This is a genomic window from Agrobacterium sp. DKPNP3 (assembly GCF_052686535.1).
The window spans coordinates 1-93643 of record NZ_JBQYSN010000006.1 but is presented as its reverse complement, the minus strand read 5'-3'; the positions used below and the strand labels follow the sequence as shown (position 1 = coordinate 93643).

At 58.0% G+C, this 93643-nt stretch carries 84 protein-coding genes, 2 tRNA genes, 1 pseudogene and 1 riboswitch; of the genes and pseudogenes, 34 read left to right on the top strand and 53 right to left on the bottom strand.

Features of this window, described 5'->3' with window-relative positions; all coding sequences use genetic code 11:
• The 4 genes from podJ to ACUTJJ_RS03340 form a co-directional block, all read left to right on the top strand.
• A partial coding sequence (gene podJ / locus ACUTJJ_RS03355; protein ID WP_445541294.1) for a cell division protein PodJ occupies positions 1 to 3515 on the top strand: 3515 nt, incomplete at its 5' end.
• 263 nt (positions 3516 to 3778) lie between these two features.
• A complete protein-coding gene (locus ACUTJJ_RS03350) occupies positions 3779 to 4705 on the top strand; it encodes a sulfite exporter TauE/SafE family protein (RefSeq protein WP_144575905.1) in 927 nt (308 codons plus the stop codon).
• Positions 4702 to 5529, top strand: coding sequence for a TIGR02186 family protein (locus ACUTJJ_RS03345; protein WP_063949658.1), 828 nt, complete (start codon positions 4702 to 4704; stop codon positions 5527 to 5529). Before ACUTJJ_RS03350 ends, ACUTJJ_RS03345 begins: the two co-directional genes overlap by 4 nt.
• Before the next feature lie 154 nt (positions 5530 to 5683).
• Positions 5684 to 6121, top strand: a complete 438-nt coding sequence (locus ACUTJJ_RS03340; RefSeq protein WP_445541293.1) for a universal stress protein — start codon at positions 5684 to 5686, stop codon at positions 6119 to 6121.
• Positions 6122 to 6135: 14 nt separating this feature from the next.
• Here the strand turns inward: ACUTJJ_RS03340 and pdeM are convergent, their stop codons facing one another.
• The gene (gene pdeM, locus ACUTJJ_RS03335; RefSeq protein ID WP_209085519.1) at positions 6136 to 6864 is read right to left on the bottom strand and encodes a ligase-associated DNA damage response endonuclease PdeM; all 729 of its coding nucleotides are present in this window, start codon (positions 6862 to 6864) and stop codon (positions 6136 to 6138) included.
• Positions 6865 to 6910: 46 nt separating this feature from the next.
• Complete coding sequence (locus tag ACUTJJ_RS03330; protein WP_445541292.1) at positions 6911 to 9502, bottom strand: ligase-associated DNA damage response DEXH box helicase; 2592 nt, start codon at positions 9500 to 9502, stop codon at positions 6911 to 6913.
• 45 nt (positions 9503 to 9547) lie between these two features.
• Here ACUTJJ_RS03330 and ACUTJJ_RS03325 point away from each other — a divergent pair, with 45 nt between their 5' ends.
• Together ACUTJJ_RS03325 and ACUTJJ_RS03320 are read left to right on the top strand one after the other, a co-directional pair.
• Positions 9548 to 10051, top strand: a complete 504-nt coding sequence (locus ACUTJJ_RS03325; protein WP_209085523.1) for an RrF2 family transcriptional regulator — start codon at positions 9548 to 9550, stop codon at positions 10049 to 10051.
• Between the two features lie 107 nt (positions 10052 to 10158).
• Positions 10159 to 10620: a carboxymuconolactone decarboxylase family protein gene (locus ACUTJJ_RS03320; RefSeq protein ID WP_445541291.1), complete on the top strand. Its 462-nt coding sequence runs from the start codon at positions 10159 to 10161 to the stop codon at positions 10618 to 10620.
• Positions 10621 to 10645: 25 nt separating this feature from the next.
• Here the strand turns inward: ACUTJJ_RS03320 and ACUTJJ_RS03315 are convergent, their stop codons facing one another.
• The 3 genes from ACUTJJ_RS03315 to ACUTJJ_RS03305 form a co-directional block, all read right to left on the bottom strand.
• Complete coding sequence (locus tag ACUTJJ_RS03315; protein WP_445541290.1) at positions 10646 to 11287, bottom strand: YitT family protein; 642 nt, start codon at positions 11285 to 11287, stop codon at positions 10646 to 10648.
• A 70-nt stretch (positions 11288 to 11357) separates the two neighbouring features.
• Entirely contained in the window at positions 11358 to 11969 is a 612-nt protein-coding gene (locus tag ACUTJJ_RS03310; RefSeq protein ID WP_063949651.1) for a YitT family protein, read from the bottom strand.
• A 134-nt stretch (positions 11970 to 12103) separates the two neighbouring features.
• The gene (locus ACUTJJ_RS03305; RefSeq protein WP_445541289.1) at positions 12104 to 13045 is read right to left on the bottom strand and encodes a methyltransferase domain-containing protein; all 942 of its coding nucleotides are present in this window, start codon (positions 13043 to 13045) and stop codon (positions 12104 to 12106) included.
• 168 nt (positions 13046 to 13213) lie between these two features.
• On the opposite strand from ACUTJJ_RS03305, the gene ACUTJJ_RS03300 reads away from it, so the two are divergent.
• Both ACUTJJ_RS03300 and ACUTJJ_RS03295 read left to right on the top strand, forming a co-directional pair.
• A complete protein-coding gene (locus tag ACUTJJ_RS03300; protein ID WP_004439806.1) occupies positions 13214 to 13480 on the top strand; it encodes a DUF6460 domain-containing protein in 267 nt (88 codons plus the stop codon).
• Between the two features lies 1 nt (position 13481).
• Entirely contained in the window at positions 13482 to 13979 is a 498-nt protein-coding gene (locus tag ACUTJJ_RS03295) for a CAP domain-containing protein (RefSeq protein ID WP_209085531.1), read from the top strand.
• Between the two features lie 22 nt (positions 13980 to 14001).
• On the opposite strand, the gene ACUTJJ_RS03290 is transcribed toward ACUTJJ_RS03295, so the two are convergent.
• Both ACUTJJ_RS03290 and ACUTJJ_RS03285 read right to left on the bottom strand, forming a co-directional pair.
• A complete protein-coding gene (locus ACUTJJ_RS03290) occupies positions 14002 to 15093 on the bottom strand; it encodes a quinone-dependent dihydroorotate dehydrogenase (RefSeq protein WP_144575915.1) in 1092 nt (363 codons plus the stop codon).
• Entirely contained in the window at positions 15093 to 15446 is a 354-nt protein-coding gene (locus ACUTJJ_RS03285) for a DUF952 domain-containing protein (RefSeq protein WP_445541288.1), read from the bottom strand. Before ACUTJJ_RS03285 ends, ACUTJJ_RS03290 begins: the two co-directional genes overlap by 1 nt.
• Positions 15447 to 15700: 254 nt before the next feature.
• Here ACUTJJ_RS03285 and ACUTJJ_RS03280 point away from each other — a divergent pair, with 254 nt between their 5' ends.
• Together ACUTJJ_RS03280 and ACUTJJ_RS03275 are read left to right on the top strand one after the other, a co-directional pair.
• Positions 15701 to 16351, top strand: a complete 651-nt coding sequence (locus ACUTJJ_RS03280) for a response regulator transcription factor (protein WP_296065622.1) — start codon at positions 15701 to 15703, stop codon at positions 16349 to 16351.
• 111 nt (positions 16352 to 16462) lie between these two features.
• On the top strand, positions 16463 to 17113 hold the full coding sequence (locus ACUTJJ_RS03275; protein WP_063949821.1) for a S24 family peptidase: 651 nt from the start codon (positions 16463 to 16465) through the stop codon (positions 17111 to 17113).
• Positions 17114 to 17180: 67 nt separating this feature from the next.
• On the opposite strand, the gene ACUTJJ_RS03270 is transcribed toward ACUTJJ_RS03275, so the two are convergent.
• Positions 17181 to 17933 carry a polysaccharide deacetylase family protein gene (locus ACUTJJ_RS03270; protein ID WP_445541287.1) on the bottom strand — a complete coding sequence of 251 codons (753 nt, stop codon included), beginning with the start codon at positions 17931 to 17933 and terminating at the stop codon, positions 17181 to 17183.
• Positions 17934 to 17956: 23 nt separating this feature from the next.
• Positions 17957 to 19252: a Wzy-type polysaccharide biosynthesis protein UppY gene (uppY, locus tag ACUTJJ_RS03265; RefSeq protein WP_445541286.1), complete on the bottom strand. Its 1296-nt coding sequence runs from the start codon at positions 19250 to 19252 to the stop codon at positions 17957 to 17959.
• A gap of 263 nt (positions 19253 to 19515) precedes the next feature.
• Here uppY and uppX point away from each other — a divergent pair, with 263 nt between their 5' ends.
• Complete coding sequence (uppX, locus tag ACUTJJ_RS03260; protein WP_445541285.1) at positions 19516 to 20820, top strand: Wzx-type polysaccharide biosynthesis protein UppX; 1305 nt, start codon at positions 19516 to 19518, stop codon at positions 20818 to 20820.
• A 33-nt stretch (positions 20821 to 20853) separates the two neighbouring features.
• Here the strand turns inward: uppX and ACUTJJ_RS03255 are convergent, their stop codons facing one another.
• Positions 20854 to 21615: a transporter substrate-binding domain-containing protein gene (locus ACUTJJ_RS03255; RefSeq protein WP_296065634.1), complete on the bottom strand. Its 762-nt coding sequence runs from the start codon at positions 21613 to 21615 to the stop codon at positions 20854 to 20856.
• A gap of 169 nt (positions 21616 to 21784) precedes the next feature.
• On the opposite strand from ACUTJJ_RS03255, the gene ACUTJJ_RS03250 reads away from it, so the two are divergent.
• The 6 genes from ACUTJJ_RS03250 to ACUTJJ_RS03225 all read left to right on the top strand — a co-directional run bounded on the left by ACUTJJ_RS03250 (position 21785) and on the right by ACUTJJ_RS03225 (position 27863).
• Complete coding sequence (locus ACUTJJ_RS03250; RefSeq protein ID WP_445541284.1) at positions 21785 to 23719, top strand: glycosyltransferase; 1935 nt, start codon at positions 21785 to 21787, stop codon at positions 23717 to 23719.
• Between the two features lie 310 nt (positions 23720 to 24029).
• On the top strand, positions 24030 to 24890 hold the full coding sequence (locus ACUTJJ_RS03245) for a hypothetical protein (RefSeq protein WP_445541283.1): 861 nt from the start codon (positions 24030 to 24032) through the stop codon (positions 24888 to 24890).
• A 79-nt stretch (positions 24891 to 24969) separates the two neighbouring features.
• Positions 24970 to 25188, top strand: a complete 219-nt coding sequence (locus tag ACUTJJ_RS03240; RefSeq protein ID WP_445541282.1) for a helix-turn-helix transcriptional regulator — start codon at positions 24970 to 24972, stop codon at positions 25186 to 25188.
• Complete coding sequence (locus tag ACUTJJ_RS03235; RefSeq protein ID WP_445541281.1) at positions 25178 to 25825, top strand: hypothetical protein; 648 nt, start codon at positions 25178 to 25180, stop codon at positions 25823 to 25825. Before ACUTJJ_RS03240 ends, ACUTJJ_RS03235 begins: the two co-directional genes overlap by 11 nt.
• A 148-nt stretch (positions 25826 to 25973) precedes the next feature.
• Positions 25974 to 26873: a hypothetical protein gene (locus ACUTJJ_RS03230; RefSeq protein ID WP_445541280.1), complete on the top strand. Its 900-nt coding sequence runs from the start codon at positions 25974 to 25976 to the stop codon at positions 26871 to 26873.
• Positions 26874 to 27116: 243 nt separating this feature from the next.
• Positions 27117 to 27863 (top strand): hypothetical protein, encoded by a 747-nt coding sequence (locus ACUTJJ_RS03225; RefSeq protein WP_445541279.1) that lies wholly within the window; start codon positions 27117 to 27119, stop codon positions 27861 to 27863.
• A 177-nt stretch (positions 27864 to 28040) separates the two neighbouring features.
• Here the strand turns inward: ACUTJJ_RS03225 and ACUTJJ_RS03220 are convergent, their stop codons facing one another.
• A complete protein-coding gene (locus ACUTJJ_RS03220; RefSeq protein ID WP_445541278.1) occupies positions 28041 to 29924 on the bottom strand; it encodes an ABC transporter ATP-binding protein in 1884 nt (627 codons plus the stop codon).
• Between the two features lie 299 nt (positions 29925 to 30223).
• On the opposite strand from ACUTJJ_RS03220, the gene ACUTJJ_RS03215 reads away from it, so the two are divergent.
• Together ACUTJJ_RS03215 and ACUTJJ_RS03210 are read left to right on the top strand one after the other, a co-directional pair.
• The gene (locus tag ACUTJJ_RS03215) at positions 30224 to 30829 is read left to right on the top strand and encodes a hypothetical protein (protein ID WP_445541277.1); all 606 of its coding nucleotides are present in this window, start codon (positions 30224 to 30226) and stop codon (positions 30827 to 30829) included.
• A gap of 5 nt (positions 30830 to 30834) precedes the next feature.
• Positions 30835 to 31200, top strand: a complete 366-nt coding sequence (locus ACUTJJ_RS03210) for a DUF3768 domain-containing protein (protein ID WP_445541276.1) — start codon at positions 30835 to 30837, stop codon at positions 31198 to 31200.
• Between the two features lie 43 nt (positions 31201 to 31243).
• On the opposite strand, the gene ACUTJJ_RS03205 is transcribed toward ACUTJJ_RS03210, so the two are convergent.
• Positions 31244 to 31504 (bottom strand): helix-turn-helix domain-containing protein, encoded by a 261-nt coding sequence (locus ACUTJJ_RS03205; RefSeq protein ID WP_445541275.1) that lies wholly within the window; start codon positions 31502 to 31504, stop codon positions 31244 to 31246.
• Between the two features lie 105 nt (positions 31505 to 31609).
• Between ACUTJJ_RS03205 and ACUTJJ_RS03200 the strand changes: the two genes are divergently transcribed.
• Together ACUTJJ_RS03200 and ACUTJJ_RS03195 are read left to right on the top strand one after the other, a co-directional pair.
• Positions 31610 to 31954: a hypothetical protein gene (locus tag ACUTJJ_RS03200; protein ID WP_445541274.1), complete on the top strand. Its 345-nt coding sequence runs from the start codon at positions 31610 to 31612 to the stop codon at positions 31952 to 31954.
• Entirely contained in the window at positions 31918 to 32994 is a 1077-nt protein-coding gene (locus ACUTJJ_RS03195) for a hypothetical protein (protein ID WP_445541273.1), read from the top strand. Before ACUTJJ_RS03200 ends, ACUTJJ_RS03195 begins: the two co-directional genes overlap by 37 nt.
• 545 nt (positions 32995 to 33539) lie before the next feature.
• Here ACUTJJ_RS03195 and ACUTJJ_RS03190 read toward each other — a convergent pair.
• The 3 genes from ACUTJJ_RS03190 to ACUTJJ_RS03180 all read right to left on the bottom strand — a co-directional run bounded on the left by ACUTJJ_RS03190 (position 33540) and on the right by ACUTJJ_RS03180 (position 40901).
• On the bottom strand, positions 33540 to 36845 hold the full coding sequence (locus ACUTJJ_RS03190; RefSeq protein WP_445541272.1) for a trypsin-like peptidase domain-containing protein: 3306 nt from the start codon (positions 36843 to 36845) through the stop codon (positions 33540 to 33542).
• Positions 36842 to 37159 carry a hypothetical protein gene (locus ACUTJJ_RS03185; protein ID WP_445541271.1) on the bottom strand — a complete coding sequence of 106 codons (318 nt, stop codon included), beginning with the start codon at positions 37157 to 37159 and terminating at the stop codon, positions 36842 to 36844. Before ACUTJJ_RS03185 ends, ACUTJJ_RS03190 begins: the two co-directional genes overlap by 4 nt.
• Positions 37160 to 37949: 790 nt before the next feature.
• Positions 37950 to 40901 (bottom strand): TrlF family AAA-like ATPase, encoded by a 2952-nt coding sequence (locus ACUTJJ_RS03180; RefSeq protein ID WP_445541270.1) that lies wholly within the window; start codon positions 40899 to 40901, stop codon positions 37950 to 37952.
• 451 nt (positions 40902 to 41352) lie between these two features.
• Between ACUTJJ_RS03180 and ACUTJJ_RS03175 the strand changes: the two genes are divergently transcribed.
• A complete protein-coding gene (locus ACUTJJ_RS03175) occupies positions 41353 to 41937 on the top strand; it encodes a recombinase family protein (protein ID WP_445541269.1) in 585 nt (194 codons plus the stop codon).
• A gap of 199 nt (positions 41938 to 42136) precedes the next feature.
• On the opposite strand, the gene ACUTJJ_RS03170 is transcribed toward ACUTJJ_RS03175, so the two are convergent.
• From ACUTJJ_RS03170 to ACUTJJ_RS03140, 7 genes are all read right to left on the bottom strand, one after another.
• Positions 42137 to 43288, bottom strand: a complete 1152-nt coding sequence (locus tag ACUTJJ_RS03170) for a TIR domain-containing protein (protein ID WP_445541268.1) — start codon at positions 43286 to 43288, stop codon at positions 42137 to 42139.
• A gap of 320 nt (positions 43289 to 43608) precedes the next feature.
• Complete coding sequence (locus ACUTJJ_RS03165; protein WP_445541267.1) at positions 43609 to 44646, bottom strand: LPO_1073/Vpar_1526 family protein; 1038 nt, start codon at positions 44644 to 44646, stop codon at positions 43609 to 43611.
• Positions 44647 to 44998: 352 nt separating this feature from the next.
• Positions 44999 to 45364: a hypothetical protein gene (locus ACUTJJ_RS03160; protein WP_445541266.1), complete on the bottom strand. Its 366-nt coding sequence runs from the start codon at positions 45362 to 45364 to the stop codon at positions 44999 to 45001.
• Positions 45365 to 45455: 91 nt separating this feature from the next.
• The gene (locus ACUTJJ_RS03155) at positions 45456 to 45818 is read right to left on the bottom strand and encodes a hypothetical protein (RefSeq protein ID WP_445541265.1); all 363 of its coding nucleotides are present in this window, start codon (positions 45816 to 45818) and stop codon (positions 45456 to 45458) included.
• Between the two features lie 238 nt (positions 45819 to 46056).
• Entirely contained in the window at positions 46057 to 47280 is a 1224-nt protein-coding gene (locus tag ACUTJJ_RS03150; protein ID WP_445541264.1) for a tyrosine-type recombinase/integrase, read from the bottom strand.
• A gap of 163 nt (positions 47281 to 47443) precedes the next feature.
• A tRNA-Gly gene (locus ACUTJJ_RS03145) sits at positions 47444 to 47517 on the bottom strand.
• A 54-nt stretch (positions 47518 to 47571) separates the two neighbouring features.
• The gene (locus tag ACUTJJ_RS03140) at positions 47572 to 48669 is read right to left on the bottom strand and encodes a 2'-deoxycytidine 5'-triphosphate deaminase (protein WP_445541263.1); all 1098 of its coding nucleotides are present in this window, start codon (positions 48667 to 48669) and stop codon (positions 47572 to 47574) included.
• A 72-nt stretch (positions 48670 to 48741) separates the two neighbouring features.
• Positions 48742 to 48820: riboswitch (SAM riboswitch) on the top strand.
• 43 nt (positions 48821 to 48863) lie between these two features.
• Between ACUTJJ_RS03140 and ACUTJJ_RS03135 the strand changes: the two genes are divergently transcribed.
• Positions 48864 to 50048 (top strand): O-succinylhomoserine sulfhydrylase, encoded by a 1185-nt coding sequence (locus ACUTJJ_RS03135; RefSeq protein WP_445541262.1) that lies wholly within the window; start codon positions 48864 to 48866, stop codon positions 50046 to 50048.
• 225 nt (positions 50049 to 50273) lie between these two features.
• Complete coding sequence (gene apaG, locus ACUTJJ_RS03130; RefSeq protein ID WP_445541261.1) at positions 50274 to 50666, top strand: Co2+/Mg2+ efflux protein ApaG; 393 nt, start codon at positions 50274 to 50276, stop codon at positions 50664 to 50666.
• Between the two features lie 210 nt (positions 50667 to 50876).
• Here apaG and ACUTJJ_RS03125 read toward each other — a convergent pair whose 3' ends face one another.
• The 3 genes from ACUTJJ_RS03125 to ACUTJJ_RS03115 all read right to left on the bottom strand — a co-directional run bounded on the left by ACUTJJ_RS03125 (position 50877) and on the right by ACUTJJ_RS03115 (position 54277).
• Positions 50877 to 51866: an Hsp33 family molecular chaperone gene (locus ACUTJJ_RS03125; protein ID WP_063949638.1), complete on the bottom strand. Its 990-nt coding sequence runs from the start codon at positions 51864 to 51866 to the stop codon at positions 50877 to 50879.
• A gap of 236 nt (positions 51867 to 52102) precedes the next feature.
• Entirely contained in the window at positions 52103 to 53020 is a 918-nt protein-coding gene (argF, locus tag ACUTJJ_RS03120; protein WP_063949819.1) for an ornithine carbamoyltransferase, read from the bottom strand.
• Positions 53021 to 53077: 57 nt separating this feature from the next.
• A complete protein-coding gene (locus ACUTJJ_RS03115; protein ID WP_144575977.1) occupies positions 53078 to 54277 on the bottom strand; it encodes an aspartate aminotransferase family protein in 1200 nt (399 codons plus the stop codon).
• A gap of 431 nt (positions 54278 to 54708) precedes the next feature.
• Between ACUTJJ_RS03115 and ACUTJJ_RS03110 the strand changes: the two genes are divergently transcribed.
• Positions 54709 to 55242, top strand: coding sequence for a GcrA family cell cycle regulator (locus ACUTJJ_RS03110; protein WP_063949636.1), 534 nt, complete (start codon positions 54709 to 54711; stop codon positions 55240 to 55242).
• Positions 55243 to 55421: 179 nt separating this feature from the next.
• Here ACUTJJ_RS03110 and phoB read toward each other — a convergent pair whose 3' ends face one another.
• The 7 genes from phoB to phoR all read right to left on the bottom strand — a co-directional run bounded on the left by phoB (position 55422) and on the right by phoR (position 63350).
• Positions 55422 to 56105, bottom strand: coding sequence for a phosphate regulon transcriptional regulator PhoB (gene phoB, locus ACUTJJ_RS03105; RefSeq protein WP_063949635.1), 684 nt, complete (start codon positions 56103 to 56105; stop codon positions 55422 to 55424).
• 31 nt (positions 56106 to 56136) lie between these two features.
• Positions 56137 to 56832, bottom strand: coding sequence for a phosphate signaling complex protein PhoU (gene phoU, locus ACUTJJ_RS03100; protein WP_063949818.1), 696 nt, complete (start codon positions 56830 to 56832; stop codon positions 56137 to 56139).
• Positions 56833 to 56957: 125 nt separating this feature from the next.
• Positions 56958 to 57773 carry a phosphate ABC transporter ATP-binding protein PstB gene (gene pstB, locus ACUTJJ_RS03095; protein ID WP_063949634.1) on the bottom strand — a complete coding sequence of 272 codons (816 nt, stop codon included), beginning with the start codon at positions 57771 to 57773 and terminating at the stop codon, positions 56958 to 56960.
• Positions 57774 to 57787: 14 nt separating this feature from the next.
• On the bottom strand, positions 57788 to 59110 hold the full coding sequence (pstA, locus tag ACUTJJ_RS03090) for a phosphate ABC transporter permease PstA (protein ID WP_445541260.1): 1323 nt from the start codon (positions 59108 to 59110) through the stop codon (positions 57788 to 57790).
• Positions 59107 to 60591, bottom strand: coding sequence for a phosphate ABC transporter permease subunit PstC (pstC, locus tag ACUTJJ_RS03085; protein ID WP_445541259.1), 1485 nt, complete (start codon positions 60589 to 60591; stop codon positions 59107 to 59109). The genes pstA and pstC overlap by 4 nt, the downstream gene beginning before the upstream one ends.
• 261 nt (positions 60592 to 60852) lie before the next feature.
• Entirely contained in the window at positions 60853 to 61887 is a 1035-nt protein-coding gene (locus tag ACUTJJ_RS03080) for a substrate-binding domain-containing protein (protein ID WP_063949631.1), read from the bottom strand.
• Positions 61888 to 62081: 194 nt separating this feature from the next.
• Positions 62082 to 63350, bottom strand: a complete 1269-nt coding sequence (phoR, locus tag ACUTJJ_RS03075) for a phosphate regulon sensor histidine kinase PhoR (protein ID WP_404494208.1) — start codon at positions 63348 to 63350, stop codon at positions 62082 to 62084.
• A gap of 227 nt (positions 63351 to 63577) precedes the next feature.
• On the opposite strand from phoR, the gene ppk2 reads away from it, so the two are divergent.
• On the top strand, positions 63578 to 64459 hold the full coding sequence (ppk2, locus tag ACUTJJ_RS03070) for a polyphosphate kinase 2 (RefSeq protein WP_445541258.1): 882 nt from the start codon (positions 63578 to 63580) through the stop codon (positions 64457 to 64459).
• A gap of 45 nt (positions 64460 to 64504) precedes the next feature.
• Here the strand turns inward: ppk2 and ACUTJJ_RS03065 are convergent, their stop codons facing one another.
• Positions 64505 to 65665 carry a hypothetical protein gene (locus ACUTJJ_RS03065; protein WP_445541257.1) on the bottom strand — a complete coding sequence of 387 codons (1161 nt, stop codon included), beginning with the start codon at positions 65663 to 65665 and terminating at the stop codon, positions 64505 to 64507.
• Positions 65666 to 65918: 253 nt separating this feature from the next.
• On the opposite strand from ACUTJJ_RS03065, the gene ACUTJJ_RS03060 reads away from it, so the two are divergent.
• From ACUTJJ_RS03060 to ACUTJJ_RS03050, 3 genes are all read left to right on the top strand, one after another.
• Positions 65919 to 66881: an NAD(P)H-dependent flavin oxidoreductase gene (locus ACUTJJ_RS03060; RefSeq protein ID WP_445541256.1), complete on the top strand. Its 963-nt coding sequence runs from the start codon at positions 65919 to 65921 to the stop codon at positions 66879 to 66881.
• Positions 66860 to 67027, top strand: a complete 168-nt coding sequence (locus ACUTJJ_RS03055; RefSeq protein ID WP_445541255.1) for a hypothetical protein — start codon at positions 66860 to 66862, stop codon at positions 67025 to 67027. The genes ACUTJJ_RS03060 and ACUTJJ_RS03055 overlap by 22 nt, the downstream gene beginning before the upstream one ends.
• Positions 67018 to 67093 (top strand) — tRNA-Thr (locus ACUTJJ_RS03050). Before ACUTJJ_RS03055 ends, ACUTJJ_RS03050 begins: the two co-directional genes overlap by 10 nt.
• Positions 67094 to 67213: 120 nt before the next feature.
• On the opposite strand, the gene ACUTJJ_RS03045 is transcribed toward ACUTJJ_RS03050, so the two are convergent.
• Entirely contained in the window at positions 67214 to 67480 is a 267-nt protein-coding gene (locus ACUTJJ_RS03045) for a hypothetical protein (RefSeq protein ID WP_445541254.1), read from the bottom strand.
• A 266-nt stretch (positions 67481 to 67746) separates the two neighbouring features.
• Between ACUTJJ_RS03045 and ACUTJJ_RS03040 the strand changes: the two genes are divergently transcribed.
• From ACUTJJ_RS03040 to ACUTJJ_RS03030, 3 genes are all read left to right on the top strand, one after another.
• Positions 67747 to 67905 (top strand): YqaE/Pmp3 family membrane protein, encoded by a 159-nt coding sequence (locus ACUTJJ_RS03040; protein WP_077224834.1) that lies wholly within the window; start codon positions 67747 to 67749, stop codon positions 67903 to 67905.
• Between the two features lie 39 nt (positions 67906 to 67944).
• Entirely contained in the window at positions 67945 to 68097 is a 153-nt protein-coding gene (locus ACUTJJ_RS03035; protein ID WP_155737521.1) for a hypothetical protein, read from the top strand.
• A 119-nt stretch (positions 68098 to 68216) separates the two neighbouring features.
• Positions 68217 to 68459, top strand: a complete 243-nt coding sequence (locus tag ACUTJJ_RS03030) for a DUF982 domain-containing protein (protein ID WP_445541253.1) — start codon at positions 68217 to 68219, stop codon at positions 68457 to 68459.
• Positions 68460 to 68543: 84 nt separating this feature from the next.
• Here the strand turns inward: ACUTJJ_RS03030 and ACUTJJ_RS03025 are convergent, their stop codons facing one another.
• The 6 genes from ACUTJJ_RS03025 to ACUTJJ_RS03000 form a co-directional block, all read right to left on the bottom strand.
• Positions 68544 to 68936 (bottom strand): PRC-barrel domain-containing protein, encoded by a 393-nt coding sequence (locus ACUTJJ_RS03025; protein WP_035214685.1) that lies wholly within the window; start codon positions 68934 to 68936, stop codon positions 68544 to 68546.
• 125 nt (positions 68937 to 69061) lie between these two features.
• A complete protein-coding gene (locus tag ACUTJJ_RS03020; protein ID WP_445541252.1) occupies positions 69062 to 69943 on the bottom strand; it encodes a helix-turn-helix domain-containing protein in 882 nt (293 codons plus the stop codon).
• 109 nt (positions 69944 to 70052) lie between these two features.
• A complete protein-coding gene (locus ACUTJJ_RS03015; RefSeq protein ID WP_445541251.1) occupies positions 70053 to 72242 on the bottom strand; it encodes a TonB-dependent siderophore receptor in 2190 nt (729 codons plus the stop codon).
• 178 nt (positions 72243 to 72420) lie between these two features.
• The gene (locus ACUTJJ_RS03010) at positions 72421 to 74097 is read right to left on the bottom strand and encodes an ABC transporter permease (protein ID WP_445541250.1); all 1677 of its coding nucleotides are present in this window, start codon (positions 74095 to 74097) and stop codon (positions 72421 to 72423) included.
• Between the two features lie 71 nt (positions 74098 to 74168).
• Positions 74169 to 75185, bottom strand: coding sequence for an extracellular solute-binding protein (locus ACUTJJ_RS03005; RefSeq protein ID WP_063949586.1), 1017 nt, complete (start codon positions 75183 to 75185; stop codon positions 74169 to 74171).
• A gap of 153 nt (positions 75186 to 75338) precedes the next feature.
• Positions 75339 to 76388 (bottom strand): ABC transporter ATP-binding protein, encoded by a 1050-nt coding sequence (locus tag ACUTJJ_RS03000; RefSeq protein ID WP_445541249.1) that lies wholly within the window; start codon positions 76386 to 76388, stop codon positions 75339 to 75341.
• A 348-nt stretch (positions 76389 to 76736) separates the two neighbouring features.
• Here ACUTJJ_RS03000 and ACUTJJ_RS02995 point away from each other — a divergent pair, with 348 nt between their 5' ends.
• Both ACUTJJ_RS02995 and pgi read left to right on the top strand, forming a co-directional pair.
• A complete protein-coding gene (locus ACUTJJ_RS02995; protein WP_445541248.1) occupies positions 76737 to 78449 on the top strand; it encodes a long-chain fatty acid--CoA ligase in 1713 nt (570 codons plus the stop codon).
• A 127-nt stretch (positions 78450 to 78576) separates the two neighbouring features.
• Positions 78577 to 80202, top strand: a complete 1626-nt coding sequence (pgi, locus tag ACUTJJ_RS02990; RefSeq protein WP_445541247.1) for a glucose-6-phosphate isomerase — start codon at positions 78577 to 78579, stop codon at positions 80200 to 80202.
• A gap of 62 nt (positions 80203 to 80264) precedes the next feature.
• Here the strand turns inward: pgi and ACUTJJ_RS02985 are convergent, their stop codons facing one another.
• The 13 genes and pseudogenes from ACUTJJ_RS02985 to ACUTJJ_RS02925 form a co-directional block, all read right to left on the bottom strand.
• Positions 80265 to 80993 (bottom strand): esterase family protein, encoded by a 729-nt coding sequence (locus tag ACUTJJ_RS02985; protein WP_445541246.1) that lies wholly within the window; start codon positions 80991 to 80993, stop codon positions 80265 to 80267.
• Positions 80990 to 81955 (bottom strand): acetylxylan esterase, encoded by a 966-nt coding sequence (locus ACUTJJ_RS02980; protein ID WP_445541245.1) that lies wholly within the window; start codon positions 81953 to 81955, stop codon positions 80990 to 80992. The genes ACUTJJ_RS02985 and ACUTJJ_RS02980 overlap by 4 nt, the downstream gene beginning before the upstream one ends.
• Before the next feature lie 124 nt (positions 81956 to 82079).
• A complete protein-coding gene (locus ACUTJJ_RS02975) occupies positions 82080 to 83006 on the bottom strand; it encodes a carbohydrate kinase family protein (protein WP_445541244.1) in 927 nt (308 codons plus the stop codon).
• A 98-nt stretch (positions 83007 to 83104) separates the two neighbouring features.
• Complete coding sequence (locus ACUTJJ_RS02970) at positions 83105 to 83803, bottom strand: orotate phosphoribosyltransferase (RefSeq protein ID WP_063949579.1); 699 nt, start codon at positions 83801 to 83803, stop codon at positions 83105 to 83107.
• Positions 83804 to 83950: 147 nt separating this feature from the next.
• The gene (pyrC, locus tag ACUTJJ_RS02965) at positions 83951 to 84988 is read right to left on the bottom strand and encodes a dihydroorotase (protein WP_445541243.1); all 1038 of its coding nucleotides are present in this window, start codon (positions 84986 to 84988) and stop codon (positions 83951 to 83953) included.
• A 112-nt stretch (positions 84989 to 85100) separates the two neighbouring features.
• A complete protein-coding gene (locus tag ACUTJJ_RS02960) occupies positions 85101 to 86138 on the bottom strand; it encodes a 4-hydroxyproline epimerase (protein WP_445541242.1) in 1038 nt (345 codons plus the stop codon).
• Between the two features lie 130 nt (positions 86139 to 86268).
• Positions 86269 to 87591, bottom strand: a complete 1323-nt coding sequence (locus ACUTJJ_RS02955) for an alpha/beta hydrolase (protein WP_445541241.1) — start codon at positions 87589 to 87591, stop codon at positions 86269 to 86271.
• Between the two features lie 183 nt (positions 87592 to 87774).
• The gene (locus ACUTJJ_RS02950) at positions 87775 to 89271 is read right to left on the bottom strand and encodes an acetyl-CoA hydrolase/transferase family protein (protein ID WP_445541240.1); all 1497 of its coding nucleotides are present in this window, start codon (positions 89269 to 89271) and stop codon (positions 87775 to 87777) included.
• A 296-nt stretch (positions 89272 to 89567) separates the two neighbouring features.
• Complete coding sequence (locus ACUTJJ_RS02945; protein WP_445541239.1) at positions 89568 to 90368, bottom strand: phosphodiesterase; 801 nt, start codon at positions 90366 to 90368, stop codon at positions 89568 to 89570.
• Positions 90369 to 90434: 66 nt separating this feature from the next.
• The gene (locus ACUTJJ_RS02940) at positions 90435 to 91727 is read right to left on the bottom strand and encodes an ABC transporter substrate-binding protein (RefSeq protein ID WP_445541238.1); all 1293 of its coding nucleotides are present in this window, start codon (positions 91725 to 91727) and stop codon (positions 90435 to 90437) included.
• Between the two features lie 42 nt (positions 91728 to 91769).
• Positions 91770 to 92591, bottom strand: coding sequence for a carbohydrate ABC transporter permease (locus ACUTJJ_RS02935; RefSeq protein WP_445541237.1), 822 nt, complete (start codon positions 92589 to 92591; stop codon positions 91770 to 91772).
• Positions 92591 to 93517, bottom strand: a complete 927-nt coding sequence (locus tag ACUTJJ_RS02930) for a carbohydrate ABC transporter permease (protein ID WP_445541236.1) — start codon at positions 93515 to 93517, stop codon at positions 92591 to 92593. The genes ACUTJJ_RS02935 and ACUTJJ_RS02930 overlap by 1 nt, the downstream gene beginning before the upstream one ends.
• Positions 93514 to 93643: pseudogene (locus ACUTJJ_RS02925) on the bottom strand (glycerol-3-phosphate ABC transporter ATP-binding protein); the annotation flags it as partial. The gene ACUTJJ_RS02930 and the pseudogene ACUTJJ_RS02925, both read right to left, overlap by 4 nt.

Below are 93643 nucleotides of genomic sequence, written 5' to 3'. Positions count from 1 at the left end.
AAATTCGCCAGCGTCAGCGTCTGCTGGAGACGAGCTTCCAGCGGCCGCAGGACCCTGCGGCCCGCCCGGAACGCACCATCACACGGCCGCTCGCGCCGGAATATCGGCAGAGGGAGGCTCAGCCGGCTCCTCAGGCTGCGCCACGCGCGCGCGCCATTCCTTCCTACCAGCAGGAAACACCGCGCAATGACGCGGCCCTGCAGGAAATCGCCCAGGCGCTCGTTAATCTTCGCCATGAGCTGAAGAGCGATATTGCCGAGGGAGTTGCCCGGGAAGCGCAGGGACTGCGCGCCGAAATCCGCAACATCCGCGCGGTGGCGGAAGACCAGCAATTTATCGGCGATCTGCGTGACGACATCGCACGGCTTGCCGGGAGCATCGACCAGCTCGGCAATCTGGCATCGCCCGACGTTTATGGCCTGCGCAACGAATTCGAAGACCTGCGTCTGACCATCGACCAGCTTGCGCGCGAAGACAGCGTGCATCGGATCGAAAGCCGCTGGAACACTGTGGAAGACACGCTGCGCGGTTTCGATGCGGCCTCGTTGCAGGATGAGATCGTTTCGCTCGCCTACCGTCTCGATGACATCAAGACGCAACTCGGCGGCATGAGCAACAATCCCGCCGTGCGCGTGCTTGAGGAGAAGCTCATCACCATTGCCAGCGCCGTGGAGCAGCTCGGCAAGCATATGCAGCCCAACGAGGCTGCCTTTATCGAGCACTTTTCGGGTCTCGACCAGCGGCTGGACGAAATCAGCCGCGCCATAGCCGCAACCGGCACGCGCGCGAACGCACAGGCAACGGACAATGCGCTGGCGCAGCGGCTGGAAAGCCGGCTGAACGGCCTTGCCGAACAGCTCGGCGACATCAATCGCCTTGCCGCCGCCAAGCCGGAACCGGCGTCCGACCTCACCGCCCGCCTTGAAGCGCTCTCCGGCAAGATCGATGAACTCAGCACCGCGCGCGACGCTGCGCAGCTGCACGACCGGCTGGACCAGCTTTCCCTGCTTCTGGAGCGCTCGCAGCGCCCCTCCCAGCAAGCGGAACTGACATCTTTCCTCAGCGATATCTCCCGCAAGATCGATGCGCTGGATCATGGTGCCGTCAATGACGGCTTGGCCGAGCGGCTCGACCTGCTGTCGCGCCGGATCGAAGATCTCGATTACCGCTACAGCCAGCCGCAGCCGGCTTCGGGTTTCAGCGACGGCGCCTTCTCCCGTCTGGAAGAGCGTCTCGGCACGATCGCCGCCCGCCTTGACGAGTCCGCCCATGCCGCGCCCGCCGACAGCCACGCGCTGGCGAGCCTAGAAAACCAGATCGCCCATCTCTCCACGCTGATCAGCCAGCCGGTGCAGGTGCAGGCGGCTGGCATGTCGCCGGAACTCGACGCCCGTATGGCGGCGATCGAAGACTACATGGCGTCGAACGACGAATATATCATCGAAGCGGCCCGGCAGGCGGCCGAGGCCGTTCTCGACGCCTATACGCGCAACAATCTTTCCGCTGGCGCAAACATCGCCGACATGTCGATGCTGACCGATCTTGCGGCCGATCTGCGCAACCTTGAAGCACTGAGCCGCAACACCGAAGAGCGTACGCACCGCACCTTCGAAGCATTGCATGAAACGCTGGTGCAGATCGCCGGCCGCCTCGACAATCTCGACAACGGCTACCGCGAGGCGGCTCCTCGCCACGTTACGCAGCAGGCGGTTGCCGCAGGCCGCGAAGACATCACGATGCCTGCCGCCATCTTCCCGGAAGAAGGCTATATCGCCGAAGAGCAGGCTATTCTCAACGATGCCGGCGAAGACGACGCGACCGCGATCGTGCCGCCGGCCGCCGCCAAGCCAGCAAAAACGGAAAGAAAGAGCCTGCTCGCCGGCCTGACCAAGCGCTTCAAGACAAGCACGGCAAAGCCCGCCAAGACGAAGGAAGAACCCGTTTCGGCCTCTTCCGCCCGCACGCAGGTTGAGCCAGCCCCGTCGCTCGATCCGATCGACGTTCTGCCGGCTGGCCAGGAGAATGAACTTCTGGAGCCAGGCTCAGGCGCGCCCGATATCAAGAAAATCCTCGAGCGCGTGCGTGCAAGCCAGGTGGCGGCCACCGGTAAGCCCGCAGATGCGGAAGGACGGACAGATTTTATCGCCGCTGCCCGCCGCGCCGCCCAAGCCGCCGCTATGGAAACATCGCCCGAGAAGCTGGACACCGGAAAGAAGAGCCGCAAGGCAGACGCGTCCGCTCTTTCACGCTATCGCCGCCCGTTGCTGCTCGGCATCGGCGCCATTCTACTGGCGATGATGGCCATGCCGCTCGTCAAGACGCTGATCGGTGGCGCGGAAGCCCCGGCACGGCTCATCGAGCAGAAGATGGACAACGCGCCGGTTTCCGCGCTTCCGGAAACGGGCGAGAAGGCCGTCACCATTCCCTCCGCCCTCGCCGTCGATCCGGAAGAGGCGGCATCGGCCGACAGCATCGAAAACTCGGCCCCGGCACAAAACACCATCGACAACCGCACGATAGGCGGCGCGCCGCTGCCGGACGAGCCTCCAGTTGCGGATGTACCTGCCGTGGAACCCACAAAGGCCGGCACCGTCGCACAGAGCAGCACTCCGGCGCCGGCTCAATCTACTGTGGCCGCACCGTCTGCGGAAAACGCCATTGCCGTCCCCGCCGGCATCGAGCCCGCATCGCTTGCTGAAGCCGCTGCCAAAGGCGATACACAGGCCATGTTCGAGATCGCGGCGCGCTACACCGAGGGTCGCGGCGTCACCATTGACCGTGCGGAAGCAGCAAAGTGGTACAAGATGGCGGCCGATCGCGGCCTTGCTCCTGCGCAATACCGTCTTGCCAACCTCTACGAGAAGGCAAACGGGGTCGAGCGCAATCTTGCCGAAGCGAAGCGCTATTACACGCTGGCTGCCGAACAGGGGAATGCCGGCGCGATGCATAATCTCGCGGTTCTGCTTGCCTCCGACGCAGCCGGCCAGCCGGATTTCGGCGCGGCCGCGCAATGGTTCATCAAGGCCTCCGAACTCGGTGTGCGCGACAGCCAGTTCAACCTCGCCATTCTCTACGCGCGCGGCAGCGGTGTGAAGCAGGATATCGAGGAGTCCTACAAATGGTTCGCCATCGCCGCCAAGGATGGCGATGCGGACGCAGCACAAAAGCGCGACGAGGTTGCAGGCGCCATGAGCCCGCAGCAGCTTCAGAGCGCCAAGGCCAAGGTGGATGCCTGGAAGGTGAAGCCGCTTTCGGAAGACGCCAACAGCGTCAACCCACCCGAGGAATGGGCGGGTAAGGAAGGTGTGAAAACCGCCTCCGTCGACATGGAGAAGGCAATCCGCAACATTCAGGCGATCCTCAACAAGAACGGTTTCGATGCCGGCCAGCCGGACGGGAAGCTGGGCAAGAACACCGTGACAGCCATCAAGGACTTCCAGAAGTCCGTCGGCCAGACGCCGGATGGGCGTATCACCAATGAGCTGGTGACCGCGCTTCTCGCCCGCAACAAATAAAGTTTGGAAACCATGTGAGGCGGCCCTTGTGGCCGCTTCTGTGCGACACCGCGCCGGAATGTGGCCCCGTGCCCACGCATGTCAGCTATCTTTCCTAATTATCAACGTATTTACCGTTGAATGTTGACAGGTCAGGCCCTCGCGGGCATGACGAAGGAAGGCTGGGCATGCCCGGTCTTTTCAGACAGAAAGTGTAAATCGCGGCGCGGCCCCCTTACCCGGACAGCCCTGCCGCCCGGAACCATTTGCCCGAGGTCCGAGCCGTGACTGTCTATCTGCCGATCGCAGAACTGTCGGTGAATATTTTCATCATTCTCGGCATGGGCGCGGCCGTCGGTTTTCTGTCCGGCATGTTTGGTGTGGGCGGCGGCTTTCTGATCACCCCACTTCTGATCTTCTACAATATTCCGCCCGTGGTCGCCGTGGCGACCGGTGCGAACCAGGTGGTTGCATCCTCCGTTTCAGGCTCGATCACGCATTTCAGGCGCGGGACGCTCGATATCAAGCTCGGCAGCGTGCTTCTCGTCGGCGGCCTCGTCGGGGCCACCGTTGGCGTGTGGATATTTTCTTTCCTGCGCAGCATCGGCCAACTCGATCTCATCGTCTCACTGCTTTACGTCATCCTGCTCGGCACCGTTGGCGGGCTGATGCTGAAGGAAAGCATTTCGGCGCTTCGCCGCGCCGCCCGCAACGAAACCGTGACCCTGCGTCGGCCCGGCCATCACAACTGGGTTCATCGCCTGCCGCTAAAAATGCGGTTCAAGAAATCGAAGATCTATCTCAGCATCATTCCGGTCATCACCCTCGGTTTCGGCATTGGTATCCTCACCTCGATCATGGGTGTGGGCGGTGGCTTCATCATGGTGCCGGCGATGATCTATCTCTTGCGCATCCCCACCAGCGTTGTCGTTGGCACATCGCTGTTCCAGATCATTTTCGTGACCGCCTATACGACGATCGTCCAGGCCGCGACCAACTACTCCGTCGACGTCGTGCTCGCCTTCATCCTGATGGTGGCAGGCGTCATCGGTGCACAATATGGCGTGCGAGTGGGCCAGAAGCTGCGCGGCGAACAGCTGCGCGCCTTGCTGGCGCTGCTTGTCCTTGCCGTTGCGCTGCGTCTTGCGGTTTCGCTCGTGGTGCGGCCGGACGATCTGTTTTCGGTAGCGGTTGGAGGGCTGGGGTATTGACCGCACGCCCGCTGCTTGCCGTTCTGTCGCTTCTCTTCCTGCTTGTCGTCGGGCAGACAGCTTCTGCGCAGACGCCCCCGCTTGCCCTGCCACCCGGCCCGCAGCAGCGACCGTTGCAGGAAAATATCGAAATCGGCGCTTCGACGACCGAAATCCCCATCGCGTCTGATTTTCGCGGGGCGGATTTCACCCTCTTCGGCGCGCTCAACAATACCGACCAGCTGCTCCTGGCCATCGGCCAATATGATATCGTCGTGACGCTGGAAGGGCCGAGCGACTATATGACCGTGCGCAAGAAGCAGCGTGTGGCAGGCATCTGGATCAACACCAGCGCCATCACCTTCACGCCGCTGCCGGAATCCTATTCCATGGCCAGCACGCGCAATATCAACGACGTCGCCTCGCCCGGAACGCTGCGCGCCATGGGGCTCGGCGTCGACCATCTGTCGCTCAAAAGTGCCGTCTTCTCCGGCGTGCCGGACAACGTCTTCGATTTCCAGGAGGCTTATCGTCGGCTCAAGCTTTCAAGCGGCATCTATCGCAACGACACGACCGGGGTGCGGCTGGAACGAACCGGCCTGTTCTGGGCGACGCTGCGCCTGCCCGCCAACGTGCCGAATGGTGTGCACACCGCGCGCGCCTATCTCTTCAAGAGCGGCAAGTTCATCGCTCAGCGCGAACTGAAACTGCGCGTCGTCAAGACCGGCATGGAACAGGCGATCACCGATGCCGCGCACCAGACACCGCTTGCCTATGGCGCGCTCTGCGTCCTGCTCGCGGTCGTGACAGGCTGGGGCGCCAGTATCATCTTCCGAAAGGACTGATCCCTCTCACCCTGCGAAATCCGGCGAAGCAACCTGCCCGCCAGAGATAGCATTCGCTTCCGTCACCGGTTTGCGGTAAAATTCATGCCGTTACGACCCTGCGTAGCCTTCAAGGCAGCGCGGATTTGTAGCGGGGATGAAAAGGAGAAATGTCATGTTCAAGCACATTCTCATTCCCACCGATGGCTCGCCGCTGGCGCAGATCGCAATCGACCAAGGGTTCGCCCTCGCCAGGGAGGCAGGCGCAAAGGTGACCGTCGTGACGGTATCGGAGGCCTTTCACGTGATTGCGAGCGATGTCGACGACATTGCCGCCATTGCCGAAGAAGAATTTCACCGATGCGAAGAGGCCGAGCATTTGCTCCGCGACACGCAGGCACATGCCGCCGCCATGGGGATAGACTGCGAGGCGCTGCTTGCCCGCGCGGGCCGGCCGGATGAAGCGATCATCGAAATCGCCGACAGGACCGGCTGCGACCTCATCGCCATGGCCTCGCACCGGCGCAGGAGCTTTATCGAGATGCTGCTCGGCAGCATCACGGCCAAAGTCCTCAAGAATTCGAAGATACCGGTGCTGGTCTACCGCCAATAGGGCGCGGTAAAATCTCAGCCGAGCAGATTGGAAAACCGGACCGAATAGATGCGGTCGCGCCCCATCAGATGCGCGACGAGGGCGGCATGATCGAAAAGGCCGTGCATGGCCTTATGACGCAGGTCCAGCCCGCCGCTCATCACGCCGAATGCCGGCATCAGCAGACGCGACCCATCGGTCGCGAAACAGGGCCGCCGTACCGTCTTCGCGCGACGGCGCACGGTTGCAGACGGATGCAGATGCCCGGCGATCTCCCCCACGGCATCCCCGAGCCTCGGCTCGTGGCGGAAAACGAGATTGCCGTAAAACATCTCATCCACCGAAGAACCCGGCAGATCGACCGTGCCATCGGGATCATGGTTGCCGTTGATCCAGATCCATTCGCGACCGCGGGCCATCTCGCGGATGAGTTCGCGCAGCGGCAGCGGCAGGTGCTGCGAACCGACACGATCATGAAAATTGTCGCCCAGGCTGACAACGATCTTCGGATCGTAGCGGCTGATCAGCGACGACAGGATTTTAAGCGTGGCGATGGTGTCGTAGGGCGGCAGCATGGAGCCGCGCCGGGCGAAGGCTGCGCCCTTTTCCAGATGCAGATCGGAGACGACGAGAAGCGAGAGGTCAGGCAGGTAGAGCCCGCCCAGCGGGTCGCACCAGGCGGCAACGCCATTGATAACGGTCTCGCTGCCAAGGCATTCGAAGCCATTGGAAAATCTGTCGCTCAATGTCAGCCGGCTCAGCAATGTTGTCGTCGTTCCTTCAATGCGTCTTTCAGGACATGGGCCTGTGTCAGGACATGGCCTCGGCAATCAGCTCATCGGCGGCTTCGGCCAGCACATCGTCCATCGCTTCGCCCGCCACCGTCTCCCGGCCGATTTCCAGCATGACCGGAACGGCAAGGGGCGAGACGTGCTCCAGCGCGCGATGCGTGGTGTGTCCCTTGATTCGCTTCAGCATATCTCCAAGACGGCCAATATCCAAAAGTCCTGCTGCGGCATCGCGTCGCGTGGCTTCCAGCAGGATATGATCCGGCTCATGGCTGCGAAGAACGTCATAAATAAGATCGGCCGACACGGTCACCTGCCTGCCGGTTTTTTCCTTGCCGGGATGACGGCGTTCGATGAGGCCCGAAATGATGGCACAGTTGCGGAAGGTGCGCTTCAGCATGAAGGATTCGTCCAGCCATGCCTCCAGATCGTCGCCCAGCATGTCTTCGTCGAGCAGCTCTGCGAGCGACAGCCGGTGGGATTTCAGCCGCATGCCCATATCCTGCATGGCCCAGATGGCGAGCGAATAATCGGTGGCGACGAAACCCATCGGCTTTGCGCCCGCGCGTTCCAGCCGGCGCGTGAGCAACATGCCGAGCGTCTGATGCGCCAGCCGTCCTTCGAAGGGATACATGACCATGAAGAAGCGTTTGCGGAAGGGAAAGGTCTCCACCAGCAACTCGTCGCGCTTCGGGATGATAGACTTTTCCTTCTGGATTTCCAGCCATTCACGCACCTGATCCGGCAATGCCTGCCAGCGGGCCGGATCGGCAAGCATCGACCGCACCTGATCCGCCAGATAGGTCGAGAGCGGAAACTTGCCACCGGCATAAGAAGGTATCTTCGGATCGAGAGAGAAAGCCTGCGAGACCAGGCATTCATTCTCCCGGATACCCTCGAACCGCAGCACCTTGCCGGCAAAGAAGAATGTGTCGCCCTGCACCAGCTGTTCGAGGAAATATTCCTCGACCTTGCCGAGCGACATGCCGCCGCGCCCGACCGTGCCCTTGGCATTGCGCTTGACCATGCGCACATTGAGTTCCGCTGCCTCGACGATGGTACCGAGGTTGAGGCGATATTGCTGGGCGACCGCAGGATTGGAGACACGCCAGCGGCCATCCTTCATCTGGCGGATGCGGGCATAGCGTTCATAAGTGCGCAGCGCATAACCGCCTGTCGCCGTAAAATCCACCACCCGATCAAAGGTGGCGCGCGGCAGGTCGGCGTAGGGCGAGGCTGTCGTGACTTCACGATAGAGTTCATCCGCGTCGAAGGGTTCGGCACACGCCATGCCGAGAACATGCTGGGCAAGCACATCGAGCGCGCCTTCAGCAATCGGCGGTGTATCCTGCGCACCGATGTAATTGGCATCGAGCGCCGCCCGGCACTCCATCACCTCGAAACGGTTGGCGGGAACGAGGATCGCCTTTGACGGCTCGTCCATGCGGTGGTTGGCACGGCCGATACGCTGGGCTAGACGGCTTGCCCCCTTGGGCGCACCGACATGCACGACGAGGTCGACATCACCCCAGTCTATGCCGAGATCGAGCGTCGACGTGGCGACGACGGCGCGCAACTTGTTCTCTGCCATCGCCGCCTCCACCCTGCGGCGCTGACCGGCATCGAGCGAGCCGTGATGCAACGCGATCGGCAGATTGTCGTCGTTCACGGTCCAGAGTTCCTGGAAGACCCTTTCCGCCTGGGAGCGTGTGTTCACAAAGACGAGCGTCGTCTGATGCCGCTTCAGCGCCTCGTACAAATCCTTGCCGGCATAACGCGCAGAGTGCCCCGACCACGGGATGCGTTCTTCCGTTTGCAGAATGGAGATATCCGGCTTTGCGCCGCCTTCAACCGTGATGAGACCGGCCGGCGGCTCGCCCTGCCCCTGCGGCGCGAGGTAACGGCGCAAATCCATCGGTTCCGCCACCGTGGCCGAAAGCCCGATGAAACGCACATCCGGCGCGTGGCGACGCACCCGCGCAAGCGCCAGCGACAGCAGGTGGCCGCGTTTGGACGTGACCAGCGAGTGCAACTCATCAAGAACCACATATTTCAGATCGCGGAAAAAGCGCTCTGCTTCTTTGTTAGCCAGCAGCAGCGAAACTTGCTCGGGTGTCGTCAGCAGGATGTCGGGCGGGCGCACCTTCTGGCGCTGGCGTTTCGCCTGGGGCGTATCGCCGGTGCGGGTTTCGATCACAATCGGCAGACCCATTTCAGAAACGGGTTTGGTGAGATTACGCTCGATGTCGACTGCGAGCGCCTTCAGCGGCGAGATGTAGAGCGTGTGCACGCCGACAAAACCTGAGCCGGGCGGCACCTTGCCGCGCTCCGCCAGATCGGTGAGCGAAGCCAGGAAGCCGCCGAGCGTTTTGCCCGCGCCCGTTGGCGCGATCAGAAGCATGTTTTCCCCGCCCCGCGCCCGGGCCATCAGCTCCAGCTGATGGGCGCGCGGAGACCACCCTTTTTCGGCAAACCATTTCTGGAATGGAAGGGGCAAGGAGCCGACATGCGTGCCGGGTGTGGGGGACTCGGTGTGCTTCACCTCTTCAAGGTAGTGAAAAACTTGAGAAAAAGAAGAGTGCAAAGAGGCCGCTTGACAGGAAAACAGAATCATGGATAAATAATATCCACGATACATACGACAGGATGTGAGAAACCAATGAAACTCGGCGACGGCGTTGAACAGGCCATTCACAGTGTGGGCATGCTAGCCGGCCTTTCCGAAGGCGGCGTATTGTCCGCTGCAGCTCTGGCGGAATTCCATGGCGTTTCCACGAGCTATCTTCTGAAGCACCTGCAATCGCTGTCCAGCGCGGGCATTGTTGCGACGGTGCCGGGGCCGAAGGGCGGATATCGTCTGGCCCGACCGACCGACAAGATCACCCTGCTTGATATCGTTCTGGCTGTCGAAGGACCGCAGCCCGCGTTTCGTTGCGCGGAGATCCGCCAGCGCGGGCCGAACCCGCTGCCCGGCCGTTATTTCACCAAACCCTGTGGCATCAACGCCGCGATGTTAAAAGCCGAAAAGGTCTACCGGGCGGAACTCGCCAAAACCACCATTGCCGACATTCTGGGCGATCTTGCTGCCAATGACGACGGCGGGATTGCCGCGCGCGGCTGCGCCTTTCTCGACATGAATGAGCGCAAGACGACGACGCGCTGACCCGAACAACAGACTCGAAATAATCACCAATCACGTTGCCGGACAGCTTTGCCGCTTTCCGGACCGATGACACTTGCCTTCAACCCACACAACCGATGGAGAGACCCATGAAAACGCGCGTCAACTATGCAAAGGCATCCCCCGAAGCGTTCAAGGCCATGATGGCTTTTGAGAATTACGTTCAAGCCAGCGGTCTCGACCGCCGCTTTATTCACCTCATCAAGCTACGTGCCTCGATCATTAATGGCTGCGCCTTCTGCGTGGACATGCATGTGAAGGAAAGCCGCCACGACGGGCTGTCCGAACAGTGGATCAACCTGATGAGCGTCTGGCGCGAGTCGCCGGTTTACACCGAGCAAGAACGGGCGCTGCTTGGCTGGGTGGATGCAGTGACGAAGATTGCCGAAACCGGCGCCCCGGATGAGGCCTTCGAGACGCTGAAGGCACATTTTTCCGATGAGGACATCGTAAAGATCACCGTTGCGATTGGCGCGATCAACACCTGGAACCGCATTGCTGTCGGCTTCCGCTCGCAGCATCCGATCGACGCGGCGGCGAAGGCGGCCTGAGCCACCTTGCCCCATCGAACGGCCGCTACATGGCGATGTAGCGGTCGTTTCTGTGATTGACGGCGAGCGTGAGGTTCATGACCAGCGCGCCGAGAATGGAGAAAAGGATAACGAAAGGCGTCGCAACGAAGAAGGAGCAGGCGAGCACCATGCCGTCAAAGGCGAGTTGCACGAGGCCGGCGCGCCAGCCGAAACGATCCTGAAAATAGAGCGCCAGGATGCCGAAGCCGCCGAGGCTGGTGCGGTGTCTAAACAGCGCCAGCATGCCGGCCGCCACCGTCAGCCCGCCGAACAGCGCCGCGGCAATCGGGTTGATGCTCTCGAAGGCAAAAAAGCCGGGCATATATTCGGAAAGCAGCGCGGTCATCGCGATGGCACAGAAGGTCTTGACCGTGAAGGCAAGGCCGAGACGGCGGAAGGCCAGATAATAAAACGGCAGATTGACGAGGAAGAAGACCGTGCCGAAGCTCAGGTCGGAAGCGTAATGCACGAGAAACGCCAGTCCGACCGTGCCGCCGGTCAACAGACCCGCCGCCGAGAACAGAGTGACGCCAAGCGAGACCAGCATGCTGCCCGCCAGAACACCCTGCACATCTTCCAGCAATGAATGACGCTCCGGCGCAGACGCCCACAGGTTCAAACGCTTGCGTGCGGTGATATCGCTCATTGCCATTTCCCCTTTTGCCGGATGCCCCAATGAGCTTTGCGCTCGCCGCGCAATTTTTTCAAGCGTCGCCTCAGCGCACCACGATGTATCTGTCAGAGCGGTGGTTGATGGCCAGAAACATGTTGAGAACGAAGGCGCCGACGATCGAATAAACCACGGTTGCGGAATCGATGACGAGGAAGGCGCAGAGCATGACCATGGCGTCAAAAGCAAGCTGGATCAAACCGGCGCGGATGCCAAAGCGGTCCTGAATATAGATGGCGAGAATGCCGATGCCGCCGAGGCTGGCGCGGTGGCGATAAAGCGCAAGAAGACCATAGCCCAAAAGCAGGCCACCGAGCAGCGCCGCCCAGATTGGGTTGATGCTGTCGATCACCATCCATCGCGCCTCCACTTCGGTCAGCACCGACACAAGGCCGATGGCGATGAAGGTCTTGAGCGAAAAGGCAAGACCGAGGCGGCGGAATGACAGGTAATAGAACGGCAGGTTGACGAGGAAGAATAGCAGTCCGAAGCTGATGCCGAAGGCGTAATGAATAAGAAAGGCGACGCCCGCGGTCCCGCCCGTCAGAAGCCCTACCTTGTTCAGGAGATAAAAGCCGAGCGCCGAAACGATCGCGCCGGTGACGATGCCCTGCACGTCTTCCACCGGCGCATGTTTGGCCGGATCGGAACTCCACATGCCGTAAACGCTTCTTGTCGTGCCCACGCTTTACCCTCGGTTTTCGCGGGTATTTTGCACTGCAATAAACGCAGGATCAAGATAGTTACGTAAGTAAGGCTGACCTATCGCGAAAAAGGCAACAAACGGAATGTTCAAGCTTTGGCGCGGGCAAGAAAGAGAATGCCGGAAAGTGGTTTTCCGGCATCCTTGCGAATGGTGGTTTTGCGGATTTCGATTGGGGAGAAGCTCGACCGCTCGAGAAGATCGACTACATAGCTCTGGGAGTGCGCGTAACGGAGGGATTCCCGCAACACGAAACCTTGCTCGTCCCCCGCATCCTCCACCGAGAAGGCAAAGAAGCCCGATGGTCTGAGCAGGGCGGAAACGAGCGGCATGACGCTTTCGAGGCTGCCGAGATACATCATCACATCGGCAGCCGCGACGAGATCGGCGCGATGCTCCCTCAGTAGAGGGGTAAAAAGCCCTGAAGTCTCCATCTCCAGTGAGAGATCGGCTTGGGCGAGATGATCGTAAAGGCCTTTCTCCTCGGCCTTTGCCAGCATGTTCTGAGAGATATCAAAGCCCTCGAGCCGCTTTGCCATGGAGCGAATTTCGATGCCGAGCAGGCCGGTGCCGCAGCCAATATCGACAACCGTATCGAAGACGCTGCCATCTGCCGCTTTAGCAATCAGCTCCGCCAGCTTTTGCGGCACGCTGTAATCGAGCTTCTCGACAAGCGAGGTTTCGAAACGGTCGGCGTAATCGTCGAACAGCCCTTCCACATAGCGGCTCGGCGGCTGTTCGGGAGTTTCGGCGGCGCCGAGAACCGCCAGCTTCAGTTCGGCTGCAAACAGCCCTTCTCCATCCATTCCGGCGACTTTCTCGTAAGCCGCCACCGCCTTTGCGGTCTCACCCGCCTTTTCGAGATATTCTCCGAAGCGAAACCAGCCCGCCGTCCACCGTGGCGCAAGTTCCAGCGCCTGTTCCATAAGTTCGGCGGCGGCGGGATAATCACCGCCTTCCGCCAACATGCGGGCATAATCGGCCCGGCGGTCGGCAATGACGTCACCGGAAGAAAACTGGTTTGGGGCCATCAATGATTTCCTGAGAAGATGCCGGCTGTCATTTATCAAGCCATAAAAAAACTCAAGTCCTATTTCATGGCCCTGCGTGGAATTGACGGATACGGCGCGGTGTGCACCTCAAAAACTTGCATCGAAGCGGTTTGCGCCATATGTCAGGACAAAACAGGAGACTTGCGGATGGCCGGTGAGGTCAACAAATTGCTGGGTGACACGGTGGCCCGCACCGTGGTGAAGCTGCTCGTCGTTTCATTGCTCGTCGGCTTCCTGATGGCGATCTTCGGATTGACGCCCTGGAACATCATCTATGGCGCGCGCGATTTCGTGGTAGACCTCTGGCGCAGCGGTTTCCATGCGCTCGGTGCAATCGGCGACTATCTGATCCTTGGCGCAACGATCGTCATTCCGGTTTTCATCATCCTGCGACTTCTGAGCTATCGCCGCTAACATGACCGACGCATCCCTTCAGACACTTTCACGGCGCGGCTTTGTGCTGCTTTCCGCAGGCTCCGTTCTTTCCGCCTGTGTTTCCGTACCCACAAACAAAGGCCTGCCGGCGGGCACGCGCGACGAAACGGCGGCGGCGCTTCCGATGGTCAATGACCTGCGCCGTTCGAAAGGCCTTTCGCCTCTCGCCATCAACAGCGCGGCAAGCGCGGCTGCTGCCTACCAGGCCGGCCGCATGGTCAAGGCGCAGAAAATGGCGCACCTGATCGGCCTTACCGACAGTTTCCTTATCCGCATGAAGGAAGGGAATGTGCCGCTTCCGGCCGCAGAAAACGTTGCTGCCGGTCAGGATAGCGTGGAACGGGTGGTGAAAGCCTGGATCGGCTCGAAACACCACCTCGAAAACATGCTCGGGCCCTATAATGGCCTTGGCGTTGCAGTCGCCTATGACGCCGCCAGCCGCAACCGGCCCTATTGGGCCATGGTGCTGTGCGCCTGACGTTTCGCTAGAGACCTGCCGGTCAGCCCAGTTTACGGTCTGCCCAGCGGTTCACAGCGCTGTCGCGCAGGTCGCGGATCGACGCCACACCGTCGCGCGAGACCAGGTCCGACAGGCCCTTGACGATCGTCGAGGGCAGGCCGGGACCTTCATAGACCATGCAGGAGTAGAGCTGCACCAGATCAGCCCCTGCCCTCACCTTCTCCAGTGCCGTTTCAGCAGATGACACGCCGCCGACGCCGATGATCGGCAGCGCGGCGCCCACACGGCGCCGCATCTTTGCCAGAACCGTCGTGGAGAGCTCGAACAGCGGCTTGCCCGAGAGGCCGCCAGCCTCGCCCTTGTGCGGACTGGCCCGCAGGCCATCGCGGGAGAGGGTGGTGTTGGAAACGATAAGTCCGTCGAGATCGTGGGCAAGCGCCTCTTCGGCAACGTCATCCAGCCCTTCTTCGGTCAGGTCAGGTGCAATCTTGAGAAAGACGGGGATGCGCTTGCCCAAACGCTCGGTTTCCGCCTTGCGGCGTTCCAATACGGCGGCAAGAAGTGCTGCGAGGCTTTCGCGGGCCTGAAGGTCGCGCAGACCGGGCGTGTTGGGGGAGGAAATATTGACGGTGAAATAGGATGCGACGGAATAAAACGTCTCGATGCCCTGGACGTAATCGGCAATACGGTCTTCGCTATCCTTGTTGGCGCCGATATTGACGCCGACGATGCCGCGCAGACGCGCCTGTTTCAGCCGCTCCAGCGCAGCGGCGTGACCCTCATTGTTGAAACCGAGGCGATTGATGACGCCTTCATCCTCAACCAAACGAAAGATGCGCGGTTTCGGATTTCCAGCTTGCGCTTTCGGCGTGACGGTGCCGATTTCGGTGAAGCCAAAACCGAGCTTGAGAAGCGGTCCGGGGACTTCCGCATTCTTGTCGTAACCCGCCGCCATGCCCAGCGGATTTGGGAAAACAAGGCCTGCCACGGTTTGCTGCAGGCGCGGATCGTGCGGCACCATGCAGGTGGGCAGGAAGCCGCTTTTCAGCGCCGCGATGGAGAGCCCATGCGCCTTTTCAGGATCGACAAGAAACAGGCCCTTGCGGCCAAGTGAGGAAAATAATCCGCCCATTACAAAATCTCCGGAAACTGGTGCTGGCCATCATGATCGAGAGAAAGCGGCGTTTCCCAGAGAACGGCGGTGAAGGGAAGCGGGCCATAAAGATGCGGGAAGAGATCGCCGCCTCTCGAGGGTTCATAGACCAGCTTGTCGCCGAGCACCGCGGCGTCAACCGCAACCAGAAGCAGGTCCACCTGACCGGTAAAATGCCGGGCTGCGGTTTCCGCCACCTGTTTTGCCGTCGAAAAATGAATGAAGCCGTCGCTTAGATCGATGGGTGCGCCTTGAAAGACCCCTTTAGCCCGGGCTTCATGCCACAACGTCTCCGGCACGATTTTATAGATGATCGTGGGGGTTTCCTGCATCGGGCTCTCCAAGGCTTTCCAGCGCTGTCCTGTGCGGGCGGTTTGCCGCAAAGCGGGCCGGATGTCCACTGTTTCCACCGGATTTTTATCCGTCGCGCCCGGAAAGACCACCTGTCCAGCAGCTTTTTCTTGTAATGCCCGATCGAATGGCGCAACCTTGCGGTTGAGGAGCCGGGCGTGTTTAGACCACCGGCAAACGGGAGTGAGCCGATTACTGAAAAAGAACCGCATAACGCCCTTGGGAGGGGGCCAGAATGTCGGAACTTGTCTTTATCATCGCAGATGACCACCCGCTTTTCCGCGGCGCCCTGAAGCAGGCCGTTTCCGGCCTCGACGGACATCAAACCATTATTGAGGCCGGGGATTTCGAGGCGGCACGGCGAGCAGCTGCGGCACATGGCGATGCCGATCTGCTGCTGCTCGATCTCGCCATGCCGGGGGTCAGCGGATTTTCAGGACTGATGGCGTTGCGGGCGGAATTTTCGAGCCTGCCAATCGTCATCGTCTCGGCCACGGACGACGCAGCGACTGTGCGCCGGTCGATCGAACTCGGTGCTTCCGGTTTCATTTCCAAGTCGTCAGGCATCGACGATATCAGGGACGGCATCCGCGCGGTCCTGGAAGGCGATGTCTGGATACCGGCCGGCCATCAAGGCGACAGAGAACATGACCCTGATGTTGCCGATCTCATAGGTCGGCTCCGAACACTGACACCACAGCAGAGCCGGGTTCTTGGCATGCTCGCTGAAGGGTTGCTCAACAAGCAGATCGCCTATGAGCTCAACGTATCGGAAGCCACCATCAAGGCGCATGTGTCAGCCATCCTGCTGAAGCTCAAGGTCGACAGTCGCACCCAGGCGGTGATCCAGCTCGCCAAGATAAACACCTCGGCAATGGTGGCGTAGCTCAAGGATTTTATTCCTTTCCAAGCTTTACTCCTGGTGGGATTTGGTTTAGATTCCTGCCAGTAAACGACAGGAGCTTTCCGCTATCGGCTCCACATGCGGGCTTTCATCATGCTTTCACACGAGACGATCTGGAGCGCCATAGATACGCTTGCCGAGCGTCACCAGCTGACGCCTTCGGCGCTGGCGAAGCGTGCCGGGCTTGATCCCACCTCGTTCAATAAATCAAAACGTTTCGGGCCGGATGGCCGCAAACGCTGGCCTTCAACGGAGTCTGTTTCCAAGGTGCTGGAGGCGACCGGCGCGAGCGTCGACCAATTTTTCGGTTATGCTTTCGGCAGGGCGCAGACGACGCAGCCCTCCCGTGCCGATAACGCCATTCCGCTGCTGGGTTTCGCGCAGGCGGGCTCCGGCGGTTTTTTCGATGATGGCGGTTTTCCGGCGGGTCAGGGATGGGATGTGGTGGAATTTCCTTCTTCTCCAGAGCGCAAGCAAGGCGTCTACGCGCTGGAGGTACAGGGCGAAAGCATGATGCCGCTCTACCGTGATGGCGACATTCTCATCGTGGAGCCGGGAGCCCAGGTGCGGCGTGGTGACCGCGTGGTGTTGAAAAGCCGCGATGGCGAGGTGATGGCCAAGGTGCTGGCGCGGCAAAGCCCCAAAAACATCGAGCTTCTGTCGCTCAATCCGGAACACCCCAACCGCAGCTTCGACATGGCCGACGTTGAGTGGATCGCCCGCATCATCTGGGCCAGCCAATAGGCTGGAATTGCAGGCAAGGGATTTTCGTTTCAGTCACACACACGGCCAATCCGCAGAAATTCACGGCTTACAGGCCGAGGGCCGTCGCGGCGGCATCGACGGTCATAATCTTCGCGCCACCGGATAAAGCTCTGCGCACAAAGCCCTGAAACCTCTCTTCGGGACAACCGTAAAAGCTTGGAGTGCGCGAAACATCATGGGTGAAGATGATGAGCCAGCCGCCGTTTTGCAAAACATCCTCCAGCCAAAGGTCGGCAGCGTCGAGGTAGTTCTGGTCCGACCGCAACTCGACCGCAGCAAGATTATGCGGGTCGACCTTGCCGCGATTTATGCCGGGCATGATGCCCCGTGTCGTCCTGAATTTACGCCTCAACAGGGGCTGCATGACAGGTGACGCCATGCCGAACGGAACCGAAAAGTTTCGCGCATGGCGATTTCCATCGAAGGAGCCAAGGACGCTGTCATTCCGATCGAGATCTGCCTTGAGGCCTTCCCGGGAAAAGCTTGAAAGCTTACGATGTGAAAATGTGTGGCAGGCAAGCTCATGACCGGCAGCCGCCAGTTCCGAACAGCCTTTGGCGGAAATCATCTGCTGCGCGCCATCATAAGCGTCAATAAAAACGCCGGCGATGTAAAACGTCCCGCAGACACCCTCGTTTTCGAGAATGCGGGCGCCCGCCGTCCAGGCGGTTTCCGGCACATCATCAAAGGTGAAGGACACAATCGGTTGAGACGTTTCGATCCGCGCTGCCGGTCCCGGAAAATAGCGCACCATCCGGTTGTTGACCCGGTCGGCGAAAGTTCCGATTTTCTGCGTCATCAAAGCCCCCCGGCCCGCCTGAATTACTGCCCTTGCTCGAGTATATCGTACGCCTGATGCCTCAAACAATAAATTGCGATAAGAAGAGAAGACCAGATAGGTCCTGTCCCGGTAAAGAAATTACTTTCAAGACATGAAGAAAGCAGTGCGTACACCCAAATTCGTGCAAAAAGTCGCGTCAGGCCGGGATCAGTCCCCTTGTCCACCGCAACACGGAAATCATTCGCGGGTATGACGACCAGCCACACGACGGTCAGAATGAAGGCTGGCAGGCCGCCATTCAGCAGACTTTCAATATAGCCATTATGCGCGTGGAAGGCCGTGACCGCCCAGGTGCCGGCAATATCGGCCTGGGCCAGAAGACGGTCGCTCGTCCAGAAAGCCTGAAATCCCTGACCGAAGATCGGCGACTGCGCGAAGGTATCGAAGGACAGCCGCCATATGTCCGTCCGACCGGTGAAGGTGGAGTCGATGCCGAGGCTTTCGACGAAATTCTGAATGCTTGGAAAATAGGTGGAGCCGACCGCGGATATATTGATGAAGGCAAGGAGGCCGCCGATCATCAGCAGGGTGCGATGGGCATGCCGTTCCATGACCCACACCAGTGCCACGGTGACAGGCAGCAGCATGGCCGCCGTCTTGCCATTGGTCTTCCAAAGAAAGAACCCTGCCAGCAGCGTGATGGCGATGCCGCCCAGCATCGACCAGGCGTTGCGCAGATAAAGCCCGATCATGAAGAGAATGATCATGGCCGGAGCGGCAGCGTTCTTGTGGTTGAATATGCCGCGCCAATCGCCCGCCAGCGCCTTTTCATCAAGATCATAGGGTTGATGGATCGAGCGCGAACTGAGGAAAATCACGCCTAGATAACAAAGCGCCAGGAGAATGATGGCGAAGACCGCCATCATTCGGTCAAACTGCCGCCGGTCCCGCGGCATGACGACAAGGACGCTGGTGATGAAGCAGAGCAGCGCCGTGAAGGTGAGACGTTGCAGCGACGTGCCGGGCTGCGTTCCAAGCACGGAGCATATCGCCAGCCAGAAGAACAGCAGCAGGATGGGCAATCGCGGCCGCAGCAGGAGCCCGGTCAACCGATGGCGCAAGGCAAAGACACCGAGGATGACGGCAACGACGAGGCCGGTCAGCTGGTTTGCGGCGGCATGCGGCACCGGCGGCGCTGCAAGGTTTTCAAAGGGCGCGACCGAAATCCAGATATAAAGCATGGTGACGACGAAAACGATCGCGTCACGCCGGCCGCCGGCAAGAGATAGGCCGCCGCCCTGCTCGGCGATAGGCTGTGTGTCAGCCAAACGCGGCATCGTCGCCTGCACCGGAAATGGACGATCGGATCATGGGGCCTGCCTTATGATGAACAACAAGCCCTTCTGAGACGGGCATGTCCGAGTAAATTCAATATTCATTATCATTCTTATACATTTGCTTTAACCCTCTCTTACCCCAAGAAGGATAAGACAGGGTAAAACTGGCAAAAGGCGGCATTGCGGACTTTGCGTTGCTGGGCGATTTACAGCTTTCCACGGGTTCAGAACAGCAACCTCGTCCCTGTCGAACATGTCCGGCGATGCCAGCAAATACGGAGAATGAGGTGTCTTTCAAAACGCCGCGGTTCGGCCATCTCGTCAGACTTGGATTGACCTATATGGCATCCGGCGGGGCGCTTCTCATGTCCAGCGCCGCCCAGCTTCTGACCTTCGCGCTGCTTGCCCGCCATCTCGGGGTCGAACAATTTGCGCTTTACGCTTCGATTACGGCGGTCACCAATCTTGGCGTGCAGATTTGCGGCATCGGCTCGCAGGAATCGCTGATCCGCCGCGTGGCGCAGGATCGCAGCATGTTTCCCGTCATGCTGGGCCACAGTTACCTTCTGAGCGCCGCCACCGGCCTCGTCCTGACGCTCGTCGGCATGGTGACGATCCCGGTATTTTTCCCGACGTCCGAAAACCTGCTCGACACGCTGATCACGACCTTCCTGATCCTGTTCACCAACCTTGTCCTGCTCAAGATCATCTCGCTGTCCACGCAGAGCTTCATTGCCCATTCCAATTTCGCCTCTGCCAACAAGCTGGAAGTGATGTTTGCGGTCGCCCGCACTATTGCCGCAGTCCTCGCCTGCCTCATCTTCAAGGTGGAAACCGTGGAAGCCTGGGCGCTGTGGAACCTCGCCGCACACACCATCGCAGCCGCGATTTCAGTGAAGGCGATAAGGAGGCTCGGCAGCCCGATCTTTCGCATCGTGCGCGAGGAAATCCGCATCGGCGTCCTGTTCTCCACCCAGTTCCTGTTCAAGGCCGTGCGCGGCAACGCCGATATTCTCGTGCTGAGCGCGATCGCCAGCGCCGAGGTGCTAGGCAGCTATTCCATTGCCCGGCGCATTCTCGACAGTTCCTACCTTTCTGTGGAGGCCCTAAACCGGCTCATCTATCCGGGGTCGGCGTCCGCCGCCCTGCAGGGCATCGGCAAAACCATCGAGCGTGCCTATAATGTGTTGAAAGCAGCGCTTGTCATCGCATTCGGCAGTGCGCTTGCCATTTTCATCATTGCGCCCTTCCTGCCGCTGCTGTTCGGCGATGAATATGTTTCGCTGCCAGTCATCACCCGCATCCTCTGCTGGGTGGTTCTGCCGATGGCTGTTGCTGCGACAGCCCTTGAAGCACTCGGGGCCTCCGGCCGGCAGGACATTCGCGCCAAGATCTGGAACAGCGGCAATCTCATCGGCTCCGTCGTCGTGGCGCTCTTCACCTGGTCGTTCAGTATCTGGGGGACGATCGGCAGCTATTTTCTGGTCGAAAGCGCAATTGCCGCGGCAGTCTGGATCGCACTGCTGCGCCTGCGGCGCAACGATGTTGTTTTAGCGCCGGCCAAATGAGACCGCCGCCAATACCGATCGAGGTGTGCGTGCTCAATAAAGCCCGTAAGGGAAGTATCGCCGGTAGATTTCTTCCAGACGGCCATTGCGCGAAAGGGCCGCCAGCGCCTGATCGAAAGCCGGTACCAGCACATTGTCGGGATCGACAGTCATGATGGACAGACCCTCTCCAAGAAACCTGTCCGACATATAGGGCCCGCCGAACAGTGCGCAGCAACCTTCTGACGCGCTGCCGGAAACCCAGAAGGGCAAACGCAGCCCGTCGGCAAAGATAGCGTCGACCCTGCCTGCCTTTAACGCCTCATACATGGGTTCATATCCGTCGAAAGCTTCGACCCTGGCTTTCGGAATAAATGCTTTCAGCATCTGTTCGTGCCGTGAATTGCCGACGACGCCCACCTTCTTTCCGGCAAGCGCCTCCGCGCCGGCCCCCGACAATTTGGCGGCCTTGTTCACGGCGAGGCGGGCAGGCATCAACAGGTAGGGCCGCGAGAAGGAGAAACTTTTGCGCAGGTCGGCAGTGGTGGCCAACCCGGAAATGACCGCCTCGCCCTCCCCCATTTCTAGCGCCGCCTCCAATTCGTCGAACGGCAAAGCCTGGACCTGGCATTTGCTTTCGACCTTCAGCTGGGCACAGATTTCCCGCACCAGGTCGACATGGAAACCCGCCAGCCGGCCTTCCTGATCGGTGAAATTGAACGGCGGGAAATCAACCGACATCAGAAACCGGATGCGGGGGACCGAAGACAGGTCGCCTCCCGGAAATCTCTCCTGCGCATCAAACAGCACCGGCATTCGATTTCCGTCCGACAGACCCTCGGCGTGGCCGAAACCAACAAAGCCGGACATTTGTAAAGCGAATACTAAAGTAAATACCGAAGCTATATTTCGCGTTACATTGCTATTTTTCATCTATACTATCCGTGACAGGAAGTTTGGCGGCATCTGACGGCGGCGGCGATGCATGGATTATTCTGGGCAATATACACGAGATTCGGGTTCTACGACGTCAGCGGCACGAAAAATCGCAATTTCCAACACCATTGAAATTCCGCCTACGGCCGCCGCCGTAAACGACAGGGCTGGCCAAGCGCGCTTTCTCTCGTCGTTGGGGTTCGGCAAGCCTTATATCGCGGCACTCGAACAGCGAGCACTGCAAAACGGCTCCACCCTCGAAGAAGAATTGCTGGCAAGCGGCCTCGTCACACCGAACGCTTATTTCGGCGCATTCGCCCGATTTCTGCGGTTACCCTTCACTGCGGATATCGATCCGCAAAGAGTGGCAAACCTTGCTACGACCGACAGTCAACTCGTCGATAGCAGGTTTCTCAGGCTGATGCCGACGGGCGGTCAGAACGTGCTGCTGATCGTGCCGGAACTTGACCGGATCGAACTGCTGAAGACCGCCCTTGAGGAGCGGCCATTTCTCTACGATGAGCTCGTTGTTACGACACCGCAGGCCATGCGTAGCGCCATCTGGAATGCCGGTGCGCTGCGGCGGGTGGCAGAAACCCAGCAACGTCTCTTCAACACGGCGCCACACCACTCCGCCCGCATCACGCTCCAGGGTGAACAGGGATTTCTAGGCGGCGTCGCCCTTACACTGATTGCGCTTTCACTGGCATTTTATACCGCCGAGGCGCTGGCCATCATTCACGTGACGCTCACGCTGCTTTATTTGCTCACCCTGCTTTTCAGATTGTTCGTACTCCTTGAAGCCCCTTCTGAAAGCGATGCAAAGCCCGCTCCTATATCTGAAGACGGAACGCTGCCGACCTACACGGTTCTTGTGGCGCTCTATCGTGAAGAGGCGGTGGTGGGCCAGCTTTTGGGCGCGCTCGATCGGCTGGATTGGCCCAAAGCCCGGCTTGACATCAAACTTGTCTGCGAAGCGGACGACGAAGCGACCATCGACGCTATCAAGGCTCACAACCCCGGTCCGCATATCGAAGTCATCCGTGTGCCACCCTCCACACCGCGCACGAAACCGAAGGCACTGACCTACGCGCTTACGGGTGCGCGCGGCGCGTTCGTTGCAGTTTACGATGCGGAGGACAGGCCGCACCCGCAGCAACTGCGTGAGGCCTATGCCGCGTTCCAAAGCCAGCCCGACCGTGTGGCCTGCCTGCAGGCGCCCCTTATTATCAGCAATGCGCGGGCCAACTGGATAAGCAGCTGCTTCGCGCTGGAATATGCGGGCCTCTTCCGTTCCCTGTTGCCGGTCCTCGCTGCCCGTCAGCTGCCATTGCCGCTTGGCGGCACATCCAATCATTTCCGCACCGCTGTGTTACGGCGCATTGGCGCGTGGGATCCGTATAACGTCACCGAAGACGCGGATGTGGGCCTTCGCCTTCACAGACTCGGATATCACTCAACAGTCCTGCGCAGGCAGACACTAGAAGATGCGCCGACGTCGCTGCCCGTCTGGCTCAGCCAGCGGGCACGATGGTACAAGGGCTGGCTACAGAGCTGGCTGGTGATGACGAGAGCGCCGCTCAAAACCGCGCGCGACATGGGATGGGTGTCCTATACAGTGTTTCAGCTGCTGATCGGCGGCATGCTGCTGTCTTCCTTGGCGCACCCGCTCCTCTTCATCTCGATTGCGTTCATGGCTGCTGCGCTTGCCGAAAGCGGGGGGGACCTCCTGTGGTCCTGGCGTGGCACGCTCTTTTTTACAGATTGCCTCAACATCGCCGGTAGCTACGTGATCTTCGTGCTCATGGGCAGGAACAGGATGATACCTTATGAGCGACGCGCCGTTGGTCGACGCTGGTTATCGGTGCCGCTTTATTGGCTGCTGATTTCGGTCGCTGCCTGGCGAGCCGTCTGGGAACTGAAAACCAAACCCTTCGTCTGGAACAAGACACCGCACACCCCGGTCGTCAAAAACCAGGACTGATGCACCTATAATCGAGGCATCTAAGACCAGAGAGCTGGGGGAGACTGGAGCGGGTGAAGGGAATCGAATTTGTTAAAAATATTTATTAATATCAGTTATTTAAATTTTACTTATATCAGTATACCGTAGAATTTACCGTATTTTTTGATGGATTTCGCTGAGCTTAACTGTCCTGTTTATGACAGCCCCGATTTGTAGAAAGACGGGTGAAAATAAACGCTAGCCGTTTTGAGGGGGAACAGGCAAACATTCAATCCTCGACAAACGAAGTTATCGTCCTCCGACTAGATCAATTATCACGGGAAACCAGTTGAGAAGAATGGACAGTCAGCCAAATCAAAGTTCTCAAAAAAAGAAACCTACTTTCCAGTCATTCGAGCCTGAATACGAGTCTGTGCGGTTTGTTACCCTTCAGATAGCGCTTCAACGAGCAAGAGAAGTTTACCAAAAGGACGGTCCGAACCAATTATTCTCGCGCATAGCTACAGGGGACATTACCCCTTTCGGTCGAATAGTTAGAACATACATATCCACTGATTGTTATGAGTTTAGCAAAATTAAGCATAAACTATTCCATAAAGACGAATACTACAAACAAAGGGAAATAATTGCGAGTAAAATCGCTTTTGAAAAACGCGATCGAGAGCATCGCCTTTATGCCGTCCATGAAAGCAACGAATCTGTTTTTTGTTTCCTAGGTATGCATCTTGCGACCGAACTTGAGAATTCAAAATTGGGCCTTTACCCCGCGGAAAAACACTTCAAGTTTAGGACTAACGAGGGCCGTTCAAACCTATTTTTTTCGTCGATCTCGCTAGAAAGCCATGAGACGATCAAGGAGAGCAGATATTGGCGGCATATTACGTACAAGCGGCATAAATGCTACGATGTTGTGTTCGATGAAGCCCAGCTTGAGCGGTTTTTCCCCTACACTCAAATAGACCCTAGCAGAGCGCGACGAGGCAGGCCGGACACCTATCCCCAACATGAACTCGAGGCCGCGCTAGACACGGCTTTTTCAAATCCGTCGGAAACGCCGGTTTTGAAAGAGATTACAAAAGCCGCAGAAAATTTTTACTCCAAAAAGGAAAAGACCCCCGACCCAAAGACGTTGGAAAGAAAAAGCCGGCAATGGCTGATCAAGCGTCAAAAAGAGTTCGGACATAAATAAAAAAACAGTTGTGGGACGACATCCCCGATAATCATGTTCATTTAATTGGCCTCCACAACACACCAAAGGAGGTTAATGAATGAAAAAACTTTTGAATTCTCGGCGCTTCTATCGCCTCAATGAAATTTTAGCCCCTGACGGCCCGATTCCAATCAGCAAATCCAGCTGGTGGAATCGGGTGGCCACGGGCGAATTTCCATCGCCGGTTAAGCTAGGTCCGCGTACGACCGCATGGCGTGCGAGCGATATAGAAGAACTCATTCAACGCTTCGAGGGAGGCGTAAACAATGAGCGCTAAAACCTCCCCTGAATTCAAGAAAAAGAAAAAGCCGATCAAGATGCTTTTGGGCATCCGAGAAAAGCTTAAATCGTCCGTACGGCTCGATGAATCGGAAAGCCTCGTACACTCGACAACAATCTACCATGCCGCTTTGCGACTTCATGCAGATGTAGACAACTGGCAAGCGTTTTGTGAACACAACGACTGGAAGGGAGAGTCTGTCAAACCACAACCGACAGATCAGTCCCGAGAAAATGCGCTGCGTTTTGCAGTCAAATTCGCCGTTGGCTTTGGCACGGCTTCGAATGGCAACTGGGTGCGGAAGCTGCACGAACTACTGCGCAACGCTTGGGAGAAGAAGCTTAAATCGGACAAGATCCACGAGCACGTGCAAGAAATCCTTGCCGACAAGCGTGCAAAGGCAGCGAATGACAGAGCAACGCGGCGAGCTAATGCCCCGCGCAGCATAACCTTAGTGCCGAGTGAGTTCTCTAAACTCCTTCTTGAGAGTGATACCAAGCAAACCCTGAAGGCAAAGATCGAGTTTGTGGTGTCGGGTGACCGCAAACCCGTTTTGAAGATCGCCGCCATCAGTAAGAAGCATCTTGAACGGCTTCGCAGCGTGAAAACCGAAAAAAAGAAGCCTCCGAAGTAGGGAGTTAGGGACGGCGTAAATTGGTGCTGTGTGTGTAGTACCACCCTCACCCCTTGAAACTGACCAATATTCGAAAATTCAAATATCGCAGCAGGTAAACCCACGTTCGCCTGAGCAATGGAGGTTTGCCTGCTGCAGGAGGTTAACGATGACACGCCGTACGGCGAAAATTGGACGAACACCCATTCGCAGCTTGGAAGAACTAGAGAAATCCCAGAATGAACTGGATGCGCGATTTCGGCAGTATCTGGTTTCTTACAAACCAGATATCAATTTGAAGATGCGCAAAGCGCTGGAATTGCGGGGTGCTCATAAACTGCATGCTGTAAATCTGAAATGCAGGTTTCAACTAGGCACAAGCCTGAATGATGCCCTGGAATCGCATTTTCGCGATTCCAGGATCGCGACAGCCTACTTCGTAACCTTGGTTTCTGAAGTGCATGCCGTGAATGCCGCCATTGGCCGAGAACACGATCTCGCCGCCCACCGTCAATGGATTGCATCCATATTGGATGGCATCAGCTTTTTGGGCATGATCGAACCAGCCTACTATCCCAGAGTGTCCTTTATGCCCCCATCCAATGAGGACTGGATTTCGTGGCATGCGCATATTGTCTTGTGGGACGTGACAGCCGCCACGCTTAAGGAATTGAAGCGCAAGGTCAATAGCAGCGAAAGCAGCTTTCGGCCCGGAGCCTCGGCCTTCCATTTCAGGAAGGCGCAAGTTTGCAACATCGAGGCGGAGGTCGCGTATATGTGCAAAAGCCCCCGTAGCGAACACTATACCTACCCTGTCAAACGACGCACTGTGGACGTCCGAACAGGAGAGAGGCGCTTTACCCCGACAGGCACATATAAGCAGAACAAGCGTGAAATCCGTTCTGGCAAACTGCCTATCGTTCTTTCGGCGCTCGCGAACAAATCGATATCGTCTCTCTGTGTGTCAGGCGGGGCCGGTATTCGGATCGCATCGATGGCGCTGTCATCAGCAAGACGGGCCTTGAAAAAGGAAACGAAGGCACGAGACAAGATGCTCCAATCCTTGTGACCTCACGTATTGAGGACAACCACTAGACTGTCTCAACATGTGACGCCGTGCTCGCTAAAGCTTCGACCAAGCGTTTAGTTTTTCAAGGCCTAACTCTAACGCGGAAAACCATCAGAATTGTATACATACCTGTAATCTGTAAATTTTAGTGTAGAACCAGAACTTCGCCACTATTCCGGTGCTCAGGTAAGCTGCATTAATGGTAGAAATCTCATCTGTTTATATCTATCGAGATTTTGCCCAATGATCGAAGAACTGACCACAATTGCTGATGGGATGGACGCCTTACTTCCTCTCTTCCGAGATGGAGGCAACATGTCAGGACTATTCCTGCCCACAGAGCATTCAGCGAATTTCAAATCTTTAGCTATTGAAGCGAAATCCATCATTGACAGTGAATTAGGTCGCGCCAACGATTTCTCGATGAACCTTCTCAACGCCGTGAACTCAGGTGCTGGTGGCTTCTTCGGTGGGCCTTCTTATGCTTCGGTTCAAGAGGCATCGCGTATAGTTCGCGTTGCGGCTCGGGCCATCCAGCGCAAAGATGCCAAGCCTTTACAGTCCGCAACGGGCGTGAAGCCTTACGTGGATGACGCCCGGATCGTTGCTCTCCAAAACATTGGCGCGGGCAAATGGGACTTTTCTCGGCTTGCTGAAATCTGCCGAGAAATCAACGTTGCTGCTGCAAACCGGTGCCACATGTCCACCGCCATGCTTTTGCGCACCATCCTCAATCACATCCCTCCGGTCCTCGGCTTTACGACATTTGCGGAAGTCGCCAGCAATTACGGCGGGCCGAAGACAAACAAATCGTTCAAGGGTAACATGCAGAGGATGGAAGGATCGCTTCGCAATATTGCAGACGTACACCTTCATTCGGCTATCCGGTCTCGTGAGGATATGCCGACCGCCGTGCAAGTGGATTTTTCCGCCGACTTGGACGTGCTGCTTGGTGAAGTAATCAGAGTCGCTAAGTCTCAGGATGTTTGAACGCCGTTTGACCTCCTCATGAGCAGCGGCATTTCGTTAGGGAATATCTGCTCTGCGCGAGTGCGACGGAGGTAGTTATACGTTCGCAGGCGTCGATTGCTGCATTCAGCATGCCTCTGATCGAATTCCAGTCGGTTTTCATCGTAACCTCTTTGCAAATGATAAAGCTTTCGACTCTCAGCTTCGGTCCACCACCGCCTCCGACGTCACTCCCTCATCTTCTGGAATGAAGCCGCCAATCTGGCGTTTCCAGAGCCGCGCAAACAATCCATCCTGCTCGACCAAGTCCTCTGGCCTTCCCTCTTCGACAATCCGGCCATGATCCAACACGATGATGCGATCCATCCGTGCAATGGTCGACAGGCGGTGCGCGATGGCGATCACCGTCTTGCCCTCCATCACCAGATTGAGCTTTTCCTGAATGGCGGCCTCGGACTCGCTGTCCAAAGCGGACGTCGCCTCGTCGAGCATCAAGATAGGCGCGTCTTTCAACAGCACGCGCGCAATGGCGACCCGTTGTCGCTGCCCGCCGGAGAGCTTGACGCCGCGGTCTCCAACAAAAGCCTGATACCCTTTTCGCCCCTCACTATCGGCGAGATCGGCGATGAAGGCATCGGCCTTCGCCACTTTCGCCACCTGCTCCACGTCCTCCTGCGTCGCTTCTGGCCGCCCGTAGCGGATATTGTCGCCAACCGACCGGTGCAGCAGCGCCACATCCTGCGCAATCACCCCGATATTGCGGCGCAGACTCATCTGCGTGACCTCGCGAATATCCTGCCCGTCGATGCGGATGGCGCCCTCCTGAATGTCGTAGAAGCGCAGGAGCAGATTGACCAACGTCGTTTTTCCCGCACCCGACAGACCCACAAGACCAACTTTCTCCCCGGCGCGCACGGTCAGCGACAGATCATCTATCACCGGTCTGCCTGACTTGTAGGCAAAGCGGATGTGGTCGAAATCGATGTTCCCATGCGAAACTCTCAGTTCCGCCGCGTCGGATTTGTCCATAATCGTCGGCGGCGTTGTCATGACAGGCATGGCGTCCTTGATCGTGCCGATCGCCTGAAAAATCTGTTGGCCCATCTGCAGGAAGGTGAATGTGTGCCCTGAAAGCCGCTGCAATATATAGACCGCACCGACGAATTCTCCGACCGTGATGGAGCCCTTCACCAGACCGGAAAACCCAACCGACAGAATTGCCAGCCACAACGCCATGTTGAGCGCAACCACCGCCAGCTCGGATGCGCGATAGACACGCTGCTCCTTGTGTTGCGTCTGTACGGCTTTCATCAGGATGCGACGGATTGCGCCCGCCTCGCTGTCCTCGGCGGCAAATTGCTTGATCATCTGCATATTGCTGTAGAGATCGGTAATCGCCCCCGAAACAAGGCTCTTTTGTTTTGCCGAGCGCCGTGACCGCTCCGTGAAGACCGGGGCAAGTTTAACGGCGAGAACGACATTGAGCACGATCCAGATGAACACCGGCAGCGCCAGCTGCCATGATAAGGCGGCAAGGAGCGCAAGAGAGCCGATCATTTGCAACAGGAAACGCGGTCCGATCTGAAACGCGTTGATGATCTGCTGCTGAACGGCTGACGAGACCTGCGAAAGGCGTGAGGCGACCTGCCCCGCATAAAGCTCATGGAAAAAGGCCAGATCCTGCCGCTCCACAGCCTTGTGACCCTGCCACTGTATGGCCGCCGGCATCGCGATGCCAAGCGTGTGCGAGGTGAGTGTGTTAAGAAGAAACGACGCTATGGGCATCGCGGGGAAAATCAACAGCCCAAGCAAGGTCAACAGCGGCCATTCCTTGCGCAGGAAAGCCTCCGCCCCCTGCGCCGTCACACCATCAACGATGACGGACAGCCCCCAGATGATAGACAGGTTGATGGCTTCAACCGCCATGGACGACAGGGCGAGAGCAATGAGGACGCCCCGAAACATCCCTATGAAATGCAAAAGCACCGCCACGGGCCCCTTCGACGGCAGTGGCCGAAAGGGAATGTCGAGCGGCCGTATCAGCGTCTCGAAGGGGCGGAAAATCGTATCTGAAATCGACATGGGCCTCTCGGATCGCAGTTTGGCATCGACGGGGAGGAATCAGCTACGCACGGCATGGAACCATGCATGGCGTTCAATCTCAATTACTGGCTGTGATTTTTGCAGCTAGAGAACGTTAATCAGGTTCGGCGTGGGTCGCGCTTGAAATGTTCTCAGCCCGGCGAAACCCCCTCCGCGGCTTCAGTTGCAAACATACAGTTTGACAATCTATGATTGTAATGCTATACCATAACAAGCCGGCGGTGCTGCCGGTGTGAGGGGCCATTTGGCCCCTCTTCTTGTTTTGGAGAGCTACAATCATGAACGTTTCAACCGCTGCACTCACTACCACCGCCTTACCCGCCGCCCCTGCCGTCACCCTGCCCTGCCCCGTCATCATTCTCGGCCGTGACGACAACGGCAGGCCCCACGCCTCATTCTTCCCTGCCACCGATACCCGCGCAGCTGAGAAGGCTGCCGAACTGATGGGCATGGTGGCACTTAAGGTGGAAGGTGACGAGCTCAGGGCGTTTCTCGGTCGGTTGCCGCAGGGCAAGCTGTTCGACAGCGGCAAAGCCTTCGTGCCGTTTGTGAAGCAGGAGCTCTATCAGGCCATCGCCGCCCACCTATCCAATGAGGAGCGCGAACGGCTGGAGCAACCGCGTGTGGTGCCGGAAGAACCCGCCCCGGAAACCAGCTACCCTGTTCCACCCAAGAACATGCCCGAAAACTGGGACCAGCTGACCGTAGGTAGCCTCGTGCTGGCGACTGAAGGCCCTTTGGAGGGGTGGTATGAAGCCACCGTCATCAAGAACGATGGCAACACAGGGCTTCGCCTCAAGTGGCGCGATTATCTCGATATGCTGCCTTTCACCCGCCGCGTTGATCAGGTGGCCCTCATTCACCCCGCCTATGTCGAGAAGTGATCGCCATGGGCTGCGCTTTGAAACAGAACATCAGCGAGGATGCGGCCGCTCGGGCCGCAGCCATCCGCGATAAAAACGACGCTTTTCGCAAAAGCTTCTCCGGCGGGCGAGTGCTGCTGACACCGGGCGTCACGAACCTCAGCGACGAACAACGGCGAGCGGTCATAGTGGCGGTGCAGACGTTCGATGATTTCTCGCCAGATAACGACCCTTACAATGAGCACGATTTTGGCGCGGTCACGCTCGAAGACACCGTGTTCTTTTGGAAGATCGACTATTACGACCTCGACCTGCAATTCGGATCATCCGATCCGGTAGATGACGACGTGACCTGCCGGGTGCTCACTGTCATGCGGGCAGATGAGTACTGACCAGTGCGCCCCATCTTTTCATCGTCAACAGCTTGACCGGCGATCAGCGCCCCCGCTTGCGACCCGCCTTCAGCGGTTCAGGCGGGGTAGCCTCAGCAGGTACTTCGAAGAACAAGGAGATATCGATGGTGAGCGCGTCGGCAAGCCGCGCGAGCAAATCGACCGAGGCATTAAAATCGCCTCTCTCGATACCGCTGATGGTGGTTCGGTCTACCCCTGCGTCAACAGCAAGATTCTCTTGCGTAACGCGCTTAGCGGTCCTGACCTTCCTGAGATTCCATCCAATGCGTTCGCGATGTTCCATCCCGGCATGGCGACCATCTTGCCGGGCATTAATCCATCGAATATATACTACATATTTCCTGTTAACGGCTTACGGTTGCCTACTCGGCGTCAAATTGGGGGTACTATGAAAATCGCAGTTGGAATTATTGGGCTCTTCCTCGGCTTACTGGTGCTGCTTCAATCCTGCGCAGTCACGGCGGGAAGCGGCCTCGTGAACGATCAAGCCACAGGCAGCGCCGGCGCGGTCGGCATGCTCACAGGCGTCCTGCTGGTGATCGGCGGCGCGTTCTCCTTCGGCCTGCCGTTGGTCGGAGCCATCATCTTCTTCGTGTCGGCGCTGATGGCCTTCATCGCGTCGTCGCAAGGCACCTTCGGCGATATGTCAGTCTGGGGCGTTATTGCTCTTGTGCTTGCTGTCATGGGTTTTTTCACATGGCGCTCAGCGAAGCGGAAGAAGGCAGCAGCATGATCCGCATTAAAAGACTTACGACGCTGACCACTGTCGGGCTGCTCGGCGCTGGATTGTTAAACCCTGTCGCAGCCGCGAAGGAAACCTTCTACTTTCAAAGCACTCCTTGGGAGTTGTTGCTCACTGAGCCTGATGGAGGGCCTGATGCAAACCCGTCGTGCGTACTGCGGACGACGGCGTGGCCTAGCCGGTCCTTGTCGATTGAAACGCGCCTGATCGGCGTTGATAAGATCGCTCGCGGCCTTCGCATTCGAAAAACCGGCTGGAACTTACCGGTTGGCAAAACCACAAAGGTAAAGGTCGGCATAAACTTTCTCAGCCCGACACCACATCAACTCGATGTGATTTCCCCTGAAGAACTATATGTTAGCTATCCTGAGGATGAAGACGGCGCCATCGGCATTGCTCTGGCCACAAGCTTTTCCTTCTCTCCCAAACTGCCCTCAGCAATGGCATTAACATTCGAAGGCAACGAACAGCCTTGGATTATTCCAGCCATCAACAAGCGGGACTATTACGCGCTGAACGAGGGCCTGAATGACTGCAACGTCGCATTGAAGCAGTTGGGACCTAAACTATTCTCATCGGAAGACGAAGCGACGTCGCCGTTCGCGGCATCACCCAAAACCGATGCTTCAATGCCTTCGGCACCGTCAGCTTGGGAGTTCAGCCGGCGTGAAGAGGATTGGGGCGAGACCTGTTACGCGGAGAAGAAGAACGGCGATATCACCATCGGGTTCATGAAGGCGCGCGGACATGATCTTGAAGGTTTTGTCGAGAATGGCGGCTTCGACGGCAACGCCAAAACCTCATGGAAAGTAGACAACGAACCGCCCGTTAGTTCCGAAGGTGACCTCAACGACTATTTCGGTTGGCACAGTTTCTCGGGTTTCAAGACGGCATTCGTGGACCAGATGATATCGGGTCAAAAAACGCTAACGATTACCGATGACAAGGGCGATGTCATCACCACCGATCTAGAAGGAGCGATGGGGGCTTTTTGGCAGTTGAATGGCTGCTTGGAGGACACGGATAGATAAGACCATCGGTTACTTCTAGGCCATATTGCATATCTTCCGAATAATATGTTCGCTTACGAAAGATGAAGGCGCAAATGCAAACGATCGTGACCAAGCCCACATCAGCCTAAAGAAAAGTAAAGTAAATTCTGAATATGTCTGGATGAGACTGTCTGTCGCAAGGGCACACCACGCGAAGAGTGGACATTGAAGGTTGCAACCTCCGGAATTCTCCGATCTGAAAAAATACCTTCACAGTGGCTCATTTGGACACTTCGCCAAACTTGGCAGCGATGTCTACTTGTGACTTTAGTGATCTATGTGGCGGGACGTGGGCTCTGATTTGCAAATCTTTCTAATTACTTAACTCAAGACGTGCCTTTGCAAAATGTACCACGCCCGACTTATAGTCTTGGTAGATATAACCGTGACCAAAGATACCAGATTTTAGACGAACACGATTTTGACGCGCTCAAATTCTAATGCCCCTGCGAGGGGCCGTTTGTGATTCACTTCGTGCCATTCAAGATCATCACTACCAGAAATGGGCCATCGCTTCGAATGCGTCAGATCAGCATGGCTGCGATCACTCCGTCCAGCCCCGCATCCGAGAGGTCGCCGCGAACCGCGTCGCAAATTGCGATCGTGACTGTTGGGTTCCCAAACTGTAGAAACGGCGAGACCCTATCTAGCGTGGTCGCGACTGGTGTTGCGCCAAAGCGAGATGCGATCGTGGAAGCGATCTTTCGCAACGTGTCCAGTTCTGACTGTTCGAGCTGACCCCCCCGCGCGCGCATAATTCGCAACATCAGGACGTGTTCGGCGAGATCGAGGACCGCGCGCTTAGCGAAGGTGCATGCAAGGCGATCGGCGATCTCCAGCTCAGCACCGGACATCGCTCTGTTCTGATCGCCCGCAAAATACACTAGCGGCGACGCTCCCACTCCAATCTGCGTTGCCTCCACCGCCAAGTCCACGATCCGAAGACGATCCGCTTGTTCAACTGAGAGGACATATAGCAAATCCTCAATGACTTCGCAGGCGTGCCCGTCGAGGCCGTAGACTGACACGTACTCACGCATCAGATCTGCTTGCAGCGAGGCTATTTTATCCACAATACCGGCACCTGATCCGAACCGTGGTCTGGCCAGATCGAGAATAATATTACCACTGCGCGTGGCGAAGCCGTGGGGCAGACGACGCGCCAGCTCCACGGCATCCTCTGGCCGGTATGGCAGGAAGGCTTGCAGGGCCGCGCTTTCAGCGACACCCGCTTCAGCAAGCAGAACCAATCTACGCCACGCCTCGTCCTGTAGCTCGGGACTGCGCGCGCACCACGCAAGCGCCTCATTCTTAAATTGATCGCTACCAAGATCGTCGTATCGTTCAAGCGCTAATTCGCAGGCGAGCGCGGCGTAGTCGTCGGCAATTGGCTGGGCGCGCGCATCGTCAGACCACGTAGCCATGTAGTTCAGCGTGCTGATCGCAATGCGTAGGCGGAGAAGGTCAGCTCCCGGATTCGCTGCGAGACTCCTCGCGAGGCGAAGTAACCGAGTGGGGTCTTGGCGTGCCAACCCTACGAAGACTGGACGCGAGAAACGTGGCGAAGGCACCGACAGCAGCTCCTCATCAGTAAAGAGGTCCGAGCAAAATACGAAGCAGCAACTCGTCCAAGAGGAAACGGTGCTCTCCAATGTCGAATCTCCCCAAATCGCCCCGAGCCATTCTTTGTCCTCATGCCATCTACCAAGGTCTTCGAGAGTGGCACGCCGGGCTTTCGAAAGCATGGTCGCGATATAACGTCTGAACCCCTGAAACTCGAACTGCCCTCGATTGCGCTGGAAACGCATCGGCTCGAAGAGGTCGCCCTCTCGGAAATCGTAGCCTGATGCCGCCCGGACAGCGAGATGCAGGACCGCACTCGCGAACGGGTGTCGCCACTCTGCTGGGCTGAGGTTAGATCCGATGAGCGAGAGGCCCCCCAAGCGCTCTGTGGCAAATCGTTCCAACAGCAGCATTGCGGTAGCTTCCCGCTCAATGGAAATGGGCAGGACAGCCAGGAGGCGCATGGCCTTCCAGCCGGGTAATTCGTGCTGGGCTTCAAGCTGGGACCAGATGACTTCCACGCCAAGGCGGTCGTGATTTCGGGCTAAGCCCTCGCTAAACGACCCCACGATCGCCCAATCTATCTCGCGCTCCTCCTGTCGCCAAACCCCGTTACTCAATGATAGTTTCTCCACGACCAGCGATCGAGCGGCAAGGTGCTCGAAGAGCACGTCATACCTGAACCCGTAGCGGCTACCCTCCGTGATCAGGAGGTGCTGACGGAGCAGCGGCTCGAAAGCCACATCTCGTGTGATCGGATCCCTGCCGAAAAGGGTGCGCTCCCCGTTCTCCAGACATAGCGCGGCAATGCGCTCCAACGTGTCCTCGGCCCTTCGCGGAGTGACGGCACCGGCGGCCCGGTCAACCGCCCGTGCACAGTCCCTGGATATCCATCGCTCGAGCAAGTCCCACCTCCCTGTCCGAAGGTCGGGTAGGTCCTGAAGCTCAGCAGCCAATTCGAGGAGCAACGGATTTCGGAGGCGATAGACGATGTCAAAGCCGTCGTCGAAGCGGCTTGACACAAACGCTTGCCATTCATCATCTGTGAACTCACCAACCGGGAAGCCATTGCCGCCGCTCTCTCGCCCATCCTCGTTGTGGAACACGGTACTCGGCACGCGCTCGGAGATCTGTTGCCAAGATTCCGGACGGCATGAGATCAGGAGTTTGCACCCCTTCGCGTCCCGCACCGCCTGGGGGAGCCATCGGTCGCGCATCGTCGCTACGTCTAGGGCGGACTCGTTTAGGCCGTCGACAATGATCAGTGGCGCGCCGCCGTCCGCGGTCACCAGAGTCGAGAGAGTGGGGCTGCCACTGACATAGGGCGGCGCGACGGCCGCCAGCTTTTTCTGCACCACCCCGTCCAAACCGGATGTGTCATCGATCTCCATCGCTCTAATTAGAAGCACAGGGCGGTCTGCGACACGATCCGCAATTGAGGCTAAAGCTGTAGACTTCCCGAGACCCGAAAGATCTACGAGCGCCCAGACTGAGGCCGGGCCTTCCAAAAAGCACTTTAGCCCATCGTCGAGGCTGCGGCGGACGACTGTACGCTCCCGGTCGTACAAGCGCTCCTCGGACATACGCGCGATTTCGGCAGCAGTCGCTGACATGCACCACGAGATTGCGCCGGTTCCGTTTGGGTTCAGCCCGTAGCGCGGGGTGCCCCTCATAGCTATGGCGAAATGTTCCGAGAGCTGCTCGTCATCTACTAGCTTTGACATCGGGAGCACGAAGCCCGACGGTCCTGCATTGCCGCGAGCGGGCCGGAAGTTCGCGACAACAATACCCGCGACCGCGCCCGATTGCTGGTCGATCACCGGGCCACCGCTGTGTCCTGGCGACATAAGGACATTACTGAGCGTCCAAACGCCACTGGAGTGATACTGACGTCCACCCGCGTTATAGGAGATGTCAGTGCTCCCTGATATGCTGTCGGTCGAGAATACAGGTCCCGTGAGGCCAGGCTCAACCGGGAACCCGGCGGCGAGGATCAGCTCAGGCCGTCGCAGTGACACTGCGAGGCCGTCCACCTCTTGGTCCACCTTGAGGATCGCGGCGTCGGTGCGTTGGCCGACGATCATCTCCGTGACGCGGCAGCCGCCGACCCGGAGGTCATCGATTGTGTGCCCGTCGGTAACGTGCGCGCATGTGACAACAGCTCCCGCGATTGAGAAAGCCGAGCCGAGGAGATTGCCTACCGCGTCTGTAACGCGGAACAAGCACGGGCGCACATGCTCCTCCAAAGCGGCCGCGTTTGAAATCAACGACTCACCTTTACTTTAAAAGTTACCTCAACCGCACCCTCCACTGTTGATTGGGCGATAATAAACTGGCCTGTACCACACGCCTTCAGCCCGATCTTCACTTCGGCTTCTTCGACGCCCGACCCCTCAAGTGCAGTACGGACTGCTCCGCCGACAGCACCGATTATTTTCAGGGACTCGCCAAACGTCGCAGCCACCTTAGCAGTAACGGACCCAAGCGCCGACCCAACGGCATTCACGCCGAGGCCGGCCTGGTCACTGGCGACCTCGATCACGATCGGTACCTCATCGGCAAACTCTATCAGTTCCGTCATCTCTACAACCCTCAGTGTACTTTGCGCACGCCACTATGCTTCTGCTAGGCGGCCATTACAACACTAGGCAATGCCTTTCCCACAAGGACTTGAGCGACCTTGGGTTCATGGACGTGGGCGCAGATAAAAAGGGCGGGCCAGCAAAGGTACCGTCTGCATAGGGTGGACGGACAGCCTGGCTGAACGCCGGCAAAGAAGGCCTATATCGCCACTTCTGGCACGACAGCAGCGTCGAAACGGGCCAACGTGCAGGGGTGTAGGTGCCTGGGAAAAAAGTGCTGACATTGCATCAACACTTTCGGTCATAGAGTGTACGCACGATCGACGATCGTAAGTCCGATCCGTTCGACATCCTCTTTGACAGTTCCAGAGCAGACAAGGCCGAGCGACACCGCGCACGATTGAGTGATGAACCTTAGGACAGCAGTTGCTTGCAATAGATGGCAAAGCGGCAGGACGCCGAGCCGACGTCGGAATGGACGATCAAGAGGTCCACGTCGTGTGCCGGCGTCTTCCCATGAAAGCGTGACCCGAATGGCCGACGTAAAGGCGCGATGTCGCTTGTTAGCGACAGACCCTCAATGCTGATGTCAGTCGTGCATTCGTCGCGGGCCAAAACTCGCGATGGGCCGGTTTCTCCACGATTGGCACGGGTGGAGTAGCAAGCGCACTGGCAGGTAACAGCCAGGCTGACATACTAAGCAGTTCCGAGACGAATGGCGCAATGAGATGCGCCATTCGGACAAGTGGCTCGAATGGACCGAGTTGCGACAGTTCTTGTTCTTGCGCTTTAGCGGTTGAGCTTCACGCGAAGACGACGGGATCGTTCAACGAAAGCCCTGTCGCCGCCTTCTAGGATGAGGCAGACGGCACGACGAATGTCATCATCATGCAGGCCGCCGGTGGAATAGGTGATGGGAGGAAGAGCCCCAGAAATATGCGGTCCAACGTTCGCTATGATTATCTGATCAGCATCAGCATTTACCACCAAATTGGCATTGTGAGTGACAATTATAACCTGTCGTTTATTCTTTGCCGCTTGAAAAAGCCCCACCAACTCGTCGAAGATTGATTTCGGATCGAGATTTTCTTCTGGTTGATCAATTATGAGAGGTCGGTCGTCCGCCTCATCGAGCGCTAGGTAGAGCAGAAGCAGCACGATGCCCCGAGTGCCCGGAGATAACTTGGTAATGTCTATGCCGTCGTAATCAATGCTGTATCGCAGCGAGATATGGTCCGTACTGAAAAGCCACTGCGCGAGGTTACGCGACCAAGTGCGATAGCCTTGATCTCCCTTAGGTACCTTTGATGCCCCAAGCAGGTCTTCTTGGTATTCTGCGCGGAAAGCCACCATAGCGGCTGAAATCGAGGCTGCATCACCCCTCTCCCACGCAGCCCGAAAAACGGGCTCTGCTACCTTTTGCAGTGCGCCCTGTCCCATGAAGGGCGTTTTCCGCAAGTCCAGAAGCTCCTCGCCACGCTTGGCCCAAGCTGCGACATCCGCCGACCGCTCCACACTGAACGTCAGCTTTTGGACACTGCCACTGACTTCGCTGAGTTTAGCCATGAGCGGGGCATAAAGCTTTCTCAATACGGCCTCTTCTCCCAAAATGGCTTGAAAAACCCGCTTGTAGCCCTCTTTCCGTTCGTCCGTCAGCGCTAAGGCGCGATCTTTCGCGCCCTCACAATCCTTGAGACGTTCGATAAGGGTCTGTAGCAGTTGACCTTCTTCGCCTATGCGTCTGGTGATGGCTCCGAGCTTGTTGGCGGTGTCTTTGTCGGCCGCGATCATCTTCTCAAGGCGCTTGATTTCCGCCTCAAGGGGTGCAAGGGCCGTCCGCTCCAGATCGGCAGTATCTGGTATTAGAGGCACATCGTCTGGACCCGCAGTTGGAGAAGCGCCTTTCCACGAAGCCATACTTTTCTCGGCGGAGGCTAATCGCTCTGCCAAGACAGCATCAACATCGCCGGCATGTTGCAACAGGAAGGCCTCCCATTGCGCCTCGTCCATGGGCGCGCTCTTGTACCTCTCCCTAAGGCTTCTCAGTCCCTCTGGTGCCTGATTTGCGCGTTGGTCAGCAACCTCATCACGGACAGAGTTAAGTGATTGCTGCTGATTGGCATAGTAGCGGATACTTGTTCGGGCCTTCTCAGCAGCGGCGGTAAGTGACAAAAGTCGGGCGGTCTCCTTGTCGGATCCTTTAGGGATGAGACGAGCACGGTCCCCGTTGTATCGCTCAATGAGCTTCGTTTTTTCCTCAATCTGGGTTCTTAAGGAGGCAAGCAGTTTTGTCTTTTCCATTTCCACGCCGATCCGCTCGGACAGCGAAGCCAGTGCCGCTTCCTCACGCTGGCGAGCGTCGCGGTAACGGGAGGCCTTCAAGTTCAGTAGATCGGAAAAGGTCACAGCACCGTCGCGGTCCGCAACTGGATGAGCTTCGAAGATGACACGTTCGATTTCGGCAAGAAGTGCGTCGGTCATTCCGGCTGACGAGCAGAGGTCATCGACAAACTGTTGAGACAGGTAACGCGCTTTCGGATAGCTATCCCATTCCTGGCGCACGGGCTCGTCAAGGCACCGAACCTCTGCGTCACCTCCGTCAGACCAGCTTATTGCGACACTTGCCCCGGATAGGTAACCGTCATCATTCGCCCGGCTGATAAAGGATTGGCGGTTGCGCTTTGCCGGGAACGCGTCGCAACCGACAGCAATAATGTCCGCCAGAGCGGTTTTTCCCGAACCGCGTGCACCAATGATCGCGACCAGTCCGGCATTAAGCCCGATGTCCGGAGTCAGCGCCCACATAGCTCCGTTAATTTGCACACGCGAAATAACCTGCGATGCCATTGCACCGGCTGTGGGGGATACGCCTACATACGACCTGCGCGGCTCGATGCAAGCTTGTCGCAACGAGTCAAAGGTGGCGGCACCCTTAATCCAACAAAACCTCTCCAGATCAGGCTGGCCAATTTTGGCCATCTCATGGGCGTCACAGCCCCACATCGTCGGCTTGAGGGAGCCGTATTGCTCTCGTATGAAGTCACTATCCAGCCCGTCTTTGAGGCCGAGCCAAAAATCACGATCCCCCGGACTTCCGGAAAATATGATGTCAGCGAAACGCTCGATGCCACGCCGAAGAGTTGCATCCGCTCCATCTCTTACTCCGCTCGTGCCATCACCGCCGGCCGCAACCGCGACTAGCACATTTTCCCTCGCCCAAGCATTGTCCAGAGCCTTACGCAGGTCGTCGAGCGACACTTTGTACTGTTGGGAACCGTGGGCAAGAGCAGCGCGATCATCAGTCAGGGATTTATCAAGGTGGCGCCCCAGATGCGTCAGTTGGACAGCAGTACAGCCGTAGTCTTGATCATCGACGCGGAACGTCAGACGGCTGAGGATAGTGTTGATCCGTTCAACGTGGTCGTCGTCAGTGGGATCGATGAGAAGGTGCACATTAACGAAGTTGCCCCGTACCGTCCCAATTGCGAGCCTCATCTCAATGTTCGGGAAAAGGAGCTGGCAATCCTGTAGCTTGCCGGCCCGCTTTTCCGCCAATACCCGCTGATAGGTGTCAATACCGTAGTAGTCAGCGATGCCAATGGCGCTAAGGGTGGGAGCTACAGCCTCCAGAGCTGCAATATACTTGTCCATAGCATCGGCACCGAATTGGTCATTGAATATAGTGCCCGGTGCATGGATATGCGGCTCCCACCGTAACCATTCAGAACCTCGTCCCAGCATACCCTCGCCTCCGTTTTTATTGATTCTGATTATCGGGGATTTACTTAATCTGGCAAGATACTTGGAGAGAGGGCACGAGGACTGATTAACCCTCTTGCACGATTAGCCTGCAGATGGTCGGACCGCGTGCGCGCCATATCGATTTCTTTCTTGACGCCATTGATGCCCGAGTTGGCCGCACCTGAGCCGCAGGCTGTTGGCCGATCGGATCAAATGGATAATCGGCCAATTTGGCGACAACGTCGTGGCTGACTCGTATTAACTCAAGCTGAGAGGCGCACAGCCGTTGTCCGGTCAACGCGCCTGAATGTTCACAAATAGCGCGATAGCGATTCGCCTCAGGGTATACCCATATGTGACGAGCCCGTGGTTACACTCGCCAATGTAACATCTGGGTTGACACCGACTATTTGTGACAAGGTAGCGTCAAGCCTAAAGCTTGAGGTGACACATGGCTCGAATAGGGTATGCGCGCGTTAGTACGCTCGATCAGGATTTGCAGGTTCAACTCGACCGCCTTCGAAGCGAAGGTTGCCAAATCGTCCGGTGCGAAAAGGTCTCCGGCGCAAGCCGCCATGGCCGAACTGAGTTGGCAACGATCATCGAGTTCTTACGCGAAGATGACGAGTTGATCGTCACACGCCTCGATCGCCTCGGCCGTGACACCCGTGACGTTTTGAACATCGTCCACGAATGCGAACACCGCGGCGCTTACGTCACCGTTCTTGAACCACACGTCTCGACGAAAGGCGAAATGGGCAAAGTCATTCTGACTGTTCTTGGCATGGTGGCGCAGTTAGAGCGGCGCTTCATCAAAGAGCGACAGCGCGAAGGCATCGAACGTGCGAAGAATCTTGGGGTATACAAGGGTGGCAGTCGGCGTGTTAATCGCGACCTCGTTGAGCGACTATTCAATCAAGGAGTGGGCCCATCAGCCATAGCTGCTTCAGCCGGCTGTTCTCGAATGCAGGTATACCGAATCCTCCAAAACCCCACAGATGAGAGCGGCATGCACGTTGCATCAAAAAGTGAATAACTACATATATAGATAGAATAGACGATTACAGACCAAATATCCGCTGGCAGGTCGATTCCATATCTGGAAACAATCTTTCACTGTCCGTTGGGATGCTAATATCGCGCTGCACGATGATCGATATTATCCGATTTTCTTTCACTTTGACGGCAATCTCGCAACTTCTCTTCGCGTAGTGGGCCGGAACGAACTCGCTTGATCAATGCCACGCCAACTCCAAAGCGGTTTTGAATACCGGCATAATCTTGTCTTCAACTAGCTTGTAATCAATTTCAACAAACTGTGGCCCAAGTGCATACGCCGCGACGTGATAGGGGCTGAATGCGATTTCGATACCCTTTTCTCCGAACGTGAAAACAGCGAAATCTTTCCACTCGTCAGTGCCACGGTTTACCCACTCAGCATCGAGCAAATATTCCCCATCTTCGTCGTCCGGCTTCGGCTCAAGCAATTGCCGCCGCACCTCAGCCTGTATAATCGGAAATACTTCGTCCTTTGATTGAAATATGTCCTCAAGACTTGATATCGCGAAAAGCGGATCGATAAAGAAAGCAAACGATTTGAAATTTAGATTAGGATGAGCTGCGCCAGCATAGTAGCTGTGAGACGCAAACAATAATGAGAGTATTCTTCCTTGAATCTTTGGTCCACCTGAACTGATATCCAATGTATGTGTTCGGTAGAATCGCGCCTGCCCATAATTGTAACTCACTGTCGAATCGACCAGCTCACGACGAAGACCGAACAGCTCGTCCAACATCTGTGATTTAAGATACTCTCCGATTTGCGAAATTGCGGGAAATGCCTCGGATGCAAATCGGTACAAGTGCAAATCTGCCTCATAGCCAGGAATCCCGTCCCGCCTTTCGATGATGCGATATGCGCTCCAGGTCACTTCCGAGCTGTCTTGCGCATTTTGAATTTCGACTCCAACTTTTTCTAATTGATGGTTGATCGCGTCGGCAAGTTTGTCGAGAAATTCAGCGTCCGAGTTTCTGATAAACTGTACGTCCTTCAACTGCGAAGGCACGGTTACATCATCGTCTAACAACACAGGAATGAGATAAATGTCGTCTACTAGCTTCTCTTCGGCTTTCTCCAAGGCAAGCCGGATTTCACGCTGAACGTATCCGGTCTTCTTCACTGAGTTGCGGGAAATGAAAACAACGATGATCGCAGACCGGTCTAGAGCGCGCCTAATCTCGAAGTCCCAATTTTGGCCCGGCTTGAGCTTACGGTGATCGATCCATATTGACAGCCCCCGAGCGACAAGCTGATCGGCAACATCACCAACGCGATCTTTATCGGCGCTCGTGTAACTGATAAAGACAATCTTCTCGTCCGCTTCCATCTCAGCCTCCAGCAACAGCAGTGTGTTAGCCGGACTGGCCCCGCTCGCGCAAGTAGAAAACATCCCAATTGCGCGCGCGGCATTAAAGCCTCGTACGCTATCGTTCGGCTACAAATGCAGTCTCTTGTTGTAGAGTAGGGTCTCGTCGCGAATAACGGAGAGCCATGACGGAAAGCTATTCAATCAAAAAAGATCGGAGCATCGTGTCAATGTGCGCCGCAACGCACATACAAGTACGTTTATTCGTGAATTAAGGGCCAGCTGCAATTGCCCCGGCACTGGAATGAACCACGCGTGTAGGTCTCCCCGCCGACCTTGGATCAAAGTATCCAGAGACCAAGGTCAGCAGTTTGCAAACCCATCCTGCGAGCAGCAGCGTGCCCTATCGCTTGACCTACAGTTGTTAACTTCAACCTTCTCATGGAGGTGTTATCCCAAGCATCAATAAGTTCGTTGATATTTGGAATTGATACCCCAAGCACTTGTCGAAACTCGTCCGCCGTGAATGCTGTGCTTTCGTAAACGCTCCAGAGACCCATGCTCGCCTCATCATCGAGTGAGTGCTTGAGTGCGGCTGCATTGAACGCTTCGCGATTGCCGGGAAGAAATTGGAGCATGTTTGAATCATGCAAACATGGGACGAGATTTTCGTCAAAGAAAGGTCGATATTTTTCCCACCATTCGTGATTTATCTGTGACTTTGTGAAACCCTTGCTGATAACGCCTATACATGTGGTTCTAAGGACGCCCATGAAGTCCATCTCAAGCACTGAGACAGTGGCGACTCCCAGACTCTCAAGATAGTCATACGAGGATGCATTTTTCGATATGTCGGGGACAAATTCCATAAGCGCGCCCATGAAGTTCACAAATTGTTGGAAGCTTCTAAAGACCCTCAGCGTGTTCCGGAACACGTGACTAAGGCCGAGTTCCGCAAACTCATTGCGTGTTAAAAGCGCTGATTTTTCGACGGCGTCGTTGAGGCTTAGCGTCAATCTAGACCGATTTTCTTGCATTGATCGCTGCGTTATCATGTCGGTCAAAATGTCGCCGAGCTCTCTGTCGCCTGATCGAGCAAAAGCCTGTTGCGCCCGACCGAGCACATACTGAAAATCTGGGTCGCGAAAGGCTTCCGGGCGCCCCTTTCCACCTGTGGCAAATTCCCGGAGGATCTGCTCTTGAAACGCGTTCATGCGCTGCTCAACCATTTCGCGAGCACTATCAACATAACGGTCAACCATTTTCGTAAGAGCTTCGAAAATGGCGATCATGTCGGCTGCGGAGAGGCCGATATTTGTGTCACGCGCACTCTGAATGATTTGGCCGTCTCCGGTAGCCTTTGCTCGCTGATCCGTCACTTTAGGTTGGTATCCCGCCCTGATTGAATGATTGTTGCTCCGCGTCCCGCCTTCGCTTTTTGGCGTGATCGGTAGATGGTCGCTCCGCCCGCTACGCCAACTAACAATGTCACGACAATGCCGACCGCCCATTTGATTGTCTCGCCGTCCAAGCCTATGTCTCCCTTAGATTTTTAATCGCCCCTAGCACAAAGAAATCTACATATGCAGGCGTGCTTTTTGCCTGTCAGATAAGCGGAGAATCCGTGATCCATTCTCTTCACGTATAAGACATTTATTCCCCATCCAAAACAACTCCACTAGGCATAACCTTATGAGCCGCAGCTTTTACTTGGAGGAGGAAGTTTAATCATCACAATCGCGGCACCGACGTGATCAGTCCTCGGACAACTATGTCATTGTCCGCCTTGATCTTACAGATCACCTCGAACCTTTCTCCGGGCTGGTTCCGGCCTTTGATGAACGCAGCAGCTTGCGCCTTCTCTTCGCCTTCCGGCCGCGCACAAAAAGACCATCCGTCCTTGAGGTAAAACGGAACATCCTGCGGGAATCCGAAATACCGGCGCTCCTCTTGTTCATTAGGCACGCCGACCAAGATAGCCCGCAAACCGTTTTTGTAAGACAAAGAGAACGCACCATCCGGCATTTTGGGTCGCGTCCAAAAACCCGCCTGATGATAGTCGTAAGCGCTGTAGCCAACAAACGCGACAATGGCCACGCCTAGAATCCGTTTAAACCATTTCCGCATATTGCCCCATCAAAGTGAAAGCGAAGGCCCCATCTTTTGGGGGCTCTAGCAGTGCCTTTGATCAGAAAACTCCGTTCCAAAAATCAGTCTTTGGCCTCGCGGCTGTCGATGCGTTGATGTAGTCAAAAAATGCATTCAACTCGTCTTGGGCTTGCGCGTCAGAAAGCTGGTTATTCCGCCAAGCGTCCCACAGGTGTCCGATCAGATCTTCCACGCCGTCAGGTGGATAAACGCTGTCATTCTTCATCATGCTGACGAGCTCGCCGTCGGCCCATTCGAGGCCTCCTGTCTCGGAGTAGGTAGCGCGGGATCCGCGGGCCATATGCTTTACCTTCAGGCCGTCTTCTGTGAAAGTTAGTTCGTAGGTGTCGTGATGCCCCCAGCGTGGCGAGAATATCTTTGCTGTAAGTTGTATCGGTCCCATTTTCATCTCCAAGTGCAGGAAATTCGATAGGTAGCAATTCTGCCGCACAGTGAATAGCACTGAGTTTCGTAGACACCCTCCGGGTTACGTTTTCTGCTGCTTTTCGAACTCAACCGGCGACAGCATCCCGTTCCTAAGAAACACTCCTCTCGGCAATCATGGGTTCCAGCTGAAAGCCCAGAGTCCGTGATCGAATGTGAAGCTATCGGAGTTTCCGGGTGACCAAAGTCCTTTGACCCTAAGGTTTTTTGTCAGCGGTCTCAATCAAGCTTGGGTTTTGAACACGCTCTTTCTCCAGCAGGTCGGCCCACCACTGCATCATCCGCACACGCTCGTCCCAATATGTGGCACGGTTATAAACGCGCCTCACCACCCGCGTGTCGAGATGCGCAAGCTGAGCCTCGATAGCATCGGCACTGAACTCACTAGACTCATTCAAAATGCTGCTGGCGGAAGATCGAAAGCCGTGCGCGGTATGCTGGACCTCAGTCACCCCCATACGACGCAAAGCCGAGTTCATCGAGTTCTCAGACAGAACCTTCTTACCGGACATCATCGAGGGAAAGACGTATGGCTTACCGCCGAACAGCTCCTTCATTTCCGCTAGGACCTCCAATGCTTGTTTCGAAAGCGGCACGTCGTGCTCCCGGCGCATTTTGGTTTTCTCTGCGGGAATGGTCCAGATCGAGTTTTCAAAATCCAACTCGGTCCACTCCATCGAGCGAGTTTCGCCCGGGCGAGCAAAACACAACGCTTGGATTTTCAAGGCAGCAACCAACGACGGCCAGCCCTCGTAGCCGTAAATTGCCCGCATGAGGCCGCCCATCTCGGCTTTCGTCGTCAAGGCAGCATGGTTGACCGGCACATGGCGCTGAAGAGCGCCACGTAGGGCCGACGTCGGGTCGTTCTCGGCCCTCGCCGTTGCGATGGCGTATCGAAACACGCGACCGATGGCAGCGCGCGTTGCCAGTGCACTTTCCACTCGCCCGGTCTTTTCGATGCTGGTCAGCACCGCAAGGACGTCACGCGCCGTGATTTGGGTGACCGGATAAGGTCCAAGCTTCTCGGCGAGGTCCTTCAACATCCACTTGTTTTTCGTGATGGTGGGCTCTGCGCGCTTATCGCGTTTTAGCTTTTCAATGAACTCATCCGCAATGACGCCAAAGGTGTTTCCGGCAGCGGCCTTGGCGGCAAGCTGATCGCGTTTTTTGGCGAGTGAGGGGTCTATGCCATCAGAGAGTTTTTTCTTCGCGTCATCGCGCAATCGTCGAGCATCCGCCAAGCCTACGGTCGGATATACCCCAATCGTCAGTGTTTTTCGCTTTCCGAAAAAATCGTAGTCGAAGCGCCAAGACTTGCCGCCGGCAACCGATATGTAGAGGTAAAGCCCCTTCTCATCAGACAGCTTGCGCGGTTTGCTGTCGGCTTTAGCGTTCTTAACCTGAATGTCTGTCAGTGCCATTTTACGGTATCGACTTCCCACCACGATGACGAATACCGTGATTTTTACCGACAAAATTGCTGGATGTCACTGCATATCGTTGCACGACCTTACGCGCGCACGAGGCAAAAGCGCTGAAAAACCAGCGCTTCTTGGACGTCGATGATCTTGTTGGAAAGGTCGCTGGAGCGGGTGAAGGGAATCGAACCCTCGTATTCAGCTTGGGAAGCTGCTGCTCTACCATTGAGCTACACCCGCACCGTCTAAGACATCGGATAGTTCGCGGCAGGTGTCAAGCACCCGCCGGTTCGGTCACTCAGCGCGAAAATGTTTCGAGAGCTTCAGGCCCTGTGCCTGATAGTTGGAGCCAAGGCCAGTGCCGTAGAGACCATCAGGCTTTTCCAACATGTGCTCGTAGACCAGGCGTCCGACGATCTGGCCATGCTCCAGAATGAAGGGCACTTCATGGCTGCGCACTTCAAGCACAGCGCGGCTGCCGCTGCCGCCTGCCTGCGCATGGCCGAAGCCGGGATCGAAGAAGCCGGCGTAATGCACGCGGAATTCGCCCACCAGCGGGTCGAAGGGCGTCATTTCGGCGGCGTAAAGCGGCGGAACGTGGACAGCTTCGCGCGAGACGAGAATATAGAATTCGTCCGGATCGAGAATAAGCTCGGCGCGGCCACGGGCGTAAAGTGGCTCCCAGAAATCGAGTACATCGTGCTGGGCCTTCCTGTCGACATCCACCACCGCCGTATGATGTTTGCCGCGATAACCGATCAGGCCGTTGTCGCCGAAGCCCTTGAGGTCGATGGACAGCGCGATGCCGCCGCCGGTCACGTTCGGCGTGTCGCTGGCGACCAGCATTTCCGTTTCGTGCAGCTTCAGCAATTCGGCTTCGTTGAGCAGCGAATGGCCGATGCGGAAGCGGATCTGTGACAGGCGTGAGCCGCGGCGCACGACGATCGGAAACGTGCGCGGGCTGATTTCGAGATAGAGCGGGCCGGCATAACCCGCCGGTATCTTGTCGAATTCCTGCGCGTTGTCGGTCATTACGCGCGTGAAGATATCGAGACGGCCGGTTGAGCTTTTGGGATTGGCAGAGGCGGACATGTCGGCCGGCAACGCCAGGCTCTCCATCAGCGGCACGATATAGACACAGCCGGTTTCCAGCACCGCGCCCTGGCTTAAATCGACCTCGTGCAGGCTCAGACGATTGAGCTTGTCGATGACCTGGGTTCCGGGGCCGGGCATGAAGCTGGCGCGCACGCGGTAAGCTTTCGAGCCGAGCCTGAGATCGAGGCTGGCGGGCTGCACCTGATCCGCGTCGAGATCGGCCTCACTCTTCAGCTTGCCGCCCGCAAACAGCGCGCGTATTGCGCCATCCGCCAAAATGCCCGTGGTTCTCATCATGGTCATCATTCCTTTTTACGGCGACAAAACCAAAAGGAAGGCATTGACGCAAGCCGGTAACGGCAGTAAGGCAAGTTATCCCGTGGTGATTTGGCCGGTCGGCTTGCAGCCACGTTAAACAAGTGGCTAAAAAGACCGGGTGCTAGGAACCGGTCTGCTTTTGCGGCCGGTTTTTTTGTTTTGAAGGTGATCACATGAGCAATAAATGGCGCCCGGCAACCCAGCTCGTTCACGGTGGTACGCTACGCTCCCCTTATGGTGAAACGTCGGAAGCAATCTATCTGACCCAGGGCTTCGTCTACGAAAACTCCGAAGCTGCCGAAGCGCGCTTCAAAGGTGAGACGGACGGCTTTATCTATGCCCGTTATGCGAGCCCCACCAATGACATGTTCGAGAAGCGCATGTGCCTGCTGGAAGGTGCTGAAGACGCCCGTGCGCTCGCTTCTGGCATGGCCGCCGTTACCGCGGCGATCATGTGCCAGCTGCGCGCCGGCGACCACATCGTTGCTGCCCGTGCGCTTTTCGGTTCCTGCCGCTGGGTGGTTGAAACGCTGGCGCCGAAATATGGCATCGAATGCACGCTGATTGATGGCCGTGATCTCGGCAACTGGGAAAAGGCAATCCAGCCGAATACGAAGCTGTTTTTCCTCGAAAGCCCAACCAATCCGACGCTCGAAGTGGTGGATATTGCCGGCGTGGCGAAGCTCGCCAACCAGATTGGCGCGAAAGTGGTGGTCGACAATGTCTTCGCCACACCGCTTTTCCAGAAACCGCTCGAACTCGGCGCTCATATCGTCGTTTATTCTGCCACCAAACATATTGACGGCCAGGGACGCTGCCTCGGCGGCGTGATCCTTTCCGACAAGAAATGGATCGAAGAAGAGCTGCAGGATTATTTCCGCCATACGGGTCCCGCCATGTCGCCGTTCAATGCGTGGACGCTGCTGAAGGGTATTGAAACGCTGCCGCTGCGCGTAAAGCAGCAGACGGCCAATGCCTCGAAGATCGCGGATTTTCTGGCAGACAGCGGCAAGGTCGCCAGGGTCATCTATCCCGGCCGCGCCGACCACCCACAGGCGGATATCATTGCGCGCCAGATGTCCGGCGGCTCGACGCTGGTGGCTTTCGAGCTGAAAGGCGGCAAGGAGGCGGCCTTCAAGCTGCAGAACGCGCTTGAGATCGTGAAGATTTCCAACAATCTGGGTGACGCCAAGAGCCTCATTACCCACCCCGGCACGACGACGCATAAGAACCTCACAGACGAGGCACGGGCGGAACTCGGTATCTCCGGCGGCACATTGCGCCTTTCCTGCGGTATCGAGGACACGGACGATCTGGTGGAAGATCTGGCAAAGGGTCTTGCGGCGGTTTCCGTCTGAAGCTGAAATAGCTTAAGCCATGGCCCGGCTGATGTCCGGCCATGGCTTCTGGCGCCCGAGAAGGCCGCGCCAGGAAACCAATATTTACCTTTACCGTTATCCCTAATGTAAAAAACAGCGCAACAGGAGACGCCCCCTGCCCGTCAAGTCATTCATTTCCTTGACGATAGCCAGAGCCTATAGTGTAGAATGCGGCGGCAGGCATAAATTCGAGGTGTGGTGCGTATGTATCGTGCTCTGACAAGGGATATCGAGGTGACGGTTGATCCGTATTATCTCGAAGACCAATCCGACCCGGATGACGATCGTTATGTCTGGGGCTACAAGGTCGTGATTGCGAACAACTCCGACATTCCGGTCACTCTCGTCAATCGTTACTGGCACATTACCGATCAGAACGGCCAGGTGGACGAGGTCTATGGTCCTGGAGTCGTGGGCGAGAAACCACATCTCAAACCTGGCGACAGCTATGAGTATTCTTCCGGCTGTCCGCTGGATACGCCTTCGGGCCTGATGTTCGGCCATTATGAAATGGAAACGGAAAGCGGTGAGGTGTTCAATGTCACGATACCAGCCTTCTCGCTGGATTCGCCAGGCCTGATGCGGGTTTTGAATTGATGAAACCGCAGGAACGCGAAAGCCGCGCGTTAAAAGCGTTGTTCAGAGTGTCGGTAAGATAAAAAATCTCTCTTCCGTCATGCCGGACTAGAGCGGCATCCAGCCACAGCGCGTCTGCAGCGTGAGAGAGTGTTACGCAATCAAGACTTGATCATGCTGGATCCCGGCTCGAGGCCGGGATCATGGTGTGCGAGGGCACGGCTATCCTCGTCAGACGTTTTCAAATTCGCTGACATCATAGCGGTAGGTCGTGGAGCAGAACTCGCAGGTAACGGCGATGGCCCCATCTTCCTCGCTCGCCTTGATTTCTTCGGCGGTAAAGCCTGACAGAACGCCCTTGATCTTGTCGCGCGAGCAACTGCAACGATCGAAAACCGCCTGCGGATCATAGATGCGTACGCCGCTCTCATGGAAAAGCCGGAAGAGAAGGCGTTCCACCGGCACCTGCGGATCGGTCAGTTCGTCGGTATCAACCGTGTTCAGCAGCGTAACCGCTTCCGTCCAGGCATCATCCTCCTGCACCTCATGGCCGCCTTCATCACCATCGCCGCCATGCAGATCACGCATGCGTAGCCGCTCGGGCGCCTGTGGCAGGAACTGCGCGATAACGCCGCCCGCACGCCAGCCGTGGCGCGGCTTGCCGGCGCCATCACGGTCGAAGAACTCGGCAACGCCGAGACGGACGCGAGTGGGAAGCTGTTCCGACTGGCGGAAATATACCCCGGCAATGTCTTCCAGCGATGAGCCATCAAGTGGCACGATGCCCTGATACGGCTGCATGCCCGCACCCTGATCGATCGTGAAAGCGAGAATGCCGGTTCCGAGCAATTGCTCCGGCGAGGTGGCGCCCTCGGCAATCGCCGCTGCGAGACGCTCTTCATCGAAACGGGCGTAAGCGCGCATGCTTTCCGGCGCGGTGAAATCAGCAACTAGAAGGTCGACCGGACCATCGCCCTTGGTCTGAAGCGTGAGCTTTCCGGAAAATTTAAGCGAGGTGCCGATCAGCGCCGTCAGAACAGTCGCTTCCGCGAGCAGCCGGGCGACTGCGGCCGGATAGTCATGCCGCTCGAGAATGGCGTTCAGCAATGGCCCAACCTGAACCGCGCGGCCGCGCACATCCAGACCTTCGACCTGAAAGGGTACAACCTTGTCGTCGCCAGCAAAATCGAGATCGTCCAGTTCAACCGTTACATCTGCCATATCATACTCCTTGGCGCAGCCGCGGCGCCGCTACCGTCCAAAAGTCCGGCTTTCAAAATGTGCTTTTTTGCTTGTCGCACAGAGACCCGCGAAGAGAAACCGCTCCCGGGGAAAAACGTGCAAATCGTGATGAAGGCCCGCCAGAAAACCGACGAGCCTCTTCGAAGTCCAACAGATGGTAATCGCTGCCGAAAAGTTCAAGCACCCGTCCGACGTTCAGCAAACGGGTGGTATCTTCAGATGACGCCCATGCACCAGGCGATGATTGATTTCTGCGCGTGGAGGCGGTTTTCCGCCTCGTCGAAGACCACCGATTGCGGGCCGTCGATCACCGCATCCGTCACCTCTTCACCGCGATGGGCCGGAAGGCAATGCATGAACAGGGCGTCCTTTTCAGCCTTGGCCATCAGCGCTTCGTTGACCTGATAGGGCTGGAAGATGTTGTGGCCGCGCGCCTTGTGTTCCTGGTTCATGGAAACCCAGGTGTCGGTCACCACGCAATCGGCGCCAGCGACGGCCTTTTCCGCATCATGATACAGTGCGATCTCGCCGCCATTGTTGCGGGCCCAGTTCAGGAACTTATCATGCGGTTCGGAACCCATGGGAACCGCCATCGTCATGCGATACCCGAACCGAGCCGAACCCTCGACGAAGGAATGGAGGACATTGTTGCCGTCGCCCGTCCAGGCAATGGTCTTGCCTTTTATCGGCCCACGATGTTCCTCGAAGGTCATGATGTCAGCCATGATCTGGCAGGGGTGCGTGTCATCGGTCAGGGCGTTGATGACAGGCACGGTTGCGTGTTCGGCAAGCTCAAGCAGACGCGAATGATCCGTTGTACGGATCATGATGGCGTCGACATAACGCGACAGGACCTTGGCCGTATCGCCGATCGTTTCGGCCCGGCCGAGTTGCATCTCCGTGCCAGAGAGGAAAAGCGTTTCGCCGCCAAGCTGGCGCATGCCGACATCGAAAGAGACCCGGGTGCGGGTGGACGGCTTTTCGAAGATCATAGCCAGCATCTTGCCGGCAAGCGGCTTTTCCGCTGTGCCGGCCTTGGTCGCCGCCTTGCGTGCCCGGGCATCATCGAGAATCGCCCGCAGGTCCTGCGAGCCGACGGCCGACAGGTCGAGAAAATGTTTAGGTGAAGCCATTTCAAACTGTCCCATGCTCGCGAGCCCCGGCAAAGAGGCCCGCCCTTTAGTGTTTTCTCAGGCGATTTTCGCCTGTTTTGCGGTCAGGGATGCGGCGGCCGCTTCCACGCGCGCCAGACCCTCACGGGCCTCCTCCGCGGTGGTGACGAGCGGCGGCAGGAGACGGATGACATTGTCACCCGCCGGTACACCAAGCAGATGTTCCGCACGCATGGCCTGGAGCAATTCACCTGAGGGGATCCTCGCCTTGATGCCGAGAAGCAGGCCTTCGCCGCGAATTTCCTCGATCACGTCGGGGTAACGATCCTTCAATGAGGCAAGCCCCTGGCGGAACACAAGCGCGACATCACGAACATTGTCCAGAAAGCCGTCAGCAAGAACAACATCAAGGACCGCATTGCCGACGGCCATCGCCAGCGGATTGCCGCCATAGGTCGTGCCGTGCACACCCGCCGTCATGCCGGAAGCAGCTTCGGCCGTTGCGAGGCAGGCGCCAAGCGGGAACCCGCCGCCGATACCCTTGGCAACCGCCATGATATCGGGCGCGACGCCGGTGTGCTCATAGGCGAAAAGCTTACCCGTACGTCCGACGCCGGTCTGAACCTCATCGAAGATCAGCAGCATGCCATGCTCGTCACAGAGCGAGCGCAGCAGTTGCAGGAATTCCTTCGCCGGCGCGCGGATGCCGCCCTCGCCCTGAATGGGCTCGATCAGCAGCGCTGCTGTTTCGGCCGTGATGGCGGCCTTCAGCGCATCGACGTCACCGAAGGGAACCTGATCGAAACCTTCGACCTTGGGACCGAAACCTTCGAGATATTTCTGTTGGCCACCGGCAGCGATCGTCGCCAGCGTCCGGCCATGGAAGGCGCCTTCAAAGGTAATGATGCGAAACTTCTCAGGATGGCCCTTGGAATAATGGTAACGGCGTGCGGTCTTGATCGCACATTCCAGCGCTTCCGCGCCGGAATTGGTGAAGAAAACCTTGTCGGCGAAGGTTGCTTCCGTCAGACGCTTGGCAAGCTTTTCCTGGCCCGGCACTTCATAGAGGTTGGAGACGTGCCAGACCTTTTCGGCCTGCGTCTTGATCGCCTCCACAAGGTGCGGATGGGCATGGCCCAGCGAATTCACAGCCACGCCAGCCGCAAAATCGAGATATCGCTCGCCGCTTTCCGTGTACAGCCAGACGCCCTCGCCTCGCTCAAAACGCAGGGGGGCTCTTGCAAATGTATCGAACAATGGCGCGGCGGCTTCGGCCATGGCTGTATCACTCCTTGCGCAAATGCGCTGTAAGACGGTTGTCAATAGGCTCTTAGGGTTATCCCTTGCCTGAAAATCAAAAATGCCGCCTCGCGGCGGCAGGGGCACTATTGTCACTTCGCTTGCCGATGTCAACAAAAGTCCGTATTCCCTAGGGTTCTCAAGCCCTAGTAGGTGGCTGGGCGCCAGACCCAAGGTGTTGCCTTTCTGACTCAACCCGCCAGCAAGTTGGGGAAAACCGCAAAATCGATTCGAGATGATTCCCGCGACTCTTGCCACGGAGTCTGCGTGGCACTAGGTTAATCGCTAATTACTAGACTGCAATGCGGCGGAACTAGTCACCAAAAATCAGGCAGAAACCACACTCGCGGCACTCCCGCGAGACGGAGAGGGATTCTGCCAAAAATACACGCGAAAAGCGGAGAAGCGGCATGAACTGGACAGACGAACGGGTCGAAAAGCTCAAGAAATTGTGGTCCGAGGGACTTAGCGCCAGCCAGATAGCAGCGCAGCTGGGCGGTGTTAGCCGCAACGCCGTCATCGGCAAGGTCCACCGTCTCAACCTGCCGGGTCGCGTCAAGGCTGGCGGTCCTGTCACTTCGGCGCGCACAGCGCCCAAGCGGACTGCTGCCCCTGCCCCTCGCGCGGCGAATTTTGCTGGCCGCGTCAACGCTGCACCGGCCCGGATCCTGACGCGTTCCAACGCCGCGACCGCCCTTCAGGAAGAGGTCGGCATCGAGACCGCGGAAGTTCTCGATTACGTTCCTTCCAGAAACGTCGTCACGCCAATCTCCCGTCGTCTGACGCTGACGGAACTGACCGAGCGCACCTGCAAATGGCCGGTCGGCGACCCCTTGAAAGACGATTTCCATTTCTGCGGCTGTGAAGCGCTGGAATCTTCGCCCTATTGCAAGTTCCATGCGAAACTCGCCTATCAGCCGGTAAGCGAGCGCCGTAAGGCTTGAGTGTTGCGGCACGCATTCGACACTCAAAAACTACGGGCCTTCGGGCCCGTTTTTTTGTGACAAAACCAGAGCGGATCGGGATCAACCACAACAAAAGACCCGACACCAATCCGGTTTCGGGCCTTTTGTTTTTCGCGGAAAATTACTTTGATGGAACGCGCCAGTCGGATGGCATCCGCTCAGGCTTCCATGGAATAGCCGGCGCCGCGCACCGTGCGGATGACATCCTGCATGTGCGAAAAATTAAGCGCCTTACGCAGGCGTCCGACATGCACGTCGACGGTACGCTCATCGACGTAGATATCATGGCCCCAGACACCATCGAGCAATTGCGAACGGGAGAACACCCTGCCCGGAGAGGTCATCAGGAATTCCAGAAGGCGAAACTCCGTCGGACCGAGACGCACTTCACGGCTTTTGCGGTGAACGCGATGCGTCTCGCGATCCAGTTCGATATCCCCGCATTTCAGCACCGAAGACAGAACCTCGGGGCGGGCCCGGCGGAGCATGGCCTTGACGCGGGCCATGAGTTCCGGCGTGGAGAACGGCTTGACGACATAATCGTCCGCACCCGTTGCGAGGCCACGAACACGTTCGCTTTCCTCGCCGCGAGCCGTCAGCATGATGATGGGCAGGCGTTCCGTTTCCGGCCGCATTCTGAGCCGACGGCAAAGCTCGATACCGGATACACCAGGCAGCATCCAGTCTAGAATGAGAAGATCGGGGGTACGTTCCTGAAGCCTGATTTCCGCCTCGTCACCACGGGGTATCGTGTCGACATCGTATCCCTCAGCCTCGAGATTGTAACGAAGAAGGACGCTGAGCGCTTCCTCATCTTCCACAACTGCAATCTTGGGCACCATATGCTGAACTCCGCAAGGCTTTGCCTGTCTCTTACTCGGTCACCGAACCGAGCGTGTTGGAACTGTCGTCCTTCGGACGCTCGCCCTCCGGCTGGCTGCCGGTGGTCATGTAATAGATTGTCTCGGCGATATTGGTGGCATGGTCGCCGATGCGCTCGATGTTCTTGGCGCAGAACAGAAGATGCGTGCAGGTCGTGATATTGCGCGGGTCCTCCATCATGTAGGTCAGAAGCTCGCGGAAGAGCGAGGTGTACATGGCATCGATTTCCTCGTCGCGCTCGCGGATGGCATTGGCCTTCTCGGCGGAGCGGGTCGAATAGACGTCGAGGACTTCCTTGAGCTGCACCAGCGCCAGTTCCGACAGGTGTTCGAGACCACGGGCAAGCTTGCGCGGCACGCCGGTGCCGGCAACCGCAATCACGCGCTTGGCCGTGTTCTTGCCAAGATCGCCCACACGCTCGAGATCGGCTGCAATACGCAGCGTGCCGATGATTTCACGAAGGTCTGCCGCCATCGGCTGGCGCTTGGCGATGGTGACGATTGCCTTGTCGCCGATCTCACGCTCGGCGTGATCGAGGATGGTGTCGTCAGAAATGACTTTCTGCGCCAGCGCGGCATCCGAGTTCACGAGCGCCCGCACGGCGTCGGCACACATCTGTTCGGCAAGGCCACCCATTTCCGAAATACGGCGTGTGAGGAATTTCAACTCCTCATCATAGGCGGACATGATATGCGAATGGGTCGTTGTCTGGTTCACGGTCTAGTCCTCCGGCTTGGCCTGCAGGCCGTGCCCGGAGCGGGACACGGCAGCGGCACCAGTCTTGTTCGGTTTCTTTGAAGCGCCGGCCTGTATCAGCCGAAGCGGCCCATGATGTAATCCTGCGTGCGCTGATCATCCGGATTGGTGAACATCTTGTCGGTTTCGTTTTCCTCAACAAGATGACCAAGGTGGAACATGGCGGTGCGCTGGGAAACACGCGCCGCCTGCTGCATGGAGTGCGTGACAATGACGATGGTGTAGTTTGTCCGCAGCTCGTGGATCAGTTCCTCGACCTTCGCGGTGGCAATCGGGTCCAGCGCCGAGCAGGGCTCGTCCATCAGGATCACTTCCGGGCTGACGGCGATCGCACGGGCGATGCAAAGGCGCTGCTGCTGGCCGCCGGAAAGGCCCGTGCCGGACTCATGCAGACGGTCCTTCACCTCGTTCCATAGACCGGCTCGCTGGAGGCTCTGCTCAACGATCTGGTCCATATCCGCCTTGTTGCGGGCGAGCCCGTGGATCCGCGGGCCGTAGGAGATGTTTTCGTAGATCGACTTCGGGAAGGGGTTCGGCTTCTGGAACACCATACCGACGCGGGCGCGCAGTTCCACCACATCGATCGCCTGGTCGTAGATATCGTCGGTATCAAGCGTGATCTTGCCGGTGACGCGGCAGCCGTCGATCGTGTCATTCATACGGTTCAGGGTGCGCAGGAACGTGGATTTGCCGCAGCCCGAGGGGCCGATCAGCGCGGTCACGGTGTTCTCCCGGACGTTGAGGTTCACGTCGTAAAGCGCACGCTTTTCGCCGTAATAAACCGATACGTCCTTACCGATCATCTTGTATGAGACTTCATTCATTTTCTTGTCCAGCGCCTTTTCAACTGCTGCTTCCGACAACATGTTCATTGCTCAATCTCCCTTTACCAGCGCCGTTCGAAGCGGCGACGCAACAGGATTGCGCCCACATTCATGACGATGAGGAACAAAAGCAGGATGATGATAGCGCCGGATGTCCGTTCGACAAAGGCGCGCTCTGCCTCATTCGCCCACATGTAAATCTGCACCGGCAGGGCCGTGGACGGATCCATCGGCGTTGTCGGATAGTTCGCGACGAATGCCACCATGCCGATGAGGAGCAGCGGCGCCGTTTCGCCCAGCGCATGCGCAAGGCCGATGATCGTGCCGGTCAGGATGCCGGGCATGGCAAGCGGCAGCACGTGGTGGAAGATCGTCTGCATCTTGGAGGCACCGAGACCGAGCGCCGCGGCACGGATCGAGGGCGGCACGGCTTTCAGGGCGGCGCGGGTCGCGATGATAATGGTCGGCAGCGTCATCAGGGTGAGCACAAGCCCGCCGACCAGCGAAGCCGAGCGCGGAAAGCCCATGAAGTTGATGAAGACGGAGAGACCAAGCAGACCGTAAACAATGGAGGGCACAGCCGCGAGATTGTTGATGTTTACCTCGATGAGGTCGGTCAGACGGTTCTTCGGGGCGAACTCTTCGAGATAGATCGAGGCGGCGACGCCGATCGGCAGCGACAGCACCAGCACGATCATCATCATGTAGAAGGAACCGATCAGCGCCACGCCGACACCTGCTGCTTCCGGACGGCTCGAATTGCCGTTGACGAAAATGCCGGTGTTGAAGTGTTTGGCAAGCTGGCCGCTTTCGGCGAGCTGGTTCATCCACCCGAGTTGCTGGTTGGAGATACGCCTGTTAGCTTCATCGGCACTCATATCGACCTGGCCCTTGAAGGCGCTATCGACATCGCCCGACGCCAGAAGCGTGACGGTGCGCGTGGTGCCGATGACGGCGGGATCGGCGACGACGATGTCGCGCAACTGCGTGCGTACGCTGTCGGAGATCAGGAGGTTGACGGCGCGAAGACCGGCCTTGTCGGTCGGCGCGACGCCGAGAACCTTGGCGACCGCATCGCGAGCGATGATGGGATAATTGGCCGTCATCAGCTTCGCCGGATTGGTGGCACGCTCATTCTTCGGGTCGATGATCTTTTCCGAAAACTCGACCGGAACGGTAATCATCGTCTGCTGGAACGCGGTGTAGCCCTTGGAGACCACCGAGAAAAGCAGCAGGAAGAGAAAGATGAGGCCGAAGGAAATCGCAGCCATGCCGTAGGCGCGGAAACGGCGTTCGGCGGCATAACGGCGCTTGATCCCGATATCGCGACGCGTGGCTCTGGTGACTGCGGGGGCGCCTCTTGCGGGAGAAACGATGTCGGTCATTCATATTGCTCCCGGTATTTGCGCACGATGTAAAGCGCGTAGATATTCAGGCAAAGCGTGATGGCAAAAAGCGTGATGCCGAGCGCGAAAGCGACCAGCGTCTGCGGCGAGGTGAATTCGAGGTCGCCGGTGAGCTGGCTGACGATCTTGACGGTGACGGTGGTCATCGGCTCGAAGGGGTTGAGCTGAAGACGGGCTGCCACGCCGGCAGCAAGAACCACGATCATGGTCTCGCCGATGGCGCGCGACGCCGTCATCAGCACGGCCCCGACGATGCCTGGAAGAGCGGCGGGAACGATGACCCTCTTGATGGTCTCGGAGCGCGTGGCGCCAAGGCCGAGCGAACCGTCGCGCAGCGAACGTGGAACGGCAGTGATGATATCATCCGACAGCGACGACACGTAGGGAATAAGCATGATGCCCATGACAAAGCCGGCGGTGATGACGCTCTGGGCCTGGATGAAGTTGGCGTAATTGCCAGTCGCCAGACCATTGATCTGCGTGGAAATGTCTCTGAGGAACGGGCCAACCGTCGTGAGTGCGAAGAAGCCGTAGACGATGGTGGGAATGCCGGCGAGCACCTCCAGCAACGGCTTGGCAACCGAGCGGAGGCGAGGCGAGGCATATTCCGACATGTAGATTGCCGAAAACAGACCCACGGGAACCGCAACGAGCATGGCGACGAAGCCGATGTAGAGCGTGCCAGCGAGCAACGGGATCAGGCCGAACTGCCCTGATGAGTCCGTAGCGCCCGCAGCGGCAAAACGTGGATCCCACACGGTCCCGAAGAAGAACTGGTGCGCCGGAACCATGGTGAAGAACTGGATCGCCTCCGTGAGCATCGACAGGACAATGCCGATTGTCGTAAGGATAGCGATGGAGGAGGCAACGATGAGCGCCGCAAGAATGACCTTCTCGACCTGATTGCGCGCCCGAAAGCGCGGAGCAATCGCCCGCAGCGCATAGATCGCACCACCGACCGCAGCCAGCAGCACGACGGCGATCATCGCGATGCGGCTTGTAGAGGTCATGGTATTCAGCGTCTGGGCGGCATCGATCATGAACCGCTGCGGGTCACCGGCGATCGCCACGCCCTTGGACGCCAGAAGCGGGCGGACGGCGGCAACGTCGGCGTCAATCTGCGCCATTTCCTCGGGCGTCAGGCGTTGTAGGCCACGGGCGATCGAGGTCACCATGCCATAGGTCAGGCTCTGCTGCGCTTCGGACTGCGCACGAACGTCTTCCGGGAAATTGCCACGGACTGCCGAGGTCACGACAAGCGGGCTGACGATGAGCCAGGCGCAGAGAATGAGCGCTGCCGGCAGAACCGTCCAGATAACGGCGTAGGAACCGTGGTAGCCGGCCCGTGAATGCATGTTGGAGGGGCGGCCTCCAGACAGGACAGCGGCTCTGCGGCTGCCCAGCAGATAGCTGCCGATGCCGATGAGCGCCAGTATCAGCAAAAGGATCGATGTGTTCATTAGAGTTCCCTCGGCGTGCCTCAGAAGCACGGTGCGATAGCGGGCAAATCAAAAAGTCATCAAAACGAGACCGCTGGACCACCCCAGGATGCTTGCCGCCTGACTGTATCATCGTCTGGCAAGCGTCAAGGTTGATACATCCTATCCATCTGCAATCCATCGACAATCATGTGGATGGTGATGACTAGGAACTGTCAACCGCGGCCAGGCGCGGCGGCAGCGGGAGCAAAAGGGGCACGGCAGAACCGTGCCCCTTTTTTATTACATCGTGGTGCCGGCTGCGAAGGCCGAGCGGATTTCTTCGCGCTCTGCGTCGGGAGCAGCAACGAGACCGTAGTTGGCAAGCGGAGAGTCAGGGCCGATCATTTCGTCGGACGTGAAGAACTCAACATATTCCTTCAGGCCCGGGATCACGCCCAGGTGAGCCTTCTTCACGTAGAAGAACAGCGGACGGGAAACCGGGTACTTGCCGCTGGCAACCGTTTCAGTGGACGGCACGACGCCCGAAACAGTCGCGACCTTCAGACGGTCGGCGTTGTTTTCGTAGAAAGCGAGACCAAACACGCCGAGGCCGGTCTTGTTGGCATCGATACGGGCAAGCGTTTCAGTGTAATCGCCGTCGATGTCGACAGCGGCGCCGTCCTTACGGACTGCAACGCACTTGGCAGCAGCCTGCTTGGCATCGGTGATGAGCGTCTTGATAACGTCGGTGGCGCCGGCTTCCTTGCAGCCGTCAGCCATGATCTTCTCTTCGAAGACTTCGCGCGTGCCGTGCTTGGAGCCCGGGATGTAGGCGGCGATCGCGACGTCGGGCAGTTCCTTGTTGATTTCAGACCATTTCTTGTAGGGGTTGGCAACGAGCTTGCCGTCCTTGACGACTTCAGCGGCGAGAGCGAGGTAAAGGTCCTTCGGCTCGAGCTTGATGTCCTTGTTGGACGAGTCCATCGCAAAAACGATGCCGTCGTAACCGATCTTCACTTCCTGGACGTCGGTGACGCCAGCAGCCTTGCAGGCAGCCAGTTCGTCTGCCTTGATCTTGCGCGACGCGTTGGCAATGTCGATGGTGCCTTCACCGACGCCCGAGCAGAACGCCTTCAGGCCGCCGCCGGTGCCGCCGGACTCAACGACCGGAGCCTTGAAGTTCGGGAAGGTTTCAGCAAAGGTCTCGGCAACGATCTTGGCGTAGGGAAGAACCGTGGAGGAACCGGCAACCTGGATCTGGTCGCGAGCAGCGGCGGCGCCAGCGAAGGCGACAGAAGCCACCAGAGCTGCTGCGGAAAATTTAACGAAGTTCATTTGTCTCTCCCGTCGTGGGCTTTGTTGTGGACGCAGCCGATAGCGACACTCGCTCTTAGCTTGCGCTCGGCGACCTCTTCATAACCACCGTAGCCACATCCTTTTATGTCACTTTGACGAAAGATTTGTGACAGCCTAAGTAATTGTTTGCGAATATCTATTTTCGTATATTTGAAAAATCGCCGTCCTCTATGTCAAAATCGGACGGTGAACTCCGTGCCAATCCCCAGTTCCGATTTAATGATAAGCCGGGCCCGATGGCGCGTGAGGATGTGCTTGACGATGGCGAGCCCGAGACCGGTCCCTTTTTTGGAACGACTATCGGCCACACTGACGCGATAAAAGCGTTCGGTGAGGCGCGGCACATGTTCTGCCGGAATGCCGGGCCCCTTGTCGATGACGCTGACCTCCACGGGACTGCCCGGCTCGGCCCGCAGCCAGACATCCACAAGCTTGCCTTCCTGACCATATTTGCAGGCATTCTCAACCAGGTTCTGGAAGACCTGCACCAATTCGTCGCGATCCCCCTGCACCTCGGCCGGGTGGTCGGGCAAATGGAGCGCAATCGTTACATTGAGCTCGCTTGCGAGCGGCAGCAGCGTATCACGCACATGACCGATGACGGGGACAAGATCGACCCTCTGATCCGGTGCGATATTTGCCCGCAATTCGAGGCGCGAAAGAGACATGAGGTCGTCTACCAGACGGCTCATGCGGGTTGCCTGATCGAGCATGATGGCGAGGAATCGTTCCTGCGCTTTCGGATCATTGCGCGCGGGGCCTTGCATGGTTTCAATGAAGCCGCGCAGCGACGCAAGCGGGGTGCGCAATTCGTGGCTGGCATTCGCAACGAAGTCACTGCGCATCCGGTCAATGCGGCGAAGTTCGGAGACGTCGCGGAAGGACAGGATGTAGAAGGGCGGACCAGCCCCCTCGCCCACATCCGCACGGCTGATGCGGACGATAAAGACCCTCTCAGACGGGAAGCGTTCTGAATGTTCGACCTGATTGGGCTGACCGGTGGCGATCGTTTCGCGAATGACGTCGAGCAAACCAGGCGAGCGCAGGCGGGCGGAGATATGTGCACCGGCAGGCAATTGCCCGAAAGCGCGTTCGGCGGCCACGTTCTGGAACATCACGCCGGCGTTTCCGTCGAGAATGAAGATGGGAGTATCGAGAACGGCAAGACCGGCCCGCAGGCCCGAGATGACGTTTTCGCCGGGCACGGCCGGCTCGTCGACTATGATCGGCGCTTCCTCGTCGTCATCGGCCAGGGGTCGTTTCTCGCCAGCGGAAAGGATTGCGATGGTGGCGCAAAGCCAAAGTGCTGCCGGCAAATAGGGCGAACTGAGCTCTGCGATCGCAACAATGGCAAGCATCGAGACGATAAAAAGCGGTAGCCAGTTCCCGGCAAACTGCCTCCCCAAACGCCTCAATCTGCCATCCCCCTCCATGACTGCCATATCAGCCTGCTTTCACTCTCATCCGCGCATCGAATCCTCATAGGCCAGCTTTATGACAGAGATTCATCGTTTTGAACCTTACACATCGTATATGCGCGAAATTCGCGCCGCAATCGCCGGCCGGCTGACGCACCAACCCGCTGATCGTCTTTCACTTGAAATCCGGCGGGGGATGTGAACTCATTGGCGTCGAGTTGCTTTTACACAACAACATCAGGAGGAAAAGCATGGTCGAAGAGACGAAGAAGCGGACAGTCGAGATGACTATTGGCGGCAAGCTGCGCAGCTTCGACATCGATGATCCGGTACTTCCAGACTGGGTGGAGGAAAAGAAACTCTCTGCCGGCAACTTTCCGTACGACAAGAAAATGAAGAGGGAAGACTACGACGCCGCGCTCGAAGCGCTGCAGATAGAACTTGTCAAAGTGCAATTCTGGCTGCAGGCGACCGGCAAAAAAGTCATGGCAGTGTTCGAGGGCCGTGACGCGGCAGGCAAGGGAGGCGCGATATTCGCGACGCACGCTTATTTGAACCCGCGCTATGCGCGCGTCGTGGCGCTGACGAAGCCAACGGAGACCGAACGGGGCCAATGGTATTTCCAGCGCTATATCTCACATTTTCCGACAGCCGGCGAATTCGTTCTTTTTGATCGCTCCTGGTACAACCGCGCCGGCGTAGAGCCTGTCATGGGTTTCTGCACCCCGGAGGAGCATAAGCGGTTCCTGAAGGAAACACCGCGTCTGGAAAAGATGCTGGTTCACGACGACATCCATCTTTTCAAGTTCTGGCTCGATATCGGCCGCGAGACACAGATCGAGCGTTTCCACGATCGCCGTCACAGCCCGCTGAAGTGCTGGAAGCTCTCGGATATGGACATTGCCGCGCTGACGAAGTGGGACGATTACACGGAGAAGCGCGATGAGATGCTGGACAGGACCCACACCGACGCCGCCCCCTGGACCGTCGTGCGCGCCAACGACAAACGCCGCGCGCGGGTGAACCTCATTCGCCACATTCTCCTGTCGCTGGATTATGACGGCAAGGATATGAATGCCATCGGCGAGATCGACGACAAAATATTGGGGTCCGGTCCCGATTTTCTCAAATAAGTCCAGCGAGACCGAGAGGCGCCGCGACGTCCGGGCGCCAGTCTTTTATTGGCCCGGCAAGATACGGACCGAATAGAGATTGACCTGGCGTCCGCTGCCGTCAATGTCGCTGTTGATGAAGACTTTTCCCGGTGCATTGGGAGCGATTGACCGCTCGAACGTCGCATTGAGCAGCATGTCCGCTCGCTCGGCAGTGGCCGTGAACCGGTGGCGCGAGCAATCGCCCAACGTCGAGAAATCACAGGAAACGGAAACCTGGGTCTGTCGGTCGCTGGAGGATTGCAGCGTGAGCGAGATGGTCGAGGATTTGCCGGCCATATCCCGCATGACTTCGACAGGAACTTCTATACTGACGGCGCCGTCCTGCGCCACGCTTTTCGAGGTCACGCGGAGCGCTTTACCAGCCGGTGTGGCGATATTTTCAACGGTTGCGCGCGGACCGGCGGAAACGCCGGAACTTCCACGTTCGGCATTAAAGACCTCGACCCAGTCATCGGAAAAACCACGACCGGCGGACAGGCTCGGCGCGGGCTCCGTGCCGTTAAAATCCTCCGCCTGCACCTGGGCGGGTGGATTGGGCACGCTCGTATCGCGCTGTTCAGGCGACAGCAGAAGCCCTGAAGAATAGACCCACCACGCACCAAACCCGATGAAGGCCAAAATCGTGACGTAGATGAAGAGACGGGCAAACAAACCGCGGCGCTTGCGGCGGCCGACAGCGCCTTCCGGGCGAAAAGCCAGCGATGAATCGGCAGCACTTGAGCCGCGTTTTGCCGCCTTGTCACCACGCCGTCCTGTTTTGATGGGCGCAGAAGCAACGGTCGCAGTGCCCGGGCGAACATCGCGGGTTTCCCCGCGCAACTCAGGCTCAACCGCCATATGATCGTGGGAGGCGGTCTCCGACACCGGATCGACCGAATGATCGTCCTGCCTCAGGCTCTCCGGCGTCAGGGTTTCCGCTGGCGGGCGCAATTGTTGCTCCACCCTGTCGAGGAGACGGTTTCGCTCTTCATTCTCGATCTGGTGGATCAGTCCTTCGAGCCGCTGACGTTGCTGCGCGACAACCTGCGGATCGTCAATGCCCTGCTTGCGCAGACCTGCTTCCAGCGCCTGACGCGATGATTGGTAAATCCGTGCACGAACTTCGGCGTTCGATCTGTCCGATTTTTCCAGAGCATTTCTGATTGCCGTTTCCAGTCCGCTCACGACCGATCCTTGTTCTATTACGCTGTGCAAAACATGCGGCGCTGCGCCATGGGTTCACGATTCGGTAACGGCTATGAGCCCCCTCCGCAAGCATCGTTTATGATAAAGATCGGATTGTCTTGAGGAAAATCGGTTCATTGTGGCGCGACGAACGCAGATCGCCGCAGCAAATGCCGCACTGTTTTTGCTTTCAATCCCCGCCCGAACGCGGTATTGGCTTACGTGCGCGTAAACGTAAATCGTGGGAGGAGACATGCTACCGTCCGTGCTGAGAGACAATCTGCGTCTTCCGGTCATAGCATCACCGCTATTCATCATTTCACATCCGCAATTGACGCTGGCGCAGTGCAAGGCTGGCGTCATCGGCGCTTTCCCGGCACTCAACGCTCGGCCCGAAAGCCAGCTTGACGAATGGCTGGCGATGATCACCGAGGAGCTGGACGCGCATACTCGCGCCAATCCCGAACGCCCGGCAGCGCCCTTTGCGGTCAACCAGATCGTGCACATGTCCAATCGTCGGCTGGAACATGATCTTGGATTGTGCGTGAAATACAAGGTGCCAGTGGTTATCTCGTCCCTGGGCGCCGTGCCGGAGGTTAACGCCGCCGTGCATTCCTATGGCGGCATCGTGCTGCATGACGTGATCAATGATCGTCATGCCCGCTCCGCCATACGCAAGGGCGCGGACGGGTTGATCGCAGTTGCGACCGGCGCCGGCGGCCATGCGGGCACGCTTTCGCCCTTCGCGCTCGTTCAGGAAATCCGTGAGTGGTTCGACGGCCCGCTTCTGCTGGCAGGGGCGATCGCCAATGGCGGCTCCATTCTGGCGGCGCAGGCCATGGGCGCTGACATGGCCTATATCGGCTCCCCCTTCATCGCGACGGAGGAAGCCCGTGCTTCTGACGCTTACAAGAAAGCCGTCGTCGAAGCGCAGGCCAAGGACATCGTTTATTCCAACTATTTCACGGGCGTACACGGGAATTATTTGAAAAGCTCCGTCATCGCCGCCGGCATGGATCCAGACAATCTTCCTGAGGCCGATCCCTCGAAAATGGATTTTGAAACCGCAACCGGCGGCGCCAAGGCTTGGAAGGATATATGGGGTGCTGGACAAGGCATCGGCGCCGTCAAGGCCGTTGAATCAGTCGCCGGTCTCGTTGACCGTCTCGCAATAGAATATGAAACGGCGAAAAAGTGGCTCTGCGCCAGCGCTTGATGTTGAACTCAATCGACGCACAGGCAAAGCTTTTTGCGGAAATTTTAAAACCACCACATTCAAGGCTTGAAATCCGTCGGCATTGCCTGTATCAGCCCGCCATGAAGCTGATCCGCGACATGCGGGTCACGATCGTGCCGCTTTAGCTCAGTTGGTAGAGCACGTCATTCGTAATGACGGGGTCACGTGTTCGAGTCACGTAAGCGGCACCATTTCCTTATTTTCTATCTTGTGTTCAGGTATTGGCACCCGGTCAACGAGCCATGGGCTATTGACATAGTTGTACCAGGTACATGGCCGGACTTACCGGCCGACCATGTAGACGCTGGTCTTCAACGGACGATCACGCCATAAACCTGGGTGTCTGATCGATAACGCGGGCCGTGACGATAATCGCCGCGCCAGTGGTCGCGATGCCGCCACTCCCTATGGTGTCGCCAGTTTCGCCGATCGTAATCCCGGTAATATCTGTCGCGATCGTAAGATCGATAATAGACGCCTGACGAGTAGTATCCACCAGTGCGATAGCCGCCATCCTCAACGCATCCACTCAGGACGCCAACGGATAGAAGGCAGATTGCTGCGGTTAAAAGCTTCATGATCCAGTCTCCAATGACCCGGTTCAACGTTTGTCCACGTCCCCAGTTCCTTGGACAAAGTGATGATGGGCGCCTGAACCGGCACTGAACGAAGGCTCCCGCAATCGTCGTGGCGTCCCGCTGATAAGGCGGGAGTACCATACCTCTTCGAGGGGGTCATGAGAGATAACTTTCTTCCGGTTATCGGCTTTCCTTGTGGATAGCATTGAAACAAACCGCACGCCGTCGACGTTGATTATTCAGTTTGGTCAACTGGAACAATTATCGTGGACGTTATCCGTATCCTCATCGCTATTCTCTTGCCGCCTGTCGGCGTCTTTCTTCAGGTCGGTCTCGGCCTGCATTTCTGGCTGAACATTCTGCTGACGCTTTGTGGTTATGTTCCGGGAATTATCCACGCAATCTGGGTGATCCTGCGCCGATAAGCGCGCAGTGAGGATCGAACGCCCACAACATTTTAGTACGTGATTAAATTCTTGCTTGCCGCTGGAACCTCGCCGGCGTCCTCACGTTATGGTGATGAACCAGCCAAGGAGACAATCATGAACCAGATCATCTACATCGTCGGCCTCGTCGTCATCGTCCTCGCCATTCTGTCTTTCTTTGGCTTCCGCTGATCCCCGTTGTCAATTCGATCACTTGCGCATATCCTGAGTTCAGGTAACACGCGACTTCAGTCATTGGTTACTCTGCTGTCGCGTGTATTTCGGGATCGCGTTGCTCTGGGAGGTGCACGATGAAGAACGAGATATGGACAGAACCCGTCGAGGTCAATCTTGAGGCCAACGGCAAAAGCATGATCGCTGGCCCCTTTGAAGCATTGAGGCTCCTAACCGAAGGCTGGCCAAAGACTGGCGGATTGAGTTTCGTAAGGGCAAGAAGCGCCTGCCGCGCCGCCGTCGATGGACGAAAATCGCCGGAAGAAGCCCGCAAATGTTTCACTGATGCGGTTTCGGAGATGCAGAAAACCCCTCACTGAGGCATTAAGAAAACGGCTCCCAAAGGGAGCCGTTCTTTTGTGGTCTTCCAACGACCTGCTGGGCGGAAGCGGTTTACGGCAACCTTACATCCAGTAGGGCGCAACGCCGTAATAGTCATAGACCTTGCGATCCTTGGCATAAAGCAGATCATCATCATCAAGATTGGTGAAGTGGGGCGCGTTTTCGATCTGCTCCTTGGTGAGGTCGATACGATAGCCGTCCAATTCCTCGTCGTAGTGGAGCTTTTCCCACGGCAGCGGGTAATAGTCGTCGCCAATCCCGAGGAAGCCGCCGAAGCTCAGCACAGCATAGGCAACACGCCCACCACGTTTTTCGAGGATGATCCGCTGGATCGAACCGATGTGTTTTCCGTCAGCGCCGTAGACGCGGGTGCCCTCTACCTTGTCGCTGGCGATGAGGCTCGGCGTGTCCTTGACGTAGGGATCCTGACCGGCACGGGGTTCCTGATGCAACATGATAGTTTCCTCCATGAATTTCTTCGTTGGTGTCACGTCATGTAAATGCCTCCACGCCAAAATCGTTCCCGGTGGAAGTCACGGGCGCCGGCTGGGATTCTAAGGGCATCGGTTACGAAATTCGGCTAGTGGCGCCGCTTCTGCCAGACCGACGGTGAAACGCCGACCATCTTGCGAAAGACCCGGGAAAAATGCGCCTGGTCGGAAAAGCCGGCTGCGATGGCGATATCGGTGAGCGGCATGTCGGGTTTCGCCATCAGTTCCTTCACGCGATCCATGCGCGCCTGCATCTGCCACTGATGCGGTGGAACGCCGGTAGAGGCCTTGAACGCATGGCTGAAATGGGATTGCGAAAGATTGGTGAGCTGCGCCAACTCTTCCAACCGGATCGACCGCAGACAATTCTCGCGAATATAATCTGTCGCGGCGCGCAATTGCCAGGCGGCAAGCTTGCTGCGTTTCCTCACCGGCTCCCGCCTGACCTTCAGGTAATCCGTGAGCAGCGCAAGCACGAGACTTTCCCCATAGAGATCGTGAAGGGGATCAGGATTGTCACATTCCGCGGCAATCAACCGGGCGAGCGCCAGAAGCTTCTCGTCCTCGAACATGAGATGCGGGTCCAGCAGCCCGTGCGGATCGAACCCCTGCACCAGGCGCGCGCCTAGCAGTCCCGCGTCGAAATGCAGATCGAGATGACGCACAAAGGAGACATTGCTGAGTTCGGCCTCAACGTCCAGATCGGCGGGGACGAAAGATATGCGATTTGCCCTGGACGCCACATGCATGTCACGGCGATGCCGGTTCATCATGAACCGGCCGTCATCCTTCCCGTCCATATCGAGGAGGAAAACAAACCGCGGGTCCTTGCCAACGTAATGGCCGCCTGCCTTCGGGGCGCAACGCACATCCCAGAGGTCGGCGACGATGCCGTTCCAGACACGCGAGCGTGGGCCGCCGATGACGGCGAAACCCTCGATCTCGTTTTCCATCCGCACTCGGAAGGCCATGGCTTCTCAATCCAGCAAAGCGCCACGGCGCCACTATAAACATGATTATTAATTTCATGTTTATAGTGGCAAACCGCAAATCACGCAATGGCGGGCAGCGGGCGCCGTCTCACCACTTCTTGGAGAGCTTGAAGGTGATGGTGCGGCTATCGCCCCAACCGCAGACCGAAACGCCGGCGCAGCTTTTCACGTATTCCTTGTCGAAGACATTGGCGACGTTCACGGATGCGGTCCAGTCGTTCTTTTCGTAACGGATTGCCGCATCGAAGACGGCGGCATCCGGCACCCGCAGCGTATTGGCTGCATCTGCCCAGGATTTACCCTGGTAACGCACACCTCCGCCGATGCTGAGGCCTTCGAACGTATCATCGGTAAAGGCGTAATCGAGCCAGAGCGATGCGGCGTGGGCCGGCACGATCCACGGCGATTTGCCGATGAGATCAGGATTGGCGTCGCGGGTGATGTCGAGATCGGTGTAGGAATAGGAGGCGAGCGCCTTCCAGTTCTCGGTGAGATTGGCTTTCGCTTCCAGCTCGAAGCCGGTCGATTCCACCTGTCCGAACTGGCCGCTCGTCGTGATGCCCCCGGACGTGTAGGAGACGATGGCGTTGTCTTTGACCAGCTTGAACACGGAGGCCGTGATGCTGCCGTCGAAGAAGGTCGGCTCGTATTTGATGCCCGCCTCGAACTGATGTCCCTCCTCCGGAACCGCAGAGCTGCCATCTGCGAGTGTATCGATCAGCGGATTGAAGAAGGTGGCGACCGAAACATAGGGCGTCAGGCCATTGTCGAATTCGTAAGCCAGACCGGCGCGGCCACTCAGCGCGTCGTCATTGGAGCGACGCGAGAGGCCTGCCGGCAGTCTGTTGTCGAGCTCCGTGTCCACATAGTCGTAGCGGCCGTTCAAGGTCAGCAGCCAGCCGTTGCCAAAACGCAGCTGATCCTGCGCATAGATGCCGATCTGCTGCTGGGTCACGATGTTGTCGGCATAGACGAAATTCGTTCCCTGCGTCGAGCCGTAAGAGGGCCTGAGAGCGCCGATGGCGTTCGATCCGCAGCAAGCCTGCACCTGATCCAGGCGGTAATATTTGTAATCCAGGCCAAAGAGCAGCGAATGGTTGACAGCACCGGTATCGAACTGACCTTCGACGCGGTTGTCGACGCCGAAGCTATCAACCTTCGACACGCCGTCATAACCGAAACGGGTCAGCATGTAGTCGTTGGTCACGGGGTCGAGGATTGGCTGGCCGCTGGCATCCGCGTTGGCCCAGCCGCCGGTATACGGACCTTTCTCGTGCTTGTAGAGATGGCCGTAGCGCGCGTTCTGGCTGACCTTCCAGCCATTGTCGAATTCGTGGCTGACCTCGTAACCGACCATCGACTGGTAGACCCGGCCATTGTCAATATCCGGCTCTCCATAGAATGCCTTGCGGTCGAGCTTGCCGAAAGACGCGTCCACGACCGTACCGACATAGGGCAGGAAGCCGTTGCCGACATGGACCTGATCAAGCGCGGAGAAATAGCCGTACAGTGTCGCGCTGGTCTGCGCATCCGGTTCGAAGGTGATCTGGGGCATGATGAAACCGCGCAGATCCTCGGAATAATCGGTATAATTGTCGCCGCCGGAGACTTTGCCCGTGACTCTATATTTCCAAACGCCCTGCTCATCGACCTTGTCGCCGAGATCGAAACCGAAGAAGGCGTTGCCGAAATTGTTGATGCCGATCTCGGTTTCACGAATCGGCTGGTCCTGCGGGCGCTTGCGAACCATCTGCACGATGCCGCCCGGATTGGCGCCGCCATAAAGCACCGATGCCGGACCTTTCAGGATTTCGACACGCTCCAGACCATAAGCGTCCATTTGGAAACCACCGAACCCGTAGCTGAACAGGTTTAACCCATCGAGAAACACGCCCGTCTGCGTCGCCTGAAACCCGCGGATGTAGAACCAGTCCGTGTCCGGGTCGGAGCCAAAGGGTTCGGTGGTCACGCCGGGCGTATAGCGCAGCACCTCATCGATCTTTGTTACGGCACCGCGGTCATCCATTTCCTGGCGGCCGACAACCGAAACGGACTGGGGGATGTCTTTTGCTTCCGTTTCAGTTTTCGATCCCGTCGCGCTCTTCTTTGCGACATAACCCCGGACCGGGCCCGTGGCGTTCTCCACGCCCTGCCCGTCAACGGTAATTTGCTGCAATACGGTCGTTTCCTGCGCTTGGCCCATCGCCGGCCCAAGCAAAACAAAAACAGCCGTTCCCAGCGCCAGACGGTTCAAAAACATCTCATGCAGATTTTTCAAGATACGCCCCGAAACAGATAGCGGCCGGTGACCATATTCGACCAGCCGCAACACCTCAATTAAGATGAGTGCTTACATCAAGATTAAGGCAACGCGCTTGTCGTTTTCCGGGACGATTTGAAGCTTATTGGCTTCTCGCGCGGTTTCCCCGCTTCCAGTGACATGCGAGACGGCGCTGTCAACCCTGACGACGGCCGATCCTCGCCAGCAGCACCACCGGAAGAACGCCGATGACGACAATCGCCAGCGCTGCGATGGACGCTTCCTCATAGGTCCCACGCGCCGCTTCGCCATAAAGATGGGTCGCGAAGGTTTCGAAATTGAGCGGACGCAGGAGAAGCGTTGCGGGAAGCTCCTTGACGCAATCCACGAAGATCAGCAGTGCGGCCGCAGCCAGCGATGCCTTGGACAGCGGCAGATGGATTTGGCGGAATGTCTGCGTTGCCGATCGACCCAGCGTTCGCGCAGCATGATCGAAGGATTGCGGAATGCGGCTGAGACCGGCATCGACGCTGCCGGCCGCGATGGTCAGGAACCGTGCGGTGTATGCATAGATCAACGCGGCACCGCTGCCGATGAAGATGAGGCCTGTCGATATGCCGAACCATTGACGCATGGTCTGATCGACGAACCGATCAAAACCGCCAAGTGCGATGAGGACGCCGATGGCGATGACGGTGCCGGGAGCCGCATACCCGACCGTCGACAGCCGAAACGACCAGAGTGACACCCGACCCGGCGCAAGCCGCATGGCGTAGGCAACCGCAAGCCCGAGGATAAGGGTGATCGCGGTCGCCAGCCCGGCAAAGAGGATCGTGTTCAGAGCCTCTTCGGCAAAACGGGCAGACAGTCCGCTGAAACGGAACCGCTTCCACGCCTCGATGATGAGATAACTCGCCGGACCTGCAAAACCGACCACAACAGGCATGCTGCCGAGTGTGAAAGCGATCCAGCCCTTCAAACCGGAGAGCCGCAATGGCCCGAGCGCCCTGCTCTTCTGGGCGGACACCGAATAACGCTGCTTTCGCCGCGCCCAGCGTTCCAGCGCAACGAGGGCAACGACGATAAAGAGCATGGAAAGCGCGATCTGGGCCGCGCCTGGCAGGTCTGATTTCGTGACCCAGGTGGTATAAACGGAAACGGTGAGCGTACGAACGCCGAGGAATTCCGACGCGCCGATATCATTCAGCGCTTCCATCAGCGCCAGACTGACACCGACCGCAATGGCCGGGCGGGCCAGCGGCACCGCGACTTTGAAGAAAGCCGCGCGTCTGGAAACGCCGAGTGTCCGCGCCGCTTCCATCAGATTGCCCGCCTGCGTCAGGAACATCGCCCGGACGGGAATATAGACATAGGGAAACAGCACGAAGCCCAAGAGGAGGATGCAGCCCGTCATGGACCTGATATCCGGCAGGCGAAACTCGCGCGGGCTGGAGTAACCCAGCAGCCAGCGGACTGCGCCCTGAACCGGCCCGATGGGATGGAGAATATCCAGATAGGCATAAGCAACGATATAGGTCGGCATGGCGAGCGGCAGAAGCAGCGCCCATTCCAGCACCCTGCGGCCGGGGAAATCGTAGGCAGTGACCAGCCAGGCGGCACAGGTGCCGATGATGCCTGCCAGCAGCCCGACACCGGCAAGAAGGATTGCGGTCTCCGGCAGGGCCGTCGCAAGAACGGTTGAGCCGAGATGCGTCCAGAGACCTTCCGACCCCTGCAAGGCCTGCGAGACCAGCGCCAGAACCGGCACCATGGCGCCACAAACCGCCAGCACGGAGATGCACAGCCACCAGACGGACGATGATGGCGTGGCTCGGGCGGGAGACAACGAGGGCTGGGCGGCGGCTGGGTTCATCTGCTCTTGTAAAATGCGCGGAAAGGCGCCCGCGGCTGCGAGCGCCTTCCACTGTGTTATCGTTGGCTTGCTTACTTGTCGAAGCCGACCTTGTCGACCAGCTCGCTCGCCTGCTTGCGGTGCGAGACGATTTCGGTCAGCGGCTTGTTGTCGATTTTCAGCGTGCCGAAGGAAGCGACGATCTCATTGAGAGCCGCACCCTGCCGGACCGGATATTCGAAGTTGGCCTCGGCGTAGATCTTCTGGGCTTCGTCGGATACGAGATACTCGAGAAGCTTGACGGCTTCCGCCTTGTTCGGTGCGTTTTTCGCTACCGCAGCACCCGAGATATTCACCTGCGTGCCGCCATTCTTGAACGTCGGCAGGACAACCTTGATCGCCTCGCCCCACTTCACCTGCTCTTCGCCGCCCTTACCAGAACGCATCAGGCCAACATAATAGGAATTGGCAATGCCGATGTCGCAAATCCCGCCGAGGATGTCCTTGGCAACATCGCGGTCACCGCCGCCTGCCTTGCGGGCAAGGTTGTCCTTGACGCCGGCAAGCCATTTTTCGGTGTCAGCAGCGCCGTAATGGGCGATATAATCGGCAAAGAGCGCCGTGTTATAGGGGTGCTGACCAGCACGAATGCAGACCTTACCCTTCCATTTCGCATCGGCAAGGTCTTCGTAGTTGAAGGAAGAAAGATCGAGGTCCTTGGCCGCATAGAGAACGCGGGCACGCATGGAGAGCGCAAACCAATGACCCTTGGCGTCGCGCAGTTCGGCGGGAACGGCCTTCGTCAGCGTTTCGGATTCGACCGCCTGCGTAACGCCCTTTTCCGCGAGATCAACCAGGTTTCCTGCGTCGACGGTCATCAGAACGTCGGCAGGGGAGCTTGCGCCCTCGCTCAGAACGCGCTCGGCAAGACCGTCCTTCAGGAATACGGTGTTGACCTTGACGCCGCTGGATGCGGTGAAGGATTCGAGCAGCGGCTGGATCAGGCCCGGTTCGCGGGTCGTGTAGATATTGAGTTCGGCAGCATTCACCGCTCCGGCCGCAAAGGCAACCGTGCTGGCGAGCAGCGCAATTTTCGTCAATGTCGTCATGTTTCGTGTCCCTCTCCGATAGCGGCAATGGAAGCAGCAGACATCATACATGATGCATTAAATCAAGTTTTATTTCAGCAAATCCGAGGCTGATTTCATCACCAAGAGTTGAAAATCGAGCCCAGATAAACATGCGAAAGGGCTTATTCAACTTTAAGTAAAAATCAGCACGCCTTTGGGATCAATGCCCACGCGGACGGCTTTCGTCCTGGGCGACGTCCGCTGCATCGTCCTCATCCGAAGGGCAGATGACAGGCCTGGAACGGCGATGCCCAGTTGCTCGATCTCGCCGAGGAAGACACGGCTCGATATTTCGCCGGCGATCCCGTCTTTACCCGTCTCGTCTTCGATGATCGAAATCGCGTTCGGGCGCACATAGGCAATCGCAGCAAGACCGTCAGGCAGATTGGAGGCATCACCCAGCAGACCGAGTGGCGTCTCAACACGGCCTTGTCTCACCCGCCCCTCAATCTTGTTGAAGGCGCAGAAGAAATCCGCTGCGTAGCGGGTTCTTGGATTGTCATGGATTTCATAACCCGTGCCACTCTGGACAACACGACCGCGCTGCATCAGCACGACGCGATCACCGGCCGAAAGCGCCTCCTCCGGATCGTGGGTGACCATGATTGCGGTCGTGCCCAGTTTCCGCAGAAGGCCCAGCGTTTCCTCACGGACACTGTCGCGCAACCCCCTGTCGAGATTGGAAAAGGGCTCGTCCATCAACAACAGGCCGGGCCGCGGGGCGAGCGCGCGGGCGAGTGCCACACGCTGCTGCTCCCCACCGGAGAGCGTATGCGGATACCGTTTCGCCAAATCCTGGAGATGGACATGCTCGATCATTTCGACCGTGCGCGCCCGTGCCTCGGCCTTGGGCAGCGATCGCAGACCGAACATGACGTTCTGCTCGACGGTAAGGTGCGGGAACAGCGCGTAATCCTGAAATACAAAACCGATATTGCGCTTTTCCGGCTCAACGAAAACGCCGGGGCCAGCAACGACAGCGCCGTTCAGCGATACACTGCCCTGATCGGGCGTCTCAACACCCGCCACGATACGCAGCAGGGTCGATTTTCCGCAACCGGAGCGGCCCACAAGGCAAATGATCTCACCACTTTCGACGAAGAAATCAATATCCGACAATACCTCCGTATCGCCAAATCTTTTGCCCACCGATTTCAGTTCGAGCGCTGCGCTGCCTGCCATTTCCAATCCTGCCTTGCTCTGCGTTTTTTGTTGATCGCTCAAATCAGGATTAAAGTCAAAGAGTGCTGACGATCAGCCCGCTTCACGAGTTGGGGAGATGTGCGGCAGCAATATTGACGTTTACGTTAGAGTTAAATAGGTTTCGTGATGTGATGGACGTCAAGATATTAGGAGTCTATCATTTGCTGCCGGAGAGCGAGAGGAGCGGTCTATCCGGTGGCGCGACATGAAGCGTCCGCGATCCCGCTTAAAACCGGTTGTTGCGGCGCCTCGTGAGTAAAGGCGGCGGAAACGCGAAACAATGCATTCTCGGGAATGCCCGCGAGACACAGACTCTGGGAGAGCAGCATGAGTGAATTGTCCCTGGGACAGACGGTAAATGCCGGCATCGAAAAGCGCTGGCTCGCGTCTTATCCGCCCGGCGTGCCTGCCGAAATTCCCGCATCGCCGAACGCTTCCCTCGTCCAGCTTCTTGAAAAGAGCTGCGCCCAGTTCGCTGATCGCAAAGCCTTCAGCAGCATGGGCAAATCACTGACCTACCGTGAGCTGGAAACGCAGACCCGCGCCGTGGCGGCCTGGCTGCAATCGCGTGGTCTGGAAAAAGGCGACCGCGTTGCGGTGATGATGCCAAACATCCTGCAGAACCCCGTTGCGGTCTATGGCATCCTGCGGGCGGGCATGATCGTGGTGAACGTCAATCCGCTCTATACCCCCCGCGAGCTGGAGCACCAGCTGAAGGATTCAGGCGCGAAGGCCCTCTTCGTGCTTGAGAATTTTGCCCATGTGGCGCAACAGGCCGTGCCGAAAACCGCAGTAAGGCATGTGGTCGTTGCAGCGATGGGCGATCTGCTTGGCTTCAAGGGCCACATCGTCAATCTCGTAGTCCGCAAGGTGAAAAAACTGGTTCCCGCCTATGCCATTCCCGGCTGCGTGACCTTCAAGGACATGCTGAAGGATGGCCATGGACATTCGCTGAAGCCGGTCAGTCTGACAGCGCAGGACATCGCCTTCCTGCAATATACCGGCGGCACAACGGGTGTATCCAAAGGCGCAGTCCTGACACACGCCAATCTTCTCGCCAACAAGGCGCAGATCAGCCTCTGGCTGGACGCCGCCTTCAACGGCCGCAAGGATCGTCCCGAAGTTCTCAACTTCATCTGCGCGCTGCCGCTCTGCCACATCTTTGCGCTGACGGTGAACTCGCTGATGGGCATTGCGCTTGGCGGCCATAATCTGCTGATCGCCAATCCGCGCGATATTCCCGGCTTCGTGAAAGAATTGTCGCATTATCAACCGCATATCTTCCCGGGCATCAACACGCTTTTCAACGCGCTCATGAACAATGAGGATTTCCGCAAGCTAGACCTGTCGTCACTGATTCTGGTTCTCGGTGGCGGAATGGCAGTGCAAAGACCGGTTGCCGAACGCTGGCTTTCCGTTGTGGGCTGCCCGATCGCCGAGGGTTACGGGCTCTCGGAAACCTCACCCGTTGCCACCGTCAACCGACTGGACACAACGGAGTTCAGCGGCACAATCGGCTTGCCTATCTCCTCCACCGAGATCGATATTCGCGACGAGGATGGCAATAGCCTGCCAGCGGGCGACGTTGGCGAGATTTGCATCCGCGGACCGCAGGTCATGGCTGGCTATTGGCAGCGCCCGGACGAAACCGCAAAAGCGATGACGCCGGATGGCTTCTTCCGCTCCGGCGACATGGGGTTTATGGACGAGCGCGGTTACACCAAGATCGTTGATCGCAAGAAGGACATGATCCTGGTCTCGGGCTTCAACGTTTATCCGAATGAGGTGGAAGAAGTGGCCGCTGGCCATCCGGGCGTGCTGGAATGCGCGGCGATCGGCGTTCCGGATGAGCATTCCGGTGAAACCGTCAAGCTCTTCGTCGTCAAGAAGGACCAGTCGCTGACGGAGGCAGAGCTCAAGGCTTACTGCGCCAAGAACCTGACGAATTACAAACGGCCGAAAATCATCGAGTTCCGCACCGAGCTGCCGAAATCGAATGTCGGCAAGATTTTGCGGCGCGAATTGCGCAATCTGAATTAAGCCTACGGAGCCGGGAAGCCGGCTCCTTTCTTTTGTGCAGGCGCCTTTCTTTGTCGAAGTCGCCTTGATTTGGCCGCTTGAAAAAGAATAGTTTCCTCATCCTTCCACGGAAGCCGAGGAGCATAAGATGCAGGCCACCATCGAAAAATTGAAAGCAACGGCGAGCAGCACAGCCGCAACCGATCTGCGCGCCGCTTTTGCGGCCGACGACAAGAGATTCAGCCGTTTCAGCGTTAGATTCGATGACCTGCTGATGGACTACTCCAAGTGCGCCGTTAACGAGGAGATCGTCGCGCTTCTCGAGCAGCTTGCCAGTGAGGGCGGTGTCGAGGCCAAACGCGAGGAGATGTTCTCCGGCAAGGCCATCAACTTCACCGAAGACCGCGCCGTGCTGCATACGGCGCTACGCAATCGCTCCAACACGCCCGTTTTCGTTGACGGCAAGGACGTGATGCCCGATGTGAACGCCGTGCTGGCGGCCATGGGCAAGTTTGCCGACGCGATCCGTTCCGGTTCACTCAAAGGCGCGACGGGCAAAAAAATCACAGACGTCATCAATATCGGCATTGGCGGTTCCGATCTCGGCCCGGTCATGGCGACGCTGGCGCTTGCGCCTTTCCATGACGGCCCGCGCGCGCATTTCGTTTCGAATATCGATGGAGCGCATATTGCCGATACGCTGAAGCTTATCGACCCGGAAACCTCGCTCTTCATCGTGGCGTCGAAGACCTTCACCACCATCGAAACGATGACGAATGCCGCCACCGCGCGCCGTTTCATCGCCGAAAAGCTGGGTGAAGATGCCGTCAAGCATCACTTCGCCGCCGTCTCCACCGCGCTGGACAAGGTTGCTGCCTTCGGTATCGAAAGCGACCGCATCTTCGGTTTCTGGGACTGGGTGGGCGGACGTTATTCGATCTGGTCGGCAATCGGCTTGCCGCTGATGATCGCCATCGGGCCGGACAATTTCGGCAAGTTCCTGGATGGCGCCCACGCCATGGATCGCCACTTCCAAGAGGCGCCGATCCGCGAAAACCTGCCGATGCTGCTCGGTCTCATCGGCTTTTATAACCGTAACGTGCTGGACTATCCGACGCGCGCGATCCTGCCCTATGACCAGCGCCTATCCCGCTTCCCGGCCTATCTCCAGCAGCTGGACATGGAATCCAATGGCAAGGGCGTTACCATTGACGGCACACCAGTGGCAGGCCAGTCCGGCCCGGTGGTCTGGGGCGAACCCGGCACGAATGGTCAGCACGCTTTCTACCAGCTGATCCACCAGGGTACGAGCGTCATTCCGGCGGAATTCATGATCGCCGCGAATGGTTTTGAGCCGGCGTTGCGCCACCAGCACCAGCTTCTCATCGCCAATTGCCTCGCGCAGTCGGAAGCGCTGATGAAGGGTCGCACGCTTGCCGAGGCAAAGGCGCAGCTCACCTCCAAGGGCATGGAAGACAGCCAAGCCGATTTCATCGCGCCGCACCGTGTCTTCACCGGCAATCGCCCCTCCATCACCTTCGTTTACGACAAGCTGACGCCTTTTGCGCTTGGCCGCCTCATCGCGCTCTATGAACACCGAGTCTTCGTTGAAGGCGTACTGTTCCGCATCAACTCCTTCGACCAATGGGGCGTGGAGCTTGGCAAGGAACTGGCAACCGGCCTGCTTCCAGTGGTCGAAGGCAAGGAAAGTGCTGCCGGCCATGACAGCTCGACGCAGGGGCTGGTGAAGGCGCTGGCAGGACTTGCCAGCTGAGAGTCGTTACGACCGCGATCTAAAAAGCCGGGGACGTCACCGGCTTTTTTTAATGCCGTCGCTCAAATATAAAGCTTCGCCATCCTGCGCCACGCGCTCGCCCGATGGGCGCGGCCTTCCCAGACATGCATCTGATGTCCCACCTGTTTGTCCGAAAGCAGTCGGCTCAGATGTTGGTTGTTATCCAGAAACTGGTCGGCATCGCCGATGGTGAAGACCATGTCGATGCGGCGCAGTTGTTCCAGCCGCCACGGGCAGTTTAGCCCGGGAAGAAAGTGGCTCGGCATGTGGAAATAGACGTCGTCGTCATAATAGCCGTCGAACAGATCACCAAAGGATTCCACCCTCATCGTCAGGTCATAGCGGCCGGAAAAGGCGACGAGCTTGGTGAAGAGATGCGGGTGGCGGAAGACGAGGCTGGCGGCCTGAAAGGCACCGAGGCTGCAGCCTTGGACAATGGTGCTGCCATCAGGATTTTTCTGGGCCATCAGCGGCAGCACTTCGTTGAGAATATAGGCCTCAAGTGCGGCATGACGGCGCACACGGTCGGCGGGATGGTTATGGCCCGCGTAGAAACTTTCCCTTGCCAGACCCTCTATACAATAAAGCTGGAGGTGGCTTGCCTCCAGCTTGTCGGAAAGACTGTCAACGATACCCAATTCCTCATATTCGAAGAAGCGCCCGTCGCGGGTCGGGAACATCAGCACCTTCGCGCCGGCATGACCGAATATCAGGAGCTCCATGTCGCGATGGAGCCTGTGACTATACCAGCGGAAATATTCGCGTTTCATGACACCTTGAAAAACCGTCTGACCTTGTCCTTATGGACCGCATCTTGCGATGCGCTGTCAGGGTAATCGAAATGTCCGGCGTCGAGGATGAAGATTTCATTAAATTTCGATTCTGGCAGAGCATTGGCCACCGCGAACTGGCAGGGAGGCGCCACGGCCGGATCGAAGAGCGCGGGCGCCACCAGCATCGGCACCTTTATTCGAGTTGCGGCACAGGCGGCATCGAACAGGCGCAGGGTTTCGAGCACATCGGCATGGGTCTTCTGATGGGTCTGGACCGCATCCGCGCTGCCGACGGTAGGCAGGGTCAGCCAGAACGGCCGGTGGCCGAAGGTCGGCACGACGAGATGGCCACGGTCGATGCGCTTATCATAAGGGATCGCCAGAGCGCCTATACCACCACCAAAGCTGATGCCGCTATAGCCCACCTGCCCTTCCACCCAGGGATAGAGGCTGACGAGCGTCGACACCCCGATCCAGAGGTCATCGACACAGCCTCCGATGATATAATCGTCTTTCCGCTCGATGTTATAGAGAACGTGACGCGCCGGATCAGGTGAAATCGGCGGACAGGCACTCAGCGAAATGCCCCGAAAACAGGGAAACAGCACGGCCGTCTCTTCCACCGGCACATCGAAATCCGGCTCGCCACGCCCGCCATAACCGTGGCCCACGACCAGGCCGCGGCGGACCTGTCCTTCGCGCGGCAACAGCAGCCATCCGCCGATACGGAAACCGTCGGTGGAGGTGTAGGTCAGATCGAGGACCTGCCAACGGCGATCGCTCAGCTTGCTCCGTCGCAGGACCGGGCGCGGATCAGTTGCGAGCGCGCGGCGGTAGCGCTTCTCCCAAAAGTCATCGAAACCGGGTGGCGCTTCAGGGGGCGTGATGGCGAGCAACCGCTCGCGCTGCATGCCATAGGTCGGGTCGAAATCGAAAGGGTGGGTCTTCGGTACACTCATACGACGCTTGTTTCGCGAAAAAACCGCTGAGACAAGCGCGATAATGCTGCGAAAGCGGCTTTTTACGGCTTTAACGCCGGGTAGAGTGTTGAATCACCTTGTCAAAATGGCTCAACCACGCCGGTTAGAGACCAATTTCATGCGCAAAGGGCGGATTTGCCCCGGCCCGCGAAACGGTGACTGCCGCCGCCTTTGCACCGAGCGCAAGCGCCTTTCTGATCTGTTCTTCCGTCAGTGACGCCACCTGCGCCTTGGTGAGAAGCCCCTGCATTTTCAGCGAAGCCAGAATGCCGGCGTCAAATGTGTCACCCGCGCCAACGGTGTCCACGACCTCGACGCGTTCAGAGGCGACTTCGACCTTCAGACCCGAGGTGTAGCCCACGGCACCCTTGGCGCCACGGGTAACGACGACCAGTTTCGCACCATGGTGCAGCCAATGGCGGGCAAGCGTATCCTCATCGCCTTCCAGACCGAACCAGGCGAGGTCCTCATCCGAGAATTTGACGATATCCGACATGGCCGCCATGCGGCGGATGCGGGCCATGTGGGACTGCTTGTCCTTGATGAAGCCGGGACGAATATTCGGATCGAGCGAGATGACGCGGCTTTCGTGCTCGCGCGTCATCAGCGCTTCATAGGTGCTTCCGCAGGGTTCTGGAATGAGGCTGATGGCGCCGAAATGCAGCGCTTCGCAATCGGCACCCAGTGCCGGAAGCTCGGCATCGGTGATCATCCGGCCAGCGGTGTTCTCGTCATAGAAGGCATAGGTCGCATGTCCATCCACCAGCTTCACGAAGGCGATGGTGGTGGGGCGCGAAAGAGTGGCGCAATAGCTGAAATCCACCTTGCTGGCACGCAGGGTTTCACGCAGGATATCGCCCATCATGTCGTCGGAAAGACCAGTGAAAAAGGCGGAGGGAACGCCGAGACGTCCCAGCGCAATGGCCGTGTTGAAGACCGCACCGCCTGCATAGGGGGCAAAACCCGCCTCTCCCAGCGTCGTCTGCCGGGGCAGCATGTCGATCAGGGCTTCACCACAACACAGGATCATTACGGTCCTCCTCAAAACAGCAAATCAAATGGACTTAAATCGATTTAGACGAAGATGGATCGGAAGGCCAGCCACAAGCTGGCCGCCCGCATCCGAAATTAAGATTGCGGCAATTCGCTGACGCCGCCGTGCTTTGCCGACCATGGCAAGGGGTTATCGAGGAAGGCTTCGACCTCCGACAGGGTCTTTTCGTCGAACAGTTTTTCGGTGCGGGCGACCGCCAGAACATCGCGCCAGGTGGTCAGGTAATGCAGCTTGACATTGCCATTGGCGAAGCGCGCTTCGGCCTCTTCGAAGATGCCGTAATAAAAGAGCGCGATACCGTGATCCACAATGCCGCCCGCCGCACGGATGGCGTCGATGAAGGTGAACATCGAGCCGCCCGCCGTCGTCAGATCCTCGATGACCAGAACGCGAGCGCCTTCCGGCATATGGCCTTCGATCTGAGCGTTGCGGCCATGGCCTTTCGGCTTCTTGCGGCAATAGATCATCGGCAGGCCGAGGCGCTCGGCAAGGAAAGCGGCAAAGGGAATGCCCGCCGTTTCACCGCCGGCGACACAGTCGAATTTCTCGAAACCGGCCTCCCGCATGACAGCCGCCGCGGCGAAATCCATCGCCGCCGAGCGGATGCGCGGGAAGGAGATGAGCTTGCGCATGTCGATGTACACTGGGCTCTTCATGCCCGACGCGAAGGTATAGGGGCTTTCTGAATTAAAATGGACCGCCTTGATTTCCCACAACATCTTCGCAACCAGTTCCGCGACGACGGTGCGGTCGGTGAATGTGAAATGGTTCATAGGCGTTCTCCTTTTAGGCCCTGGTTTCTCGCTCCGAAAGCCCGGTTGGGCGCTCGGGAAATTACGCATCATTGTTCGGCATGTCGTCGCCCGCCGAGGTGCCGGCAGACCATAACAAAACCGCCGGCAGTGCCGGCGGTCATAAAATCAGTTCACGTCCCAGTGAAGCGGGAACATCGGGTCGAATACGGTCACCGGCCCGGCGCCCGTTTCGATCTTGGCCGGGAATGACACTGGCTCGTCACGCTTGACCAGCGTGATCGTCTCCTCATTCGGCGTGAGCCCATACCAGGCGGGACCATTCAGCGAGGCGAAGGCCTCCAGCTTGTCGAGGGCGTTTTCGTCCTCAAAGACATGGGCAAGGCAGCTCATCGTATTGATGGACGTGTAGATGCCGGCGCAGCCGCAGGCGCATTCCTTCAGCGGATCCACATGCGGGGCGGAATCCGTACCGAGGAAGAAGCGCGCGTCACCCGATGTCGCGGCAGCCCGCAGCGCCAGCCTGTGCTCCTCGCGCTTGGCGACGGGCAGGCAGTAATAATGTGGCTTGATGCCGCCAACCAGAATGGCGTTGCGGTTGATGATGAGATGATGGGTGGTGATGGAGCCGGCCAGATTGGCCTTGGAAGACTTGATATAGTCGACGCCATCTAGGGTGGTGATGTGCTCCATCGTCACCTTCAGTTCCGGTAGGCGCTGGCGCAGCGGCTCCAGAACCGTCTCGATGAAGACCTTCTCGCGGTCGAAAATATCGACTTCCGGCGTTGTCACTTCGCCATGCACGCAGAGCGGCAGACCGATCTTCGCCATGCGCTCCAGCACCGGCATCGCCTTGTTGAAATCGCGGACACCGCCGTGGGAATTGGTTGTGGCACCGGCGGGGTAGAGCTTCACGGCAGTGATGAGGCCGCTTTTTTTGCCCTCTTCCACGTCGTCGGCGTCGGTATCCTCTGTCAGATAGAGGGTCATCAGGGGCTCGAAGCGATCGCCCGCCGGGATCGCCTTGACGATGCGCTCGCGATAGGCGCGGGCATCGGCTGTGGTGACAACGGGTGGCACCAGGTTCGGCATGATGATGGCGCGTGCGAAATGGCGGCTCGTATCCCCGATCACCCCTTCCAGCATGGCGCCATCACGAAGATGCAGATGCCAGTCATCAGGGCGGCGCAGGGTGAGCGACTTCATCGGGATACCTCGGAGCATGATGGAATTGCGCCCGCTTAGCATCTTTTGTCGCGGGAAAACAGCCGCCAGAGACCTTCGGGCAGCTGTAAATGTCATTTTTTTGGAAAGCGCTTCAGATGTTGCCCGCTTCCGGACCCCAGACATCGGTCATGGCGAAACCATCGGCCAACGGGTCGAAGGGATCGAGGCCGACCTGATGCAGACCGAAGGTAAAGCCGCGCCCGGCAATGGTGGGAATGACGGCTGGACGGCCGGCCACTTCGGTCACGGCGGAAAGGCCGACATCGAATTCCGAACCGATGATAGAGCGGGATTTATACTCGTCTCCCACCTTCACCTTGCCGCGCGCATATAGCGTGGCGAGATTGGCGGAATTGCCGGTGCCGCAGGGCGAACGATCCGCCCGGCCCGGCCACATGGTGGTGCAGGTGCGGATGGAGCCATCCGCATCCACATCACGGAACATCACATAGGCAACGCCTGATATGGCCGGGATTTCCGGATGCACAACGGTCATTTCGCGGTTCACCAGGTCTTTCAGGATCATGCCCGCCGAGACCAGCTTCGCGGCATTGCTCTTTTCGATGGTGCGGCCAATCTGGCGGACATCGACCAGCGCATAAAAAATGCCACCGTAGGAAATATCCATCGTCACCCTGCCCCATTCGGGCGTGTCGATGCTGACATCGAGCTCATGCACGAAGGACGGCACCATGGTCAGCTTGACCTTTTCGCAACGACCGTCGCGGCAGGTGGCCGTTGCTTTGACGAGACCAGCGGCCGTTTCGAGAATGATAACAGTTTCCGGCTCCTGCATCTCCACCATGCCGCTTTCCAGAAGCGCCGTCGTCGCGCAAATGGAATTCGAACCCGAACTGGCATGCGCCTGATCCGGCTGGAGGATAACGAAGGCGGCGTGCGCCTCCGGATGCTTCGGCGGCAGGAGAAGATTGACTGATCCCATCGGCGTGCCACGCGGCTCCAGCGTCAGGAAGCGGCGCAAGGCTTCCCCTTGCGGATCGGTGTTCATCCAATGCAATTGCTCGGCCACCGTGTTGCCGGGAATTTTCGGCGCGCCGCCGGTGACGACACGGCCGATTTCGCCTTCGCAATGGACATCGAGAAGCTGGAGGGTGCGTTTCCAACGCATGGGGGTCTACTCCGGAAGTGGGGTTGTTAGCCCAACCATACAGATAAAAATACAAGCTGTATACAAATCCGCGGAGGCGCGATGACAAAAACGCCTGACGTTCTCGCCACGCTCTGGCCGCAACGGGGCTTTAGCGACTCCGGCACTCCGCCCGGTTTCGATTGGCGGCAGCATCGCAGTTGACCCTGGAAGACTGAAGCGCCTGATCGTCCACCACGGAACCGGCCGTATCACCCACCGATCCGACGGTGTTTTCGACGGATCGGCCAAGCCGCTCCACCTGCCTGCCATAATTCTCCCGCGTGCGCGGATCGAAGACCGCAATCGGCGCGCTGACCACCACGCTGGCTGCCGTTCCGACGGTTTGCGCGGCACCGATGCTGACCGCGCCCAGCGCTTCTCCCAGCCCGACATCCGAATCCGTCACCGTCTGGCCGGCGATAAGACGGTCGCCGATCAGGCGGACGACCTCGGGGCTCTCAGCAAACTTGCCGTGGTTCAGGCGATCACCGGATTGCAGCTTGGTGAGATCGAGAACCGTGATGCCGGCCTTTTCCAGCTGGCTGCGATAGGGCTCGACGGAGGGATCGATCTGACCGAGGCGATCGACATTGCCGGAAATGCGGCGCGACAGGCTGAGCGCGCGATCATCCTGCGAGACGAAGAGCGTGAATTTCGGCGGCATCTTGCCGAGGCTGGTGAATTGCCGACTGAAGACGTCCACATCGAGATCCGGCGCCGCCAGAATGACGTTGCTGATCTTGGGATCGACGCGGCCGTTGCGGATGACCATCTGGCGCAGTGCCTCCACCGCAAGCCAGGTGCCCATGGAATGGGCCATGACGGTGACTTCGCGAATGGATTTGTCTTTCGCCAACCGCGTCAGCATCTCCTCCAGCGAATCGCGGGAATAGTTGGTGCTTTCCTTATCGTAATTATAGTCGAAGATGCTCGCGCGCGACGGCCAGGTAAACACGACAGGCACGACATCCGTGCCGGAATCATGGACGATCTGGGCGAAACGATAGACGGATTCTTCGTAACGATTGTTGAAACCATGCACGAAGACCAGCACCCGGCGGTCCTTGGCGATATGCTTACTGATCCAGCTTCTGGTTTCGGCTTCGGAGCGGATCGGCTCAATCGCAACCGTGGTAAAATCCTTCAGCGGATTGGGTGGCAGTTTTTTCGGCCATTGCACTTGACCGACCTTGCGGTTGGCGGCAGGCGGAATGGAGACCGTGACCGCATCGACCTTCAGCCCCGTTCCCCGCTCGCCGCCGAAAAGAACCGCGGGATTTTCGGAAGGCGCGCGCGTTGTCGCAACGAGGAGATTGACCGGCGTCGTGCCAGCCACAGTTTGTCCCGTTGGCGTCATCACGCCGATCGGCCGCCCGCCGCAACCGGCAAGCAGGGCGACAATCGCGATCATGGCGACGAAGCGAAGGGGCATCACATCACTCTCCTGCAACCCTGAGGCAGCTCGATAGCGGCTGGGTGGAGAGGATTTTCTACCGGAGGCGGAACAGTCGCGCCAGCAACCTAAGTGGAGTAGCGGGCACTTTCCCCATCGGTGTGTCCAAACGGACCCAATTGCCGGTCGAAAGAACGGTAAGTGGACACCCTGCTTCAACGCCTATTGCTGAGGTCGCATCGTGCCCTTTTCCCGCAGCGCCTCATGCCACGACAGCGCCTCTTCGATGAGATGCGGCGTGTGCCCGCCCCGCGCTGTCGCCCGGTGATAATAGTCAGCCAGCGCATCGCGATAATCCGGATGGACGCAATTGGCGATGATGACAGCGGCGCGCTCGCGGGGGGCGAGACCGCGCAGGTCTGCGAGGCCCGTTTCGGTGACGAGAATATCGACATCATGTTCGGTGTGATCGACATGGCTGACCATCGGCACCACGCTTGAGATCGCGCCACCCTTGGCGATCGACTTGGTAACAAAAATGGACATATAGGCATTACGGGCAAAATCGCCGGAACCGCCAATGCCGTTCATCATATGGGTTCCGCCGACATGGGTGGAATTGACGTTCCCGAAAATATCGAATTCCAGGGCTGTGTTGATGCCGATGATGCCGAGACGGCGGATGACTTCCGGGTGATTGCTCACCTCCTGCGGGCGCAGGATCAACCTGCTCTTGTAGTCTGCAAGACGCGGCATGACCTTTTCGTTCATGGCGGAAGAGAGCGTAATTGACGAACCGGAGGCGAAGGTGAGCTTGCCCGCATCGAACAGTTCGAAGGTCGAATCCTGAAGAACCTCCGAATACATTTTCAGATCATGAAACGGCGTATCGATGAAGCCATGCATAACGGCATTGGCGATGGTGCCGATGCCTGCCTGCAACGGCTGGAGTTCGTGGGTCATGCGGCCGTGACGGACCTCGTTCAGCAGGAACTCCGTGAGATGCCCGGCAATCGCCTTTGTCTCGTCATCAGGCGGCAGCACCGTCGAAAAACTGTCGCTCTTGTCGCTCAGCACGATGGCGGCGATCTTTTCCGGCGGCACCGGAATAAAGGGCAGGCCGACACGGCTATCCGTCGCGACCACGGGAATGGGCATACGGGTCGGGCGTTTGGCGGGAATGAAAATGTCATGTAACCCTTCGAGCACCTCGGGCTGGGACAGGTTGATCTCGACAATGACCTTATCGGCCAGGATCGCGAAGCTTGCGGAATTGCCGACGGAGGTAGTGGGCACGATGCCGCCGTCTGCCGTAATCGCAACTGCTTCAACGATGGCGATATCGACGCCGTGGATCTGGCCGCCGCGCAATTGCTCCACCGTTTCGGAAAGATGCTGATCGATGAACATCACCCTGCCGTCATTGATCGCCTTGCGCAGAGCCGGATCGGACTGGAACGGCATGCGGCGCGCCAGCATGCCGGCCTCGACCATGGTCTTGTCGAGATCGTTGCCGAGGGAGGCGCCGGTCATCAGGGTAATTTTCATGGGGTTGGTCTTGGCGCGCTCGGCCAGCGCCAGCGGCACGGCCTTGGCTTCACCGGCGCGCGTAAAACCGCTCATGCCCACCGTCATGCCATCCTGAATGAGACTGGCGGCCTCTTCGGCACTGACGATCCTGCTCAAGAGGGACGCGTTGCGGATACGCTTTTCAAGCATGCACTTCTCCATGACCTGTCATCACGATGGCACGGCATTTGGTCGACCATCTCGCGACGACTATGGCGTGCAGTTTCACCGATGAAACTGACATAGATCAAGAGTTTGAACGGAACTATGGCTTTGGCGCAGCAAATCCCGTTCAACAGATCGGAAGTGGTGCATCGGCGCGACAGGCCGTGGGGTCTTCAGACGATCGCAGCCGCCCGGTTGCACAGCACTTCCGCCAGACCTCTGCCTCGCGGGCAAGCGACGAGGCGAAGGCGCCTCATCGCAGTCCGAAGAATCACCGCTGGTCAGGGGCCTTCGCAAACGGGTGCCTGGCCCAGAACGGCCTGCCCAACTTCCGCGTCATAGGCACGCAGGCCGAATGCACCAAGGCTTATGACCCGGTAACAGGGATTGCCACCCGTCCATAGAGGATCGACGACATCGATATCGGTGATGAAGCGATGCGCGCAGGCCTGGCCGGAGCTGTAGGCGATACCTTCGGCGGTCGTACCTGCCATCGGCACATGGATATGGCCAAAAATGATATGACGTATACCGGCCGGATGAGCGGTGAGACGGCGCATGACAGCACCGTCATCATGCATGCCGATATGTTCGAAATGGCGGATGCCGCAATCCATCGGAGGATGATGAACGAACACCGTTACCGGCAGATCGCCAGCGCTTTCCAGCGCACTCTCCAGCCATGCCAGACGATCCGCACCATACATACCGCCGATCACATCGGCCTCATGGCTGTCGAGAAACAGCAGCCGGCCGAATTCGGTATCGATGAAGGACTGGATATAGCCGTTATCGTCACGCGGCTGTTCCGGAAAGGCGGCGACGAATTCCGGGCGGCGATCATGATTGCCGAGCATCAACCGTGTGGGAATGGAGACGGGCGCAAGGATATCACGCAGCAGCTCATAGGCTTCCGGCTCGCCGTAATTGCAAAGATCCCCCGTCATGACAAGAAGATCGGCATCGGCTTGTTTTTCAACGATATCGGCGATTGCCGCGCGCAGCTGCTTTTCCGGGTCCACGCCGTTTATCGCGATGCCGGGCGGCAGAAGATGGGTATCGGTGATCTGGATGATCTTCATAAGAGGTCTTTCTGCGCAAAATGGCTGCGGGAACGGATTTCCCCGCAGCGTCTTTCATGGCTCTGCTTATTTCAGCAGGGCGTTGGTCTGCTCGACAATCTGCTTGAGACCCGCTTCCGGCGTTACTTCACCGCGCATGACAGTGCCGATGATGTCACGCTGGGTGCGCCAGATGCGGACGGAATCGCCGCCCGGATAACCGGCCCAGGGGAGCGAACGGTCAGCCTGAAGCGAAGCGGTCTTCACATTCGGGTTCTCGACATAATAAGGCGCGAGGAAGTCCGGGCCGGTGGCCAGCTTGTTGGTCGGCAGGTAACCGGTGATGCGAACGATGGTGTTCTGCGCTTCCGGACCGGTGATCCACTTCAGGTATTTCCAGGCAGCATCCTGCTTGGCCTTTTCCTGCGTCAGGATGACGGCAGAGTTGCCGCCGGTCGGCACGCCGCCCTTCTCCTTGTTGTCGAGCGGGAAGGTCGCCGTCTTCAGTTTGAAGCGATCGCCAACCAGGCCCTGGATCGTCTGAACGTGAGCGGGCGTGGAGAAGATGAAGCCGGTGAGGCCTGCACCGAACTGCTGGCGCGACTGATCCCAGTCGAGCAGGTTCTGGCCACCTTCGGTGACGAACTGGCGGGTCATCTTCAGGGCGTTGAGGCCGATCTCGTTGTCGAAGGCAACGGTCTTGGTCTTCTCGTCAACGAGCTTGCCGCCCTGTTCGACAATGAGCGCCTGCCACAGCCAGTCATCCGGCCAGCCGTTGATGTCGTAGCTCATGCCGGCAAATTTGGGGTCGAGAGCCTTGATCTTCTTGGCGAGAGCGATCAGCTCAGGGAAGGTCGTCGGCATCTTGTCCGGGTCGCCGCCAGCCTTGGTGACGAGGTCGGAGTTGATGTAGATGATCGGCGAGGATGCATTGACCGGCAGGCCGTACTGCTTGCCATCGATCTGACCGAGGGCGGCCATCTTGGGGCTGTAGTTCTTGTCGAGGAAAGCCTGACCGCCTTCAGCCTGAATGAACGGGCCGAGATCGGTGATCTGGTTGCGCGGGGCCAGCGTGTGCACCAGTTCCGCCGTCAGGTTGTAGCCAGAGAAGTAAACGTCGGGCAGATTGCCTGTGACGGCAGAGCGCAGAACCTGCTGCTGGCCTTCGTTATAACCGGCGGCCGGAGCGAGGAAGTTGATCTTCACGTCCGGGTTCTTCTTCATGAATTCATCGGCCAGCGGCTGATGAAACTTGGTGAAGCCCGGCAGGTTGTAAAGAACATTGAGCGTTATTTCGTTGGCCAGAACCGGTTGTCCGAGGCCAGCAAAAGCCATGCCAAGAGCCAGACCGCCCATCACAGCGCGTCGGTTGAGTTTCATGTCAGTCTCCAGAGAGGTTGGGAGGGAGAAATCTGAACGGCGTCACTTGACGCCGGTCATGGTAATACCGGCGATGAAGTGCCGCCGTGCGAGGAGGAAGCACAGCACCATCGGCGCGGTAATCAGTGTGGCGCCCGCCATCAGCGCACCGTAATTGGCGCCAGATTCGACATCGGCGAAAAGCATCATGCCAAGCGGCGGCGGGGCGAGATTGGTGTCGGAAATGACGATCATCGGCCAGTAGAGATCGTTCCAATGGGCAACGAGCGAAAAGATCGAGAAAGCCGCAAGCGACGGCAGGGACCCGCGAAGCACCAGCCCCCAGCAGATTTCCATTTCCGAAAAACCGTCCATGCGGGCAGCCTCGATGATTTCATCGGGGTAGCTGCGGAACGACTGGTTGAACAGGAAGATGGCGAAAACCGAAAGGAAGAACGGCATCATCATCGCAAAGTAGGTGTTGAGAAGCTGCGTCTTGGCCAGACCGACAAAAAGCGGCAACGCCAGCGCCTGAATTGGAACGCAGAGCGCTGCAATGACGAGGCCCAGTAGCAGCTTGCGGCCGGGGAAGCGGAGCTTTGCCAGAGCATAGGCCGCGGGAACCGAGGTCAGGATCTGCACGACGAGAATGCCGCCGCAGACGATGACGCCGTTCAGCATGAAGCGCGCCATCGGCACCTGCCCTGCCGCCCGGGCATAGTTATCGACAGCGTCGAATTTTTGCGGAACCGGCCAGAGCGAGACGTCGAATATTTCCGCAGGCGAGCGGATCGAGGTCAGCACCATCCAATAGAACGGCAGGAGCATTACGAAAGCACCGAGCGCAAGCACGAGATGCGGGAGATATTTGCGGAACGCGGCCATCAGTAATGCACCTTCCGGTCCATATGCAGCGTCTGGCCGATAGACAGGATCAGCACGATCGCGAGGAAGATGATCGTCAGCGCAGCGGCATAACCGGTGTTGGAATATTCGAAACCTTCAAGATAAAGATCGTAGAGCAGGGTCTCGGAACCGGAGCGGCCCTTGGTCAGCACGGCAACCGTTTCGAACACCTTGAAGGCAGAGATGGAGGTGGTAACGACCACAAACATGGTCGTCGGCCCCAGCATCGGCCATGTGACGGTTAAAAACCGGTCGATCGGGTTCCTGGCGCCATCCAGCCGCGCCGCCTCATGCAGATCCTTCGAAATGGCCGTGAGGCCGGCGAGGAAGAGCACCATGTTGAAGCCCAGAACCTGCCAGACGCCCATCAGCGCCATGGTCGGAATGAGGAGAACGGGGTTGGAGAGAAACGCGACCGGTTCGAAACCGAACCACTTGATTGCCGCGTTCACCGGCCCAAGCGACGGGTGCAGCAGGAACTGCCACACAGTCGCCATGGCGACGAGCGTTGCGGTGACGGGAAGGAAATAGGCCACTTCCCAGAAAGCACGGCTGCGTTTGCGGTTATAAACAAGCAAAGCCGCGCCGAGCGCGAGAAAGACGCCGAAGGGAATGACGATGAGCGCATAGATGGCGGTATTCATCAGCGCACGCAGGAAAACCGGGTCCTGAAACGCTTTGATGAAGTTGCCCAGACCGACAAAGCGGGTGGAGAGCGAACCCAGCTGGTAGTCGGTGACAGAAAAAGCGGCCAGAACGACCATCGGGACAATATAGATCGCGAGGAGCAGCAGGCTTGCGGGTGCGGCAAACATCAGGCCGCGCCAGATCATCCGCCGGTCTGCCTTTGACTGCCGCGGGCGCGCCTTCGTGCGCGCAGCCGAGGAGAAATCAACCGCCGTCATGCCGGCACCCGTTCGCGCACTATCACCTTGCGACGCAGGCCATCGGCTGCGAAAAGATGCGCACGATCCGGCGCAAAGCCGAGAGTCAAAACGCCATTGGCGTCGGCACCCAACGCCTCGCCCGCC

Coding starts and splice junctions, on each gene's coding strand:
- ACUTJJ_RS02945 (WP_445541239.1), bottom strand. CDS start 90,368: ATGAAGATCATCCAGATCACCGATACCCATCTTCTGCCGCCCGGCATC.
- ACUTJJ_RS03310 (WP_063949651.1), bottom strand. CDS start 11,969: ATGTGGAGTTCCGATCCGGCCAAACATGCGCCGGTGGAAGACGTGCAG.
- pyrC (WP_445541243.1), bottom strand. CDS start 84,988: ATGAAGTCGCTCACCCTGCGCCGCCCTGATGACTGGCATCTGCATCTT.
- uppX (WP_445541285.1), top strand. CDS start 19,516: ATGCCAGCAAATACGGAGAATGAGGTGTCTTTCAAAACGCCGCGGTTC.
- ACUTJJ_RS03025 (WP_035214685.1), bottom strand. CDS start 68,936: ATGTTGCATCAGGAACCCCGTGCCGGTCAGGATCCCTACGTCAAGGAC.
- ACUTJJ_RS03290 (WP_144575915.1), bottom strand. CDS start 15,093: ATGGGCGGATTATTTTCCTCACTTGGCCGCAAGGGCCTGTTTCTTGTC.
- pstA (WP_445541260.1), bottom strand. CDS start 59,110: ATGACCGACATCGTTTCTCCCGCAAGAGGCGCCCCCGCAGTCACCAGA.
- ACUTJJ_RS03295 (WP_209085531.1), top strand. CDS start 13,482: ATGACCGACGCATCCCTTCAGACACTTTCACGGCGCGGCTTTGTGCTG.
- ACUTJJ_RS03210 (WP_445541276.1), top strand. CDS start 30,835: ATGGGCTGCGCTTTGAAACAGAACATCAGCGAGGATGCGGCCGCTCGG.
- ACUTJJ_RS02960 (WP_445541242.1), bottom strand. CDS start 86,138: ATGCGTTGGAAACGCACCCTCCAGCTTCTCGATGTCCATTGCGAAGGC.
- ACUTJJ_RS02950 (WP_445541240.1), bottom strand. CDS start 89,271: ATGCTTGAAAAGCGTATCCGCAACGCGTCCCTCTTGAGCAGGATCGTC.
- ACUTJJ_RS03220 (WP_445541278.1), bottom strand. CDS start 29,924: ATGTCGATTTCAGATACGATTTTCCGCCCCTTCGAGACGCTGATACGG.
- ACUTJJ_RS03125 (WP_063949638.1), bottom strand. CDS start 51,866: ATGGCAGATGTAACGGTTGAACTGGACGATCTCGATTTTGCTGGCGAC.
- ACUTJJ_RS02955 (WP_445541241.1), bottom strand. CDS start 87,591: ATGCCCCTTCGCTTCGTCGCCATGATCGCGATTGTCGCCCTGCTTGCC.
- ACUTJJ_RS03195 (WP_445541273.1), top strand. CDS start 31,918: ATGGCGCTCAGCGAAGCGGAAGAAGGCAGCAGCATGATCCGCATTAAA.
- ACUTJJ_RS03320 (WP_445541291.1), top strand. CDS start 10,159: ATGAAAACGCGCGTCAACTATGCAAAGGCATCCCCCGAAGCGTTCAAG.
- apaG (WP_445541261.1), top strand. CDS start 50,274: ATGTATCGTGCTCTGACAAGGGATATCGAGGTGACGGTTGATCCGTAT.
- ACUTJJ_RS03045 (WP_445541254.1), bottom strand. CDS start 67,480: ATGAAGCTTTTAACCGCAGCAATCTGCCTTCTATCCGTTGGCGTCCTG.
- ACUTJJ_RS02940 (WP_445541238.1), bottom strand. CDS start 91,727: ATGAAACTCAACCGACGCGCTGTGATGGGCGGTCTGGCTCTTGGCATG.
- ACUTJJ_RS03175 (WP_445541269.1), top strand. CDS start 41,353: ATGGCTCGAATAGGGTATGCGCGCGTTAGTACGCTCGATCAGGATTTG.
- ACUTJJ_RS03230 (WP_445541280.1), top strand. CDS start 25,974: ATGACACGCCGTACGGCGAAAATTGGACGAACACCCATTCGCAGCTTG.
- ACUTJJ_RS03005 (WP_063949586.1), bottom strand. CDS start 75,185: ATGACGACATTGACGAAAATTGCGCTGCTCGCCAGCACGGTTGCCTTT.
- ACUTJJ_RS03030 (WP_445541253.1), top strand. CDS start 68,217: ATGAAGAACGAGATATGGACAGAACCCGTCGAGGTCAATCTTGAGGCC.
- ACUTJJ_RS03150 (WP_445541264.1), bottom strand. CDS start 47,280: ATGGCACTGACAGACATTCAGGTTAAGAACGCTAAAGCCGACAGCAAA.
- pstC (WP_445541259.1), bottom strand. CDS start 60,591: ATGAACACATCGATCCTTTTGCTGATACTGGCGCTCATCGGCATCGGC.
- ACUTJJ_RS03305 (WP_445541289.1), bottom strand. CDS start 13,045: ATGGCCCCAAACCAGTTTTCTTCCGGTGACGTCATTGCCGACCGCCGG.
- pstB (WP_063949634.1), bottom strand. CDS start 57,773: ATGAACATGTTGTCGGAAGCAGCAGTTGAAAAGGCGCTGGACAAGAAA.
- ACUTJJ_RS03280 (WP_296065622.1), top strand. CDS start 15,701: ATGTCGGAACTTGTCTTTATCATCGCAGATGACCACCCGCTTTTCCGC.
- ACUTJJ_RS03110 (WP_063949636.1), top strand. CDS start 54,709: ATGAACTGGACAGACGAACGGGTCGAAAAGCTCAAGAAATTGTGGTCC.
- ACUTJJ_RS03170 (WP_445541268.1), bottom strand. CDS start 43,288: ATGGAAGCGGACGAGAAGATTGTCTTTATCAGTTACACGAGCGCCGAT.
- ACUTJJ_RS03300 (WP_004439806.1), top strand. CDS start 13,214: ATGGCCGGTGAGGTCAACAAATTGCTGGGTGACACGGTGGCCCGCACC.
- ACUTJJ_RS02985 (WP_445541246.1), bottom strand. CDS start 80,993: ATGAAACGCGAATATTTCCGCTGGTATAGTCACAGGCTCCATCGCGAC.
- ACUTJJ_RS03200 (WP_445541274.1), top strand. CDS start 31,610: ATGAAAATCGCAGTTGGAATTATTGGGCTCTTCCTCGGCTTACTGGTG.
- ACUTJJ_RS03180 (WP_445541270.1), bottom strand. CDS start 40,901: ATGCTGGGACGAGGTTCTGAATGGTTACGGTGGGAGCCGCATATCCAT.
- ppk2 (WP_445541258.1), top strand. CDS start 63,578: ATGGTCGAAGAGACGAAGAAGCGGACAGTCGAGATGACTATTGGCGGC.
- ACUTJJ_RS03135 (WP_445541262.1), top strand. CDS start 48,864: ATGAGCAATAAATGGCGCCCGGCAACCCAGCTCGTTCACGGTGGTACG.
- phoB (WP_063949635.1), bottom strand. CDS start 56,105: ATGGTGCCCAAGATTGCAGTTGTGGAAGATGAGGAAGCGCTCAGCGTC.
- phoU (WP_063949818.1), bottom strand. CDS start 56,832: ATGTCCGCCTATGATGAGGAGTTGAAATTCCTCACACGCCGTATTTCG.
- ACUTJJ_RS03325 (WP_209085523.1), top strand. CDS start 9,548: ATGAAACTCGGCGACGGCGTTGAACAGGCCATTCACAGTGTGGGCATG.
- ACUTJJ_RS03080 (WP_063949631.1), bottom strand. CDS start 61,887: ATGAACTTCGTTAAATTTTCCGCAGCAGCTCTGGTGGCTTCTGTCGCC.
- ACUTJJ_RS03315 (WP_445541290.1), bottom strand. CDS start 11,287: ATGAGCGATATCACCGCACGCAAGCGTTTGAACCTGTGGGCGTCTGCG.
- ACUTJJ_RS03240 (WP_445541282.1), top strand. CDS start 24,970: ATGAAAAAACTTTTGAATTCTCGGCGCTTCTATCGCCTCAATGAAATT.
- ACUTJJ_RS02975 (WP_445541244.1), bottom strand. CDS start 83,006: ATGATCCTGTGTTGTGGTGAAGCCCTGATCGACATGCTGCCCCGGCAG.
- ACUTJJ_RS03000 (WP_445541249.1), bottom strand. CDS start 76,388: ATGGCAGGCAGCGCAGCGCTCGAACTGAAATCGGTGGGCAAAAGATTT.
- ACUTJJ_RS03225 (WP_445541279.1), top strand. CDS start 27,117: ATGATCGAAGAACTGACCACAATTGCTGATGGGATGGACGCCTTACTT.
- ACUTJJ_RS03330 (WP_445541292.1), bottom strand. CDS start 9,502: ATGATTCTGTTTTCCTGTCAAGCGGCCTCTTTGCACTCTTCTTTTTCT.
- ACUTJJ_RS03275 (WP_063949821.1), top strand. CDS start 16,463: ATGCTTTCACACGAGACGATCTGGAGCGCCATAGATACGCTTGCCGAG.
- uppY (WP_445541286.1), bottom strand. CDS start 19,252: ATGCCGCGTTTGGCTGACACACAGCCTATCGCCGAGCAGGGCGGCGGC.
- ACUTJJ_RS02980 (WP_445541245.1), bottom strand. CDS start 81,955: ATGAGTGTACCGAAGACCCACCCTTTCGATTTCGACCCGACCTATGGC.
- ACUTJJ_RS02935 (WP_445541237.1), bottom strand. CDS start 92,591: ATGGCCGCGTTCCGCAAATATCTCCCGCATCTCGTGCTTGCGCTCGGT.
- ACUTJJ_RS03185 (WP_445541271.1), bottom strand. CDS start 37,159: ATGACGGAACTGATAGAGTTTGCCGATGAGGTACCGATCGTGATCGAG.
- ACUTJJ_RS03340 (WP_445541293.1), top strand. CDS start 5,684: ATGTTCAAGCACATTCTCATTCCCACCGATGGCTCGCCGCTGGCGCAG.
- pgi (WP_445541247.1), top strand. CDS start 78,577: ATGCAGGCCACCATCGAAAAATTGAAAGCAACGGCGAGCAGCACAGCC.
- argF (WP_063949819.1), bottom strand. CDS start 53,020: ATGGCTTCACCTAAACATTTTCTCGACCTGTCGGCCGTCGGCTCGCAG.
- ACUTJJ_RS02995 (WP_445541248.1), top strand. CDS start 76,737: ATGAGTGAATTGTCCCTGGGACAGACGGTAAATGCCGGCATCGAAAAG.
- ACUTJJ_RS03020 (WP_445541252.1), bottom strand. CDS start 69,943: ATGGCCTTCCGAGTGCGGATGGAAAACGAGATCGAGGGTTTCGCCGTC.
- ACUTJJ_RS03235 (WP_445541281.1), top strand. CDS start 25,178: ATGAGCGCTAAAACCTCCCCTGAATTCAAGAAAAAGAAAAAGCCGATC.
- ACUTJJ_RS03270 (WP_445541287.1), bottom strand. CDS start 17,933: ATGACGCAGAAAATCGGAACTTTCGCCGACCGGGTCAACAACCGGATG.
- ACUTJJ_RS03255 (WP_296065634.1), bottom strand. CDS start 21,615: ATGCCGGTGCTGTTTGATGCGCAGGAGAGATTTCCGGGAGGCGACCTG.
- ACUTJJ_RS02930 (WP_445541236.1), bottom strand. CDS start 93,517: ATGACGGCGGTTGATTTCTCCTCGGCTGCGCGCACGAAGGCGCGCCCG.
- ACUTJJ_RS03215 (WP_445541277.1), top strand. CDS start 30,224: ATGAACGTTTCAACCGCTGCACTCACTACCACCGCCTTACCCGCCGCC.
- ACUTJJ_RS03155 (WP_445541265.1), bottom strand. CDS start 45,818: ATGGGACCGATACAACTTACAGCAAAGATATTCTCGCCACGCTGGGGG.
- ACUTJJ_RS03060 (WP_445541256.1), top strand. CDS start 65,919: ATGCTACCGTCCGTGCTGAGAGACAATCTGCGTCTTCCGGTCATAGCA.
- phoR (WP_404494208.1), bottom strand. CDS start 63,350: ATGGCAGTCATGGAGGGGGATGGCAGATTGAGGCGTTTGGGGAGGCAG.
- ACUTJJ_RS03140 (WP_445541263.1), bottom strand. CDS start 48,669: ATGATGAGAACCACGGGCATTTTGGCGGATGGCGCAATACGCGCGCTG.
- ACUTJJ_RS03205 (WP_445541275.1), bottom strand. CDS start 31,504: ATGGAACATCGCGAACGCATTGGATGGAATCTCAGGAAGGTCAGGACC.
- ACUTJJ_RS03250 (WP_445541284.1), top strand. CDS start 21,785: ATGGATTATTCTGGGCAATATACACGAGATTCGGGTTCTACGACGTCA.
- ACUTJJ_RS02970 (WP_063949579.1), bottom strand. CDS start 83,803: ATGAACCATTTCACATTCACCGACCGCACCGTCGTCGCGGAACTGGTT.
- ACUTJJ_RS03010 (WP_445541250.1), bottom strand. CDS start 74,097: ATGAACCCAGCCGCCGCCCAGCCCTCGTTGTCTCCCGCCCGAGCCACG.
- ACUTJJ_RS03285 (WP_445541288.1), bottom strand. CDS start 15,446: ATGCAGGAAACCCCCACGATCATCTATAAAATCGTGCCGGAGACGTTG.
- ACUTJJ_RS03115 (WP_144575977.1), bottom strand. CDS start 54,277: ATGGCCGAAGCCGCCGCGCCATTGTTCGATACATTTGCAAGAGCCCCC.